111 protein-coding genes and 1 pseudogene (2 of these 112 cut by a window edge) are annotated in these 111653 nt (G+C 73.4%); 54 read left to right on the top strand and 58 right to left on the bottom strand.

What is annotated here, in order from left to right; genetic code table 11:
• Nucleotides 1-1280, bottom strand: partial view of an aldehyde dehydrogenase family protein gene (locus tag L3X23_RS27640; protein WP_237195727.1) — the 5' portion only. 244 nt of this gene lie to the left of the window's left edge; the window shows 1280 of its 1524 coding nt (coding positions 1-1280); its start codon is at nucleotides 1278-1280; its stop codon lies off the left edge, out of view.
• 165 nt (nucleotides 1281-1445) lie between these two features.
• Between L3X23_RS27640 and L3X23_RS27635 the strand changes: the two genes are divergently transcribed.
• Nucleotides 1446-2810, top strand: coding sequence for a GAF domain-containing protein (locus tag L3X23_RS27635; protein ID WP_237195726.1), 1365 nt, complete (start codon nucleotides 1446-1448; stop codon nucleotides 2808-2810).
• 12 nt (nucleotides 2811-2822) lie between these two features.
• Here the strand turns inward: L3X23_RS27635 and L3X23_RS27630 are convergent, their stop codons facing one another.
• The 3 genes from L3X23_RS27630 to L3X23_RS27620 are packed head-to-tail and all read right to left on the bottom strand — an operon-like array spanning nucleotide 2823 to nucleotide 5948.
• The gene (locus tag L3X23_RS27630) at nucleotides 2823-3812 is read right to left on the bottom strand and encodes a YihY/virulence factor BrkB family protein (protein ID WP_093083102.1); all 990 of its coding nucleotides are present in this window, start codon (nucleotides 3810-3812) and stop codon (nucleotides 2823-2825) included.
• Nucleotides 3809-4309 carry an FKBP-type peptidyl-prolyl cis-trans isomerase gene (locus L3X23_RS27625; protein WP_237195725.1) on the bottom strand — a complete coding sequence of 167 codons (501 nt, stop codon included), beginning with the start codon at nucleotides 4307-4309 and terminating at the stop codon, nucleotides 3809-3811. The genes L3X23_RS27630 and L3X23_RS27625 overlap by 4 nt, the downstream gene beginning before the upstream one ends.
• Nucleotides 4310-4358: 49 nt before the next feature.
• The gene (locus L3X23_RS27620) at nucleotides 4359-5948 is read right to left on the bottom strand and encodes an amidohydrolase family protein (protein WP_237195724.1); all 1590 of its coding nucleotides are present in this window, start codon (nucleotides 5946-5948) and stop codon (nucleotides 4359-4361) included.
• 83 nt (nucleotides 5949-6031) lie between these two features.
• Between L3X23_RS27620 and L3X23_RS27615 the strand changes: the two genes are divergently transcribed.
• Nucleotides 6032-6673 carry a TetR/AcrR family transcriptional regulator gene (locus L3X23_RS27615; protein WP_237195723.1) on the top strand — a complete coding sequence of 214 codons (642 nt, stop codon included), beginning with the start codon at nucleotides 6032-6034 and terminating at the stop codon, nucleotides 6671-6673.
• 12 nt (nucleotides 6674-6685) lie between these two features.
• Here L3X23_RS27615 and L3X23_RS27610 read toward each other — a convergent pair whose 3' ends face one another.
• The 4 genes from L3X23_RS27610 to lysS all read right to left on the bottom strand — a co-directional run bounded on the left by L3X23_RS27610 (nucleotide 6686) and on the right by lysS (nucleotide 12278).
• Nucleotides 6686-9250, bottom strand: coding sequence for an ATP-dependent Clp protease ATP-binding subunit (locus L3X23_RS27610; protein ID WP_093083122.1), 2565 nt, complete (start codon nucleotides 9248-9250; stop codon nucleotides 6686-6688).
• A gap of 222 nt (nucleotides 9251-9472) precedes the next feature.
• Complete coding sequence (locus L3X23_RS27605) at nucleotides 9473-10282, bottom strand: siderophore-interacting protein (protein WP_237195722.1); 810 nt, start codon at nucleotides 10280-10282, stop codon at nucleotides 9473-9475.
• 90 nt (nucleotides 10283-10372) lie between these two features.
• Nucleotides 10373-10738: an Lsr2 family protein gene (locus L3X23_RS27600; RefSeq protein WP_255734012.1), complete on the bottom strand. Its 366-nt coding sequence runs from the start codon at nucleotides 10736-10738 to the stop codon at nucleotides 10373-10375.
• Between the two features lie 82 nt (nucleotides 10739-10820).
• Nucleotides 10821-12278, bottom strand: coding sequence for a lysine--tRNA ligase (lysS, locus tag L3X23_RS27595; RefSeq protein ID WP_237198135.1), 1458 nt, complete (start codon nucleotides 12276-12278; stop codon nucleotides 10821-10823).
• A gap of 148 nt (nucleotides 12279-12426) precedes the next feature.
• Here lysS and L3X23_RS27590 point away from each other — a divergent pair, with 148 nt between their 5' ends.
• The gene (locus L3X23_RS27590; protein WP_237195720.1) at nucleotides 12427-13152 is read left to right on the top strand and encodes a class I SAM-dependent methyltransferase; all 726 of its coding nucleotides are present in this window, start codon (nucleotides 12427-12429) and stop codon (nucleotides 13150-13152) included.
• Here L3X23_RS27590 and L3X23_RS27585 read toward each other — a convergent pair.
• The 11 genes from L3X23_RS27585 to ftsH all read right to left on the bottom strand — a co-directional run bounded on the left by L3X23_RS27585 (nucleotide 13068) and on the right by ftsH (nucleotide 23815).
• Nucleotides 13068-13895 (bottom strand): type III pantothenate kinase, encoded by an 828-nt coding sequence (locus tag L3X23_RS27585; RefSeq protein WP_237195719.1) that lies wholly within the window; start codon nucleotides 13893-13895, stop codon nucleotides 13068-13070. The two genes, L3X23_RS27590 and L3X23_RS27585, sit on opposite strands and share 85 nt — an antisense overlap.
• A gap of 2 nt (nucleotides 13896-13897) precedes the next feature.
• Nucleotides 13898-14305: an aspartate 1-decarboxylase gene (panD, locus tag L3X23_RS27580; RefSeq protein WP_237195717.1), complete on the bottom strand. Its 408-nt coding sequence runs from the start codon at nucleotides 14303-14305 to the stop codon at nucleotides 13898-13900.
• Between the two features lie 13 nt (nucleotides 14306-14318).
• Nucleotides 14319-15191 carry a pantoate--beta-alanine ligase gene (panC, locus tag L3X23_RS27575; protein ID WP_237195715.1) on the bottom strand — a complete coding sequence of 291 codons (873 nt, stop codon included), beginning with the start codon at nucleotides 15189-15191 and terminating at the stop codon, nucleotides 14319-14321.
• Nucleotides 15188-16081, bottom strand: coding sequence for a Rossmann-like and DUF2520 domain-containing protein (locus tag L3X23_RS27570; protein ID WP_237195713.1), 894 nt, complete (start codon nucleotides 16079-16081; stop codon nucleotides 15188-15190). Before L3X23_RS27570 ends, panC begins: the two co-directional genes overlap by 4 nt.
• A gap of 948 nt (nucleotides 16082-17029) precedes the next feature.
• Entirely contained in the window at nucleotides 17030-18517 is a 1488-nt protein-coding gene (locus L3X23_RS27565; protein WP_237195712.1) for a PrsW family intramembrane metalloprotease, read from the bottom strand.
• 9 nt (nucleotides 18518-18526) lie between these two features.
• Entirely contained in the window at nucleotides 18527-18997 is a 471-nt protein-coding gene (locus L3X23_RS27560) for a DUF3180 domain-containing protein (protein WP_237195711.1), read from the bottom strand.
• Nucleotides 18994-19500 (bottom strand): 2-amino-4-hydroxy-6-hydroxymethyldihydropteridine diphosphokinase, encoded by a 507-nt coding sequence (gene folK, locus L3X23_RS27555; protein ID WP_237195710.1) that lies wholly within the window; start codon nucleotides 19498-19500, stop codon nucleotides 18994-18996. The genes L3X23_RS27560 and folK overlap by 4 nt, the downstream gene beginning before the upstream one ends.
• A gap of 97 nt (nucleotides 19501-19597) precedes the next feature.
• Nucleotides 19598-19987 (bottom strand): dihydroneopterin aldolase, encoded by a 390-nt coding sequence (gene folB / locus L3X23_RS27550; RefSeq protein ID WP_237195709.1) that lies wholly within the window; start codon nucleotides 19985-19987, stop codon nucleotides 19598-19600.
• On the bottom strand, nucleotides 19984-20844 hold the full coding sequence (gene folP / locus L3X23_RS27545) for a dihydropteroate synthase (RefSeq protein WP_237195708.1): 861 nt from the start codon (nucleotides 20842-20844) through the stop codon (nucleotides 19984-19986). Before folP ends, folB begins: the two co-directional genes overlap by 4 nt.
• Nucleotides 20844-21422 carry a GTP cyclohydrolase I FolE gene (gene folE / locus L3X23_RS27540; RefSeq protein WP_237195707.1) on the bottom strand — a complete coding sequence of 193 codons (579 nt, stop codon included), beginning with the start codon at nucleotides 21420-21422 and terminating at the stop codon, nucleotides 20844-20846. Before folE ends, folP begins: the two co-directional genes overlap by 1 nt.
• Nucleotides 21423-21448: 26 nt before the next feature.
• Nucleotides 21449-23815, bottom strand: a complete 2367-nt coding sequence (gene ftsH, locus L3X23_RS27535; protein ID WP_237195706.1) for an ATP-dependent zinc metalloprotease FtsH — start codon at nucleotides 23813-23815, stop codon at nucleotides 21449-21451.
• 326 nt (nucleotides 23816-24141) lie between these two features.
• Here ftsH and L3X23_RS27530 point away from each other — a divergent pair, with 326 nt between their 5' ends.
• On the top strand, nucleotides 24142-25077 hold the full coding sequence (locus L3X23_RS27530) for a serine protease (protein ID WP_237195704.1): 936 nt from the start codon (nucleotides 24142-24144) through the stop codon (nucleotides 25075-25077).
• 163 nt (nucleotides 25078-25240) lie between these two features.
• On the opposite strand, the gene hpt is transcribed toward L3X23_RS27530, so the two are convergent.
• From hpt to dacB, 4 genes are all read right to left on the bottom strand, one after another.
• Nucleotides 25241-25786: a hypoxanthine phosphoribosyltransferase gene (gene hpt, locus L3X23_RS27525; RefSeq protein ID WP_237195701.1), complete on the bottom strand. Its 546-nt coding sequence runs from the start codon at nucleotides 25784-25786 to the stop codon at nucleotides 25241-25243.
• A 14-nt stretch (nucleotides 25787-25800) separates the two neighbouring features.
• Nucleotides 25801-26748 (bottom strand): tRNA lysidine(34) synthetase TilS, encoded by a 948-nt coding sequence (gene tilS, locus L3X23_RS27520; protein WP_237195699.1) that lies wholly within the window; start codon nucleotides 26746-26748, stop codon nucleotides 25801-25803.
• 67 nt (nucleotides 26749-26815) lie between these two features.
• On the bottom strand, nucleotides 26816-27862 hold the full coding sequence (locus L3X23_RS27515; protein WP_237195697.1) for a zinc-dependent metalloprotease: 1047 nt from the start codon (nucleotides 27860-27862) through the stop codon (nucleotides 26816-26818).
• A 10-nt stretch (nucleotides 27863-27872) separates the two neighbouring features.
• On the bottom strand, nucleotides 27873-29306 hold the full coding sequence (dacB, locus tag L3X23_RS27510) for a D-alanyl-D-alanine carboxypeptidase/D-alanyl-D-alanine-endopeptidase (protein ID WP_237195695.1): 1434 nt from the start codon (nucleotides 29304-29306) through the stop codon (nucleotides 27873-27875).
• 133 nt (nucleotides 29307-29439) lie between these two features.
• Between dacB and L3X23_RS27505 the strand changes: the two genes are divergently transcribed.
• Complete coding sequence (locus tag L3X23_RS27505; protein WP_093083166.1) at nucleotides 29440-29970, top strand: inorganic diphosphatase; 531 nt, start codon at nucleotides 29440-29442, stop codon at nucleotides 29968-29970.
• Between the two features lie 54 nt (nucleotides 29971-30024).
• On the opposite strand, the gene L3X23_RS27500 is transcribed toward L3X23_RS27505, so the two are convergent.
• From L3X23_RS27500 to L3X23_RS27485, 4 genes are all read right to left on the bottom strand, one after another.
• Nucleotides 30025-30495, bottom strand: a complete 471-nt coding sequence (locus L3X23_RS27500; RefSeq protein WP_237195693.1) for a MarR family winged helix-turn-helix transcriptional regulator — start codon at nucleotides 30493-30495, stop codon at nucleotides 30025-30027.
• A complete protein-coding gene (locus L3X23_RS27495) occupies nucleotides 30492-31703 on the bottom strand; it encodes an acetyl-CoA C-acetyltransferase (RefSeq protein WP_237195691.1) in 1212 nt (403 codons plus the stop codon). The genes L3X23_RS27500 and L3X23_RS27495 overlap by 4 nt, the downstream gene beginning before the upstream one ends.
• Nucleotides 31704-31732: 29 nt before the next feature.
• Nucleotides 31733-32188, bottom strand: a complete 456-nt coding sequence (locus tag L3X23_RS27490; RefSeq protein WP_237195688.1) for a MaoC family dehydratase — start codon at nucleotides 32186-32188, stop codon at nucleotides 31733-31735.
• A gap of 84 nt (nucleotides 32189-32272) precedes the next feature.
• Complete coding sequence (locus L3X23_RS27485; protein ID WP_093083171.1) at nucleotides 32273-32782, bottom strand: hypothetical protein; 510 nt, start codon at nucleotides 32780-32782, stop codon at nucleotides 32273-32275.
• 338 nt (nucleotides 32783-33120) lie between these two features.
• Here L3X23_RS27485 and L3X23_RS36350 point away from each other — a divergent pair, with 338 nt between their 5' ends.
• The 11 genes from L3X23_RS36350 to L3X23_RS27430 all read left to right on the top strand — a co-directional run bounded on the left by L3X23_RS36350 (nucleotide 33121) and on the right by L3X23_RS27430 (nucleotide 42494).
• Nucleotides 33121-34110: an ATP-binding protein gene (locus L3X23_RS36350; protein WP_237195686.1), complete on the top strand. Its 990-nt coding sequence runs from the start codon at nucleotides 33121-33123 to the stop codon at nucleotides 34108-34110.
• Nucleotides 34107-34883, top strand: a complete 777-nt coding sequence (locus tag L3X23_RS27475) for a transglutaminase-like domain-containing protein (protein ID WP_237195684.1) — start codon at nucleotides 34107-34109, stop codon at nucleotides 34881-34883. Before L3X23_RS36350 ends, L3X23_RS27475 begins: the two co-directional genes overlap by 4 nt.
• A 71-nt stretch (nucleotides 34884-34954) precedes the next feature.
• Complete coding sequence (locus L3X23_RS27470; protein ID WP_237195681.1) at nucleotides 34955-35722, top strand: IclR family transcriptional regulator; 768 nt, start codon at nucleotides 34955-34957, stop codon at nucleotides 35720-35722.
• Nucleotides 35723-35863: 141 nt separating this feature from the next.
• Nucleotides 35864-36718, top strand: a complete 855-nt coding sequence (locus L3X23_RS27465; protein WP_237195679.1) for a nitrate ABC transporter substrate-binding protein — start codon at nucleotides 35864-35866, stop codon at nucleotides 36716-36718.
• A gap of 132 nt (nucleotides 36719-36850) precedes the next feature.
• A complete protein-coding gene (locus L3X23_RS27460) occupies nucleotides 36851-37882 on the top strand; it encodes an ABC transporter substrate-binding protein (RefSeq protein WP_237195677.1) in 1032 nt (343 codons plus the stop codon).
• Nucleotides 37879-38700: an ABC transporter permease gene (locus L3X23_RS27455; protein ID WP_237195676.1), complete on the top strand. Its 822-nt coding sequence runs from the start codon at nucleotides 37879-37881 to the stop codon at nucleotides 38698-38700. Before L3X23_RS27460 ends, L3X23_RS27455 begins: the two co-directional genes overlap by 4 nt.
• Nucleotides 38697-39386, top strand: a complete 690-nt coding sequence (locus L3X23_RS27450; RefSeq protein WP_237195675.1) for an ABC transporter ATP-binding protein — start codon at nucleotides 38697-38699, stop codon at nucleotides 39384-39386. Before L3X23_RS27455 ends, L3X23_RS27450 begins: the two co-directional genes overlap by 4 nt.
• Before the next feature lie 12 nt (nucleotides 39387-39398).
• Nucleotides 39399-40298, top strand: a complete 900-nt coding sequence (locus tag L3X23_RS27445; RefSeq protein WP_237195674.1) for an ABC transporter substrate-binding protein — start codon at nucleotides 39399-39401, stop codon at nucleotides 40296-40298.
• Complete coding sequence (locus L3X23_RS27440; protein WP_308116947.1) at nucleotides 40235-41410, top strand: MFS transporter; 1176 nt, start codon at nucleotides 40235-40237, stop codon at nucleotides 41408-41410. The genes L3X23_RS27445 and L3X23_RS27440 overlap by 64 nt, the downstream gene beginning before the upstream one ends.
• 10 nt (nucleotides 41411-41420) lie before the next feature.
• Nucleotides 41421-42176: a 5'/3'-nucleotidase SurE gene (surE, locus tag L3X23_RS27435; protein ID WP_237195672.1), complete on the top strand. Its 756-nt coding sequence runs from the start codon at nucleotides 41421-41423 to the stop codon at nucleotides 42174-42176.
• A 147-nt stretch (nucleotides 42177-42323) separates the two neighbouring features.
• Nucleotides 42324-42494 (top strand): hypothetical protein, encoded by a 171-nt coding sequence (locus L3X23_RS27430; RefSeq protein WP_176921299.1) that lies wholly within the window; start codon nucleotides 42324-42326, stop codon nucleotides 42492-42494.
• Nucleotides 42495-42508: 14 nt separating this feature from the next.
• On the opposite strand, the gene L3X23_RS27425 is transcribed toward L3X23_RS27430, so the two are convergent.
• Both L3X23_RS27425 and L3X23_RS27420 read right to left on the bottom strand, forming a co-directional pair.
• Entirely contained in the window at nucleotides 42509-42898 is a 390-nt protein-coding gene (locus L3X23_RS27425; protein ID WP_093083192.1) for a hypothetical protein, read from the bottom strand.
• Nucleotides 42899-42987: 89 nt separating this feature from the next.
• A complete protein-coding gene (locus L3X23_RS27420; protein ID WP_237195671.1) occupies nucleotides 42988-44124 on the bottom strand; it encodes an acyl-CoA dehydrogenase family protein in 1137 nt (378 codons plus the stop codon).
• A gap of 74 nt (nucleotides 44125-44198) precedes the next feature.
• Between L3X23_RS27420 and L3X23_RS27415 the strand changes: the two genes are divergently transcribed.
• Nucleotides 44199-44867 (top strand): response regulator transcription factor, encoded by a 669-nt coding sequence (locus tag L3X23_RS27415; RefSeq protein WP_093083197.1) that lies wholly within the window; start codon nucleotides 44199-44201, stop codon nucleotides 44865-44867.
• Nucleotides 44868-44880: 13 nt separating this feature from the next.
• Here L3X23_RS27415 and L3X23_RS27410 read toward each other — a convergent pair whose 3' ends face one another.
• Nucleotides 44881-46629, bottom strand: coding sequence for a HAMP domain-containing sensor histidine kinase (locus L3X23_RS27410; RefSeq protein WP_237195669.1), 1749 nt, complete (start codon nucleotides 46627-46629; stop codon nucleotides 44881-44883).
• 45 nt (nucleotides 46630-46674) lie between these two features.
• Here L3X23_RS27410 and L3X23_RS27405 point away from each other — a divergent pair, with 45 nt between their 5' ends.
• On the top strand, nucleotides 46675-47244 hold the full coding sequence (locus L3X23_RS27405; RefSeq protein WP_237195667.1) for a TetR/AcrR family transcriptional regulator: 570 nt from the start codon (nucleotides 46675-46677) through the stop codon (nucleotides 47242-47244).
• Here L3X23_RS27405 and L3X23_RS27400 read toward each other — a convergent pair.
• Entirely contained in the window at nucleotides 47173-49158 is a 1986-nt protein-coding gene (locus L3X23_RS27400; protein WP_237195666.1) for a heavy metal translocating P-type ATPase, read from the bottom strand. The two genes, L3X23_RS27405 and L3X23_RS27400, sit on opposite strands and share 72 nt — an antisense overlap.
• 91 nt (nucleotides 49159-49249) lie before the next feature.
• On the opposite strand from L3X23_RS27400, the gene L3X23_RS27395 reads away from it, so the two are divergent.
• Nucleotides 49250-49570, top strand: a complete 321-nt coding sequence (locus L3X23_RS27395) for a metalloregulator ArsR/SmtB family transcription factor (RefSeq protein ID WP_237195665.1) — start codon at nucleotides 49250-49252, stop codon at nucleotides 49568-49570.
• Between the two features lie 4 nt (nucleotides 49571-49574).
• On the opposite strand, the gene L3X23_RS27390 is transcribed toward L3X23_RS27395, so the two are convergent.
• Both L3X23_RS27390 and L3X23_RS27385 read right to left on the bottom strand, forming a co-directional pair.
• Nucleotides 49575-50918: a YdiU family protein gene (locus tag L3X23_RS27390; RefSeq protein ID WP_237195664.1), complete on the bottom strand. Its 1344-nt coding sequence runs from the start codon at nucleotides 50916-50918 to the stop codon at nucleotides 49575-49577.
• Nucleotides 50919-50940: 22 nt separating this feature from the next.
• Nucleotides 50941-52569 (bottom strand): phosphoenolpyruvate--protein phosphotransferase, encoded by a 1629-nt coding sequence (locus tag L3X23_RS27385; protein ID WP_237195663.1) that lies wholly within the window; start codon nucleotides 52567-52569, stop codon nucleotides 50941-50943.
• A 108-nt stretch (nucleotides 52570-52677) separates the two neighbouring features.
• Here L3X23_RS27385 and L3X23_RS27380 point away from each other — a divergent pair, with 108 nt between their 5' ends.
• The 7 genes from L3X23_RS27380 to L3X23_RS27350 all read left to right on the top strand — a co-directional run bounded on the left by L3X23_RS27380 (nucleotide 52678) and on the right by L3X23_RS27350 (nucleotide 60658).
• A complete protein-coding gene (locus tag L3X23_RS27380) occupies nucleotides 52678-53439 on the top strand; it encodes a DeoR/GlpR family DNA-binding transcription regulator (RefSeq protein ID WP_237195662.1) in 762 nt (253 codons plus the stop codon).
• Complete coding sequence (pfkB, locus tag L3X23_RS27375) at nucleotides 53436-54371, top strand: 1-phosphofructokinase (protein ID WP_237195661.1); 936 nt, start codon at nucleotides 53436-53438, stop codon at nucleotides 54369-54371. The genes L3X23_RS27380 and pfkB overlap by 4 nt, the downstream gene beginning before the upstream one ends.
• Nucleotides 54368-54820, top strand: coding sequence for a PTS sugar transporter subunit IIA (locus L3X23_RS27370; RefSeq protein WP_237195660.1), 453 nt, complete (start codon nucleotides 54368-54370; stop codon nucleotides 54818-54820). The genes pfkB and L3X23_RS27370 overlap by 4 nt, the downstream gene beginning before the upstream one ends.
• Nucleotides 54817-56271 carry a PTS fructose transporter subunit IIC gene (locus L3X23_RS27365; protein WP_237195658.1) on the top strand — a complete coding sequence of 485 codons (1455 nt, stop codon included), beginning with the start codon at nucleotides 54817-54819 and terminating at the stop codon, nucleotides 56269-56271. The genes L3X23_RS27370 and L3X23_RS27365 overlap by 4 nt, the downstream gene beginning before the upstream one ends.
• Nucleotides 56272-56285: 14 nt before the next feature.
• Nucleotides 56286-56558 carry an HPr family phosphocarrier protein gene (locus tag L3X23_RS27360; protein ID WP_093083225.1) on the top strand — a complete coding sequence of 91 codons (273 nt, stop codon included), beginning with the start codon at nucleotides 56286-56288 and terminating at the stop codon, nucleotides 56556-56558.
• Between the two features lie 187 nt (nucleotides 56559-56745).
• Nucleotides 56746-59496 carry a phosphoenolpyruvate carboxylase gene (gene ppc / locus L3X23_RS27355; RefSeq protein ID WP_237195656.1) on the top strand — a complete coding sequence of 917 codons (2751 nt, stop codon included), beginning with the start codon at nucleotides 56746-56748 and terminating at the stop codon, nucleotides 59494-59496.
• A gap of 76 nt (nucleotides 59497-59572) precedes the next feature.
• On the top strand, nucleotides 59573-60658 hold the full coding sequence (locus tag L3X23_RS27350; protein ID WP_237195655.1) for a DICT sensory domain-containing protein: 1086 nt from the start codon (nucleotides 59573-59575) through the stop codon (nucleotides 60656-60658).
• Nucleotides 60659-60673: 15 nt separating this feature from the next.
• Here the strand turns inward: L3X23_RS27350 and L3X23_RS27345 are convergent, their stop codons facing one another.
• Nucleotides 60674-62221 carry an adenylate/guanylate cyclase domain-containing protein gene (locus tag L3X23_RS27345; RefSeq protein ID WP_237195653.1) on the bottom strand — a complete coding sequence of 516 codons (1548 nt, stop codon included), beginning with the start codon at nucleotides 62219-62221 and terminating at the stop codon, nucleotides 60674-60676.
• Nucleotides 62222-62284: 63 nt separating this feature from the next.
• A complete protein-coding gene (locus L3X23_RS27340; protein ID WP_237195651.1) occupies nucleotides 62285-62890 on the bottom strand; it encodes a DUF4190 domain-containing protein in 606 nt (201 codons plus the stop codon).
• An 86-nt stretch (nucleotides 62891-62976) separates the two neighbouring features.
• On the opposite strand from L3X23_RS27340, the gene L3X23_RS27335 reads away from it, so the two are divergent.
• A complete protein-coding gene (locus L3X23_RS27335; protein ID WP_237195649.1) occupies nucleotides 62977-63201 on the top strand; it encodes an alpha/beta fold hydrolase in 225 nt (74 codons plus the stop codon).
• An 80-nt stretch (nucleotides 63202-63281) separates the two neighbouring features.
• Here L3X23_RS27335 and L3X23_RS27330 read toward each other — a convergent pair whose 3' ends face one another.
• From L3X23_RS27330 to L3X23_RS27320, 3 genes are read right to left on the bottom strand one after another with little or no spacing between them, the layout of a single operon-like run.
• The gene (locus tag L3X23_RS27330) at nucleotides 63282-64088 is read right to left on the bottom strand and encodes a MaoC/PaaZ C-terminal domain-containing protein (RefSeq protein WP_237195647.1); all 807 of its coding nucleotides are present in this window, start codon (nucleotides 64086-64088) and stop codon (nucleotides 63282-63284) included.
• On the bottom strand, nucleotides 64088-65428 hold the full coding sequence (locus tag L3X23_RS27325) for a 3-oxoacyl-ACP reductase (protein ID WP_237195646.1): 1341 nt from the start codon (nucleotides 65426-65428) through the stop codon (nucleotides 64088-64090). Before L3X23_RS27325 ends, L3X23_RS27330 begins: the two co-directional genes overlap by 1 nt.
• The gene (locus tag L3X23_RS27320; RefSeq protein WP_237195644.1) at nucleotides 65425-66699 is read right to left on the bottom strand and encodes an acetyl-CoA C-acetyltransferase; all 1275 of its coding nucleotides are present in this window, start codon (nucleotides 66697-66699) and stop codon (nucleotides 65425-65427) included. The genes L3X23_RS27325 and L3X23_RS27320 overlap by 4 nt, the downstream gene beginning before the upstream one ends.
• A 66-nt stretch (nucleotides 66700-66765) precedes the next feature.
• Here L3X23_RS27320 and L3X23_RS27315 point away from each other — a divergent pair, with 66 nt between their 5' ends.
• Entirely contained in the window at nucleotides 66766-67380 is a 615-nt protein-coding gene (locus L3X23_RS27315) for a TetR family transcriptional regulator (RefSeq protein ID WP_237195642.1), read from the top strand.
• Nucleotides 67380-69290, top strand: coding sequence for an acyl-CoA dehydrogenase (locus tag L3X23_RS27310; RefSeq protein ID WP_237195640.1), 1911 nt, complete (start codon nucleotides 67380-67382; stop codon nucleotides 69288-69290). Before L3X23_RS27315 ends, L3X23_RS27310 begins: the two co-directional genes overlap by 1 nt.
• Before the next feature lie 51 nt (nucleotides 69291-69341).
• On the opposite strand, the gene L3X23_RS27305 is transcribed toward L3X23_RS27310, so the two are convergent.
• Nucleotides 69342-69689: a tetratricopeptide repeat protein gene (locus L3X23_RS27305; RefSeq protein ID WP_237195639.1), complete on the bottom strand. Its 348-nt coding sequence runs from the start codon at nucleotides 69687-69689 to the stop codon at nucleotides 69342-69344.
• A gap of 53 nt (nucleotides 69690-69742) precedes the next feature.
• Here L3X23_RS27305 and L3X23_RS27300 point away from each other — a divergent pair, with 53 nt between their 5' ends.
• Nucleotides 69743-70390 (top strand): HAD-IA family hydrolase, encoded by a 648-nt coding sequence (locus L3X23_RS27300; protein WP_237195638.1) that lies wholly within the window; start codon nucleotides 69743-69745, stop codon nucleotides 70388-70390.
• Here the strand turns inward: L3X23_RS27300 and L3X23_RS27295 are convergent.
• Nucleotides 70350-70724, bottom strand: coding sequence for a helix-turn-helix domain-containing protein (locus tag L3X23_RS27295; RefSeq protein WP_237195637.1), 375 nt, complete (start codon nucleotides 70722-70724; stop codon nucleotides 70350-70352). The two genes, L3X23_RS27300 and L3X23_RS27295, sit on opposite strands and share 41 nt — an antisense overlap.
• A gap of 93 nt (nucleotides 70725-70817) precedes the next feature.
• Between L3X23_RS27295 and L3X23_RS27290 the strand changes: the two genes are divergently transcribed.
• The gene (locus L3X23_RS27290; RefSeq protein WP_237195636.1) at nucleotides 70818-71618 is read left to right on the top strand and encodes an NAD(P)H-binding protein; all 801 of its coding nucleotides are present in this window, start codon (nucleotides 70818-70820) and stop codon (nucleotides 71616-71618) included.
• On the opposite strand, the gene L3X23_RS27285 is transcribed toward L3X23_RS27290, so the two are convergent.
• The 3 genes from L3X23_RS27285 to map are packed head-to-tail and all read right to left on the bottom strand — an operon-like array spanning nucleotide 71587 to nucleotide 75604.
• The gene (locus L3X23_RS27285; protein ID WP_308116946.1) at nucleotides 71587-73125 is read right to left on the bottom strand and encodes an acyl-CoA synthetase; all 1539 of its coding nucleotides are present in this window, start codon (nucleotides 73123-73125) and stop codon (nucleotides 71587-71589) included. The two genes, L3X23_RS27290 and L3X23_RS27285, sit on opposite strands and share 32 nt — an antisense overlap.
• Before the next feature lie 58 nt (nucleotides 73126-73183).
• A complete protein-coding gene (locus tag L3X23_RS27280; RefSeq protein WP_237195634.1) occupies nucleotides 73184-74791 on the bottom strand; it encodes an acyl-CoA synthetase in 1608 nt (535 codons plus the stop codon).
• A 45-nt stretch (nucleotides 74792-74836) separates the two neighbouring features.
• Nucleotides 74837-75604: a type I methionyl aminopeptidase gene (gene map, locus L3X23_RS27275; RefSeq protein ID WP_237195633.1), complete on the bottom strand. Its 768-nt coding sequence runs from the start codon at nucleotides 75602-75604 to the stop codon at nucleotides 74837-74839.
• Nucleotides 75605-75637: 33 nt separating this feature from the next.
• On the opposite strand from map, the gene L3X23_RS27270 reads away from it, so the two are divergent.
• From L3X23_RS27270 to L3X23_RS27255, 4 genes are all read left to right on the top strand, one after another.
• The gene (locus L3X23_RS27270; protein ID WP_093083595.1) at nucleotides 75638-75907 is read left to right on the top strand and encodes a helix-turn-helix domain-containing protein; all 270 of its coding nucleotides are present in this window, start codon (nucleotides 75638-75640) and stop codon (nucleotides 75905-75907) included.
• Nucleotides 75904-76335, top strand: coding sequence for a hypothetical protein (locus L3X23_RS27265; RefSeq protein ID WP_237195632.1), 432 nt, complete (start codon nucleotides 75904-75906; stop codon nucleotides 76333-76335). Before L3X23_RS27270 ends, L3X23_RS27265 begins: the two co-directional genes overlap by 4 nt.
• A 55-nt stretch (nucleotides 76336-76390) precedes the next feature.
• On the top strand, nucleotides 76391-78679 hold the full coding sequence (locus L3X23_RS27260; RefSeq protein ID WP_237195629.1) for an FdhF/YdeP family oxidoreductase: 2289 nt from the start codon (nucleotides 76391-76393) through the stop codon (nucleotides 78677-78679).
• 78 nt (nucleotides 78680-78757) lie between these two features.
• Nucleotides 78758-79633, top strand: a complete 876-nt coding sequence (locus L3X23_RS27255) for a DUF368 domain-containing protein (protein ID WP_237195627.1) — start codon at nucleotides 78758-78760, stop codon at nucleotides 79631-79633.
• 31 nt (nucleotides 79634-79664) lie between these two features.
• Here the strand turns inward: L3X23_RS27255 and L3X23_RS27250 are convergent, their stop codons facing one another.
• Genes L3X23_RS27250 through L3X23_RS27240 form a run of 3 tightly spaced genes read right to left on the bottom strand, consistent with a single transcriptional unit; the run spans nucleotide 79665 to nucleotide 83464 of the window.
• A complete protein-coding gene (locus tag L3X23_RS27250) occupies nucleotides 79665-80789 on the bottom strand; it encodes a pyridoxal phosphate-dependent aminotransferase (protein WP_255735582.1) in 1125 nt (374 codons plus the stop codon).
• Nucleotides 80789-81784, bottom strand: coding sequence for an alanine racemase (locus L3X23_RS27245; RefSeq protein WP_093083277.1), 996 nt, complete (start codon nucleotides 81782-81784; stop codon nucleotides 80789-80791). Before L3X23_RS27245 ends, L3X23_RS27250 begins: the two co-directional genes overlap by 1 nt.
• 9 nt (nucleotides 81785-81793) lie before the next feature.
• Nucleotides 81794-83464, bottom strand: coding sequence for an SDR family oxidoreductase (locus L3X23_RS27240; protein WP_237195625.1), 1671 nt, complete (start codon nucleotides 83462-83464; stop codon nucleotides 81794-81796).
• A gap of 178 nt (nucleotides 83465-83642) precedes the next feature.
• On the opposite strand from L3X23_RS27240, the gene L3X23_RS27235 reads away from it, so the two are divergent.
• On the top strand, nucleotides 83643-84902 hold the full coding sequence (locus L3X23_RS27235) for a multidrug effflux MFS transporter (protein ID WP_237195623.1): 1260 nt from the start codon (nucleotides 83643-83645) through the stop codon (nucleotides 84900-84902).
• A gap of 51 nt (nucleotides 84903-84953) precedes the next feature.
• Here L3X23_RS27235 and L3X23_RS27230 read toward each other — a convergent pair whose 3' ends face one another.
• Complete coding sequence (locus tag L3X23_RS27230) at nucleotides 84954-85496, bottom strand: PadR family transcriptional regulator (RefSeq protein WP_237195621.1); 543 nt, start codon at nucleotides 85494-85496, stop codon at nucleotides 84954-84956.
• A gap of 59 nt (nucleotides 85497-85555) precedes the next feature.
• Here L3X23_RS27230 and L3X23_RS27225 point away from each other — a divergent pair, with 59 nt between their 5' ends.
• A complete protein-coding gene (locus tag L3X23_RS27225; RefSeq protein ID WP_237195619.1) occupies nucleotides 85556-86899 on the top strand; it encodes a carotenoid oxygenase family protein in 1344 nt (447 codons plus the stop codon).
• 59 nt (nucleotides 86900-86958) lie between these two features.
• Nucleotides 86959-87453, top strand: a pseudogene (locus tag L3X23_RS35895) (VC0807 family protein); the annotation flags it as partial.
• Nucleotides 87454-87478: 25 nt separating this feature from the next.
• On the opposite strand, the gene L3X23_RS27220 reads toward L3X23_RS35895, so the two are convergent.
• Complete coding sequence (locus L3X23_RS27220; RefSeq protein WP_237195617.1) at nucleotides 87479-88174, bottom strand: YitT family protein; 696 nt, start codon at nucleotides 88172-88174, stop codon at nucleotides 87479-87481.
• A 68-nt stretch (nucleotides 88175-88242) separates the two neighbouring features.
• On the opposite strand from L3X23_RS27220, the gene L3X23_RS27215 reads away from it, so the two are divergent.
• Both L3X23_RS27215 and L3X23_RS27210 read left to right on the top strand, forming a co-directional pair.
• A complete protein-coding gene (locus L3X23_RS27215) occupies nucleotides 88243-89100 on the top strand; it encodes a bifunctional 5,10-methylenetetrahydrofolate dehydrogenase/5,10-methenyltetrahydrofolate cyclohydrolase (RefSeq protein ID WP_237195615.1) in 858 nt (285 codons plus the stop codon).
• A 105-nt stretch (nucleotides 89101-89205) separates the two neighbouring features.
• Nucleotides 89206-91062: an ABC transporter ATP-binding protein gene (locus tag L3X23_RS27210; protein ID WP_237195614.1), complete on the top strand. Its 1857-nt coding sequence runs from the start codon at nucleotides 89206-89208 to the stop codon at nucleotides 91060-91062.
• A gap of 11 nt (nucleotides 91063-91073) precedes the next feature.
• On the opposite strand, the gene L3X23_RS27205 is transcribed toward L3X23_RS27210, so the two are convergent.
• Nucleotides 91074-91946 carry a TetR/AcrR family transcriptional regulator C-terminal domain-containing protein gene (locus tag L3X23_RS27205; RefSeq protein ID WP_237195613.1) on the bottom strand — a complete coding sequence of 291 codons (873 nt, stop codon included), beginning with the start codon at nucleotides 91944-91946 and terminating at the stop codon, nucleotides 91074-91076.
• A gap of 124 nt (nucleotides 91947-92070) precedes the next feature.
• On the opposite strand from L3X23_RS27205, the gene L3X23_RS27200 reads away from it, so the two are divergent.
• On the top strand, nucleotides 92071-93264 hold the full coding sequence (locus L3X23_RS27200) for an FAD-dependent monooxygenase (RefSeq protein ID WP_237195612.1): 1194 nt from the start codon (nucleotides 92071-92073) through the stop codon (nucleotides 93262-93264).
• Here L3X23_RS27200 and L3X23_RS27195 read toward each other — a convergent pair.
• On the bottom strand, nucleotides 93242-93739 hold the full coding sequence (locus L3X23_RS27195) for a bifunctional nuclease family protein (protein WP_237195611.1): 498 nt from the start codon (nucleotides 93737-93739) through the stop codon (nucleotides 93242-93244). The two genes, L3X23_RS27200 and L3X23_RS27195, sit on opposite strands and share 23 nt — an antisense overlap.
• Nucleotides 93740-93825: 86 nt before the next feature.
• Here L3X23_RS27195 and L3X23_RS27190 point away from each other — a divergent pair, with 86 nt between their 5' ends.
• Complete coding sequence (locus tag L3X23_RS27190; RefSeq protein ID WP_237195610.1) at nucleotides 93826-94932, top strand: DUF2332 domain-containing protein; 1107 nt, start codon at nucleotides 93826-93828, stop codon at nucleotides 94930-94932.
• Nucleotides 94933-94954: 22 nt separating this feature from the next.
• Nucleotides 94955-96139 (top strand): MFS transporter, encoded by a 1185-nt coding sequence (locus L3X23_RS27185; RefSeq protein WP_237195609.1) that lies wholly within the window; start codon nucleotides 94955-94957, stop codon nucleotides 96137-96139.
• Here the strand turns inward: L3X23_RS27185 and L3X23_RS27180 are convergent.
• On the bottom strand, nucleotides 96087-97136 hold the full coding sequence (locus tag L3X23_RS27180; protein WP_255734010.1) for an AraC family transcriptional regulator: 1050 nt from the start codon (nucleotides 97134-97136) through the stop codon (nucleotides 96087-96089). The two genes, L3X23_RS27185 and L3X23_RS27180, sit on opposite strands and share 53 nt — an antisense overlap.
• Here L3X23_RS27180 and L3X23_RS27175 point away from each other — a divergent pair.
• Genes L3X23_RS27175 through L3X23_RS27165 form a run of 3 tightly spaced genes read left to right on the top strand, consistent with a single transcriptional unit; the run spans nucleotide 97135 to nucleotide 98725 of the window.
• Nucleotides 97135-97935, top strand: coding sequence for an NAD(P)H-binding protein (locus L3X23_RS27175; RefSeq protein WP_237195607.1), 801 nt, complete (start codon nucleotides 97135-97137; stop codon nucleotides 97933-97935). The genes L3X23_RS27180 and L3X23_RS27175 overlap by 2 nt on opposite strands.
• Nucleotides 97932-98351, top strand: coding sequence for an anthrone oxygenase family protein (locus L3X23_RS27170; RefSeq protein ID WP_237195606.1), 420 nt, complete (start codon nucleotides 97932-97934; stop codon nucleotides 98349-98351). Before L3X23_RS27175 ends, L3X23_RS27170 begins: the two co-directional genes overlap by 4 nt.
• Nucleotides 98348-98725: a hypothetical protein gene (locus tag L3X23_RS27165; RefSeq protein WP_237195604.1), complete on the top strand. Its 378-nt coding sequence runs from the start codon at nucleotides 98348-98350 to the stop codon at nucleotides 98723-98725. Before L3X23_RS27170 ends, L3X23_RS27165 begins: the two co-directional genes overlap by 4 nt.
• 83 nt (nucleotides 98726-98808) lie before the next feature.
• On the opposite strand, the gene L3X23_RS36345 is transcribed toward L3X23_RS27165, so the two are convergent.
• The 3 genes from L3X23_RS36345 to L3X23_RS27150 form a co-directional block, all read right to left on the bottom strand.
• Nucleotides 98809-99795: a Gfo/Idh/MocA family protein gene (locus L3X23_RS36345; RefSeq protein WP_237195601.1), complete on the bottom strand. Its 987-nt coding sequence runs from the start codon at nucleotides 99793-99795 to the stop codon at nucleotides 98809-98811.
• On the bottom strand, nucleotides 99792-101255 hold the full coding sequence (locus tag L3X23_RS27155) for a peptide MFS transporter (RefSeq protein ID WP_237195600.1): 1464 nt from the start codon (nucleotides 101253-101255) through the stop codon (nucleotides 99792-99794). The genes L3X23_RS36345 and L3X23_RS27155 overlap by 4 nt, the downstream gene beginning before the upstream one ends.
• A gap of 84 nt (nucleotides 101256-101339) precedes the next feature.
• On the bottom strand, nucleotides 101340-101783 hold the full coding sequence (locus L3X23_RS27150; protein ID WP_237195599.1) for a MarR family winged helix-turn-helix transcriptional regulator: 444 nt from the start codon (nucleotides 101781-101783) through the stop codon (nucleotides 101340-101342).
• Nucleotides 101784-101858: 75 nt separating this feature from the next.
• Between L3X23_RS27150 and L3X23_RS27145 the strand changes: the two genes are divergently transcribed.
• Entirely contained in the window at nucleotides 101859-102659 is an 801-nt protein-coding gene (locus L3X23_RS27145; RefSeq protein ID WP_237195598.1) for an LLM class flavin-dependent oxidoreductase, read from the top strand.
• Here L3X23_RS27145 and thpR read toward each other — a convergent pair.
• Nucleotides 102646-103110: an RNA 2',3'-cyclic phosphodiesterase gene (gene thpR / locus L3X23_RS27140; protein ID WP_237195597.1), complete on the bottom strand. Its 465-nt coding sequence runs from the start codon at nucleotides 103108-103110 to the stop codon at nucleotides 102646-102648. The genes L3X23_RS27145 and thpR overlap by 14 nt on opposite strands.
• A gap of 22 nt (nucleotides 103111-103132) precedes the next feature.
• Here thpR and L3X23_RS27135 point away from each other — a divergent pair, with 22 nt between their 5' ends.
• Nucleotides 103133-103951: an MOSC N-terminal beta barrel domain-containing protein gene (locus tag L3X23_RS27135; protein ID WP_237195596.1), complete on the top strand. Its 819-nt coding sequence runs from the start codon at nucleotides 103133-103135 to the stop codon at nucleotides 103949-103951.
• A gap of 83 nt (nucleotides 103952-104034) precedes the next feature.
• The gene (locus tag L3X23_RS27130; protein ID WP_237195595.1) at nucleotides 104035-105786 is read left to right on the top strand and encodes a sulfatase; all 1752 of its coding nucleotides are present in this window, start codon (nucleotides 104035-104037) and stop codon (nucleotides 105784-105786) included.
• A gap of 44 nt (nucleotides 105787-105830) precedes the next feature.
• Here L3X23_RS27130 and L3X23_RS27125 read toward each other — a convergent pair whose 3' ends face one another.
• Nucleotides 105831-106595: a class I SAM-dependent methyltransferase gene (locus tag L3X23_RS27125; protein ID WP_237195594.1), complete on the bottom strand. Its 765-nt coding sequence runs from the start codon at nucleotides 106593-106595 to the stop codon at nucleotides 105831-105833.
• Nucleotides 106596-106664: 69 nt separating this feature from the next.
• On the opposite strand from L3X23_RS27125, the gene L3X23_RS27120 reads away from it, so the two are divergent.
• A complete protein-coding gene (locus L3X23_RS27120; protein WP_237195593.1) occupies nucleotides 106665-107477 on the top strand; it encodes a CDP-alcohol phosphatidyltransferase family protein in 813 nt (270 codons plus the stop codon).
• Here L3X23_RS27120 and L3X23_RS27115 read toward each other — a convergent pair.
• A complete protein-coding gene (locus tag L3X23_RS27115; protein WP_093083341.1) occupies nucleotides 107430-108437 on the bottom strand; it encodes a phosphotransferase family protein in 1008 nt (335 codons plus the stop codon). The genes L3X23_RS27120 and L3X23_RS27115 overlap by 48 nt on opposite strands.
• An 86-nt stretch (nucleotides 108438-108523) precedes the next feature.
• On the opposite strand from L3X23_RS27115, the gene L3X23_RS27110 reads away from it, so the two are divergent.
• The 4 genes from L3X23_RS27110 to L3X23_RS27095 are packed head-to-tail and all read left to right on the top strand — an operon-like array spanning nucleotide 108524 to nucleotide 111351.
• On the top strand, nucleotides 108524-109081 hold the full coding sequence (locus L3X23_RS27110; RefSeq protein ID WP_093083344.1) for a TetR/AcrR family transcriptional regulator: 558 nt from the start codon (nucleotides 108524-108526) through the stop codon (nucleotides 109079-109081).
• A gap of 32 nt (nucleotides 109082-109113) precedes the next feature.
• On the top strand, nucleotides 109114-110085 hold the full coding sequence (locus L3X23_RS27105; protein ID WP_237195592.1) for a nitronate monooxygenase family protein: 972 nt from the start codon (nucleotides 109114-109116) through the stop codon (nucleotides 110083-110085).
• A complete protein-coding gene (locus tag L3X23_RS27100; protein ID WP_237195591.1) occupies nucleotides 110082-110648 on the top strand; it encodes a TetR/AcrR family transcriptional regulator in 567 nt (188 codons plus the stop codon). The genes L3X23_RS27105 and L3X23_RS27100 overlap by 4 nt, the downstream gene beginning before the upstream one ends.
• A gap of 31 nt (nucleotides 110649-110679) precedes the next feature.
• Complete coding sequence (locus L3X23_RS27095) at nucleotides 110680-111351, top strand: type 1 glutamine amidotransferase (protein ID WP_237195590.1); 672 nt, start codon at nucleotides 110680-110682, stop codon at nucleotides 111349-111351.
• On the opposite strand, the gene L3X23_RS27090 is transcribed toward L3X23_RS27095, so the two are convergent.
• Nucleotides 111344-111653 carry the 3' portion of a cytochrome P450 gene (locus L3X23_RS27090; protein WP_237198133.1) on the bottom strand. It continues 872 nt past the right edge of the window, so only the last 310 of its 1182 coding nucleotides appear in the window; the start codon falls outside the window, past its right edge; the stop codon is at nucleotides 111344-111346. The two genes, L3X23_RS27095 and L3X23_RS27090, sit on opposite strands and share 8 nt — an antisense overlap.

The following is a 111653-nucleotide window of genomic DNA, read 5'->3' as shown; positions in this document are numbered from 1 at the left end:
GTGTCGTTGGCGATCTTCAGGGCGTCGTCGTAGTCCTCGAAGCGCGCCACGGAGACGACCGGTCCGAAGATCTCCTCCTGGAAGACCCGCATCGCGTTGTTGCCCTCGAGGACCGTCGGGTTGATGTAGTACCCGCCGGACAGCTCGCCGCCGAGGTCGGCCCGGTCCCCACCGGTGAGGACCTTCGCGCCCTCCTGGCGGCCGATGTCGATGTAGCTCAGGATCTTCTCGAACTGGTCGTTCGACGCCTGGGCACCGATCATCGTGTCGGTGTCGAGCGGGTGCCCCTGCTTGATCTGCTCGGTCCGCTTGACCGCCTGCTGCAGGAACTCGTCGTAGATGCCGCCCTGGATCAGCGCGCGGCTCGGGCAGGTGCAGACCTCGCCCTGGTTGAGCGCGAACATCGCGAAGCCCTCGAGCGCCTTGTCGTAGAAGGCGTCGTTGGCCTGGGCGACGTCGTTGAAGAAGATGTTCGGGCTCTTGCCGCCGAGCTCCAGGGTGACCGGGATCAGGTTCTCCGAGGCGTACTGGGAGATCAGGCGACCGGTCGTGGTCTCACCGGTGAAGGCGATCTTGCGGATGCGGTTGCTGGAGGCCAGCGGCTTGCCCGCCTCGACGCCGAACCCGTTGACGATGTTGAGGACGCCCGGGGGCAGCAGGTCGGCGACCGTCTCGAGCAGCACGTGGATCGACGCCGGGGTCTGCTCCGCGGGCTTGAGGACGACCGCGTTGCCCGCCGCGAGGGCGGGTGCGAGCTTCCAGATCGCCATCAGGATCGGGAAGTTCCACGGGATGATCTGACCGACCACGCCCAGCGGCTCGTGGAAGTGGTAGGCGACGGTGTCCTCGTCGATCTGCGAGATGCTGCCCTCCTGGGCGCGCACCGCGCCCGCGAAGTACCGCAGGTGGTCGATCGCGAGGGGGATGTCCGCGGCGAGGGTCTCGCGGACCGCCTTGCCGTTCTCCCAGGACTCGGCGACGGCGATCTTCTCGAGGTTGGCCTCGATGCGGTCGGCCATCTTGTTGAGGATGTTGGCGCGCTCGGTGACGGAGGTCTTGCCCCAGGCGGGCGCGGCGGCGTGGGCCGCGTCGAGCGCCTTCTCGACGTCCTCCGCGGTGCCGCGCGCGACCTCGGTGAACGTCTGACCCGTGATGGGCGTGGGGTTCTCGAAGTACTGCCCCTTCACCGGTGCCACGTACTCGCCACCGATGTAGTGGTCGTAGCGCGGCTTGAACGTGACGACGCTGTCCGGCTGTCCGGGGTTGGCGTACTTGGCCATGTCCGTCCTTCCACATCTTTGGGTCCAGCTCGTGACGATGCACAGTAGGAAGGGAGGGGTTGCAGCCGCGTTGCACGCAGATGCGGGCCCCTCCATTCGGACAGTCCGAACAGGCGGAGCAGAGTCAGGGTTGCCTGTCCTAGTAGATCGGAGGACGATCACGGGGTGACCGACGGCGTCCGGGACCTGGTCTCCGCATCGTGGCGGCGGTCGGTGGCGGCCGACGTCGATCCCGAGCGTGGGCTCCCACCGCTCGTGTACGCCCGGCGGGAGGTCGCCGAGCTGCGCGCCGGGCACCCGCTCGCCGAAGCGTTCCCGCTGCTCCAGGAGACCCTCGTCCGGATCGCCGACGAGGCCGAGCACATGATGGTCGTGACGGATGCGCAGGGGCTGGTCCTGTGGCGCGAGGGACACCGGACGGTGCTGCACCGCGCGGAGGACGCCGGGCTCGTCGAGGGCACCCGCTGGAGCGAGGAGACCATCGGCACCAACGCCGTGGGCACCGCGCTGGCCGAGGACCGGGCCCTGCAGATCCACGCCGGTGAGCACCACGTGCGGGCCTACCACTACTGGACCTGCGCGGCGGCGCCCATCCACTCCCCCGACACCGGCGAGGTGATCGGGATCGTGGACGTGACCGGCCCCGCCACCGGCTTCCACCCGACGACGTTGGCGCTGGTCAACGCCGCCGCGAAGCTCGCCGAGAAGCACCTGGAGGCGCGTGCCGCGCTCCGCGACGAACGGCTGCTCAGCCGCAACCTCCCCCACCTGCTCGGGCTGGGGGACCAGGCCGGGGCGTTGCTGAGTCCCCACGGCCGCGTCCTCGCCGCACAGCCGGACGGCTGGTTGCGCGAGCCGGTGGACCTCGGCCCGGCCCCGACGGACGGGATGCGGGTGGCGCTCGGGCCGCTCGGGGAGGGCGTCGTCGAGCAGCTGGCCGAGGGGTACCTGCTGCGGCTGCGCCGCGCCGCGCCCCGGCGCGCCACGCTCGCCCTGCGCTTCCTCGGCGGCGACCGGCCGCACGGCCGGCTCGACGGCCGCCGCATCCGGCTGTCGCTGCGCCACGCCGAGCTGCTCACCCTGCTCGTCCTGCATCCGGACGGGCTCACCGCCGACGGGCTCGCCACCCTCCTCTACGGGGACACCGGGAAGGCGGTCACGATCCGCGCCGAGATGCACCGCCTGCGCCTGCAGCTCACGCCCGGCCTGGTCCGCACCCAGCCCTACCGGCTGGACGCCACCGTGGAGGCGGACTTCCAGACGGTGCGCGAGGCGCTGCGGGCGGGTCGGGTGCGCGACGCCGCCGCCCTGCACCGCGGCGAGCTCCTGCCCGCCTCGGAGGCCCCGGCGGTGCGCGAGGAGCGGGACTCCCTCGCCGTCGCGGTGCGCTCGGCGGTCCTGCGCAGCGCGGACGTCGAGGCGCTCGGCAGCTACCGGCGCTCCGAGCCGGGTCGGCTCGACACGGAGGCCCGGGAGCGGCTGGACGCCCTGCTCCCGCCCGACGACGCGCGGCGCCCACCCCCGGGCTGACCCCTCGGCCGGTCAGCGGCCTGCCGGGCCGGGGTCCTCGTCGAGGTGGTCGGGGATGCCGTCGTCGTCGGTGTCCGGGAGGCGCGGGTCGCCCTGGCCCGCGCGGACCGCCTCCAGCTGCGCCGCGAGGGCCACGCCCGCGAGCAGCGCGATGCCCGTGACGTTCGCCCAGAGCAGCAACGCCATCACCGCGGTGAGCGGGCCGTAGGTCTCGTCGAAGTTCGCGCCGAGCACCACGTAGGCGGCCAGCAGGCCGGAGCCCGCCAACCAGGCGAGGACCGTGACCGCCGCACCCACCGCGAGCCAGCTCAGGCCCGGCTGGCGGCGGCGCGGGGCGAACCGGAGCAGGGCCGTGACCGCGACGACGAGCGCGAGCAGACCGACCGGCCACCGCAGGACGTCCCAGAACTCCTCGGCGACGTCCCCCCAGCGGTAGACCTGCTCCATCGCCTCCCCGAACGGCTCCCCCGCGACGATCAGCAGCAGCCCCACCGCCATCGCGACGCCCGCCGTGGCGGTGAGCAGCGCCGCGCGGCCGTACTTCTGCAGCGCCGGGCGGTCCCGCTCGGTGCCGTAGATGCGGTTCGCCCCGCGCTCGAGCTGGGCGAACGCGCTCGTCGCCGCGGCGAAGGCGGTCCCCAACGCCGCGATCACGACGATCAGGCCACGCCGCCGGTCCCCCTCGACCGCCCGCCCGACGAGCTCGTCGCTCGTCCCGGGCGAGACGGCCACGACGGTCCGGGCGACCACCTCGGCGAAGGACTCGACGCCGAGGGCGGTGGCCAGCCCGGCGCCCGCGATGACGAGCGGCACCGCGGCGAGCGCGAGCTGCAGGGCGAAGGCGCGGGCGTGGGAGAAGCCGTCGCCGTACCGGAACCGGACGAACCCCGTGCCCAGCAGGTGCCGCAGGCCGTAGCGGCGGACGGTGTGCCAGGCGTCGTCCGCCGAGAGGGCCTCGCCGGACATCAGCTCGGTCTCGGGGACCGCCCGGACCGAGCTCATGACACCTGGACGGCGTCCACGACGAAGACGAGGGTCTCGTTGGGCGCGATACCGCGGCCGCCCGGCCCGTACGCCTTGTCCGGCGGGATGACCAGCAGCCTGCGGCCGCCCTCGCGCATGCCGACCACACCCTCGTTCCAGCCGTCGATGACCGGGGCGTCCCCCACGTTCTCCAGGGGGAAGGTCTCGCCGCGGAACCAGGAGGCGTCGAGCTCCCGCTTGTCCGACCAGGTGACGAGGTCGTACTGGGTCTGCACGGTGGAGCCGAGGACGACCTCGGGACCGCTGCCGACCACGAGGTCCTTGCTCAGGAGCTGCGGGGGCGGGGTGCAGGTGTCCGGCACGGTGATCGTCGGCTTGGTGCCCGGATCCCCCGCCACCCCGATGTCGTCCACCGTGCAGACGGGGCGAGGTGCCGGTGCCGCGGCGGGCTGGGGCGCCGGGGAGGAACAGGCCGCCAGAACGACGAGCAGGCCGAGGACGGCGAGGGAGCGCATGGAGCCGACCTTAGAGACGCCGCCACCCCGCGTCGTGCCGGGCTCGGCCTCAGACCGTCGCGAGGAGCGCGTCCACCCGGGCCTCGAGGGCGTCGATCGGGTGCACGTGCCCGGCGCGCACCACGACGGAGACCGTGTCGAGGTTCTCGACCGACTGCAGCGGGTCGGCGGTGAGCAGGAGGAGGTCCGCGTCGGCTCCCGGGACGATGCGGCCCATCGTGTCACTGCGGCCGAGGTACTCGGCCGGCGCCGTGGTGGTGCTGCGGAGCACCTCGAGTGGGCTCAGGCCCGCCCGGCCGAGCTCCCGGAACTCCTCGTGGATCGAGCGCGCGACACCGCGGCCGCTGGTGTCGGTACCGCTCATGATTCGCGTGCCGGCCGCAGCGATCCGACCGACCGTCTGCACGCAGCGCTCGTAGTACTCGTGCAGCACGTCCCGGTCGGCCTGCGGGGCCGCCCGGAACGCCTCGACGTCCGCCTGCTGACGTTCGCGCTGGTCGGCGGGCATGCGCTGCAGCCAGGGATCGTCCTGGAACTCCGGGCCGTCGGTGCGGTACTTGCCGCGCAGGCCGACGAGGGTCGGGCAGTGCCAGACACCGTTGTCCGCGAAGGAGCGGCCCAGCGCGTCGGTGCGCTCCTCGGAGTAGGTCTCGAACGCCCGTCGGAGCAGGGCGATCTGCGCCTCGTCCGTGGTGCCCGTGGCGGGGCCGAGGAAGTTCTCCTTCAGGAACGCGTCGAAGAAGTCGACCGCGAACGGCAGGCGGGCCACCCACGCCGGGAACGGCAGGCCGGTCGGCTCCTGCGCCCACAGCGCCTGCGACTCCGACGACAGGGTCAGGAACACGCTCTGGCCCGTGCCGAGGTGCTCAATCGAGTCGAAGCCCGCCGCGGCCGCATCCTCGATGTGGACGCCCGGTGGCAGGTGACCCGCGATCCGCAGCCCGCGCCGGTGCGCCTCGTCCACCGCGGCGAAGAAGACCCCCGGCTCGGTGAGGATCATCTTGATGAAGTCCGCGCCCTGGTCCCACTGCCGGGCGATCTCCTCGCGGACGCCGTCGACCGAGGACGCGTTGAAGGGCAGCAGCAGGTCGCCGGGCATCGCGAGCAGCCGCGGGGCGTACTCGTCGAGGCCGAGCCGCTGCTGCGCGCGGTCGGCGAGCAGCTCGGGCGACCCCTCCATCTGCCGCATCCCGGTGATGCCCTGGGCCAGCATCAGGGCGAGGCCCAGCTCGGTGTCCGGGAGCTGGAGCACGTGGGTGTGCATCTCGGTGAAGCCCGGCACCGCGAACCGGCCCGCCCCGTCGATCACCCGAGCGTCCGACGACGGGGCGTCCGCCGTGGCCGTGACCGCGCGGATGCGGCCGCCGTCGACCAGGATCGACCGGCCGCCGACCCGGCTCCCGTCCGCGGGGTCGACGACGGTCACGCCGTCGATCCGGACCGCGCTGGACGGCGCGACGACCGCCCGCGGGCGAGGCCGGGACACGGTCACCGCCCGGATGATCTCCGCGCCCGCCGCGCCGAGCCCCATGAGGGCCACCCCGGCGCCCGCCCGGGCGAGGAACCGCCGTCTACTGCGCGCCCGGGAGGGGCCCTCCACCTCGGGCTCCGTGCGTGCCTCGTCGCCGTCGGTCGTCATCGGAGCCGCCCTTCTCGCCGAATCGATGAACACATCATTACTGATGATGCCATCACTTTTGGCGCCGATGCTAGGTTCGGGGCATGCCGGACATCCCGGAGGGGCCCCGGGGCGGGCGTCGGGAACGCCGCAAGGAACGCACTCGGACGGCGCTCGTCGAGGCCGCTCGACGGCTCCTCCGCGAGCGGGACGGCAGGCAGGCGAGCATCCAGGCCATCACCGAGCTCGCGGACGTGGGGTTCGGCTCGTTCTACAACCACTTCGCCTCGAAGGACGACCTGTTCGAGGCGGCGAGGGACGAGACCGTCGCGGACTACTTCGCCTGGCTGGACGACCACCTCGAGGCCGACGCCGACCCGGTGCGGCGACTCACCGAGAGCATCCGGCTCACCGGCAGGCTCATCGTCGAACAGCCCGAGCTGGCGCAGGTCCTGAGCCGCGCGGACCGGCCCGCGGTCACGGACGCCTTCTCGCAACGGATGGAGGCGGACGTGCGCGCCGCGCTGGCCGCGGCCGACGTCCAGGTGGGAGCGGCCGAGTTCGAGACACTCCTGGTGGCGGCGCTGGGGGCCATCCGCGCGGTCGTCGAGCGCGCGGCCGACTGGACTCCGACGGAGACCGCCGCGAACGCCGAGATCCTCGCCCCCGCCGTCACCCGGCTGTTGGGCCTGCCCGAGAACGCCGGACGGCCCGGACCCCGAGCGGGGTCCGGGCCGTCCGGATGAGCGGTCAGCCGATCAGGCGGACTCCTCCGAGGAGGTGCTGCCACCGGCTGCGATGTCGACCGGCGGGGCGTCCGGCACCGAGACCGACGGGCGCGGCTCACCCCGGAAGGTGAAGGTCGCCTTGTCGTCGTGCGCCGGGGAGCCCTCGGGCACCGACTCGTCGATGCCCTCGACGTCCACGATCACGATCTGCCCGGCCTCGATCTCGCCGAACAGGATCTTCTCCGACAGCTGGTCCTCGATCTCGCGCTGGATGGTCCGGCGCAGCGGCCGGGCGCCCAGCACGGGGTCGAACCCGCGGCGGGCCAGCAGACCCTTCGCGGCCTCCGTGAGCTCGATGGCCATGTCCTTGTTGGCCAGGGCCTTCTCCACCCGCGTGATCATCAGGTCGACCATGGAGATGATCTGCGGCTGGGTGAGCTGGTGGAAGACGATGATGTCGTCGATGCGGTTCAGGAACTCCGGGCGGAAGTGCTTCTTCAGCTCGTCGTTGACCTTGACCTTCATGCGCTCGTAGTTCGACTGCTCGTCGTTGCTCTGCGCGAAGCCGAGCCCGACGGCCTTCGAGATGTCCTGGGTGCCCAGGTTCGAGGTGAAGATCAGCACCGTGTTCTTGAAGTCCACCGTGCGGCCCTGGCCGTCCGTCAGGCGGCCGTCCTCCAGGACCTGCAGGAGCGTGTTGTAGATCTCCTGGTGGGCCTTCTCGATCTCGTCGAACAGCACGACCGAGAACGGCTTGCGGCGCACCTTCTCGGTGAGCTGGCCGCCCTCCTCGTAGCCCACGTACCCGGGAGGGGCACCGAAGAGCCGCGAGGCGGTGTAGCGGTCGTGGAACTCGCCCATGTCGATCTGGATGAGCGCGTCGTCCTCGCCGAACAGGAAGTTCGCGAGCGCCTTGGACAGCTCGGTCTTACCGACACCGGACGGGCCGGCGAAGATGAACGAGCCGGACGGGCGCTTCGGGTCCTTGAGGCCTGCCCGCGTGCGCCGGATCGCCTGCGCGACCGACTTGACGGCCTCCTCCTGCCCGATGATCCGCTTGTGGAGCTCGTCCTCCATCTTGAGCAGCCGAGTCGTCTCCTCCTCGGTCAGCTTGAAGACGGGGATGCCGGTCCAGTTCGCCAGCACCTCGGCGATCTGCTCGTCGTCGACCTCGGCCACGACGTCCAGGTCACCGGACTTCCACTGCTTCTCGCGCTCCGACTTCTGCCCGAGCAGCTGCTTCTCGGAGTCCCGCAGGTGCGCAGCGCGCTCGAAGTCCTGCGCGTCGATCGCGGACTCCTTGTCCCGGCGGACGTTCGCGATCTTCTCGTCGAACTCCCGCAGGTCCGGCGGCGCGGTCATGCGCTTGATGCGCATGCGGGCGCCCGCCTCGTCGATCAGGTCGATCGCCTTGTCCGGCAGGTAGCGGTCGGAGATGTAGCGGTCCGCCAGCGTGGCCGCGGCGACGAGCGCCGGGTCGGTGATGGTGACCCGGTGGTGCGCCTCGTAGCGGTCGCGCAGGCCCTTGAGGATCTCGATGGTGTGCGTGACGCTCGGCTCGCCCACCTGGATCGGCTGGAAGCGGCGCTCCAGCGCGGGGTCCTTCTCGACGTACTTACGGTACTCGTCCAGCGTGGTGGCGCCGATGGTCTGCAGCTCGCCGCGCGCGAGCATGGGCTTGAGGATCGAGGCGGCGTCGATCGCGCCCTCGGCGGCACCCGCACCCACCAGGGTGTGGATCTCGTCGATGAACAGGATGATGTCCCCGCGGGTGCGGATCTCCTTGAGCACCTTCTTGAGGCGCTCCTCGAAGTCACCGCGGTAGCGGGAGCCCGCGACCAGGGAGCCCAGGTCGAGCGTATAGAGCTGCTTGTCCTTCAGCGTCTCCGGGACCTCGCCCTTGACGATGCCCTGGGCCAGGCCCTCGACGACGGCGGTCTTGCCGACGCCGGGCTCGCCGATGAGGACGGGGTTGTTCTTCGTCCTCCGGGAGAGGACCTGCATGACCCGCTCGATCTCCTTCTCCCGGCCGATGACCGGGTCCAGCTTGCCCTCGCGGGCCTGCTGGGTGAGGTTGCGACCGAACTGGTCGAGCACGAGGGACGAGGACGGGGTGCCCTCACCGCGGCCGGAGCTGGCCTCGGCGGGCTCCTTGCCCTGGTAGCCGCTCAGCAGCTGCAGCACCTGCTGGCGGACGCGGTTGAGATCGGCGCCCAGCTTCACGAGGACCTGGGCTGCGACACCCTCGCCCTCGCGGATCAGGCCGAGCAGGATGTGCTCGGTGCCGATGTAGTTGTGGCCGAGCTGCAGCGCCTCGCGCAGCGACAGCTCCAGCACCTTCTTCGCGCGAGGCGTGAACGGGATGTGTCCCGACGGTGCCTGCTGGCCCTGGCCGATGATCTCCTCGACCTGCTGCCGCACGCCCTCCAGGGCGATCCCGAGCGACTCGAGCGCCTTGGCGGCCACACCCTCGCCCTCGTGGATCAGGCCAAGGAGGATGTGCTCGGTGCCGATGTAGTTGTGGTTGAGCATCCTGGCCTCTTCCTGGGCCAGAACGACAACACGCCTTGCTCGGTCGGTGAACCTCTCGAACATTCGCACTCCTTGCCTGCTGCGCCCACACATGCGACGCGTCCAGCATCCTTGTGACACTGCGCCGCGGGCGCCCCTTACCACTGTATCGGTCCTCGGGGTCCGGCCGCCTCCGCCGCGGTGCCACGTAACGGGCACGGTACGCACCCGCACCGACAAAACGGTGTGAGCTGCGCTTCTCTTCCCGGCCGCCTCGCGTTCAGCCCTGGGCGAACGCGGGCACCCTCACCGACCTGCGGCGATCTTCTCCTGCTCGGCCTCCTCGCGCTTGTACACGCGGAAGCCCTCCTCGTCCCGCCCGCGCCGCCAGTAGCCGCTCACCGACAGGTCGTCGCGGGGCACCCCCCGTTCGGTCAGCAGGTGTCTGCGCAGCTCCTTGACCTCCCCGGCCTCGCCGTGGACGAAGGCGTGCACCCGGCCCTCGGGGAAGGCCAGCGCCGCCACCGCGCCCAGCAGCTGCCCGGCGCTGTTCCCGTCCCGGTGCAACCACTGCAACCGCAGGTCACCGGGGGTGTCCAGCGGCTGTTCGTCGGCCTCGCCCGCCACCTGGACGATCGCGTGGACGGGCACGCCCGCCGGGATCCGCTCCAGCGCGGCGGCGATCGCCGGGATGGCGGCCTCGTCCCCCACCAGCAGGTGCCAGTCCGCGGCCGGGTCCGGGGCGTAGGCGCCGCCGGGGCCGAGCAGCCGCAGGGTGTCCCCCGGCTGGGCCGCGGCCGCCCAGGGACCCGCCAGTCCGGCGTCCCCGTGGTGGACGAAGTCGATCGTCAGCTCGGCCCGGGCGGGATCGAACGCGCGCACGGTGTACGTCCGCACCCGCGGCTGCTGCTCGCGCGGGAACCGCTCGCGGACGACGTCCAGGTCGAAGGGTTCCGGGTACTGCACGCCGGGAAGCGGAAACAGAATCTTCACGTAGCGGTCGGTGAACCCGGTCTCGGGGAACGACGCGAGCTCCGGACCGGTCGCGACCACGCGGACCATGTGCGGCGTGAGCCGCTCGGTGCGGGCGACCGTCAGTGTGGTGACGCGAGGCATGCCGTCACGGTACGCCGGTAAGGTGATCCTTGGTTGAGCGCTCACCGAAAAGGGCCGGCCCGCTCGGGGCCGGCCCTCTCCGGAACGCGCTCAGTTCTCCTGGTGGTAGGCCTCGAGGACCTCGGCCGGGATCCGGCCTCGGTCGGAGACCTTCATCCCGCGCTTGCGGGCCCAGTCCCGGATCGCCTGGTTCTGCTCGCGGTCGATGGACGGCTTGCGCGCCGCCGCACCGTTCGAGGACACCGTCGACGCCCGCCGACGGTTCGCCGCCACCTTGCGCGCCGCGCCCACGTAGGACGCCAACGCGTCCCGCAACTTGTCGGCGTTGCCCGCCGACAGGTCGATCTCGTAGCTCTTGCCGTCCAAGCCGAACTCGACGGTCTCGTCGGCCTTCTCGCCGTCCAGATCGTCGATCAGCCGGATCTCTCGGATCTGCGCCACCGCCGCAGCCTCCATAATCTCGGATAATCGTTGACATTCACCTACGGCAGAGCCGCAGTGAAAGACTAACGCGATTACCGAGAGTCTGTCGAGTTGCCTATGACTCCTGCCGCACCAACGGGAAGAGGATCGTCTCCCGGATGCCGGTGCCGGTGAGCGTCATCAACAAGCGGTCTAGGCCCATTCCCATGCCGCCGGTCGGGGGCATTCCGTACTCCATCGCCCGCAGAAAGTCCTCGTCGAGCTGCATCGCCTCGGGATCGCCCTTGGCCGCGAGCAGGGACTGCTCGTACAGGCGCTTGCGCTGCTCCACCGGGTCCACCAGCTCGGAGTAGGCCGTGGCCAGCTCGTGCCCGAACACGATGAGGTCCCAGGCCTCCGCCAGGCGGGGCTCGTCCCGGTGCTGTCGGGTCAGCGGCCGCACCTCGACCGGATAGTCCCGGACGAACGTCGGTTCCTGGAGCGTGTGCTCGACGAGCTTCTCGAACAACTCCAACACGATCTCGCCCGCGCCCCAGGAATCCTTCAGCGCCACGTCGTGGGCGGCCGCGATCTTCCGGAGGTCCTCCGCGGAGGTGTCCACCGTCACCGATTCCCCGACGGCCGCGGCCACCGATTCGTGCAACGTGACCGAGCGCCACTCCCCGCCGAGATCGTGCTCGGACCCGTCGGCGTGACGCACGATGGTGGAGCCGAACACGGCGCGTACACATTCCTGGATCAGTTCACGCGTGAGAATGGCCATGTCGTCGTAGGTCGCATAGGCCTGGTAGGCCTCGATCATGGCGAACTCGGGCGAATGGGTCGAGTCGATGCCCTCGTTGCGGAACACCCGGTTGATCTCGAAAACGCGCTCGATCCCGCCCACCACGGCGCGCTTGAGGAACAGCTCCGGGGCGATCCGCAGGTAGAGGTCGGCGTCCAGCGCGTTCGTGTGCGTGACGAAGGGCCTGGCCGTGGCGCCGCCGTGCAGCAGCTGCAGCATCGGGGTCTCGACCTCGATGTAGTCCCGCGCCTCGAACTCGCGGCGCAGCGTGCGCACGACGGTGGAGCGGGTGCGCACCATCTCCCGGGCCTGCGGGCGCAGGATGAGGTCGACGTAGCGCTGCCGGACCCGGGTCTCCTCGGACAGGTCGCTGTGCGCGTTCGGCAGCGGGCGGACGGCCTTCGACGCCATCTGCCACGAGTCGGCCATGACCGACAGCTCGCCGCGCTTGCTCGCGATCACCTCGCCGGTGACGATCACGTGGTCGCCCCGGTCGACCTGCGCCTTCCAGCGTGCCAGCTCCTCCTCGCCGACCTTCGCCAGGCTGAGCATGGCCTGCAGCTCGGTGCCGTCGCCCTCGACCAGCTTCGCGAAACAGAGCTTGCCGGTGTTGCGCAGGAACAGCACCCGCCCGACGACGGTCACGACGTCGCCCGTCTCGGCCCCTGGCTCGAGGTCCGGGTACGCCGCGCGCACCTCGGCCAGGCTGTGGGTGCGGGGCACCGAGACGGGATAGGGGTCGATCCCGGCCTCGAGCATGTCCGCGCGCTTCTTCGAGCGCACCTGCATCTGCTCGGGCAGGTCGTCGACAGGGGTACGCGGCTCGTCACTCACGCCGAACGAGCGTAGTCGGACACGTCCGGCGGTTTCCCCCCGGTACGGGCTCGTGAGTGGTAATCGTCGCCATAGCCGCTATCGCCACTCACGGGGGTCTGCTGTGACCGAACGTCGTCTCGTCTTCGGGTCCGCCGCACAGGACTACGCCGCCCACCGACCCGACTATCCCGCGGCCGCGGTGGAGTGGGCGTTGGCCGGAGCACCCGGGCGCCGCGTGCTCGACCTCGCGGCGGGGACGGGCAAGCTCACGGCGCGACTGCTCGAGCAGGACGTCGTCGCCGTGGAGCCGGACGTCGAGATGCTCGGGATGCTGCGCGCCGCGTTCCCGCAGGTGGAGGCGCGGCAGGGCACCGCGGAGGAGATCCCGCTGCCGGACACCTCCGTGGACGCCGTGCTCGTCGGGCAGGCGGTGCACTGGTTCGACCCGGAACGGGCCTGGCCGGAGATCGCCCGGGTGCTGCGGCCGGGCGGCGTGTTCGCGGGCCTCTGGAACTGCGACGACGCCGCCGTCGACTGGGTCCGCGGGCTGCACGAGGCCCTGGCGCACGGCAAGCCGGTCCCCCGGGGCGGGGACGCGGCGGAGCTCGAACCCGGAGACCCGTTCGGGGCGGTGGAGCGGCGGACGTTCCCCTTCACGCGACAGACCACCACCGAGGGCCTGATCGCGACGCTGCGCACACACTCGTGGTCGCTGATCAGCACGGACGCCGAGCGGGAGGCCGCCTTCGCCCGGCTGCGGGCCTACCTCGCGACGCGCCCCGAGACGGCGTCCGGCGGCTTCGCGTTCCCGCTGTTCACGCTGGTGCTGCGGACGTTGCGCTCGTAGGTGAGCTTGAGGCCCTCGAGCGTGATCTCCGGCACGTACTCGGTGATCGTGTCCGAGATGCCCCGCATCAGCGGAGCGAGCCCGCCGGTGCCCAGCACGGTGACCGGCCCCGCGCCGGGGCCGAGCTCGGCGATGATCCGCCGGACGAGCCCGTCGACCTGGCCCGCGAAGCCGTAGAGCACGCCGGACTGCAACGCCTCCACGGTGTTCTTGCCGATCACCGACCGGGGCGCCACCAGCTCGACCGGCCGCAGCGCCGCCGCCCGCAGGGCGAGGGCCTCCATCGAGATGTCGATGCCGGGGGCGAGCGCACCGCCGAGGAACTCGCCCTTCGCGGACACCACGTCGATGTTGGTGGAGGTGCCGAAGTCGACGACCACGCAGGCCGTCGCGTGGCGGTGGTGGGCGGCGAGGGTGTTGACGACCCGGTCCGCGCCGACCTCGCGCGGATTGTCGACGAGCAGCGGCACACCCGTCCGCACCCCGGGCCCGACGATGATCGACGGCGTGGCGCTGCGGTCCAGCATCAGCCGCAGCTCACGCAGCAGCGACGGCACGGTGGACAGTGCCGAGACCCCCGTGACCTGCGGCGCGTAGTCGCGCAGCAGGGCCCGGATCGCGACCTCCAGCTCGTCCGCGGTGATCTGCGGGTCGGTCCGCATCCGCCAGTCGCGCACGAGCACGTCCCCGTCGTAGACGCCGAGCGCGATCTGGGTGTTGCCGACGTCGATGCAGAGGAGCACGGCTACCGCGAACCGGACAACAGCCCGGAGCCCTCCGGGGCGTGTGCGGGGTCGCTGCCGAGCTCGACGACCTTGTTGTCGCCGTCGACGAACACGACCTTGGGCTCGTAGGTGAGCAGCTCGGCCTCGTCGAGCATCCCGTAGGCGATGAGGATGACGAGGTCACCGGGGTGCACGAGGTGCGCGGCGGCCCCGTTGATGCCGATCACGCCGCTGCCGCGCGGGCCGGGGATCACGTAGGTCTCGAGCCGGGCGCCGTTGGTGATGTCGACGATCGCGACCTTCTCACCCTCCAGCAGCCCCGAGGCGTCCATCAGGTCGCGGTCGACCGTCACCGACCCGACGTAGTGCAGGTCGGCCTGGGTCACCGTGGCCCGGTGGATCTTGGCGGTCATCATGGTGCGCAGCATCTTCGCTACCTCTCTACAGCTGGACGGCGACGTTGTCGATCAAGCGGGTGGTGCCGAACCGGCCGGCGACGAGCAGGCGGGCCTGCTGTCCGGGCCGAGGGGCGCCGAGGGTCTCGGCGTCTCGCAGTTCCAGGTAGTCGACGGCGAGGTCCGGGTCCTCGGCGAGGACCTTCTCGGCCCGCTCGAGCACGGCGGCGGCGCCGTGGGCGGACACCGACGCCCCCTCACGCAGGGCGCGGGACAGGATCGCGGCGCGCTCGCGGTCGGACGCCGAGAGGTAGACGTTGCGGCTGGAGCGGGCCAGCCCGTCCTCCTCCCGCACCGTCGGCACGCCGACGACGTCGAGCGGGAAGTCCAGGTCGCGGACCATCTTCGTGACCAGCGCGAGCTGCTGGAAGTCCTTCTGGCCGAAGATCGCGACGTCCGGCCCGACGATGTGGAACAGCTTCGCGACGACCGTGAGCACCCCGTCGAAGTGTCCCGGCCGGGAGCCGCCCTCCAGCTCGGCGCCGAGCGGGCCCGCCGTGATCCGGGTGTCCGAGCCGGGCGGGTACATCGTGTCGACGTCCGGGGTGAAGACGAGCTCGACCCCCTCCTCCCGGCAGGCGTCCAGGTCCGCCTCGAGCGGCCGCGGGTAGCGGGAGAGGTCCTCGTTCGCGCCGAACTGCAGCGGGTTCACGAAGATGCTCACCACCGGCACGACGGCACCGGGGACCTGGCGGGCGTGCCGGATCAGCTCGCGGTGGCCCGCGTGCAGGGCGCCCATCGTGGGCACCAGCACGATCTTGCGGCCCGCGCCGCGCAGCGCCCGGGTGACGGCGCGCAGCCGCTCGGGATCACTGTGGACGGTCAGGGTGCCCGTCGCGTAGCCGTTCTTGGTCGTCACCGGGAGTCCTCCAGTGTGGCGCGGACCTCGGCGGCCGCGTGGTCGGGCAGCAGGCCGCCCGCGACGGCGCGGTGCGCGGTGCGGCGGGCGAGCGTGCGGTAGGTGTCGGCGAGCTCCGGGTCCACCCGGTCCAGCTCGGCAAGGTGGGTGCGGACCGTCGCCACGTCCCCGCGGGCGACCGGGCCGGTCAGCGCGCGGTCGCCGTGGCGCAGGGCGTTGTCCAGCGCCGCGGAGAGCAGCGGGGCGATCATCCGGTTCGCCGGCCGGATCCCCGCCCTGTCGAGCAGCTCGGCGCAGTCGTTGACCAGTGTGACCAGGTGGTTCGCGCCGTGAGCCAGCGCGGCGTGGTAGAGCGGGCGGGCCTGCTCGGGCACCCGGACGGGCTCGGCCCCCAACTCCAGGACCAGCGCCTCGCCGACGCTCCAGGCGGCCTCGTCGTCGGGATGGGCGGTGACGGAGATCGTCGCCCCGGTCAGCCGCTGGACGTCCTCGGGCCGGCCGGTGAACGTCAGGACCGGGTGCAGGGCCAGCGCCAGCACCCCGTGCTCCACGGCCGGGTCGAGCACCGAGACGCCGTGGGCGCCCGCGGTGTGCACCAGGATCTGGCCGGGCCGGAAGGCGCCGGCGGCGGCCAGGCCGCGGACCATCCCGGGGAGCACGTCGTCCGGGACGGCGAGCACGACCAGGTCGGCGCGCTGCACGACCTCGTCCGGGGTCAGCAGGGGGACGCCCGGCAGCAGCGACTCGGCCCGGTGGACCGACGCCCGGGAGACCCCCGAGGTGGCGACGACGCGATGCCCGATCCCGGACAACGCCGCGCCCAGAACGGCACCCACACGGCCGGCGGAGACCACTCCGACGGCCAACCGGGCAGGCCGGCCAGCACTCATCACGCACTCCCGCTCTCGTTCCAGTCCACCAGGGGTACCGGACGATCGTCATCGGCGACGGGCACGAGGGTAGGCCGCGCGACGGCGGGCCGGGAGTCCGCGTGACCCGCTTCACCGAGACGCGGCGATCACACCGCGGTCATCTGGGTGTCACGCGAGGTTGGGCGAGAGTCACGGGAGCGCTCCCGTCACGCTCGGAACGATCACTCCAGCGGGTGTCACACGAGCGCTGCGGCGTCAACGCTCCCGTCACACCCGGAACGATCACGAGTGCACCCACCCCACACCCGACGAGCGTCACCGGAGCGCTGCCGCGGGTGCGCTCCCGTCACCTCGGAACAATCACCCCGTGCGAGCGTCACAGGAGCGCTGCCGCGACAACGCTCCCGTCACACCCGGAACGATCATGCGCGCACCCACCCCACACCCGGCGAGCGTCACCGGAGCGCTGCCTCGGGTGCGCTCCCGTCACCCTCGGAACAATCACCCCGTGCGAGCGTCACAGGAGCGCTGCCGCGACCACACTCCCGTCACCCTTAAAACGATCACCCCACGAGAGTCACGGGAGCGCTGCGACGACAACGCCCCTGTCACGCTCGGAACGATCACTCTGCGAGCGTCACACCAGCGCTGCCGCGAGAACACTCCGGTCGCACTCGGAGAGATCACGAGTGCACCCACCCCGCACCCGGCGAGCGTCACCGGAGCGCTGCCGCGGGAGCGCCCCTGTCACGCTCGGTCGGATCACCCTGCGAGCGTCACAGGAGCGCTGCCGCGACAACACTCCCGTCACACCCGGAACGATCACGAGTGCACCCACCCCACACCCGGCGAGCGTCACCGGAGCGCTGCCTCGGGAGCGCTCCCGTCACCCTCGGAACAATCACCCCGTGCGAGCGTCACAGGAGCGCTGTGGCGACAACGCTCCCGTCACGCTCGGAAGGATCTTCAGGACGCCGGGCCCTGGCGGCGGTCGGGGAGGCCGGGGGCGCCGAAGGTCGGGCCCTGCGGTCCCGGGTACGGCTGCGGCGGGTACGGCTGCCCCGGGTACTGCTGGCCCGGGTACTGCTGGCCGGGGTAGGGCTGGCCGGGGTAGGGCTGGCCCGGGTGTTGTGGGTATGGCTGGCCCGGGTGTTGCGGGTAGGGCTGCGGGGCGTAGGCCGGGGGTGCGTAGCCGGGCGGTGGGGCCTGCGGCATCGGCGCCGAGATGGTGTGCGGCGCGGGCGGGGCCCAGCCCGGCGGGTGGTCGCCGCCCCAGGCGGCGGTGAGGGCGTCGGGCATGCCGAGGGCGCGGGCGCGCGCCTTCGCCAGCTCGCGCAGCCGCCCGGACAGCAGCTCCTCGGCGCTGTCGCGGACCGCGCCGCGGGCGATCCGCGCGCGCAGGAACGCCAGCTCGGTCACGGCGGCCTGGTAGTCGGCGACCGCGCGGGCCGCGTGCGGGCCGGACCGGCGCCTGACCTCGCGGCGCCAGCCCTTGCGCCGGGCCAGGTTCCCCAGCAGCGGCACCTCGCTCCACGCGATCCAGCCCGCCTGCGCGAACGAGGGCAGCTGGTCGGCCACCGTCTTGGCCTCGCGGCGGCGCTGCCAGATCACGATGCCCGCCATGGCGAGGAACAGCGGCAGCATCACGAGGATGTAGACCTGGAAGAAGCCGCCCTCGAGGACCGTGGCGGCGCCGTTCCAGACGGCGTGCAGCAACACGGCCAGCAGGTAGCCGGCGAGCACGGCGAGGATTCGCACCACGACACTGCGCTTGCTCGCCGCGATCCCGGCACCGATGCCGATCATGGAGGTGAAGAGCGGGTGCGCGAAGGGCGAGAGCACCCCGCGCAGGATGAACGTGGCCGCCACCGCGCCCGCGGGGCCCGCCGCGTCGGACTCGGCGAAGGCCCGGCCGAAGTAGAGGATGTTCTCGGTGAAGGCGAACCCGGCGGCGACGATCCCGGCGTAGACGACGCCGTCGACGATCCCGTCGAACTCGCGGCGGCGCCAGACCAGCAGCCCGACCAGGAACAGGCCCTTGACCGCCTCCTCGACGAACGGGGCGATCAGCACCGAGCCCAGGACGTCTCCGGAGCCGCGACCGAGCAGCGCATCCGCCGCCAGCGCGGCACTGGAGTTGATGAGCAGCGCGGACAGCGCCGCGAAGCAGGCTCCCCAGAGGAAGGCGAACAGCAGCATCCGCGGCGGCTCCGGTTCCCACCGGTCCAGCCACAGGAACGTCGCGACGACGACGCTGACCGGCAGCAGGGCGCACAGCGCCCCGACCAGCACGCCCCCGACCCCGACCGAGCTGCCCACCAGCCCGATCACCACCAGTCCGCAGATGCCGAGCGCCACCAGCCCGACGACGGGCAGCAGCACCCCGCGTCTGCGGGCGGCGTGGGTGTGCCGGGTCTGCTGCGGCGGCGCTCCGGTGGGAACGGGGTAGGCCATGGACGAAGCCTAAGCCGTCCCCCGACCGCGGTGGGTGTCGTCGTGGTCCGACGGCGCCCGGCAGCAGTGCTCCAGCCAGAGCGCGCCGCCGACCAGCAGCAGCGCGGACACCAGCCCGACCGCCCCGGCGAGGGTGTCCGCGGCCGCCGCGGTGACCTCGCTCGCCCGGGGCACCGTGTACAGGAGCAGGCCGGTCCACAGCCCGCCGACCAGCGCGGCGCCCAGTGCGGACGCCTTGGCCACGAGCACCGCCCGCGCCGCGACCAGCGGCTCGACCGGCTTGCTCCCGGGTCGCCGGTCCACCCGCCCCTTGAGCACCCACCCCGCGACCGCCTCGGCGATCCCCAGCACGGCGAGAGTGGCGCCCGCGGGGGCGGGGAAGCCGGGCAGCGACCCGTAGGACAGCCGGACGAGCAGGTTGCCGACCACCACCGCGGCGACGAACGCCACGACGAGATCACGCGGACGGGTGGCGGTCACGGGTGCAGCACCAGATCGGTCCGGCGCAGGCCCTCGATCTCCGACGGCGGCAGCGCGGCCAGCAGGTCGGCGACCCGGCCGTGCCCGGGCAGCACGGCCTCGGGGTCGAGATCCAGCCAGGGCACCAGGACGCTCGCCCGCTCGGGGGTGCCCGGGTGGGGCAGCAGCAGCTCCGGGTCGTCGCTGGTCACGGGGGTTCCGTCCGCGGAGACGGTGACCACGTCGACGTCGAGCGTCCGGGGACCCCAGCGCACCTCGCGGACCCGTTCGGCGGCCTTCTCCAGCTCCTGCCCGCGGCGCAGCCAGCCCCACTGGTCGACGGCGGGGTCGTCGACGAGGAGGAGCGCGTTGAGGAAGTCCGGCTGCTCGACACCGCCCCAGGCGGGGGTCTCGTAGACCGGGGACGCGGCGACGACCGCCGCCCCGAAGCCGTCGACGGCGAGCCGGAGGTACCCGAACCGGTCCCCGAGGTTCGAGCCGAGCGAGAGCACCGCGCGGGTCACCCCGCCCCTCCACCCCGGCGAACGGCGCGCTCGCTCACGAGGTCTGAGCGTTCGCTCATCAGGCCTGGGCCCGCGCGCCGGTCGTCGGTGGGGGTGGTCATGCGGGGAGGATCCTGCCCCGCTCGCCGCGGCGGGAGCGGCGGGCCACCACCGCGACGTCCGCGAAGTCCAGCGGGATCGGGGCGTGCGGCTTGTGCAGCGTGACCTCGACGGCCTGCACCCGCTCGTCCTTCATCACGGTGTCCGCGATCTCGGCGGACACCGTCTCGATCAGGTCCCGCGGCGGCCCCGCGACGATCCCGGCCGCCATCTCGGCGAGCTCCCCGTAGTGCACGGTCTTGGTCAGGTCGTCCGTGGCCGCGGCCTCGGCCAGGTCGATCCACAGCCGGATGTCGACGACGAAGTCCTGGCCGTCCCGCTTCTCGTGCGCGAACACGCCGTGGTGGCCGCGCACCCGCAGCCCGGTCAGCTCGATCCGGTCCGTCATTGCTCTCCCGTCCGCGCGCGCGAGGAGCCCAGCCGGTACGCGGCGGCGACCGCGATGGCGTCCATCGTGGTCTCGACGTCGTGCACCCGGACGCCCCAGGCGCCGTGCTCGGCGGCGATCGCGCTGATCGCCGCGGTGGCGCCGTCTCGACCCGAGGGTGGGCGCAGCGTGCCGTCCGATGCGGCGAGCAGCTGCCCGAGGAACCGCTTGCGCGAGGCCCCGACCAGCACGGGGAAACCCAGCGCCAGCAACACGTCCAGCCTGCGCAGCAGCGCCCAGTTGTGCGCCGCGGTCTTGGCGAAGCCGATGCCCGGGTCGAGGATGATCCGGCCCGGATCGACGCCCGCCATCACCGCGGCGTCCACCCGCTCGACGAGCTCGTGGCGGACCTCCCCGATGACGTCCTCATAGGACGCCAGCTCCTGCATGCGGTCGCTGTGCCCGCGCCAGTGCATGAGGATCCACGGCACGCGCAGCGCCGCGACCGCGGCCGCCATGCGCGGGTCGGCGAGCCCGCCGGACACGTCGTTGACCACGGTCGCGCCGGCCTCCACGGCGGCTTCGGCGACCGAGGCGCGGGTGGTGTCGACGCTGACCCGGACGCCCTCGGCGACGAGGTCCCGGATCACCGGGAGGATGCGCTCCTGCTCGGTGGCCGCGTCGATCCGGGCCGCGCCGGGCCGTGTCGACTCGCCCCCGACGTCCACCAGGTCGGCCCCGGCGTCCCGCATGGCGACCCCGTGCGCGACGGCGTGCTCGCGGTCGACGTACCGGCCGCCGTCGGAGAACGAGTCGGGCGTGACGTTGAGGATGCCCAGCACCACGCACCGGCCCGGCTGCGGGACCGGGGCCGCCATCACGACCCCCGGATCAGCGCGAGCGCCTCCGCGCGGGACGAAGGGGAGGTCTGGAACATGCCCCGCACGGCGGAGGTGGTGGTGCGCGAGCCCGGCTTGCGGATGCCCCGCATGGCCATGCACAGGTGCTCGGCGTCGATCACCACGATCACCCCGCGCGGGTTCAGCTTCGCCACCAGCGCGTCCGCCACCTGCCCGGTGAGCCGCTCCTGGACCTGCGGGCGCTTGGCGTAGAGGTCGACGACGCGGGCCAGCTTGGACAGCCCGGTGACCTTCCCGTCCAACGACGGGATGTACCCGATGTGCGCCACCCCGTGGAACGGCACGAGGTGGTGCTCGCAGGTGGAGTAGATCGGGATGTCCTTGACCATGACGAGCTCGCCGTGGCCCTCGTCGAACGTCTTCTCCAGGACCGCGGCCGGGTCCGTGTAGAGCCCGGCGAACAGCTCCTCGTAGGCCCGGGCGACCCGGCCCGGGGTGTCCCGGAGCCCCTCGCGGTCGGGGTCCTCCCCGATCGCGAGCAACAGCTCGCGGACGGCCGCCTCGGCGCGTGCGTGATCGACGCCCGTGGCGGTCACTCGACCGTTCACCGGTGTGCTGGTGGTCAGCGCGTGCTCCCCGAGTCGGGCCCCTGCTCCGGGTTCTCCGGCGTGGGTCGTGGTGCGGGCGTGTCGTAGGGCCGGGGGGCCTGCTCCGACGGGTCGGTGCCCTGCTGCGGCGGGGCCCAGTTCGGCGGCGGCCAGGTCTGCCCGGCGGGCGTGGTCGCGGGCCGCCAGTCCGGCGGGGCGCCGTAGTTCGGGGCGACCGCGTTCGGGGGCAGCCGGTTGCCGTTGCCGTTCCCGTTCGCCGGGGCGGTGTGCGCTCCGTTGCCGTTCCCGTTCGCCGGGGCGTGCTGCTCGGCGGGGAACCCACCGGGGTAGCCGCCGTTCGGGCCGGGCGACGGCAGGGGGCCGGGGCCGCCGTTCGGGCCCGGGGCCGGGACGTCTCCGCCCCCGCCGCCCGGGTAGGAGCTGACCGGGACCGGCTCGCGCTCGGTCTCCGGCGGCCACGCCTCGCCGCGCTCGCGGGCGAGCTCGCCCTTGGTCTTGATCGGCGGCTTGTCGCTCGGGGTGCGCTCACCGAAGTCGTTGAACGCGGTGATCCGGGGCCGCTTCTCCACCGAGCCGAAGATCCGCTCCAGGTCCTTGCGGGTGAGCGTCTCCTTGTCCAGCAGCTCCACCACCAGGTCGTCCAGCACGTCCCGGTAGGTGTTGAGGATCTCCCACGCCTCGGTGTGGGCCGCCTCGATGAGCTTGCGGACCTCCTCGTCGATCTCGTGGGCGACCTCGAGCGAGTAGTCCGCCTGGTTGCCCATCGAGCGGCCGAGGAAGGGGTCGCCCTGCTCGCGGCCGTAGCGGACGGCGCCGAGCTTGGCGCTCATGCCGTACTCGGTGACCATCGCGCGGGCGATCTTGGTGGCCTGGTCGATGTCCGAGGACGCGCCCGTGGTGGGCTCGTGGAACACCAGCTCCTCGGCGCTGCGCCCGCCCATGGCGAACACCAGCCTGCCGATCATCTCCGAGCGCGTCATCAGGCCCTTGTCGTCCTCCGGGACGACGAGTGCGTGTCCGCCGGTGCGACCGCGCGGCAGGATCGTGAGCTTGTAGACCGGCTCGAGGTCCGGCATCGCCCACGCGGCCAGCGCGTGTCCGCCCTCGTGGTAGGCGGTGATCTTCTTCTCCTGCTCGGAGATGATCTTGCCCTTGCGGCGGGGGCCACCGACCACGCGATCGACGGACTCCTCGAGCGCGGCGCCGTTGATCTGCGAGCCGTTCTCCCGCGCGGTGAGCAGCGCGGCCTCGTTGATCACGTTCGCCAGGTCCGCACCCGACATGCCGACGGTGCGCTTGGCGAGGGCGTCGAAGTCGACGTCGTTCGCGAAGGGCTTGCCCTTGCTGTGCACCTGCAGGATCTGGCGGCGGCCCGCGAGGTCCGGGGCGCCGACGGGGATCTGCCGGTCGAAGCGGCCGGGACGCAGCAGCGCCGGGTCCAGGATGTCCGGACGGTTGGTGGCCGCGATCAGGATGATCCCGCCGCGCGCGTCGAACCCGTCCATCTCGACGAGCAGCTGGTTGAGCGTCTGCTCCCGCTCGTCGTGCCCGCCGCCGAGGCCCGCACCGCGCTGGCGGCCGACCGCGTCGATCTCGTCCACGAAGATGATGCAGGGGGAGTTCTGCTTGGCCTGCTCGAACAGGTCCCGCACGCGCGAGGCGCCGACACCGACGAACATCTCGACGAAGTCCGAGCCGGAGATGGTGTAGAACGGCACGCCCGCCTCGCCCGCGACCGCGCGCGCGAGCAGCGTCTTCCCGGTGCCGGGCGGGCCGTAGAGCAGCACGCCCTTGGGGATCTTGGCCCCGAGCGCCTGGTAGCGGCCCGGGTTCTGCAGGAAGTCCTTGATCTCGTACAGCTCTTCGACGGCCTCGTCCGCGCCCGCCACGTCGGCGAACGTGGTCTTCGGCATGTCCTTGTTGAGCTGCTTGGCCTTCGACTTGCCGAAGGACATGACCCGGTTCCCGCCGCCCTGGGCGTTGTTCATCATCCAGAACAGGACGAGGAGCACCAGGCCGAGCGGGATCAGGTAGATCAACATCGTGGTCAGGAACGAGTCCTGGCGCACCACGGTGTTGTAGGTGGGGACGCCCGCCTCCTGCAGATCCGTGAGGATCGCGTTCGAGGACGACGCGGGGTACTGGGTCAGGATCTTGGTGCTGCCGTCGACCGGGTTGGTCAGATCGAGCCGCAGGCGCTGCTCGCGGTCCTCGATCGTGGCGCTCGCCACGTTCCGGGCGTCGATCTGGGCGATGGCCGTCGACGTGGGGACCTGGGCGTAGCCGCGGGTGTCGTCGAAGAGCACGGAGAACCCGAAATAGACCAGGACCACGACGAGGATCCAGATCAAGGGGTTACGGAGCAGGCGCTTGCGGTCCATGCAGCTTCGGCCTGGTGGCCTTCACCTTCCCGAGATGTGCTTCGCCGGTACCCGCGCGGGCGGCGACGCGCCGACCGGCCTGATCCGCCAGGATAGCCGCCGCGGGCCGGTGCTGCGCCACCGTGCCCTGCGGAGGGGTACGCCCGGCTCAACGTGCGCCTCGCGCGCCCGGTTCCCGGGCCGCCTCACGATCCGGTCTCGGGCCCGCACCGAACCGGTGACCCGGCTCGAACCCCGGGGGGCGGGGATGGTGAGGTAACCCCGGGCAGGGGCGCGTCGTTGGTCACGCGGCGACTTGCCGGCGATTTCTCGGGGGTGGGGTCCGGATGCGTATCCGGTCGAGGCGCGGCGTGCTCGCCGCGGCGGCGACGGTGGCGGCCCTGGCCGCGGTGGTGGTCGTCGTGCCCTCGACCGCGAGCGCCCGACCGGCGCCCGCCGCGGTTCCGGCCGCCGCGCCGGCACCCGTCTGGGCACCCCGCGAGACGGCGGCGGTGACGCCCGGGGTGCAGACGATCACCCAGGGCGGCGGCTCCTGCACCGGGAACTTCGTGTTCCGCGGCGACGGGGGGACCCTCTACCTCGGGCAGGCCGCGCACTGCGCGGGCACCGGCGCGGAGACCGAGACGGACGGCTGCAACTCCTCGACGATGCCGCTCGGCACGCCGGTCACCGTCCGCGGGGCGCACGGCTACACGACGACCGGGCGGATGGTCTACAGCTCCTGGGTCACCATGCAGCAGCGCGCCGAGACCGACCCGGTGGTCTGCGGCTACAACGACTTCGCCCTCGTCGAGCTGCCCGCGGACGCCGCCGCCACCACGAACCCCACGGTCCCGTTCTTCGGCGGGCCGACCGGGGTGAACACCACCGGGCTGCCGCTGGGCGCGCAGGCCTTCAGCTATGGCAACTCGCCCACCCGGGCCGGGATCGCCGCGCTGACCCCGAAGGCGGGCGTGAGCGCCGGGGACGTCGCCGACGGGTGGCAGCACCAGGTCTACACGGTCAACCCGGGCATCCCGGGGGACTCGGGCAGCGCGTTCCTCGACGCCTCGGGGCGGGCGCTGGGCCTGCTGTCCACGCTGAACCTGGCGCCGCTGCCGGTCAGCAACGGGGTGACGGACCTGGCCCGGTCGCTGGCCTACGCCAACGCGCACAGCGGCCTGGGGCCGGTCGGGCTGGTCGACGGCACCGCGCCGTTCACCCCCACCCCGCCGGGCGTGGACCCGCAGGAGATCGCGCCGCCCGCGGGCCCACCCGTCTGACGCTCGGGCTCGGACGCTCGGGCTCTGACGCTCGGGCTCGGACGCTCAGACCGTGACACTTGGGCGTCCCAAGCGTCGCTCCGTGGTGCTTGGGCGTCCCAAGCGTCGCTCAGCGGTGCTTGGGCCGCCCAAGCGTCACGGCGTCTCCAGCGTCAGCGGACCCTCAGGCGTAGACCTTCGGGTCCAGCGTGCCGATGTAGGGCAGGTCGCGGTAGCGCTCGGCGTAGTCCAGCCCGTAGCCGACCACGAACTCGTTCGGGATGTCGAAGCCCACGTACTTCACCGGGACGTCGACCTTCACCGCGTCGGGCTTGCGGAGCAGCGTCACGACCTCCAGCGACGCCGGGCCGCGCGACTCCAGGTTCTTGAGCAGCCAGGACAGCGTCAGGCCGGAGTCGATGATGTCCTCGACGATCAGGACGTGCCGCCCGGCGATGTCCCGGTCGAGGTCCTTGAGGATCCGCACGACGCCGCTCGAGGACGTCGCCGACCCGTACGAGCTGACCGCCATGAACTCCAGCTGGACCGGGACGGGCATGGCGCGCGCGAAGTCGGTCATGAACATGACCGCGCCCTTGAGCACCCCGACCAGCAGGACGTCACCGTCGACGGCGGCGTAGTCCTTCGCGATCTGCTCGGCGAGCTCGGTGGTCTTGTCGTCGATCTGTTGTTCGGTGATCAAGACGGACGCGATGTCCCCGTCGTACACGGATGACCCTCTCGCTAGCCGAACCGTTGCACCGAGAGCCTGCCATCTCGCCGCACGAGGTCCAACCCGCCGGGCAGCCGCGGCCCGCCCTGCCCGCGCCACTCGCCGACCAGCGCGTCGGCCGACCGCAGGTGGGCGTCGGTCAGGGCCGTGATGCCGACGTCACAGAGCCAGTCGCGCAGCACCCGTCGCCGGACCGCGGCGGGAGCGCCGCGCAGCACGGCGACGTCGAGGCCCGCCGGGGACTCCGCCTCGTCCCGCAGGCGCGCGGCCCAGGCCGAGAGCGCCTCGTCGTCCTCCCGCAGCTGGGCCGCGGTGCGGGCCAGCGCCTCCGTCGCCCCCGGGAGAACGTCCTCCACCAGCGGCAGGACCTCGGCCCGCAACCGGGCGCGGGTGAACCGGGGATCGATGTTGTGCGGGTCGGACCAGGGTTCGAGATCGCCACAGGCCGCGTGCACCACGGCTCGGCGCAGGCCGAGCAGCGGCCGCAGCCACGGCTCGTCCCACTCGCGCATGCCCGCGATCGACCGGGCCCCCGAGCCGCGACCGAGCCCGAGGAGCACGGTCTCGGCCTGGTCGTCGAGGGTGTGGCCGAGCAGCACGGGTGAACCGGGCCGGACCGCCCGCAGCGCCGCGTACCGCGCCCGCCGCGCCGCGGCCTCCAGGCCCCCGCTCCCGGTGACGACGACGGGGTGCACCTCGGCGGCGATGCCCCGCTCCCGCAGCCGGGTGGCGAGCGCCTGCGAGCGCTCCGCCGAGCCGGGTTGCAGCCCGTGGTCGACGATCGCCGCCACCGTGTCCGCCCGCACGGCGTGCGCGGCGAGCAGCAGCGCCAGCGAGTCCGGCCCGCCGGAACACCCGACGACGGGCGCGCCCTGCAGCGGGATCCGCGCGAGCGCGTCCGCCACCACCCGCCGCACTGTGGCTCCACAGTGCGCGGAACCGGCCCGCCCAGCGGTCATCGTGGCTCCACAATGCGCGAGAACAGCCTGCTCAGCGGCCAGTGTGGCTCCATAGTGCGGGCGTCGGTCAGGGGACTCGGGCCAGCCAGGTCTCGGGGGCCGCCAGCTCCGCGCGCGTGGGGAGGGTGTCGGGGCTCTGCCAGACGGCGTTGAAGCCCGCCATGCCCACCTCGTCGACGACCCGCTTCGTGAACGCCGAGCCGACCGCGTACTGCTTGACCTTCGCCTCCACCCCGAGCAGCGCGCGCAACACCCGGTCGATCAACCCGCCGCCACGGCGACGCGCGGTGAACCGCGTGCGGATCGTCGCGACGCTGGGCACCACCTCGGGGCCCGCCGCGTCCATGACGTGGTCCGCGTGGCCCTCCAGCAGCGTGGTCAGCGCGAGCAGCCGGTCCAGCGCGGCCTTCTGCTCCGGGCCCTGCAGCAGCTCCACCAGCGCCAGCGAGTCGCCGCGGGACTCCTTGAGCGCCTTCACCGCCTCCGGGAGCCGCTCGAGCATCGCCCCGCCGTCCCGGGTGCTGATCGACAGGAAGTGCGAGACCTCGGCCGCGAAGTGCTCGCGCAGCCAGGGCACGGCGGTGAACTGCAGCCGGTGGGTGGCCTCGTGCAGGCAGACCCAGAGGCCGAAGTCCCCGCTGGGGACGTCGAGCGCCTGCTGGGCGGCGTAGATGTTCGGGGCGACGAGCAGCAGCCTGCCCTCGCGGTCCGGGCCGCCGAAGGGGTCGTACTGGCCCAGCACCCGGGCCCCCACGAAGGCGAGGACCCCGCCGATCTGCAGACCGGCGGTGGTCGAGGTGACCGCCCGCGCGGCCTTCGCCGTGCTCGGCAGCTGCGCGCCCGCCGTCAGCTCCGCCATGCCGTCGATCGCGGCCGCCGCCCAGGCGGGGCGGTCCACGACGTCCGCGGGCAGCAGCGGCAGCCCCTCGCCCAGGCCGGTGACGGCGCGGACGTGCCCTTCGGCGACGGCGGCATCCGCACGCAGGCGCTCCACCAGCTCCGTCGCCACCGCGGCGGCGACCGGCGGCCCCGCAGGCACGAGCCGGGCCGCCGTGCGGCGGGCCAGCCCCCAGTTGACCGGGAGTCCGGACGAGGTGTCGGTCGCGAGTGTCACCTCCGCCACGCTACCGACATCCGCACCGACTCAGCGTGGCCGCGATCGTGTCCAGCCGCGGGCGGACGTCCGCCGGGGACTCTCCGTTGGACATCAGCGCGAAGACCAGCAGCCTGCCGTCGACGTCCGTGACGACGCCCGCGAGGCTGCTCACCCCGGTGAGCGTCCCCGTCTTGGCCCGGACCACGCCGCGACCGACGGAGGCGTTGCCGGTGCCGAACCGGTCGTCGAGCGTGCCGTCGCCGCCCGCGACCGGCAGCCCGGTGATGATCGGGCGGAGGAACTCCGGGCCGTCGTCCGGGCCGGTGGGGGCCGCGGCGGCCTGCAGCAGCGCCGCCAGCAGCGGGGCGGGCACCCGGTCCTCGGTGGACAGCCCGCTGCCGTCGACCATGTGGGCCCCGGTGACGTCGAAGCCGGACTGGGTCAGCGCGCCGAGCACCGCGTCCGCCGACCCGGTGAAGGACGGGTCCGCCTGCCGCGACAGGGCGACGGTGCGGGCGAGGCTCTCGGCCAGGACGTTGTCCGAGGTGGTCATCAGGTGCTCGACCAGCGAGGAGATCGGCGCGGAGACGACCCGACCCAGCTCCTTGGCGTTCGGCGGCGCGGTGCCCTCGGTGACCCGGGTGACGCCGAGCTTCTGGGCGAAGGCGCGCCCGGCCTCGGTCGCGGGGTCGGCCACGCGCGGGGTGTCCTGCTCGGTGACGACGCGCCTGCCGCCGTCGAGCATCAGCGGGACCATCGGGGCGACGAACCCGCCCGCGACATCCGCGGGGTCCCAGCCCTCGGCCAGCTCCGGGCCGGTCCACAGGCTGGTGTCGATCACGACGGAGGTGATCGGCTGGCTGCCGACCGCCTTCTTGACCAGGGCCACCAGGTCGTCGAGCCGGGCGGGGTCGGGATAGGTGCCGGTGCGGCCCGCGGGCAGCGCGGTGAGGGTGGGATCGCCGCCGCCGATCAGCACGACCTGGCCCGGCTCGGCGCCCGCGACCACCCGGGTGGCCAGCCGGTCGGTCGGGTCCAGGGTGAGCAGGGCGGCACTGGCCGTGAGGAGCTTGCCCGTACTGCCCGGAACGAGAGTCTTCTCCGGTGATTGCTGCCACAGTGGCGGCGCGCCGCGCGGCGCGGCCGGGTCGACCACGATCCCGGAGAAGTCGCCCAGGGCGGTCGAACCGGCCAGCGGGCCGAGCACCGAACCGAGGCCCGAGCTGCTCGGCGTGGGCGCCGCGGCGGACAGTGCCGCCAGCTCCGGCACGGGCACGTCGAGCTGCTTCTCCGGCACCGCCTGGTCGCGAATGCCCAGGTCAACGAGCAGGTTCGGCGCGTGCAGGGCCGCCGTGCCGCCCGCCGCCGCGGCCAGCGCCAACACCACGAGCACGATGAGGACGGTCCGCCCCTTGCGCGTGGGCAGCCTGAGCGTGTCGCCGATCCGGCGGCCGAATCCCACCCTCCACCGATCCTTCCCGCGTCCCCCGAGACGGACCGGCCGGTCACGACCGTCCGGACGCGGTCCCCCACACTAGAGGTAGATGCCGCACCCATCGGAGCGGCCTGCAGACGGACCGACTGAAGGAGCACCCGTGGACTTCGACGTTCTCATCGAGATCCCGAAGGGCGGCCGCAACAAGTACGAGGTGGACCACAAGACGGGCAGGCTCCGCCTCGACCGCACGCTGTTCACCGCCACGCAGTACCCCGCGGACTACGGCTTCATCGAGGACACCCTCGGTGAGGACGGCGACCCGCTGGACGCGCTCGTGCTCGTCCAGGAGCCGACGTTCCCGGGCTGCCTGATCCGCTCGCGCGCCATCGGCATGTTCCGGATGAAGGACGAGAAGGGCGGGGACGACAAGGTCCTCTGCGTCCCGGCGGACGACCCGCGCCAGGAGCACCTGCGCGACATCCACCACCTGCCCGAGTTCGACCGGGCGGAGATCCAGCACTTCTTCGAGATCTACAAGACCCTCGAGCCGGGCAAGAGCGTCGAGGGTGCCTCGTGGGTCGGCCGGGCCGACGCCGAGCGCGAGATCCTCGCCTCCCGCAAGCGCGAGGAGGACGCGAAGGCCGCCGAGGCCGCCGCGCTCGAGGCGGGCGAGACCCCCCAGCACTGAGCGGTCGTGCGTGGCGAGTGGTGCTCTGGCACCACTCGCCACGCACGGGCGGCGTCAGTCGCCCTTGCTCCAGGTCTCCTCCAGCGCCGTGCTGAAGCGGCCGAGCAGCCGGGTCAGCATGGCCTGGTCCTCGGGGGTCCAGTCCGCGAGCAGGGCCGCGATGCGGGTGTTGCGCTGTTGGCGGTTCTCCTCGAAGACCCGCCTGCCCTCCTCGGTCGCCGCGATGAGCGAGGCCCGCCCGTCCTCGGGGTCCGGGGTGCGGGCCACGTAGCCGAGCCTGCCGAGCTGGGCGATCTGCCTGCTGACGGTCGACGGGTCCGACCGGACCGCCTCCGCCAGCGCGCCGGGCCGCTGCGGTCCGTCCTTCACCAGGTGCACGAGCAGCAGGTAGGCCGACCGCTCGACGGCGTTCGGGTTCTCCGCCTGGTACTGCGCCTGCATCCGGTCGAACAGGCGGATCAGGCGGGCGAGCTGGGTGCCCAGCTCGTCCGCCCGCTCCACGGACTGCGCGGCCTCCTCGTTCACACGCGCTCGAACAGCGCGGCGAGGCCCTGCCCGCCACCGATGCACATCGTCTCGACGCCGTAGCGGGCGTCCCGGCGCACCATCTCCCTGGCCAGGGTGGCCAGGATCCGGCCGCCGGTCGCGCCGACCGGGTGGCCCAGCGAGATCCCCGAGCCGTGGACGTTCATCCGCTCGAAGTCGCTCGGGGTGAACCCCCACTCGCGGGTGCAGGCCAGCACCTGCGCGGCGAAGGCCTCGTTCAGCTCGATCAGGTCGACGTCCTTGAGCGCCACCTCGGCCTGGTCGAGCGCCTTGGCCACGGCCGGGACCGGGCCGATGCCCATCGTCTGGGGCGCCACGCCGCCCACCCCCCAGGACACGAGCCGGACCAGCGGGCGCAGCCCCAGCTGCTCGGCCTTCTCCGGGGTGGTGACGATGCAGATCGCCGCCCCGTCGTTCTGCCCGGAGGCGTTCCCCGCGGTGACCGTGGCCTCGGCGTCCTGCTTGCCCATGATCGGGCGCAGCCTCGCGAGGGTCTCCACCGACGAGTCCGGCCGGATGTGCTCGTCGCGCTCCACCACGGTGTCGCCCTTGCGGCCCTTCACCGTGACCGGGACGATCTCCTCGGCGAAGATCCCCGACGCCTGCGCCGCGGCCGCCTTCTGGTGCGACCGCACGGCGAACTCGTCCTGCTCCTCGCGCGGGATCGAGTACTCCTTGCGGAGGTTCTCCGCCGTCTCGATCATGCCGCCGGGCACGGGGTAGTGGTCCCCGCCCGCCGTGACCCGCCCACGGGCGAGCGAGTCGTGCAGCATCACCCCGGGGCCGCCCTTGGCGCCCCAGCGCATGCTCGTCGAGTAGAAGGCGGCGTTGGACATCGACTCCGCGCCACCGGCGAGGACGACCTCCGACGCGCCGGTCTGGACCTGCATCGCGGCGTAGAGCACGGCCTGCAGGCCCGAGCCGCACCGACGGTCGATCTGCAGCCCGCCCGCGGTGATCGGGATGCCGGCGTCGAGCGCGGCCACCCGCCCGAGCGCCGGGGCGTCCATCGTGGGGTAGCAGTTGCCCAGCAGCACGTCGTCGACCGCGGAGGTGTCCAGCCCGGTCCGCTCGACGAGCGCGGCGATCACCGTGGACGCCAGCGTCTTCACCGGCACGTCGCGCAGCGAGCCGCCGAACCCGCCGACCGGGGTCCGCAGCGGCTCGCAGATCACCGCATCACGCATGTCTGCCCCATCTTTCGGATGTCACGAGTTCAGCTGTACTGGCGGACGAGCCACTCGGCGACGAGCGCGGGCCGCTCCGAGCCCTCCAGCTCGACGGTCACGGTGAGGGCGAGCTGAGCGGCGCCGTCCTTGGTCTGCTCCACCCCCGCGAGCACGATGTTCCCGCGCACCTTGCTGCCCACCGGCACCGGCGAGGTGAACCGCACCTTGTTGAGCCCGTAGTTGATGCCCATGCGCACACCGTCGACGCGGTAGGTCTTCGCCACGAGCACCGGGAGCAGCGACAGGGTCAGGAAGCCGTGCGCGATCGTCGTGCCGAAGGGGCCCTCGGCGGCGCGCTCCGCGTCCACGTGGATCCACTGGTGATCACCGGTCGCCTCGGCGAACTGGTCGATGTGGGCCTGTTCCACGGTCACCCATTCCGAGGTGCCGAGGTGCTCGCCCACCAGGCCGCTGATCTCGTCCACACCATTGAAGACGCGCATGTCCACCCTTTCCGCGCAGGAGCCGGTCACCGTCACCCTGCCACACGGGAGGGGTCCCGTCGGGCGGCTCGTGGGACAGCTAACTCAGCGGGCGAACGCGCCGCGGAACTCCAGCTGGACGGGTGTGCCCGCGGGCTCGCCCGCCTCCCCCGCACCGGGCGCCACCACGGTCACCTGCAGCGAGATCTCGATCCGGCGCCCGGGCAGCGGCCGCACCCGGAAGACCCCCTGCACGCGGTGGGCGGCGCCCTCGATGGGCTCCGGTTCCGGGGCCTCGGCGAGCGCCAGGGCGGGCCCGGCGCGCAGCAGCCCCCGGACGGCGACGACGTCGTGGCGGACCCGGCGCAGGTCCGCGCAGGCGAGCCACCGCGGACCGGTGGGTGCCCGGTCCGCACCCGCCGACTCGGTGAACTCGACGGACAGCTCGGGGTCGGCGCCGAAGACCGGCAGCACCAGGACCCCCCAGCCGACGGGGGCGGCGAGGTCCGGCGAGCCCGGCCTGCGGACGACGGCGCGCGCACCCGGCGCGTCGAGCAGGTGCACCGCCGCGGCGCCGGGATCGGGCGAACGCGGGTCGGTCAGCTCCGCCGTCATCCGCCACCTCCCCTGCTCGCCGGTCGTCGGGCCCTGGAGCGGTCAACGACCGCCCGGTGGCCTGGTTCTTCGACGGGTCACCGGAAAGGCCCAGCTCGGGGACGCAGCGTGAGCGGAATCGGACACCGGCCATCCGTTCGAGGGCCGCGCGCTCCGGTCGGCGGCCCGGCCGTCACGCGGGGGTCCGTCTGCTGGGTCACACTCGTCACCCCACCGTGCCATGATCCACCCGCTTCGGGTTGAACCTCGCCCGTTCGGTCCACCGCCCGCACCCGGTTGCTCCGTTCGGCGAGCCGGCGCTCCGGGCACTATCGTGCCGCTGCGCGGTGGGAGCGGGGGTGGAGCAGGGAATGGACCAGGAGGCGGCCCAGGCGGCGGCCCCGCACCCACCCTGCGGCACGGTCCACGAGGGTGTGCCGTTCGCGACCCCGGAGCAGCTCGCGGCCGAGCTGGCCGAGCCGCTCGGAGCGGCGCTCGAGGCGGGCGGGCCCGTCGTCGTGGCGGTGGAACCGGACAACCGGGCGGCGCTCACCGCGGTGTTGGGCACCGCGGCGTCGGCGGTGGACTGGCGAGAGCTCGACGAGGTGCACCGGGTGCCTCCGTTCACCGTGGCGACGCGGTGGGCGCGGCTGAGCCGTCGCACCCCCAGACCGGAGCAGCGGACGACGGTGGTCGCCCAGCACAGCGCGCGCCTGGGGCTGGACCTCGGCCACTGGGCCCGGCTCGACGCCGCGCTCACCGTCGCCCTCGCCGGGCTCCCCGTCACCATGCTGTGCGCCTGCCCCGAGGACGGCGACCTCGACCTGCTGCGCGCCACCCATCCCGCGCTGCGCGTCGGCGGGGCGAGCGTGCCCACCGACGCCGTGCGCGATCCCCTCGGGGTGCTGGCCGAGTTCCCGCCGCCCCCGCCGCCCGACCTCGGGCCGCCCGTCGCCGAGCTGGCCTTCACCCAGGCCACGCTGTCCGCCGTCCGCAGGCTGGTCACGCAGGTCTCGCCCACGGCGGGCCTGGACCCCGAGCGCGTCGCCGATCTGGTGCTGGCGGTCAACGAGATCGCGACGAACAGCGCCGAGCACGGTCCCGGCGCGGGCAGGCTGCGGCTGTGGGGCGGCGCGGGCCGGGTCGTCGCCGAGGTCTACGACGTCGGGCGGATGGACGTGGCCTTCCCGGGCCTGGTGGCGCCGCCGCCGTCCGGTGAGCGGGGCCGCGGGCTCTGGCTCGCCTCCGAGCTCAGCGACGTCCTGCAGGTGTGGAGCGACGCCGCCGGGACCACGGTCCGGCTGGTGGTGGAGACGGAGGCGGCGGACGGGTCGGCAGGCGCCCCGTGAGCGAGGCGGTCGCCCGGTTCGTCGACCTGGTCCGCGGTCCGGAGCCCCCGCTGGACGAGGCGGCGCTCGCGCTCGCCGCGGGTGCCGATCCCGATCTGGAGCCCGAGCGCTGGCTCGGCGAGCTCGACCGGCTGGCCGCGGGCGTGGACTCGCTGCCCGCCCTCGTCCGGCGGCTGTTCGTCGAGGAGGGCTTCGCGGGCGACACGGGCGACTACGGCGACCCGCGCAACTCGCTGCTCCCGGAGGTCCTGACCCGCAGGCTCGGCATCCCGATCACCCTCGCGGTGGTGTGCATCGAGGTGGGCAGGCGGGCCGGGATCGCGCTGGAGGGCGTCGGCATGCCGGGGCACTTCCTGGTGCGGGTGCCGCACAGCGGCCACCTGCTGGACGTCTTCGACCGCGGCCGCCGCCTCGACCGCACGGACTGCGCGGAGCTGTACCGCCGCGCGACGGGCTCGACGGCCCCCTTCGGCCCGCACCTGCTGCCGCGCGTCTCGACCCGGGAGATCCTGCTGCGCATGCTGGAGAACCTGCGCGCCGCCCAGCGGCGCCGGGGTGGGCCCGCCGACCGCGAGTGGGTGCTGCGGATGCGCCTGGCCCTGCGCTCCGACGCCGACGCCCTGGTGGAGCTGGGCGAGGTCCTGGCCGCGCAGGCCCGCTGGGACGAGGGCGCCCGGCTCATCGCCGCCTACCTCGCGAGCGGTGACCAGCCCCCGGAGGTCGCCGAACGCCTCCGTCGCACCGCCGCCGGACTCCTGGCACACCTCAACTGATCCCGTGAGTGGCGATAGTCGCCATGGCGACTATCGCCACTCACGATCCCGTGGCGGCTACCTTCTGCTGCATGGCGACCCCAGGGGCCTCGCGCGGGCCGGAGATCCAGTCCGTGGCGCGCGCGTCGACGGTGCTGGGGTTGGTGGTGGACAGCGAGGCCGGGCTGACCACGACGGAGATCGCCCGGGCCACCGGGCTGACGGTGAGCACCGTGCACCGCCTCGCCCACACCCTGGTGGCGGGCAACCTGCTGTGCCGGGACGCCGAGCGCTTCCTCCCCGGTCCGCTGCTGCTCCGGTTGGCGCGCAAGGCGCTGGGCAGCTCCGGGGTGCCCGAGGCCGCGGACGTGCTCAAGGAGCTCGCCGACCGCACCGGCGAGACCGCGAGCATCGGCATGCGGCGCGGCGACGAGGTGCTGATCGTGCTGTCCGTCCCGTCCACCCGCCCGCTGCGCTACATCGGACGACCCGGCGCGCGGGTGCCGCTGCTGGAGTCCGCGATCGGCTGCGCCATCGTCGCGTTCGGCCGGGATCCCGTGCACGAGGCCGCGGAGGTGCTCACCCGCACCGGCGGTCCCGAATCGTGGACGACCGAGGTGGACCTGCTGGCCACGCAGTTCCGGGGCTACGCCGTGCTCGACGACCCCCACGACCCCTCCCTGCGCGCCCTCGCCGCGCCGGTGGTCGGAGCCGGCGAGCACGTCCGGATGGGTGTGGAGATCCAGGGCCCCGCCAGCAGGCTCACCGACGACACGCTCGACGGGCTCGGGTCGGTCGTGCGGTCCGCCGCCGACGCCCTGGAGGGGCTTCCGGTGTCCATGGCCTTCGGCGACTTCTGACCGGACATTTACACGCTCCCGCAGCTCGTGACCGGACATTCCACGATGCGCAACTGTGTCCCGCATCCCGCAAACGACCGTTGACCGACCCCCACCGGCCTGCCTAACCTCGGGTCAGCCGATCGAGGGAAAGGAGGCGTCGTGGGTACGGACGAGATCGTCGTGTCGCCGAACCACGTCGTCTTCGACCTGCCCGAGATCGTGGCGGTCGAGGAGGGCCTGTTCTCCGCCGTCGGGCTGTCGGTGCGGTTCGCCGACGGGTCCGACCGCTCGGCGGACGCGCGCCGCGATCCGGCGGTGCGCCACAAGGAGTCCCTGTTCAGCACCGCCCGCGCGGACGTCTACAACGTCTGCGAGTGGGGCGGGATCGACCGGCTGGAGCGAGACACCCGCGGCGGCCGGATCGGCCACCTGCGGGCGGCCGTCGTCGCCCAGGCCCTGGTCAGCATGGACGACGACCTCAACGAGCCGCACGACCTGGCGGACGTCCCGGTCTCGGTCAACGACTACACCGGCTCGCACTACACGGCGCTGCACCTGCTGGAGGGCACCGTCCCCCGCGAGCGGATCGTGCTCGAGCACGTCGGCCCGCCCGCGCGCCGGCTCGAGCGGCTGCTCGCCGGCGAGTCCCGCGCCACGATGCTGATGGAACCGTTCCTGTCCAAGGCACTCGCCCACGGCGCGCACGTGCTCGGCACCTACACCTACCGCGGTTCGCAGGTCATCGCCCCGCACCTCACGGCGGAGCAGCAGGAGGCCTACCGGACCGCCGTCGACAAGGCCGTGGACCTGATCAACGCCGACCGGGCCCGGTGGGCGCCGACGATCGCGGCCGAGGCGGACCTCGACCCGGCCCTGCTGCGCCCGGACTACCACCGCTACACCCACATCGTGCCGTTCACCGAGCGCCGGTTCACCGAGACCTACGCCTGGATGCGCTCCTGGCGTCTCACCGACGGCCGCTCGGGCTACGAGACCCTGCGGGGGCTGCGGTGAACCTCACCCGGCGTCGGCACGTGGACCACTGCGCCATCAACGGCGGGACGTGTCCGGGGCGCTGAGCGCCCCCGTCTCCCCCACCCGTCTCCCCCACGTCCCGGCCCGCGCCGGTCTTTCTGGAGCACCCTCATGCGTCCCCCGCTGCTCGATCGCGGCCTCGATCGCCGCACCCTCCTCCGCGCCGCCCTGTTCGGCGGCGCCGGGCTCGCCGCCGCACCGCTGCTCGCCGCCTGCGGCGGCGCGGCCCCCACGGGCACCACCCTCGCCGCACGCGTCGAGGACACCCAGGCGGGGACCGCGGGGGCGGTGATCCGCCCGATCAGCGAGCAGCGGGGTCTGGTCGGGAACCTCGACCTGACCTACGTCGCGGGTTCGGGTCCCGGAGACGTCCAGAACAAGCTGCTCTCGGGCGCTCTCGACGTGGCCAGCATGGGGCCGCTCGGCGCGGTCGTCGCCGCCGAGGCGGGCGCGGACGTCGTGCTGTTCTCGACCAGCCTGAACAACCACGTCCGCGTCCTGGTCCCGGAGAACAGCCCCTACCGGACGGTCGCCGACCTGCGCGGCAAGAAGATCGCGACCCCGCCGAACAACAGCGACGCCTTCCGCTCCACGCAGCTCGCCCTCGCCGTCAACGGCACCGACTTCACCGCGGAGCACCAGCTGTTCCCCGGCGCGGTCCTGGCGGGCCTCGCCTTGTTCGACCGGGGTGACGTCGACGCGATCGTCACGATCGAGCCCAACGCCACCCGGCTCGTCGGCAAGGGTGCCCGGCAGCTCGCGACGATCGGTGAGCTGTGGTCACAGGGCACCGGGGAGGACCCGAACGCGTTGTTCCTCAACGGTCAGGGCGCGACCCGCGCCTGGGTCGACGGCAACCGTGAGACCGCGACCGCGCTGGCCACCCTGCGGCTGAAGGCCCACGAGGCGATCCAGGAGAACCCCCAGCTGCTCGCCGACCTGGCGGGCTCCTACGGCATCCCCGCCGAGGAGCGGGCGGCGATCGCCCTGCTCCCGGAGCGGATGAAGTCCGTCTACCCGGTGGTCTGGGGCGACTCGGTGTTCGGCAACCTGCGCCGCCAGACCGAGGTCGCGCAGCAGGTCGGCCTGATCAAGGCCGCACCCGCCCAGGCGCCCTGGCTGGATCTCGGAGGATCCGCATGACCGCGACCGAGGTCCGCCCCGGCCCGGTCGCGGCCGCCGTGGCCAAGGCCCCGCGCCCCCGCAGGCGGCTGCGGTTCCTGCCCGCAGTGCTGTTCCTGGTGCTGCTGGCCGCCGCCTGGCAGCTCATGGCGACGCTGCTGGACTCCGTCCTCGTCCCCGGCGTGCCCGCGATCGTGACCGAGCTGGTGGACATCGTCTCGGACGGATCGTTCCTCGACCAGCTCGGCATCACCGTGCTGCGCGTGGGGCTCGGGTTCGCCCTGGCGTTCGTGGTGGCCGTGGTCGTCGGGATCGCGATGGGGCGCAACGAGTTCGCGCGCCGGTTCTTCGAGCCCGCGGTGCTGCTCGGGCTCACCATCCCCGGTCTGGTCTGGGCCCTGCTGTGCGTCATCTGGTTCGGGATCGACCTGGTCAACCCGGTCGCCGCGGTCGCGCTGTCCTCGGCGCCCGCGCTGATGCTGCAGATCTACCAGGGCACCCGGTCGGTGGACCCGGACCTGCTGGAGATGGCACACGTCTACCGCTTCTCGCGGCGGGTCACCCTCCGCAAGCTCTGGCTGCCCGCGCTCGCCCCGTCGCTGTTCGCGGGCGCCCGGCTCGGGCTCTCGCTGGGCTGGAAGGTGATCGTGCTGGTCGAGGTGTTCGGCATGTCCTCCGGGGTCGGCTACCAGCTCAACAACGCCTTCGCCGCGCAGAACGTCGCCGCCGTGCTCGCCTGGACCCTGCTCTTCGCGATCGTCATGGCGATCCTCGAGTACGGGATCCTGCAGGGCCTCGAGAAGCGGGTCTCCCGCTGGCGCAAGGCGGTGAGCGTGTGAGGCTCGAGGGGATCGGCAAGACCTTCGTCGACGCCCGCAGCGGCACCCCGCAGCAGGTCCTCGCGGACTTCTCACTGACGGTCGAGCCTGGCGAGCTGGTCGCGGTGGTCGGGGCGTCCGGCACCGGCAAGACCACGTTGCTGCACGTCGTGGCCGGGCTGGTGCAGCCGGACACCGGCACGGTGGAGACCGGCGACCCGCGGCTCGGGATCGTGTTCCAACAGCCCCGGCTGCTGGACTGGCTCTCGGTGCGGGAGAACATCACCCTCGCCTGCCACGACGGCGCCAAGGCCGACGAGGTGCTCGCCGCCGTCGGGCTGACCGAGTACGCGGGCTCCTACCCGACGGTGCTCTCCGGCGGGCAGCGCCAACGCGTCGCCGTGGCCCGCGCGTTCGCCGTGGAACCGGACCTGCTGCTGCTCGACGAGCCGTTCTCCGCGCTCGACGAGCTCACCGCCCGCAAGCTCCGCCTGCTCCTGCAGGACCTCTGGATGCAGCGGCCGCGCACCGGCCTGCTGGTCACCCACAACCCGCTCGAGGCCGCGTTGCTGGCCGACCGCGTGATCGTGCTCGCGGGCAGACCCGCCCGGATCGCCGCGGAGTACCGCGTGGACCGGGAGCGGCCGCGGTCGGCCGAGGACCCGCACCTGTTCGAACTCCACTCCCAGATCGTCGCCGCACTCTAGGAAGGAACCACCATGACCCGCCCCAAGGTGACCATGGAGCTGCTCTCCCTGGTCTTCTCGCTGCCCCAGCTCGTCGCGAAGGACGAGGGCTACTTCGACGACGAGGGCGTCGACGTCGAGTTCGTGACCAAGGACTACGCCCGGGCAGGCATCTCCCCGGTCGAGGACCACCAGCTGCTGAGCTCGTTCGGCTCGACCAAGTCCCACTTCGAGTCCGGCGAGGCGTCCCTCTACCGCGCCTGCGAGTGGGGCCAGGTCCGCCGCACCCAGGACACCACCGTCGGCGGCCGGATCGTCTCCAAGCGCGCCGCGGTCAACGGCCAGGCGATCATGGTCCGCGGCGACCACCCGGCCACGCACCCGCAGGACCTCGCGGGCAAGACCGTCGCGGTGAACTTCCACCACGGCTCGCACTACGTCGCGCTGCAGACCCTCGAGGGCTTCCTGCCCCGCGAGGAGATCAAGATCGCGCACTACGGCGGCCCGCAGGTCCGGTTCGAGGCGCTGCGCGACGGCACCGTCGAGGCCGCCGCACTGATGGAGCCGTGGATCACCCTGGCCGAGAAGCAGGGCTACAAGGTGCTGGCCGAGGCGTTCTACGTCGGCGCCGAGATCGCCAGCCCCGAGGTCGACGCGGACACCCACGAGCGCATCAACCGCGCCGTCGTCCGGGCCGTGGCGAAGATCAACGAGGACCCGCGCCCGTACCTGCACCACCTCACCGCGGAGATCCCCGCCGAGCTCGGCACCGTGGAGCCGCACGAGATCCCGCTCGGTCGGCTGCGCTACGTCGACCCGGCCCCGTACCCGCAGGACCAGTTCCAGCGCACCTACGACTGGATGGTCTCGTGGGGTCTGATCGAGGACACGAACAGCTACGACGGGCTCGTGAAGAACCTCGTCGAGGTCTGACCCGCGTCTGGCCGCTCTACGTCGGCGGGTTCCTCGGGCCCTACGCCAGCACCATGGTCACGCCGATGGTGCACGAGGTCGCGGCCGGTCTGGACTCCACCCCGGAGCTCGCGGCGGGCGCGGTCACGGCCTACATGCTGCCGTTCGCGGCGTTGATGCTGGTCAGCGGCACCCTCGCCGAGCGGTGGGGGCGCGCGCGGACCATGCGGGTCTCGCTGCTGCTGTTCGTGGTGGCGTGCGCGGCGTGTGTGCTGGCACCGACGATGGAGTGGTTCCTCGCCGCCCGGGCGGCGCAGGGCGCGACGAACGCCTTCACCACCCCGCTGTTGGTCGCGGCGATCACCGACCTGGTCCCGCGGGACCGGCTCGGGCGGGCGCTGGCGCTCTTCGCGGGGCTGCAGGCGGCCGGGCAGGCGGCGAGCCCGCTGGTCTCGGGACCGTCCGCCGCGGTGGACTGGCGGCTGGCGTTCGGCTTCCCCGCCGTGGTGGCCCTGGTCCTGGCCGTCTGCTCGCCGACGATGACGACGGGGACGCCCCGCGGGCGGCCGTCCGTGCGGGCGTTGGCCAACCGGAACCTGGCGCTGGCCTGTGCGTTGTCGTTCCTGTGCTACCTCGGCGCGGTCGGGTTGACGGTGCTGTCGATCCTGCGGGCGGAGGAGGAGTTCGGGCTGGGGCCGTGGCAGCGGGGGCTGCTCGCCGCCGCGTTCGGCGTGGCGGGTCTGCTCGCGGCCCCGCTGCTGGGTCGGCGGCTCGACGCGTTCGGCCCGAGACGGACGGGCGTCGCGATGAACGTGCTGCTCGCCGCGGGTCTGCTGGTCGCGGCGCTCGGCCCGACGGTTCTCGTGCTGGGGGTCGGGATCGCGGCCGTCGGCGTCGCGGTGACCGGCCTGCGCACCACGGTCAACTCGGTGGCCGCCACCAGCGCGCCGGACAACCGGGCGGGCGCGGCCTCGCTGGCCCTGTCCTTCCAGTTCTTCGGCGGCGCACTGGCCCCGCTGCTGTGGGTGCCCCTGCACAGCGCCTACGGGGCCTGGGGGTTCGCCGCCACCGCGCTGGCCCCGCTCATCGCCCTGCTGCTCCTCGTCCGGGTCCCCGCTCGCCGGGGTGGGTAGCGTGATCGGCGTGCGTGCACTGATCACCAACGACGACGGCATCGACTCCCCCGGGCTCGTGGCACTCGCGCGCGGAGCGCTCGCGGCCGGGTTGGAGGTGATCGTCGCGGCGCCGCACGTGGACTCCACCGGCGTGGGCGCGTCGGTGTTCGCCGTGGTCGAGGACCGGCGGGTGCGGGTGCACGAGGCCGCGCTGCCGGGGGTCGACGCACCCGCCTGGTCCGTCGAGGGGCATCCGGCGTTCATCGTGCACTCGGCGTTCGAGGGCTGGCTGGAGCAGGCCCCGGACATCGTGTTGTCCGGCATCAACATCGGCGCGAACGTCGGCCTGTCGGTGATCCACTCCGGCACCGTCGGCGCCGCACTGACCGCGTCGATGCACGGCTGCTCCGCGCTCGCCACCTCGCTGGACTGCGGGCTCGACGGCGCCGCCGACGCACACTGGGAGGCGGTCGTCGATCTCCTCCCGCGCGCGCTGGAGCTGCTGACGGCCCGACCCGCGGGCACCGTGCTGTCGCTCAACGCCCCGGACCTCCCGAGCGCCGAGCTCGGCCCGCTGCGGGAGGCCACGCTCGCGTCGGTCGGCGCGGTGCAGGTCCGGATCGCCCACACCGCGGGTGTCGACGGCGCCCCCGCCACCTGGCAGGCGACCGTCACGAGCCCGGACGAGCCGCACGAGCCGGGCACCGACGTCGCCCTCCTGGCGGCCGGGCACCCGACGATCAGCGAGCTCCGCACGGTGTCGACCGTCCCCGGCCTGCTGTGACGCTGAGTCACCGAGAGGGCGGCTCTCGGTGACCTTCAGTACACGGGATGTTCACCTGAGCGGCCGCTGCGGCGCCCCCGAGGAGACGGTGCGCCACGACGCACTCCCGGATCGGGCGTGACCAGTGGCATAGCCCACACTGTGACGATGGGTGACGGGCAGGCACGACACGAGTGGTCCACCCGCTTCGCGCGTTCGGTGGCCGAAGAGATCCGCGGTGGCGTGGCCACCGGCGTCCTGAGCTGGGCGGAGGCCGATCTCCTGCTCGCCCGGCTGCGGATCGTGGTGGAACAGGCCCTGGAGCCGAGCCCGGTCTGACGACCGCGCGCGGCCTAGTGCTCGTCGCCGCCGGTGAGCAGCTCCTCCAGCTCGTCCGCGACGTGCACGACGTGCTGGAAGGGGCCGTCGAAGGCCGCCAGCTCCCCCTCGTGCAGCGGGATGGCGTGCCGGAAGACGACCACGCCGTCCTGCGCCACGACCCCGCCGACGGCCTGCTCGCCCGCCGCGGCGAGCAGGTGCGGCAGGTCGAGGTCGGTCAGCTTGCCCACCGGCGAGGCGATCTGCGCGCCCGGCTCACCGTCCGCACCGGTGATGCTCCGGACGACGACGAGCTGCGTGCGCTCCCCCGTCGTCGGCAGGTTGAACCACAGCTCGGTGTCGGTCGAGCGCATGATCTCGTACCGCACCCGGACGTAGGACACCAGATCGTCCCAGCTCGCCACGTCTGACCTCCCCGTCGGGCCGGACAGTCCGGCCCTGGCTGAAAACCCGAGGGCGACCCTACCGGTGAGCGACCGACCCGCGTCGAGACCTACCGCAGACCGAGCTCGCGCGCGATCAACATCTTCTGCACCTCGCTGGTGCCCTCGCCGATCTCGAGGATCTTGGCGTCCCGGTAGAACCGCCCGACCGGGTACTCGTTCATGAAGCCGTAGCCGCCGAAGACCTGGGTGGCGTCCCGGGCGTTGTCCATCGCGGCGTTCGAGGAGACCAGCTTGGCGATCGCGGCCTCCTTCTTGAACGGCTCGCCGCGCAGCATCTTCGCCGCCGCGGCGTAGTACGCCAGCCGCGCGGTGTGCGCCCGCGCCTCCATCTCGGCGATCTTGAACTGGATGGCCTGGTACTTGCCGATCGGGTGGCCGAAGGCCTCGCGCTCGTGGGCGTAGCGCACCGACTCGTCGACACAGCCCTGGGCCAGACCCACCGAGAGGGCCGCGATGGCGACCCGTCCCTCGTCGAGGATGGACAGGAACTGGGCGTAGCCGCGGCCCTGCTCGCCGAGCAGGTTCTCCCGCGGCACCCGGACGTCGTCGAAGAACAGCTCGCGGGTGTCGCTGGCCGACCAGCCGACCTTGGAGTACTTCTCGCTCACCGTGAAACCCGGGGTCCCGGCGGGCACGATGATCGCGGAGATCTCGGTCGGCGCGGTCCGGGCGGTGACCGTGACCAGCGACGTGATGTCGGTGCCGGAGTTCGTGATGAAGCATTTGGACCCGTTGATCACCCACTCGTCGCCGTCGAGCCGGGCGGTGGTGCGGGTGGCGCCCGCATCGGACCCGCCGCCGGCCTCGGTGAGCCCGAACGCGCCCAGCCGCTCGCCCGCCGCGAGCGCGGGCAGCCAGCGGGCCTTCTGCTCGTCGGTGCCGAAGCGGTGGATCGGCATCGCCCCCAGCCCGACGCCCGCCTCCACCGTGATCGCGACCGACGAGTCGACCCGGGCGAGCTCCTCGAGGGCCAGGCAGAGCGCGAAGTAGTCCCCGCCCATGCCGCCGTGCTCCTCGGGGAACGGCAGCCCGAACAGGCCCATCGCGCCCATCTTGGCCACGATCTCGTAGGGGAACTCGCCGCGCTCGTAGAACTCCCCGATGACCGGGGCGACCTCCTTCTGCGCGAAGTCCTCCACGGTCGCCCGCAGTGCCGCGTGTTCCTCGCTCAGCTCCAGGTCCATGGGTGCGATGTTAATGAACGTTAACGTCGATCGCCACTCAGGTGCGTCACAGGGGGCTGCCCTACGGTGTCCGGGTGCGCCTGCTGCTGGTCGAGGACGAACGCCCGCTGGCCGAGATGGTCCGGCGCGGCCTCGTGCGCGAGGGCCACAGCGTGGACGTCCGACACGACGGGCCGTCGGGGTTCGACACCGCCCTCCGGGGCGGCTACGACGTGCTGATCCTCGACATCATGCTGCCGGGGCTGTCCGGGTACCGGATCCTCGAGCGGCTGCGCGCGGCCGGCGTCTGGACCCCGGTCCTCATGCTCACCGCGAAGGACGGCGAGTACGACGAGGCGGACGCCTTCGACCTCGGCGCCGACGACTACCTCACCAAGCCCTTCTCCTTCGTCGTCCTGCTGGCCCGGTTGCGGGCCCTGCAGCGCCGCGCAGGAGACGCGCGGCCCGCGGTGCTCACCGTCGGCGACCTGTCCCTGGACCCGGCGCGCCACCGTGTGCACCGCGGGGACACCGAGATCACGCTGACCCCGCGGGAGTTCGGGGTGCTCGAGCACCTGATGCGCCGCGCAGGCGAGGTGGTGACCAAGACCGACATCCTGCGCGCGGTCTGGGACGCCCACTACGACGGCGAGGTCAACGTCGTCGAGGTCTACGTGGGCTACCTGCGCAAGAAGATCGACGCCCCCTTCGACACCCACACCATCGAGACCCTCAGGGGCGTCGGCTACCGCATGGCCGAGTGAGTCCCGGGGTCCGTCACCGCTGCAGGGGCGGGACGACCGGGAGCGGGCCCGTCGGGTTGACGTCCGCCGGGCTGGTCGCGTCGCCGAGGCGGATCGGGGTGGGGCGGGTGGGCCCCGCGTCCGCCGGGTGCGGTCTCGGGCGGCGGGTGGGGCGCGGCACCGGGCGGGTGGGCTGGTCGGGTCCGCCGCCGGTGGGTGTCGGCCGGGTGGGCTGCTCCTCCCCGGTCCACGCGCCGTAGCCGGGTTCCGGCGCCGGGCGCGGGACGGGCGGGCGGTCGTCGTAGAGCACGGGCGCCGGTTCCGGGTCCGGGTCGGGCACGCCGGCGTCGACCAGCGGGAGCCGGATCCGGAACAGGGCGCCGCCGAGGGGCGAGTCGAGGACCTCGACGGTGCCGTCGTGCGCCGTGACGATCTCCTTGACGATCGCCAGGCCGAGCCCGGCGCCGCCGTCGGCGCGGGCCCGGGCGTCGTCGAGGCGGACGAACCGCTCGAACACCCGCCCGCGGTCCGCGGGGGGCACGCCCGCACCGTCGTCCGCCACGTCCACCACCGCGGACGCGCCGTCCGCGACGAGCGTGACGACCACCCGGGACCGGGCGTGCCTGCGCGCGTTGTCCACCAGGTTCCGCACGGCCCGCACCAGCTGCGCACGGTCACCGGAGACCCGCACGGGATCGGCGCGGACCTCCGGATCCACCCCGCCGACGTCCGACGGGCGCCCGCGCTCGGCCTCGACGATCTCGTCGAGGTCGACGTCCTCGCGGTGGGGCTGCAGGCCACGCTCGTCCGAACGGGCGAGCAGCAGCAGCCCGTCGACCAGGCGGTCCAGGCGGGCGGCCTCGCCGCGCAGGGTGTGGACCGTGGAGCGGTCCGCCTCGTCGACCGTGCCGTCGAGCAGCTCGAGCCCCGACGCGATGGTCGTCAGCGGGCTGCGCAGCTCGTGGCTGGCGTCCGCGACGAAGCGGCGCTGGATGACCTGGCTGCCCTCCAGCCTGCCGAGCATCTGGTTCATCGTCTCGGCGAGCATGCCCACCTCGTCCCGCGCGGCGGGCACCGGGACGCGTTGGCCCAGGTCGCGGTCGGTCAGTCCGGCCACCCGGGCGCGGATCGCCTCGACCGGACGCAGCGCGCGGCCCGCGAACAGGTAGGTGAACCCGCCGACCAGCACCACCAGCACCGGGATGCCGACCAGCACCATCGCCATCACCGTGTCGACCGCCCGGTGCAGGAAGTCCACGGGCTGCGCGGCGAGCACCGTGAAGTGCTGACCCGTCGGCGGGAACTCGAAGCCCTTCGCGAGCACCAGGACCTCGACGTCCTTGCCCTCGTTCAGCGTGACCCAGGTGTCGACCGTGTCCGTCTCGCCCGGCTGCAGGAGCAGGTCGGACATCAGCGGGTACTCGGGCAGCGGGTCCGAGGAGCCGATGTTCTGGACGTCCGGCTCGTGGTTCGGGTCGGCGTTGTAGTCGGTGACGACCTCGACGTAGTCCGAGCGCTTGCCGGTGGCCAGGATGGCGTTGCGCTTGATGTCGTCCGAGCCCGCGAAGTTCGCCGCCACCCGCTCGCCGAGCTGGGTGGCCTGCTGGTCCGCCGCCGCCATGATCTGCATCCGGAGGAGCGCGTTCAGCCCGAGGACGAGCGCGGCACCGGCCACCACCAGCACCACGGCGACGGTGACGGCCGCGGCGAGCGCGGTCGTCGTCCGCACACCCAGACGCGCGCGCAGCCGGTCCCGCACGCCTGATCCCGGTGCGCGAGCCATGCCGACCAGGGTAAACGCCGACCGCTGTGTATAGGCTGAACGGCCATGGCCGCGCCTCGCAGTGATCATCCCGCGGTCTCCCGCCGGGACCAGATCCTCCGCACGGCCGCGGTCCTGTTCGCCCGCCACGGCTACCACGGGGTCAGCATCGCGGAGCTCGGCGCGGCCGTCGGGATCAGCGGCCCGGGGCTCTACCGGCACTTCCCGGGCAAGGAGGCGCTGCTCGCGGAGCTGCTCGTGGACATCAGCGAGCGGCTGCTCGCCGGGGCCCGGGCGCTCACCGACGGCACACCGCGCGAGGTGGTGGCCGCCCTCGTCGACTTCCAGCTGGCCTTCGCGCTGCGCGAGCCCGAGCTGATCGTGGTGCAGGACCGCGACCTGGACAACCTGTCCGAGGACGACCGGCGCCGGGTCCGCCGGGTCCAGCGCACCTACGTGGAGATCTGGGTCGACGCGCTGCGCGGGCTGCATCCCTCGTGGGGCGCCGAGGAGGCCCGGGTCGCCGCGCACGGGGCGTTCGGGCTGCTCAACTCCACCCCGCACTCACGCCCGGCTCCCCACGACGTCGCGGACGTCCTGCGCCGCATGGCGCTCGCCGCGCTCCTGCCCCGCTGACCATCCCGGCCGGACGAGGATCCGGAGGCCGTTGAGACACACCAGCACGGTCGAGAGCTCGTGCCCCGCGACGCCGAGCGCCAGCGGCAGGGTCCCCACCAGGTCCCAGGTGACCAGCGCGACGATCACCGCCGCGGCGAACGCCAGGTTCGCCCGGGCGATCCGGCGGGCCCGCCGGGCCAGCACGACGAGCGGCGCGAGCGCGCCGAGCGGGTCCCGGACCAGCACCCCGTCCGCCGCCTCGACGCTGAGTGTGGCCGCCCCGTCGCCCACGGCCAGCCCGACGTGGGCGCCCGCCAGCAACGGCGCGTCGTTCAGCCCGTCCCCGACGGCGAGGGCGCGCGGGGGCAGGTGCGCGCTCTTCTCCGCGGGGGTCAGCCCGGCACGCACCGCGATGATCCCGGTCCGCGCCGCGACCGCCCGCGCCGGCCCCTCGGCGTCTCCCGTGAGCAGGGTGGGGGCGCCGACGGTGGTGCGCAGCGCCGCGATCGCCGCCCCCGCCCCGGCCCGGGGCTCGTCGGCGAGCACGAGCACCCCGACCGGCTCCTGGTCCGCCCACACCACGACCGCGGTGTGGCCGTCCCGCTCGGCCCGCTCGACCGCACGTTTCGTGCTCTCACTGCTGCACGATCGCGAGTCCTGTGCGCTCAGCGCGGTGCCCGCAACAGCGGGAGCACGATACGTGCCGTCCTGGTCGCCGATCCTCGGACGGCCGACCGTGACCTGCACCCGCGACCCCCCGTACAAGACGAGCGCGGTCACCCCCTCGCCGGGCAGGGCCTCCGTGTCGCGCGCGGTCGGGAGGCGCAGCGCCCGGCGTTCGGCCTCCCCCACCACCGCGCGGGCGAGCACGTGTTCCGACCCCTGTTCCGCCGCGGCGGCGAGGGCGAGGACCTCCGACTCGGACCAGCCCTCTGCCGGGACGACCGAGCGCACCTGCGGGCGGCCCGAGGTGACCGTGCCGGTCTTGTCGAGCACCACCGCGTCGACCTCGGCGAGCGCCTCGACGACCCCCGCCTCCTTGAGCAGCACGCCGCGCCGACCCGCGACGGCGATCGCGGCGAGCAGCGGCGGCATGGTCGCCAGCACGATCGCGCACGGCGACGCCACGATCATGAAGGTCATCGCCCGGAGCAGCGCCGCGCGCAGGTCCTCGCCGAGCAGCAGCGGCACCACGAACACGGCGATCGCGGCCGCGACCACGACGACCGAGTACCGCTGCTCGACCCGCTCGACCCACAGCTGGCGATCCGATTTGGTCTCGGCCGCCCGCTCGACCTGCGCGGCGATGCCGGCCACGACCGTCTCGCCCGGGTCGGTGCGCACCCGCACGGTCAGTGCCCCGGTGCCGTTGACCGTGCCCGCGAACACCGGGTCGCCCAGCTCGCGGCGGACCGGCAGCGGCTCGCCCGTGAGGCTCGACGCGTCCACCTCGCTCGTCCCGGACAGCACGACGCCGTCCGCGGGGATCTTCTCCCCCGGCCGCACCAGGACCTCGTCCCCGATCCGGAGGTCGGCGGCCCGCACCCGGGTCTCGACGGTGCCGTCGATCCGGTGGGCGGTCTCGGGGGCGAGGTCGAGCAGACCGGTGATGCTCGCCCGGGTGCGCGCGGTCATGACCGCCTCCAGCGCACCGGAGCTCGCGAAGATCACGATGAGCAGCGCGCCGTCCAGCCACTGGCCGATCGCCGCGGCCCCGAGCGCGGCGACGATCATGAGGATGTCGACGTCCAGGGTCCGCTCCCGCAGCGCCTGCAGCCCCGACCACGCCGGCTCCCAGCCGCCCGCGACGTAGCAGGCGACGTAGAGCAGGGCGACCAGCGGCCACGGCGCGCCCAGCAGGTCGGCGGGGACGGCCGCGGCGAACGCGACGAGCGCGAACACCGCGTGCCGCACCTCGGGGATCGAGAACATGCGTGCCAACATACCTTCGCATGCACGCATACAGGAACCTGCGTGCAGAGACACCTGTGAGACCGCTCAGATGTTCGGTAGACTCCGCACCGTGCACGAGGGCATCCCGGACTTCGCGATGCCGCCCGAGCAGGACGTACGCCGGGCGGCCGACTCCATGCGTCTGCTCGCCGACCCCACCCGGATCAAGATCCTGTGGGCGCTGCTGCAGGGTGAGACGTCCGTGGCCTGCCTCGCCGACCTCGTCGGCGCGGCGCCCACCGCGGTGAGCCAGCACCTGGCCAAGCTCCGGCTCGCCGGGCTGGTCGAGGGGCGCCGCGAGGGCACCTACGTCTACTACACCGCGGAGAGCGCGCACGTGCGCGCGCTGCTGAGCGAGGCGCTGGGCCAGGCGGCGAACCTCACCCGCTGAGCGGTCAGGTGCCGCAGAAGGTCACGAAGGGCGTGCCGTCCCCCGGGACGGCGTAACGCTCGAAGCCGGGGCGGACCTCGAAGGGCCGAGTCAGGACCTCGAGCAGCCACTGGAGGGGTTCGAGGTCGCCCGCCACCGCGGCGGTCAGCGCCTCGTCCACGAGGTGGTTGCGGGGGACGTAGACCGGGTTGGCCCGGTCCATCGCCGCCGGGTCGGGGTGCTCGGCCCGCCACCGCGCGAGCCACGGGCCCTCGACGGGGGCGGGGCCGCCGCGCAGGTGCTCCGCCAGCCCGCGCATCGTCGCGGTCAGGTCGAGGCGCTGCTCCGCGAGCACGGCGAACAGGTCGTCGAGCAGGGCACCGGGGGCCTCGGCCAGGCCGAGCTTGGCCTGCCAGCCCGCCCGCAGCGCGGTGTCGTAGGCGGCGGTGAAGCCGCGCACGACCTCCGTGGCCCGCTCGACGGCCGCGTCCTGGCTCTCGTCGATCAGCGGGAGCAGCGCCTCGCCCAGCCGGGCCAGGTTCCACTGCAGCACGGCGGGCTGGTTGCCGAAGGCGTAGCGGCCGCCGCGGTCGATGGAGCTGAACACGGTCGCCGGGTCGTAGACGTCCAGGAAGGCGCAGGGGCCGTAGTCGATCGTCTCGCCCGAGATCGTGGTGTTGTCGGTGTTCATCACGCCGTGGACGAACCCGACCTGCATCCAGCGCGCGACGAGCGCGGCCTGCGCCTCGACCACGCGCCGGTAGAAGTCCAGATAGTCGGTCGACCCGGGGTGGTGGCGGGCGATCGCGTGGTCGGCGAGCCTGCGCAGCAGCGCGACGTCCCCGGTCGCCGCCGCGTACTGGAACGTGCCGACCCGCAGATGGCTCGCGGCGACCCGGGCGAGCACCGCGCCCGGCTCGGGGCCGCGCTCGCGCAGCACCGGCTCCCCCGTCGCGAGGACGGCGAGCGACCGGGTCGTCGGGATGCCGAGGGCGTGCATGGCCTCGCTGACCACGTACTCGCGCAGCATCGGCCCCAGCGGCGCCTTGCCGTCCCCGCCGCGGGCGAACGGGGTCCGCCCGGATCCCTTGAGGTGCAGGTCACGACCGTCCGGCAGCTCGCCGAGCAGCAGGGCGCGGCCGTCACCGAGGCGCGGGCTGTAGTTGCCGAACTGGTGCCCGGCGTAGGCCATCGCCACGCCCTCGCCCAACAGGTTCTCCGGCGTGACGACGGCGGGGTCGATCCCGAGACCGGTGTTGACCAGCACCAGCTGCGCGTCCGGCGCGGGATCGGCCGTCCACGGCACCCCCAGCTCGGGCAGCGCGCGGGCGTAGCCGTTCTCCAGGGCGATGCCGACCGCGGTGCTCATGACCCCGAGGGTACGTGTCGGATCAGCCCCGGGCAGCGGCTCGGGCGGCGGCGGGATCGGGGGCGGCGCAGGCGGCCGCGGCGCGGTCCCGGCACTGCTCGAGGGTGACCTCGGCCAGGGCCGCGCCGACCGCCGCGAGCGACCCCGAGCCCATCGACAGGCTCGCCACACCCAGGCCGACCAGCACCGTGGCCAGCAGCGGGTCTGCCGCGGCCTCACCGCACACGCCCACCGGGACCCCGGTCTCCGCCGACGCCTCACCCAGCAGCCGCACCAGCCGCAGCAGGGCGGGCTGCCACGGGTCGTTGAGCGCGGCGACCGGCCCGGACTGGCGGTCGGCCGCGAACAGGTACTGGGCCAGGTCGTTCGTGCCGACGGACACGAAGTCCACCTCGGCCATGATCTCCCGGGCGGTGAGCACCGCGGCCGGGATCTCGATCATCACGCCCGCGGAGGTGATCCCGTGCGCGCGGCAGCGCTGCACGAAGAACCGGGCCTCCTCGGCCGTCGCGACCATGGGCGCCATGACCTTCAGCTCCGCGCCGGTCTCCTTGGCGGCCGCGGCGAGCCCGGCGAGCTGGCGCTCCAGGACGTCCGCGCCGTTGCCCGGGACGCGGGCGATCCGCAGGCCACGGACGCCGAGCGCGGGGTTCGGCTCGCCCTCGAGGGTGAGGAACGGCAGGGGCTTGTCCGCCCCCGCGTCGAGGGTCCGGGCGGTCACCGGCCTGCCGGCGAACGCGCTCAGCACGCCGTCGTAGACCTCGCGCTGGCGCTGCTCGGAGGGTTCCTCGGCGGCGGAGAGGAAGGCCAGCTCGGTGCGGAACAGCCCGACGCCCTCGGCCGCCCGGTCCGCCGCCTGCGCGGCCCCGGCCGCATCCCCGACGTTGGCCAGCAGGGGGACCCGGTGCCCGTCGGCGGTGCGACCCGTCCCGTCCCACGTCGCCTGCTGGGCGGCGGCGCCCTCGACCCGGGCCTCGGCGGCCGAGGCCACCTCCTCGACGGTCCCGGCCGACCCGTCGACGATCACGTAGTCGCCCAGCGACCGTGCCCCCGCGCAGCCCACCACCGCGGGGATCCCCAGCGAACGCGCCAGGATCGCGGTGTGGCTGGTCGGCCCGCCCTGCTCGGTCACCAGGGCGAGGGCGATGCCCGGCTGGAGCCCGGCCGTGTCCGCGGGCGCGAGGTCGGCGGCCACCAGCACGCACGGCTCGGACAGGTCCGCGACGCCCGGCGCGGGCAGGCCCAGCAGCTCGGCGACGATGCGGTCCCGCACGTCCCGCACGTCCGTCGCACGCTCGCCCATGTACCCGCCCATCCCGGCGAGCATGTCCGCGAACTGCGACCCGGCCTCCCACACCGCGCGTGGGGCGGGGCGCCCCCGGGCGACCAGGCCGCGGGCGTTGTCCAGCAGGGCCGGGTCGCCGACCATCGTGATGGTCGCCTCCAGGACCTCCCGCGCGTCCCCGGACGCCACGTCGGCCCGGGCCTGCAGTCGCGCGGCGACGAGCGACATGGCGGGTCCGATCCGGTCCGCTTCGGTGTCCGGATCGGTGGGAACGGGCCCGAGCGGCGGCTCACCCGGGGCGTCGGCCACCCGAACGACGCGGCCCCCGGCCCGGCCGGGGCTGGCGGGAATGCCCTGTAGCTGCATGAGATCTCCTCGGATGACTTCGCCGTGACCCGTTGACGAACACCAGTAGAACCCACATACTCGGACTCAAGCAAGCGCAATCGGGCAACAATCCGGGAGCATACGAAGATGTACGCAGCGGAGCGGCAGCAATGGCTCCTGACCCGTACCCGTGAGGACGGGCGGGTCGACGTGGCGTCGGTCGCCCAGGAGCTGGACGTCACACCGGAGACGATCCGGCGCGATCTCGGCACCCTGGAGCGACAGGGCCTCGTCCGCCGGGTGCACGGTGGCGCGATCCCCGCCGACCGGCTGGACTTCGAGCCCGCCCTCGGCCAGCGGGACACCCTGGCCAGCCAGGAGAAGGAGCGCATCGCGAAGGCGGCGCTCGCCGAGCTGGAGGGCTGCCTCACCGTGCTGCTCGACGCGGGCACCACCACCGCCCGGCTCGCCCAGACGCTGCCGACGGACCGCGAGATCACCGTGGTCACCAACTCCCTGTCCATCGCGTCGATCCTCGCGACCCGGCCGAACGTCATCGTCCGGCTGCTCGGCGGGCGCGTGCGCGGCACCACGATGGCGACCGTCGACGACTGGATGACCGACACCCTGGCCACCCTCACCGTGGACGTCGCGTTCGTGGGGACCAACGGGTTCTCGCCGGAGCGCGGGCTGACCACGCCGGACCCGGCCGAGGCCGCCGCCAAGCGGGCGATGATCGCCGCCGCCCGCCGGACCGTGGTGCTGGCCGACGCCGCGAAGTACGGCACCGACCAGTTCACCCGGTTCGCCCGCCTCGACCAGGTGGACGCGCTGGTCACCGACACCGACCTGGACGACGACGCCGCCGCGGCCATCGAGGCCGCCGGACCGAGAGTGGTACGCGCATGATCGTCACCGTCACACCGAACCCGAGCCTGGACCGCACGGTCGAGGTCCTCCAGCTCCGCCGGGGCGAGGTGCACCGCGCGCAGTCCGGGCGGCTCGACCCGGGCGGCAAGGGCGTCAACGTCTCCCGCGCACTCACCCGCGCGGGCGTGCCCACCCTCGCCGTGCTGCCCTCGGGCCGGGCGCCGGGCGGGCGCCTGCAGGGCCTGCTCGACGTGCTCGGCGTCCCCGCCGTCACCGTCCCCATCCACGGGGCGACCCGCTCCAACATCACCATCGTCGAGCCGGACGGGACCACGACCAAGCTCAACGAAGCCGGTCCGGTCCTCACCGAGGACGAGATCGCCGAGATCGCCGAACAGGCCGTCGCCCGGTCGCGGGAGGCGTCCTGGCTGGTCAGCTGCGGTTCGTTGCCCGAGGGCATGCCGGTGGACTTCCACGCGACGCTCGTCGCGCGGTCCGCCACCCGGACCGCGGTCGACACCAGCGGCGAGCCGCTCGCCGCCGCCGTCAAGGCGGGCCCCGCGCTGATCAAACCCAACCACGAGGAGCTGGCCGAGCTCGTCGGCCGTTCCCTCGACAGCCTCGGCGACGTGCTCGCCGCGGCCCGTGAGCTCCGCGCCGGAGGCGTCGGCGCGGTCCTCGTCAGCCTGGGTGCCGGTGGCGCCCTGCTGGTCGAGGAGACCGGGGAGTGGCACGCCGCCACCCCGCCCGTCGCCGTCCGAAGCACGGTCGGCGCAGGCGACGCGACCCTGGCGGGCTTCCTCGCCGCCGGGGGCACCGGACCGGACGCCCTGGCCCGCGCCGTCGCCTACGGCGCCGCCGCCTGCCGCCTGCCGGGCAGTGAGATGCCCGCACCGCACGAGATCCCCCTCGCCGACGTCCGCGTCGGCACCCCCCAGACCGAGCTCGCACTCACCGGAGACGCCGCATGACCGACCAGCTGATCACCGCCGATCTCGTCGATCTCGACCTGCCGTCGACCAGCCGTCAGGCCGCGGTCGCCGCGCTGGCCGAGCGCCTGGCGAAGGCGGGCCGGGTCACCGACCTCGCGCAGTTCCTCGACGACATCGAGGCCCGCGAGCAGCAGATGGCCACCGGGCTCGAGGGCGGGATCGGGATCCCGCACTGCCGCTCCGCCGCCGTCACCGTGCCGAGCCTGGCGTTCGGCCGCAGCACCACCGGCGTCGACTTCGGCGCCGAGGACGGGCCGGCCACGCTCGTCTTCATGATCGCCGCCCCCGAGGGCGGGAACACCGACCACATGACGGTCCTGGCCGCCCTGGCCCGCCGCCTGGTCCGCAAGGCCTTCAAGCAGGAACTGCTCGACGCGACCGACGCCGCAGCCGTCGCCGACTACATCCAGAAGGAGGTCGGAGCATGAAGCTCCTGGCCGTCACCGCGTGCCCGACGGGGATCGCGCACACCTACATGGCCGCCGAGGCCCTCGAGGTCGCCGCCGAGGAGGCAGGCCACGAGATCGTCGTCGAGACCCAGGGGTCCGCGGGCTCCACGCCGTTCACCCCGGAGCAGCTCGCCGAGGCGGACGCCATCATCCTGGCGGCAGACGTCGAGGTCCGCGACAAGGACCGCTTCGCCCACCTCCCGACCGTCACGAGCGGGGTCAAGAAGGCGATCTCCGGGGCCGACCAGCTGGTCGAGCAGGCCGTCGCCGCCGCGACGGCCGCGCCCGCCGACCGGTCCGCCGAGCCGGTGCTCGCGGTCAAGCAGTCCGGCCCCGGCGCGGCGTCGAAGGTCCGCGGCTGGCTGATGACGGGCGTCTCGTACGTCATCCCGTTCGTCGCCGCGGGCGGCCTGCTGATCGCCCTCGGGTTCGCCCTCGGCGGCTACCAGATCACCGAGGCCCCGAAGGTCACCGAGGGCTTCGACTGGACCTCGCACCTGTCCTGGGCGGCGCTGCTGTTCCAGCTCGGCGCACTGGCGTTCGGCCTGCTGGTCCCGGTGCTCTCCGGGTTCATCGCCTACGCGATCGCCGACCGGCCCGCCCTCGTCCCCGGCTTCGTCGGCGGACTGGTCGCGGTCCAGACGAGCGCCGGGTTCCTCGGCGGTCTGGTCTCGGGCCTGCTGGCCGGTGGGCTGATCTTCTGGATGAAGAAGTGGAAGGCGCCCCGGGCGATCGCCGGGATCATGCCGGTGCTGGTGCTGCCGCTGATCGGCACCGCGATCGTCGGCGGGATCATGTTCGTGGTCGTCGGGCAGCCGCTGGCCGCCGCCACCGCGGGCCTGACCAACTGGCTCAACGGCCTCTCCGGCTCGAACGCGATCCTGCTCGGCGCCCTGCTGGGCCTGATGATGGCCTTCGACATGGGCGGCCCGGTCAACAAGGCCGCGTACGCCTTCGCCGTCGCCGGGCTGTCCACGCAGTCGCAGACCGCGCTCCTCATCATGGCCGCGGTCATGGCGGCCGGCATGACGCCGCCGCTGGCCCTGGCGCTGGCCACCACGGTCCGCAAGAAGCTGTTCAGCGAGGTCGAGCGGGAGAACGGCCGCGCCGCCTGGCTGCTGGGCGCCTCGTTCATCACCGAGGGCGCGATCCCGTTCGCCGCGGGCGACCCGCTGCGCGTCATCCCGTCGATCATGGCCGGGTCCGCGGTCACCGGCGCGCTGTCCATGGCCTTCGGCTCCACCCTGCGGGCGCCGCACGGCGGTATCTTCGTGATCCCGCTGATCGGGAACCCGTTCGGCTACCTGGTCGCCATCATCGCCGGGACGCTCGTCTCCGCCGCGCTGGTGATCGCCCTGAAGTCCGTCGGCCAGAAGCAGAAGGCCGTCGCCGAGACCGTCCCCGCGCCGCGCAGTGCGGCCACCGTCTGAGAGGCAGAGACGCCATGGCCGAGCGCCACGTGAAGGTCGGATCGTCCGTCGGGCTGCACGCCCGCCCCGCCAACCTGTTCTGCAAGGCCGCCGGGCAGCAGCCCGCCAAGGTCACCATCGCCGCGGGCGACCGCGGCCCGGTCGACGCCCGCAGCATCCTCTCGGTGCTGGGGTTGGGCGTGGCCTCCGGTGAGGAGGTCGTGCTCGAGGCCGAGGACGGCCCCGGCGCCGAGGAGTCGCTCGACGCCCTGGCCGACCTGCTCGCCCAGGATCTGGACGCCTCCTGAGCGACCCGATCGACCTGCCCGGAGGGCACCCCGCGTGGGGTGCCCTCCGGGCCTCCTTGTTTCGTGCCCGTAACGGGGCGGACCCAGCAATGGCCCCGCCCGTGCGGACGGGGGAGGATCCGCTCCGGAAGTGCCGAAGCCGTTCCCAGCGACGCGAGCGGACCCGACCGACGGACGGAGCCCCACGGTGACCGCGAGCGCCCACCGCCCCGAACTCCTCGCCCCGGACTCGCTGGCCGCCCACTCCGGCGTCGTCTCCGAATCCGAGCACAGCGCCCTGCGGGCGGACATCCGGCGGCTGTCCACCATGCTCGGCCAGTCGCTCGCGCACCAGGCGGGAGACGAGCTGCTGCAGCTGGTCGAGGAGGTGCGCAAGCTCGCCCGCGAGAACCCCGACGCGGTCACCGAGCGGCTCGCCGGGCTGGACACCGGCACCGCGGTGACCCTGGCCCGGGCCTTCTCGCAGTACTTCCAGCTCGCGAACGTCGCCGAGCAGCTGCACCGCTCCCGCGAGCTGCGGGAGCTGCGCCCGGCCGACCGCCGCCCGCTGCACACCGTCATGGAGCGCCTGGCGGGAGACGCCGACCACGAGGCCGTGCAGGAGGTCCTCGCCCGCGCCCAGCTGCGCCCGGTGTTCACCGCGCACCCGACCGAGGCCTCCCGGCAGTCGGTGCTGGCGATCCTGCGGCGCGTGGCCGACGGGCTGGACCAGCAGGCGTCGGACGCCGAGCTGGGCGCGCTCGTCGACCTGCTCTGGCAGACCGACGAGATCCGCCCCGGCCGCCCGACCGTGCTCGACGAGGCCCGCAACGTGGCCTGGTTCATGGAGCGCCTCGGCACGATGACGGTCCCGGACCTGGTGGGTGAGTTCGAGGCGGAGGCGATCGCGCACGGCTTCGAGGTGCCCGCGGACTCCCGGCCGCTGACCCTCGGCGTCTGGGTGGGCGGGGACCGGGACGGGAACCCGAACGTCACCCCGGACGTCACGCGCGAGGTGCTGGAGCTCTACTCCGACCGGGCGCTGCGGATCCACGGCGGGCTGGTCGACCAGCTCATCGGCGAGCTGTCGATCTCCACCAAGGTCATGGGGGTCTCCGAGGAGCTGCGCGGCGCGCTCGCGCGGGACCGCCGGGCGCTGCCCGCGGTGCACGACCGGTTCATCCGGCTCAACCAGTTCGAGCCCTACCGGCTCAAGCTCTCCTACATCGCGGCCAAGCTGGAGAACACCCGCACCCGGATCGCCGAGAAGGGCAGGCACGTCCCCGGCGTCGACTACCTGGGCGTGGCGGACTACCTGGCCGACCTGGGCGTCGTGGACCGCTCGCTGCGGGGGCACCTCGGCGCGCGCATCGCGGGCGGCACGCTGGCCCGCGCGCTGCGGTCGGCGCGGGCGCTGGGCCTGCACCTCGCCGAGCTGGACATCCGCGAGCACGGCCAGAAACACCACGACGCCCTCGGCGCGATCTACGACTCGCTCGGCGAGCTCGACCGGCCGTACGCCGAGCTGAGCCGGGATGAGCGCCGCGAGCTGCTGTCCAAGGAGCTGCAGGGCAACCGCCCGCTGATCCGGCGGCACTACGGGCTCCCCGAGGCCGCCCGGACCGTGATCGCCACCTTCGACATGCTCCACGAGGTCCAGCACGAGTTCGGCCCCGAGGTGGCCCGGACCTACATCGTGTCGATGTGCCAGGACGTCGACGACATCCTCGCCGTGGCCGTGCTGGCTCGCGAGTCCTACATGGTCGAGCTGAAGTCCGACCCCCGGTCCTCGGTCGACCTGGTGCCGCTGTTCGAGACCGTGGAGGAGCTCTCGCAGGCGGGCCACCTGCTCGAGGGGCTGCTCAGCGACCCCGGCTACCGGCAGCACGTCCGCAACCGCGGCGACCTGCAGGAGATCATGCTGGGCTACTCGGACTCCAACAAGGGCGCGGGGATCACCAGCTCGCAGTGGGAGATCCACCGCGCCCAACGCCAGCTGCGGGACACCGCGGCCCGGTTCGGCGTGCGGCTGCGGCTGTTCCACGGCCGCGGCGGGTCGGTCGGGCGCGGCGGCGGGCCCGCGGGCGAGGCCATCGCCTCGGCGCCGTTCGGGTCCGTGGACGCCACGATGAAGCTCACCGAGCAGGGCGAGGTCATCTCCGACAAGTACTCGCTGCCCACCCTGGCGCACGACAACCTGGAGATCCTGCTCGCCGCCATGCTCGACGCGAGCGTGCTGCACACCGAGTCCCGCTGGCCCGACGACACCCTCGCCCGCTGGGACGAGGCCATGACGTGTGTGTCCGAGGCGGGCAAGAAGGCCTACCGGGAGCTCGTCGGGGACCCGCGGCTGCCCGAGTTCTTCACCGCGGCCACCCCGGTCGACGAGCTGGGCAGGCTGAACGTCGGGTCGCGGCCGTCGAAGCGGCCCGGGGCGGACCCGTCGCTGGACGACCTGCGCGCCATCCCCTGGGTCTTCGGCTGGACGCAGACCCGGATGGTCGTCCCGGGGTGGTTCGGCCTGGGCAGCGGCCTGCGCGCCGCCCGCGAGGCGGGCTACGGGGACGTGCTCGACGAGATGCGCGCGTGGGCCTTCTTCGCCAACCTGCTCGGCAACGTCGAGATGACCCTGGCCAAGACGGACCTGCGGATCGCCCAGTACTACGTGTCCACCCTCGTCGAGCCCGGGCAGCAGGAGCTCTTCGAGCGGATCCGCACCGAGCACGCCCGGACCCTGCGGGAGGTCCTGTCCCTCACCGGGGACTCGGTCCTCTTGGAACGCCACCCGGTGCTGCGCAACACCCTGTCGGTCCGCAACGGCTACCTCGAGCCGCTGCACCACCTCCAGGTCGAGCTCCTGGCCCAGCGCCGCAAGTCGGGCGCGGGGGACGAGGACCTCGAACGCGCCCTGCTCCTGACGATCAACGGCATCGCGGCCGGCATGAAGAACACCGGCTGACGCCCTGTGAGTGGTAAGTGGTGCCAGAGCACCACTTACCACTCACGACCGCGGGGCGGCTACGCTCCGTCAAGTGATGCCTACCAGCGGTGACGACGGGATCTACGGCAAGCGCCTGCTCGTCGACGTCTCGCACGCCATGGAGCGCTTCGCCCTCGCCGCGCCGCCGCCGTCGGTCGTGATCGCGATGTTCCAGAAGTACTCGTACTTCGAGCGCGAGGTCGAGATGTACCGCGCGATCGCGGCGACCGGCGCGGTCGTCGTGGTCGGGCTCGCCGAGGACCTCCCGCCCCGGCTCCCGCCCGGGGTCCGGCACGCCCTCGTCGGCGCCGACGACCCGCTCGCCCGCGAGTGGAGCATCACCGTGCTGGGCCCCCACGGCGGCGCGACGCTGGTGGCCACCGACCTCGAGCAGGTCGCGGCCGGGTCGGTGTCGTTGGAGTCCGGCCGCCAGTTCCGCGGTCGCTGGTCCTACCGCCGCGACGACGCCTACCGCGAGATCCTGCGGCTGCGCTCGACGCTGCCGATGAGCGCCGACACGGTCGCGGCGATCGACGACGTGCTCGCGGAGGTCGTCGCCGTCCCGGAACCCGAGGCGCAGGGCCGCTGGGACGCGCCGCTGCGGTTCCTCACCGACCGCGCCGACCGTGCCGACCGCCGCCGCATCGCGGCCGAGGCGCAGCTCACCGCGCTCCGGGAGAGCGACCGCGACCCGCGGACGGGCCTGCACACCGTCCGGTTCCTCGAGCGCTGGACCCGCGGGCTGGGCGAGGGCACGCTGCCGATCGGCCTGGTGCTGCTGCGCGTCCTCGGCGTGTCCCAGGTCCGCGCCCAGCACGGGCTGCGCGCCGAGCTGGCCGCGCTGCAGGGGGTGGCGAGCTCGGTCGGGAGCATGCTCGGCGAGGTCGACACCGTGGTGCGGATGGGCCGGGACGACTTCCTCGCCGTCCTGCCCTCCTGGACCCGGGACGACGTCGCGCGCTTCGGCGAGGAGGCCTGCGCCCGGATGGGCGAGCTCGCCCACCACTACCCGTTCGTCGAACTGCCCGGCGTCGCGGCGGCGACCGTCACCCGCCGCCGTCCCCTCCCGATCCCGCAGCTCGCCCACCAGGTCGCCGGCGCCTCCCGCACCCGCCAACCCGTCCGCGTCCTGGCGGGCTGACGGCCGAGATCAACCTCAGGGCTGTTCGATCATGCCCGGGACGTGCCTGAGGTTCAGCTCGGCGCGGGGGGTGGCGATCTCGGTCGGTGCGTTGCGGCCGCGGAGCACGACCGGCTCGCCGCGGACCCAGCACTGCGCCTCGGCCTCCGCGGCGAGATCCAGGGCCGCGCCGGAGGCGACCACGCCGCCGCGCGACTTGGCCAGGTCGGTGAGCCGCGCCGCCTCGTTCACCGGGTCGCCGATCACCGTGTACTCGTAGCGCCGCGGGTCGCCGACGTTGCCCGCGACGGCGTCCCCCGCGGACACGCCGATCCCCGCGGCCGTCTCCGGCATCCGGGCCGCGAGCTGGTCGGCCAGCTCACGGGCCGCGGCCAGGGCGCACCCCGCGGGGTCCCGGACGGGCGTGGGCGCGCCGAAGACCGCCAAGGCGGCATCCCCCTCGAACTTGTTGATCCAGCCGCCGTGCCGCTCCACGGACTCGACGACGATCGCGAAGAACCGGTTGAGGACGTCCACCACCTCGGCGGGCGGGCGCTCGGCGGCCATCGCCGTGGACCCGACGAGGTCGACGAAGAGCACCGCGACCCGGCGCACCTCGCCACCCAGCTCGCTCCCGTCCGCGGCCGCGGCCGCCCGCGCGACATCCTCCCCGACGTGGCGGCCGAACAGGTCGCGGATCCGCTCCCGCTCGCGCAGCCCCTCGACCATCGTGTTGAACCCGGCCTGCAACCGCCCCAACTCCGTGTGGTCGTAGACCGGGACCGAGACCTCCAGGTCCCCCTGCTCCACGCGCTGCATCGCCCGCCGCACCGCGATCACGGGGTCGGCGGCGGCGCGGGCGGCGCCGATCGTCGTCAGGATGCCGGCGAAGAGCGCGGCGGTGCCGATCGCGAGGATCATCACCGCCAGCCGGTCGACGGTGACGTCCTGGAACACGAGGGCGGACACGCCGCCGAGCAGCAGCCCGATCACGGGGACCGCGGTGCCGAGCGCCCAGAACAGCACCGGCCGCAGCAGCACGCCGGGCAGCGCGCGGCTGCGCGGTGGCTGCCCGGCGAGGATCACCGACGCGGGGCCGCGCAGGATCCGCTCACTGAGCAGGTAGGACAGCGCGACCGTGGCGATCCCACCGACGGTGATCGTCTCCGCGACCGAGAGCGCGAGCCGCCAGGAGAACCGCAGGTTGACCAGTCCGAACAGGACGACCGCTCCGCCCCACAGGACGGCGAGCATCACGACGAGCCGCAGCGGGCCGTAGAGGACGATGCGCCGGGCCCGCCGGCCGGGGTCCCGGCGCGCGGCCCGCCCCCGGAGCCGGAAGATCCGGCGCCCCAGCAGGATCCCGACCGGGGTGGCGAGCAGCAGGTACCCGATGACCAGCGCGGTGTTCAGCAGTCGGACGGCGGTGACGTCCGCGACCTGCCCCTGCGGGACGACCCACGCCGACAGCGCGAACACGATCGCCGCCCCGCCGAAGTTCGCCACGACCACGGACACGGCGAGCAGGAGCCGCACCGACAGCCCCAGCACGTACCCGCCGGGCCGCAACGCTGGGTCCGTCATGGGCGGAGTGTAGGCCGAACGGGCGATAGGCCCGCGCCGACGGTCGGCGCGGGCCCGGGTGGATCAGGAGGAGGGCGTGCAGGCGTTCATCTTGTCCAGGTCGGAGCCCGCGCGCTGGAGGCACTCGCTGTAGGAGGTCAGCTGGTCCGAGGTCTGCTGGAGGTGGTCCGAGAGCTCGCTCACCGCCGTGAAGAACACGATCGCGCCCCAGACCGCCAGCGCCAGCGCCAGGACGCCCGCCGCCAGCCCGGACCAGGTCAGCCCCTTGGACGCCGCACCCCGCTTCGCCCGGCCCAGCGAGGCCAGCGCGAGCGGGATGGCCACCACGGCGAGCACCCCCGCGACCCAGAACGTGAGCGGGATGAACCCGAACAGGATCCCGACGATCCCGCAGATCAGGGCCGCGAGCGCGAGTCCGTTGCGCACGACGGGCGCCGGAGCCTGCGGCGCGTACTGCGGCTGGGCGAACTGCGGCGGCGCGTACTGCGGCGGGATCTGCTGGTATCCCTGCGGCGCCTGGTTCCACCCGGGCTGCGGCGGCGGAGCCCACTGCGGCTGCTGCGGGGTCTGCTGCGGGGTCTGCTGACCCTGCGGCCCACCCTGGAAGCCGAACGGCGCCGAGGACTGCGGGGAGCCGTGCTGCGGCCGCGGGCCGTTCTGCATCGTCATGCTGCGTACGTCGAGCCGATCTCGAACGCCATTACGCTCGTCACCCGATCGTGGACGCCACGTCGTCACCGGTGAGGAGAGCCTCGATGCGCGTACTCCAGGGCGGGTCCCGCGGCCCCACCGTCCTGCCGCTGCACGGGCTCGGCGCGACGGCGGACGTCTGGGCCGGGCTCGTCGGCCACGGCGAGTCGGAGCCCTTGCCGCACTACACCTTCGCGACGGTCGCGGAGGCCGTCGCGCCGCTGGTCGACCCCGCGGGCACGGTGGTGCTCGGGCACTCCTTCGGCGGCGTGGCGGCCCTGCTCGGCTGACCGGTCAGCGCCCATGACCCGTGAGTGGCGATAGTCGCTATGGCGACTATCGCCACTCACGGGTTCGGTGGGGTGGCCGGTCAGCGCACCGAACCCGCCAGGTGCACGCCGGCACGGCTGCGGACGGCGAGGTCCCAGCCCTCGTCCACGCGCTCGGTCACCAGCTCCGGGCGCGAGGGCAGGAGCAGCGGCTTGCGGAACAGGACCGTGTAGGTGAGGCCCTCGGGCAGCCTGCCCTGCAGCGCGGCCAGGGCGTGGGCGGCGGTCCACATGCCGTGGGCGATGGTGCGCGGGAAGCCGAAGGCCTTGGCGGTCAACGGGTTCAGGTGGATGGGATTGACGTCCCCGCTGACCGCCGCGTACCGCCTGCCGAGGTCCGCGCCGAGCGCCCAGGACGCCGCGGCGGGGCCCTCCGGGGTCGCCACCTCCGGCAGCTCGCCTGCCACACCGGTCGGCGCGTGGGCGCCGCGGGCGAGGTAGGTCGAGCGGCCCTCCCACACGACGGTGCCGCCGGCGGAGACCGCCGAGACGAGATCGACCTGCGCGCCCCGGGCGTGGGCGGCGAACCGCTCGGCGTGCACCCGCACGTCGAGCTCCTCGCCGAGACCGATCGCGCGGTGCACGGTGATCGCGTTCGCGACGTGCACCAGGCCGGGCAGGGCGAGCGGGAAGGACCGCGCCGCCATCAGCTCCATCTGCAACCCGAACGCCAGGACGTGCGGGAACGTGGCGGGCAGGACGTCGGACAGCGGGAACCCGCAGACCGCCGCGTAGTCCGCGACCCGCCCCACCGTGGGCCGCACCGTCCGCGTGCGCACGGTGTCCGGCAGCGACGAGGGCCGGGGCAGGACCGCCCCGGCGGCCGCCTTGGCGTACAACCCGATCATCAGGCCCCGATCATCGACTGGCCGCACACGCGGACGACCTGACCGTTCACCCCGCCGGACGCGGCCTGGCCGAGCCAGCCGATCGTCTCCGCGACGTCGACCGGCAGGCCGCCCTGGCGCAGCGAGTTGATCCGGCGGCCGCCCTCGCGCGTGGCGACGGGCATCGTCGCGGTCATCGCGGTCTCGATGAACCCGGGCGCCACGGCGTTCACCGTGATCCCCCGCGGGGCCACGACCGGCGCCAACGCGCGCACCATGCCGATGATCCCGGCCTTGGACGCGACGTAGTTGGCCTGGCCGCGGTTGCCCGCGATCCCGCTCTGCGAGGACACGCTCACGATGCGCGCGCCGTCGCCGAGCACATCGGAGTCCAGCAGCGCCTCGGTGATCCGCAGCTGGGCGCGCAGGTTCACGTTCAGCACGGAGTCCCAGCGCTCGGCGTCCATGTTGGCCAGCAGCTTGTCGCGGGTGATGCCGGCGTTGTGCACCAGCAGGTCCAGCCTGCCGAACCGTTCGGTGAGGAAGGCGACCAGCCGGGCGGGCGCGTCCTCGGCGGTAATGTCCAGCTGCAGCGCCGTGCCCCCGGTGCGGTTCGCGACCGCGACCAGGCTCTCCCCGGCCGCCGGGATGTCGACGGCGACCACGCGCGCCCCGTCGCGGGCGAGGGTGTCCGCGATGGCCGCGCCGATGCCCCGCGCGGCGCCGGTGACCACGGCGACGCGGCCGTCGAGCCGCTTCTCGGTGGGTGAGTCCAGCGCGGGCGGGTCCTGCGGCGATCCGACCGGGACTCCGACGTGGACGACCTGGCCGTCCACATAGGCCGACCGCGCGGAGAGAAAGAACCGCACGGAGCTGTCGACGGCGGCGGGGGTGGCCTCGGCGTCGACGACCAGCAGGTTCGCGGTCGCGCCGGCCCGGGCCTCCTTGGCGATCGTGCGGACCAGCCCGTCGAGGGCCTGCGCGACCGCCGCCGCCTCGACGCCCGACGCCTCGGACGGCGAGGGGCCGAGCAGCAGCACCCGCCCCGACGGGGCGAGCGCGCGGACCGCGGGCTGCAGGACCGCACGGGCGGCGGCGAGGTCGTCCAGGGTGGTCGCGTCGGTCAGGTCGACGACGACGGCGGCGACCCGACCCTCCCCCACCTCGTCGACGACCGTGCCCCCCTCCTCGGTGACGAGCGCGGCGACGGACTTCGCGAACCGTCCCGAGCCCGCGACGAGCGCGGGCCCGTCGAGCAGCGGCTGCCCCGGCGCGTACCGGCGCAGCACCGGGATCCGCGGCACCCCGAGGCGCTTGGCGATCCCACCGTTGGAGAAGTCCCGGAACCTGTCGTTGCTCATGCGGCCGCCTCCAGGATCGCCACGACGCCCTGCCCGCCCGCGGCACAGATCGAGATCAGGCCGCGCCCGGAACCCTTCTCGTGCAACAGCTTCGCCAGCGTGGACACGATCCGACCGCCGGTGGCGGCGAACGGGTGGCCCGCCGCCAGCGAGGACCCCGCGACGTTGAGCCGGGCGCGGTCGATCGAGCCCAGCGGCGCGTCGAGGCCCAGCCGCTCCTTGGCGAAGCCCGGGTCCTCCCACGCCGCGAGGGTGGCGAGCACCGTGGAGGCGAAGGCCTCGTGGATCTCGTAGAAGTCGAAGTCCTGCAGCGTGAGCCCGTTGCGCTCCAACAACCGCGGCACGGCGTAGACCGGCGCGGTGAGCAGCCCGTCCCGGCCGTGCACGTAGTCGACGGCGGCGGTCTCGGCATCGACGAACCGCGCGAGCACCGGCAGGTTGTGCGCGGCCGCCCACTCGTCGGAGCCCAGCAGCGTCAGGGCCGCGCCGTCCGTCAGCGGCGTCGAGTTGCCCGCCGTCATCGTCGCGCCGTCGCCCTTGCCGAACACCGGCTTCAACCGCGCCAGCTTCTCGACGGTGGAGTCGGGCCGCAGGTTGTCGTCCCGGGTGAGGCCCAGGTACGGGGTGACGAGATCGTCGAAGAACCCGCGGTCGTAGGCGGCGGCGAGGTGCTGGTGGGACAGGGCGGCGAGCTCGTCCTGCGCCTCGCGGGACACCCCCCACTCGCGGGCCGTGATCGCCGCGTGCTCGCCCATGGACAGGCCGGTGCGGGGCTCGGAGTTCCGCGGGATCTCCGGCACGATCTGGCCGGGGCGCAGCCTGCCCAGCAGCTTCAGCCGCTGCTGCGGGGTGCGCGCGCCGTTGAGCGCCACGAGGACCTTCCGCAGGTCCTCGTTGACGGCGATCGGCGCGTCGGACGCCGTGTCCACGCCGCCTGCGACGCCGCTCTCCATCTGCCCGAGTGCGATCTTGTTGGCCACCGCGATGGTCGCCTCGAGGCCGGTGCCGCACGCCTGCTGGATGTCGTAGGCGGGCGTCGACGGGGCGAGCCGCGACCCCAGCACCGCCTCGCGGGTGAGGTTGAAGTCCCGGGAGTGCTTGAGCACCGCCCCGGCGACCACCTCGCCGAGCCGCTCGTCGGCCAGCCCGAAGCGGGCCACCAGACCGTCCAGCGTGGTCGTCAGCATGTCCAGGTTGGACGCCCGCGCGTACTTGCCGTTCGCGCGTGCGAAGGGGATCCGGTTGCCCCCGATCACCGCAGCCTTGCGCATGGAGTCCTCCTCGATGGGGTTACCTGCAGGTAGCCAGTACCCACGGTACACGGTACCGTCGGTGCCGTGAGTGTGACGCGGGATCGTCGTGACTCGCGGTGGGACGCCCATCGCGAGCAACGCCGCACGGAGCTGGTGGCCACCACCGTGGAGGCCATCCGCAGGCACGGCGCGGGCGTCGGCATGGAGGAGGTCGCGGTCGCAGCGGGCACCAGCAAGACCGCGGTCTACCGGCACTTCCGCGACCGGACCGGCCTCTACGTCGCCGTCTGCGAGTCCGTCGCGCGGGTACTGACCGACCAGATCCGCCGCGCGACGGACCGGGCCCTGACCGACGGCGCCGGACCGCGCGCCGCCGTCATCGCAGGTATAGACGCTTATCTGCGGCTGATCGAGTCGGACGTCGAGGTGTACCGGTTCGTGGTACACCGCCCGCTGCTCGACGGCGCGGACCCCGTCGCGGACCTCGTCACCGTGATCGGCGACCACGTCGCGTCCGTGATCACCGCCTACCTGCCCGCCGCGGCGGCCCCGCGGATCTGGGGGCACGCCGTCGTCGGGATGGTCCGCGGCGCCGCGGACGACTGGCTGGCCCGCCCCGACGGCACCACCCGGGCGGAGCTCGCCGCCCGCCTGACCGACCTCGCGTGGACCGGACTCTCCGGACTAGGGAGCGCCTGATGAATGTCGACCTGTTGCAGAAGAGCCTCGACGGCCGCTGGGCGGACGTCCGGACGAACGTCCGGGAGCAGATGTCCCGGTTCAGCCCGGCGGACCCGGACCTGAGCCGCGAGGACTACCGCGCCCGCGTCCTCGAGCTGACCCACGAGCTCGCGCGGACCGGGCAGCCGCACACCGGCTTCTCGCCGGACCACGGCGGCAAGGGAGACGTCGGCGGGGTCGTCACCGCCTTCCAGGTGCTCGGCTACGGCGACCTGTCCCTGCTGGTCAAGGCGGGTGTGCAGTGGGGTCTGTTCGGCGGGGCGGTGCAGGTCCTCGGCACTTCTCGTCACCATGACAAATATCTGCGCAAGATCATGGACGGAGAGCTGCTCGGCTGCTTCGCGATGACCGAGACGGGCCACGGGTCAGACGTCCAGCACCTGCGGACCACCGCCACCTACGACCCGGCCACGCAGGAGTTCGTGATCGACACCCCCGAGCCCGGGGCACGGAAGGACTACATCGGCAACGCCGCGCGGGACGGGGAGATGGCCGTCGTCTTCGCCCAGCTCGTGACGGGCGGACAGACGCACGGCGTGCACGCCTTCCTCGTCCCGATCCGGGTGGACGGAGAGCCCGCCCCCGGCGTCGAGATCTCCGACTGCGGGCACAAGGCCGGGCTCAACGGCGTCGACAACGGCAGGCTGGTCTTCTCCGGCGTGCGCGTCCCGCGGGAGGCCCTGCTGAACCGGTTCGCGGACGTGGCCGAGGACGGCACCTACTCCAGCTCGATCGAGAACGAGGGCCGCCGCTTCTTCACCATGCTCGGCACCCTGGTGCGGGGCCGCATCTCGGTGGCGGGCGGCGCGGGGAGCGCGGCGCAGAAGGCACTGACCCTCGCCGTCCGCTACGGCGAGCGCCGCCGCCAGTTCGCCGACCCGGGCACCGGCCGGGAGACGGCGATCCTCGACTACCGCGCCCACCAGCGGAAGCTCCTCCCGCTGCTGGCGACCTCGTACGCGCTGGCCTACGCCCAGGACGACCTCGTCGCCGAGATGCACCGGCTGCAGAAGCCCGGCGCCGACCACGACGAGAAGGCGCAGCGCGACCTGGAGAGCCGCGCCGCCGGGCTCAAGGCCATCGGGACCTGGCACGCCACGCACACCATCCAGACCTGCCGCGAGGCCTGCGGCGGCGCCGGGTACCTGTCGGAGAACCACCTGCCGACGCTGAAGGCGGACACGGACGTCTTCACCACGTTCGAGGGCGACAACACCGTCCTGCTGCAGCTGCTGGCCAAGAACCTGTTGGGCGACTACGGCAAGTCCGTCGCCGGGCTGTCCACGGTGGGCCTCGCGCGGTTCGTCGGGGAGCAGGCGCTGGGAGACGTCACCGAGCGCACGGGTCTCAACCGTCTCCGGGTCCGCAGGCTCGATCCCCGCTCCCGCGCGGCGCAGCGCGCGCTCATCGCCGAGCGTTCCGAGCACCTGCTGGGGGGCCTCGCGCGGCGGCTGCGGCCCGCGTTGAAGAAGGGCGCCGACCAGTTCGGGATCTTCAACGCCGCGCAGGACCACCTGCTCGAGGCCGCCCGAGCCCACGTCGACACCCTGGTGTTCGACGCCTTCGCGGCCGGGATCAAGCGCTCCGCGCCCGAGGTCCGGCCGCTGCTCGAGAAGGTCCTCGACCTGCACGCGTTGTCCGTCATCGAGCGCAGCCGGGCCTGGTACCTCGAGCACGGCAGGCTGAACGCGGGCGAGAGCCGGGCGGTCACCGCGGCGGTCAACGACCTCTGCGCCGAGCTGCGCCCCCACGCCCGCCTGCTGGTCGACGCCTTCGGCATCCCGGAGCCCTGGCTCGCCTGCCCGCTGCTCGAGGACCCGGCCGCGGAGACCACGGTCGAGAACCCCGCCCCCGCCATGGTCGGCTGACGTCCGACTCGCGTGTCCGAGGTGGGGGACTCGCGAGTCGGACGGGGAGGGTCAGGCGATGCGGGCCGCGCAGGTGTCCCGGTCGCCCGCGTACTCCGGGTTCTGGGCCGCGGCCAGCTTCAGGTGCGGCAGCGCCTCGACGTGCCTGCTCTGCCGCTGCAGCGTGCGGCCCAGCAGGTAGCGGGCGTAGGAGTCCGTCGGCCCGAGCTCGACGGCCCGGCGCAGCACCTCCTCCGCCTTCCCGAGCTGGGCGGTCTTGAAGTAGGCCCGGCCCAGCAGCATCGCGCCCGCCGCGGTCTCCAGCAGCTCGGTGCGGCGGTGCTCCAGCATCGACAGGGCCTCCAGGGGACGCCCGCCGTCGAGCCAACCCTCGGCCATGCGGTAGGTCATGTCGTCCATGCCCCGCCCAACCTGATACCCCCCGCCCGTATTCCGCGCCCTACGGTGGCCCCATGGACCTGGACGACCTCCGCGCCGTGCTGTTCGACATGGACGGCACGCTCGTCGACTCGGACGCCGCGGTCGAGCGGGCGTGGCACATCTGGGCGCAGGAGTACGGCGTGGACGCCGCCGCGGTGCTCGCGACCGCCCACGGGCGCCCGTCGGACCCCACGGTGCGTGAGGCCCGTCCCGATCTCGACGAGCGCCAGGTCGCCGTCGCGGCCGCCCGCCAGCTCGAGCTCCAGTACACCGACCTCGACGACGTCCGCGAGGTCCCCGGCGCCCGCGACCTGCTCCGCCTCCTCGACGTCCTGGGTCTGCCCTGGGCGATCGTGACCAGCGCCGACCGCCGCCTGACGACGGTCCGCCTGGCGGCGGCCGGACTCCCCACCCCCGACACCCTGGTGACCAGCGAGGACATCGCGGAGGGCAAGCCGAGCCCGGAGGGCTACCTCAAGGCCGCCGCGGCGCTGGGCGTCGACCCGGCCACCTGCCTGGTGGTGGAGGACAGCGCGCCCGGGCTCGCGGCGGGCTACGGGGCGGGCATGCAGACCGCGGCGCTCAAGGGCCTGCGCGGCGACCTGACCCTCTCCGGCCTGCGCGATCTCGCCGACCTGCTCAGCGAGTGGACCCCACCACCTCCGGCACCCGGGCGTTGATCCAGCCGATCAGCCCGGACAGGTGCACGGTGAGGTCGAGCCCCAGCTCGGTGAGGGAGTAGGAGACCTGCGGGGGCGTGGTCGGCAGCACGGTGCGGACCACGAACCCGTCCGCCTCCAGGGTCCGCAGCGTCTGGGCCAGCATCTTCTCGCTGACCCCGCCCACCCGGCGCCGCAACGCGCTGAACCGGGTCTCCCCGTCCTCGCGGAGCGCGACCAGGACGAGTACCGCCCACTTCGAGGTGATGTGGTCTAGAACGACCCGGGCGGGGCAGTCACTGTCGAACGCGTCACCCGGACCGGGCCACGACAACTCCGAGACCTGCGTGCTCACACGTCGCTCCTGTCCTTACCCCGGGGTACGTACTTACGGAGAGAAAGTACATCACCGTAGGTTGGCAGCACCACCGAACGAAGGAGCACGACCATGATCGCAGTGACCGGAGTGACCGGGAAGTTGGGCCGCGTGGTCCTCGACGACCTGCTCGCCCGCGGTGCGGACGTCGTCGGGGTCGCCCGCACGCCCGAGAAGCTGAGCGGGGTCGACGTCGACGTCCGCCAGGGCGACTACGAGGACCCGGCGAGCCTGGAGAAGGCGTTCGCGGGCGCGGACACGGTGCTGATCGTGTCGAGCCCGGACGTGACGCCCGGCGTGCGGCCGCGCCAGCACGGCAACGCGATCTCCGCCGCGAAGGCCGCGGGCGTCGGCCGCATCGTCTACACCAGCGCGATCTCCGCGGACACCGGGCCCGGCTTCCTCGCCGACCACGCCACCACCGAGGGGCTGCTGCGCGAGTCCGGTGTGCCGTTCACCGTGCTGCGCAACAGCTTCTACACCGACATCTTCGTCAACCCCGCGGTGATCGAGGCCGCCACCTCCACCGGCCGGATCGCCGCGGCGACCGGCGGCAAGCCGCTCAACACCGCGACGATCGCGGACTTCGGCGCCGCCGCGGCGCAGGCCCTGGTCGGCGACGGCCACGCGAACCGGGTCTACGAGCTGCGCGGTCCGCTGTGGACCTACGACGAGCTGGCCGCCGCGATCACCGAGGCGACCGGCACCACCGTCGTCCACGAGGAGATCCCGCTCACCAACGAGGACTTCATCGGCGCCCTCGTCAGCAGCGGCTTCTTCGCCGAGCCCGGCGACGACCTGGCGACCCTGCTCGGCCGCCCCGCCACCGGAATCCGCGAGGTCATCGATACCGCTCGAGGATCCGCCTCTTGACCAGCTTCCCGGTGGGCGTGCGCGGCAGCTCGGCGACGAAGTCGACCGTGCGCGGGCACTTGTAGTGCGCGATCCGGCCCCGGACGAACTCGAGGATCTCCTGCTCGAGCTCCGGGCCGGGCGTCGCCCCCTCGGCGGTCTCGACGACGGCCTTGACCTGCTCCCCCATCTCCTCGTCCGGGACACCGATCACCCCGACGTCCTGCACGGCGGGGTGCAGGGCCAACGCGTCCTCGATCTCCTGCGGGTAGATGTTCACCCCGCCTGAGATGATCATGAACGCCTGGCGGTCGGTGAGGTGGAGCCAGCCGTCCTCGTCGACGTAGCCGAGGTCGCCCGTGGTGGCCCAGTCCGGATGGCGCGGATGGCGCGAGTCGGCCGTCTTGGCCGCGTCGTTGTGGTAGACGAACAACGGGTTCGGGCTCTCGAAGTACACCGTGCCGACCTCGTTCGGGCCGAGCTCCGTGCCGTCCTCGCCGCAGATGTGCAGGATCCCGACGGTCGCCCGCCCCACCGAACCGGGGTGGGCGAGCCACTCCTCGGAGGTGATCCGGGTCTGCCCCGGGGACTCGGTGGAGCTGTAGTACTCCTGCAGCACCGGACCCCACCAGTCGATCATCCGACGCTTGACCTCGACGGGGCACGGCGCGGCGGCGTGCACGGCGACCTTCAGCGAGGAGAGGTCGTACCGCGACCGCACCTCCGGATCCAGCTTCAGCAGCCGGACGAACATCGTCGGCACCCACTGGCTGTGCGTGACCCGGTGGCGCTCGATGTCCGCGAGCGCCTGCTCCGGCCGGAACCGCTCCGCGACGACCAGCGTGCCGCCCGTGGCGTGGGTCATCGCCCCGAACCGCAGCGGAGCCGAGTGGTACTGCGGGGCGGGCGAGTAGTAGACCGTGTCGGAGTCCCAGCCGTAGACGGGCGCGAAGACCTCCAGCATCGCGTCGCCGGGCTCGTGGACCTTCCGCTGGGGCAGGTCGCGGGTGATCCCCTTCGGACGCCCGGTGGTGCCGGACGAGTAGAGCATGTCCATGCCGGCGGGCTCGTCCGGCAGCGGATCGGCCGACACCGCGGCGAGCGCCGCCTCGTAGTCCTCGTGTCCGGGGATCTCCCCGCCCACGGCGAGCCTGCGCCGCACCCCGGAGGTGTCCGCGACGATGCCCTCGCCGATCCCGGGCAGGTTCGCCGAGACCACGAGCACCCGGGCCGCGCAGTCGTCGACGATGTAGGCGACCTCGGCCGGGGTGAGGTGGCTGTTCACCGCCGTGACGACCAGTCCCGACCGCACCGCCGCCCAGTAGGCCTCGAAGACCTCCGGACGGTTCTCCAGCACGACGGCGACGTGGTCGCCCGGCCCCAACCCGGTCTCCGCGAAGACCCGGGCGAGCCGGATGGACCGCTCGTCCAGCTCGCCGTAGGTCTGGACCCGGCCGTCCAACGGACCGCCGCTCATGATCGTCGCCGGATGGTCCGGCCGTGTCCTCGCCCAGGTTCCCGGATACACGTCAGATTCCCGCCGCGCTGCGCATGCCTCCGTTTCTAGCGTGCTGAACGATCGTTCGCTAGACCTCGTGCGCCAGGTCGGCGTGTTGCACTCGCAGGTCCTTCTTCAGGATCTTGCCGCTGGGGTTCTTCGGCAGGGAGTCGGCCAGCACCACGTACTTGGGCCGCTTGTAGCCGGCGAGCCGCTCCCGCGCGTGGGCGTCGATCTGCTCGCGGGTCAGCTCCACGCCCTGCTTGGGCACGACGACCGCGGTCACGGCCTCGATCCAGTGCGGGTGGCTGATCCCGAACACGGCGACCTCGGCCACCCCGTCGAGCAGGTAGAGGGCCTCCTCGACCTCCCGGGAAGCGACGTTCTCCCCGCCGGTCTTGATCATGTCCTTCTTGCGGTCGACGACGGCGAGGTAGCCGTTCTCGTCGATGACCCCCAGGTCCCCGGAGTGGAACCAGCCGTTCCGGAACGAGGCGGCGGTCTTCTCCTCGTCGTTGTAGTAGCCCAGCGCGGCGTGCGGGGAGCGGTGCACGATCTCCCCCACCTCGCCCGTCGGGACCGGGTTGTCCTCGTCGTCGACCACGCGGGTCTCGACGTTCAGCGAGGCGCGGCCCGCGCTGCCCGCCATGGGCAGCTGCTCGTCGGGGCGCAGGATCGTGGCCAGCGGGGACATCTCGGTCTGGCCGTAGAAGTTCCACAGCCGCACGTCCGGCAACCGACGCTGGATCTCGCGGAGCACCTCGACCGGCATCGCCGCGGCGCCGTAGTAGCCCTTGCGCAGACTGGAGAGGTCCCGGCTGTCGAAGTCCGGGTGCCGCAGCAGCGAGATCCACACCGTGGGCGGGCAGAACAGCTTCGTGGCCCGCTCCCGCTCGATCGTGGCGAGGATGGTGCCCGCGTCCGCGCCCGGGAGGATCACACTCGTCGCGCCGAGGTAGACGTCGACGGAGAAGAAGCAGTCCAGCTGCGCGCAGTGGTACATCGGCAGCGAGTGGACCTCGACGTCGTCGCTCGTCATGCCGCCGTCGACGATGCAGGACACGTACTGGCTGATCAGCGACTTCGACGAGAGCATCACGCCCTTGGGGCGGGACTCGGTGCCGGAGGTGTACATCAGGCGCAGCGGGTCGTCGTCTGCGACCGGGACGTCGACGGGTTCGGGTGCGCCCTCGGCGATCCAGGAGCCCACGTCCTCCCAGTCCCCGGTGGGCGCCGCGCCGGAGAGCGCGATCCACCCGCGCACCCCGCCGGTCAGCCCGGCCGCGGCGATCGCCTTCTCCGCGGTCGGGGCGAGGGCGTCCTCGGCGACCAGGCCCGAGGCGCCGGAGTGGGACAGGATGTAGGCGATCTCGTCCGCGTTGAGCATGAAGTTCACCGGCACGAGCACCACGCCGAGCCGTGCCGTGGCGAAGGCCAGCACCGCGAACTCCCACGAGTTGTGGCTCAGCAGGGCGAGCCGGTCCCCCTTGGCGAGACCCCGGGCGGCCAGGGAGTTCGCACAGCGGTTCACTGCGTCGTCGAACTCGGCGAAGGTGGCCCGGCGCTCGCCCGCCACCACGGCGAGCTTGGTCGGGTACCGCTTCGCCGTGCGGTGCAGCAGGTCACCGAGCGCGTGCCGGCGGGCCCGCGCGATGGCGGCGGTGGTCTCGGGCGTGAAGGCTGCGACGTCGGACACACCTGAATCCTGCCCGAGCGGCCGGGCGTTCGACAGTCCCCGGCCTCAGGGAACGGTGAGGATCCGCGGGCCCTGCTCGGTGATCGCGATGGTGTGCTCGGCGTGGGCGGCGCGGCTGCCGTCCGCGGTGCGCAGCGTCCAGCCGTCCTTGTCGTGGCGGTAGTCGTCCGCGCCGCCCGCGATCAGCATCGGCTCGATGGCGATGACCAGGCCGGGCCGCAGGCGCAGGCCGCGGCGGGGCTTGGCCTCGTTCGGGACGTGCGGCTCCTCGTGCATCGAGCGCCCGACGCCGTGGCCCCCGTGGTCGGCCAGCATGCCGTAGCCCGCGGCGCGGGCGACCTGCGCGATCGCGTGCCCGACGTCCCCCATCTGCGCGCCCGGCTGCGCGGCGGCGATGCCCGCGGCCAGGGACGCCTCCGTGGTGGCGATCAGCTCCTTGTCCGCGACGCTGCCCTCGCCGACCACGGTGCTGAACGCCGCGTCGGCGCACCAGCCGTCCAGGTGCACGGCGAAGTCCACCGAGAGGAGGTCCCCGGGGCGGAGCTTCGCGCGGGCCGGGATTCCGTGGACGACGGCGTCGTTCACGCTGACGCAGAGCACGCCCGGGTACGGGCCCGGCGCCCAGCGCGGGTGGTAGCCCTTGAAGCTCGAGACGGCGCCCGCCTCGGCGATCAGCTCGGCGGCCAGCGCGTCCAGCTCGGTCGGCCGGACACCGGGGGCGGCCCGTTCGCGCACGGCGGCGAGGATGCGGGCCACCACGGACCCGGCGGCGGCGATCGCGTCGACCTCGCCGGGCGTCTTCAACTCGATCACGGGGATAAGAATACCGGTATTAGTATGACGACCATGGTGCGCGTCCCCTTGACCCCCGAGGACCGCGAGCGCGGCGAGCGGCTGGGTGCGCTGCTGCGTGCGGCCCGCGGCGACCGGAGCATCGGGGCCGTCGCGGCGGCCGCCCAGATCTCCCCCGAGACGCTGCGGAAGATCGAGACCGGCCGGATCCCGACCCCCGCGTTCTTCACCGTGGCGGCGCTGGCGGCGGAGCTGGGCATCGAGCTGGAGGCCCTGGCCGGGTGCGGGCGCACGGCCGGGACGGAACCCGCGGGCGCGGCGTGAGCGCCGCCGATCCCGCCGCCTTCGCCGCCTCGGTGCGCAGGGCGGCGAAGGCGGGCCCGTACGTCGTCGAACGGACCGAGGGCGGGTTCACGATGACCGCCGAGGTCACCGGCCCGCCACAGGCCCGCGGGCGGCGGGACCGCGAGCGCCTCACCCACGTCGTCGTGCTCGATCCGGCCGCCGGGACCTACGCGGTCACCGACCGCCGCGAGCGGCTCGGCGAGGCCGAGTCCGCGGGCTCGCTCCTGCGCCTGGACAGGAAGGTCCCGGTCGACCCCGGCGTCGAGGCGCACCGGATGCTGGCGAGCGCCGCCGCCGAGCTGGGCTGGACGCCCGCCCGGACGCCGATCAGTCCCGCCCTGGTGGCCGGGATCACCGCCGCGGTCCTCGCCGCCGTCCTCGTCGTGGCGCTGCTGCTCATCCTCTGACACCCGCACTGTGGAGCCACAATGCGGGCCGGCCGGCGGCGCCTAGACTTGATCCGTGACCACCACGCCCGACCGCACCCCGCCGCCCGTGGACACCGAGGAGGCCCGGCTCGCCGTCGGCAGGCCCGCGACGCACGCCGCCGGGCTGAAGGCGGTGCAGGTGTCGTTGACCCGGGCGGTCAAGCAGATGGGCGTGGTCAAGTCGGCCCGGAACCTGCTCACGCTCAACCAGGTCGACGGGTTCGACTGCATGTCCTGCGCCTGGCCGGACCCGCAGGACCACCGGCACACCGCCGAGTTCTGCGAGAACGGCGCCAAGGCCGTCTCGTGGGAGGGGCAGCGCGAGACCGTCGGGGCGGAGTTCTTCGCCACGCACCCGATCTCCGTCCTGGAGCGGCAGACCGAGTACTGGCTGGAGCGCCAGGGCAGGCTGACCGAGCCGATGGTGCGCCGGGGCGGCTCCGACCGCTACGAGCCGATCTCGTGGGAGGACGCGTTCGCGCTGGTCGCCTCCCACCTGCAGCGGTTGGACGGCCCGGACGAGGCGCTGTTCTACACCTCCGGCCGCGCCTCGAACGAGGCCGCGTTCGTCTACCAGCTCTTCGCCCGCGCCTTCGGGACCAACAACCTGCCGGACTGCTCGAACATGTGCCACGAGTCGACGTCCGTCGGGCTGGCCCGCACGATCGGGATCGGCAAGGGCTCGGTGTCGCTGCAGGACCTGCACGAGGCCGACCTGATCGTCATCTCCGGGCAGAACCCGGGCACCAACCACCCGCGCATGCTCTCCGCGCTGGAGATCGCGAAGCAGAACGGCGCGCGGATCATCGCGATCAACCCGCTGCGCGAGGCCGGGCTGCTCGCCTTCGACAACCCGCAGAAGCCCAAGGGGCTGGCCGGCCTGGGCACCAGCCTGGCGGACCGCTACCTGCAGATCCGCTCGAACGGCGACCTCGCGCTGTGGCAGGCGATCGGGCACCTGCTGCTGGCGCGCGGCGTCGCGGACACGTCCTTCATCGAGCGGCACACCGTCGGGTTCGAGGACTGGGCCGCGCACGTCAAGGACCTGGACTGGGACGCGGTGCTCGCCGCGACCGGCCTGGCGCGCGCGGAGATCGAGGCGGTCGCGGACATGTTCGCGAGCTCGCAGCGGATCGTGCACTGCTGGGCCATGGGGATCACCCAGCACCGCAACGCCGTCGCGACCATCTCGGAGTTCGTGAACGTCGCACTGCTGCAGGGCATGATCGGCAAGCCCGGCGCGGGCCTCTGCCCGGTCCGCGGCCACTCCAACGTCCAGGGCGACCGCACCATGGGCATCTGGGAGAAGTCCCCGGACTCCTTCCTCGACGCCCTCGGCGCCGAGTTCGGCTTCGAGCCCCCGCGCGAGCACGGCCACGACGCCGCCGCCGCGGTCCGGGCCCTGCGCGACGGACGGGCGAAGGTCTTCGTCGGCCTCGGCGGCAACTTCGCCTCCGCGATGAGCGACACCCACGTCACCGAGGCCGCCCTGCGCTCGGCCGCGCTGACCGTGCAGATCTCCACCAAGCTCAACCGCAGCCACCTCGCCGCGGGCCGGGACGCGCTGATCCTGCCCACGCTGGGCCGCACCGAGAAGGACCTCACCGGCGGGCTCGTCCAGCGGGTCACCGTCGAGGACTCGATGTCCGCCGTGCACGCCTCCCGGGGGCGCTCCGAGCCCGCAGGCCCGCTGCTGCGCTCCGAAGTGGACATCCTCTGCGGGATCGCGCACGCCACCCTCGGCGACCGCCACGAGATCCCGTGGACCGACTTCGCCGCCGACTACTCCCGGATCCGGGAGTCCATCGGGCGGGTCGTGCCCGGCTGCGAGGCCTACGACGAGAAGATCAGCCGCCGCGGCGGCTTCACCCTGCCGCACCCGCCCCGCGACACCCGCACCTTCCCCACCGCGGCGGGCAAGGCGGTCTTCACCGTGAGCCCGCTCGAGGTCCTGACCGTGCCCGAGGGCAGGCTCGTGCTGCAGACCCTGCGCAGCCACGACCAGTTCAACACCACGATCTACGGGCTCGACGACCGCTACCGCGGCATCCACTCCGGCCGCCGGGTCGTGTTCGTCTCCGCGGCCGACCTCGCCGAGCTCGGCCTCGCCGACGGCGACCGCGTCGACCTGGTCTCCGAGTGGGAGGACGGGGTCGAGCGTCGCGCGGACGACTTCCGCCTCGTCTCCTACGACACCCCCAAGGGCTGCATCGCGGCCTACTACCCGGAGACCAACCCTCTGATCCCACTGGACTCCCAAGCCCTGGAGTCGGGCACGCCGACGTCGAAATGGGTCGTGGTGCGGCTCGTGCCGCGCGGGTGACCGAGCGGCGTAGGCGTCGGTCGGGCAACCCCGCCTCCCCCGCGTAACCCGGTGCGGGACGCCACCTAGGGTGGCGATATGTCCGTTTCGAACGTTGCGCGCGGCATGGCCATCGGCGCGGTCGAGGTCGTCCCCGGCGTCAGCGGGGGGACGATCGCGCTGGTCGTCGGGGTGTACGAGAAGCTGATCGCGGCGGCCGGGCACCTGGTCTCGGCCCTGCGCGGCCTGCCAGAGGGACTGCGGGGGCAGGGATTCGCCCGCACCCGCGCCGCCCTGGCGGAGGTGGACTGGAGGCTGGTCCTCGCCGTCGGCGTCGGGATGGTGGCGGCGGTCCTCGTGGCCGCCCAGCTGCTCCCGCCGATCATCGACGGGCACCCGGTCGGCACCCGCGCCCTGTTCTTCGGCATGGTCGCGGCCACCCTGACCGTGCCGTTCCTCGCCCTCGGCGGGCGGCTCCGCCCGGTCGAGTGGGTGCTGTTCGGGGGCATCACCGTGCTGACCGCGGTGCTCACCGGGCTCCCGCCCGCCGACCTGTCCGACCCGCCGCTGTGGATCGTCGTGCCGGCGGCGGCCGCGGCGGTGTGCGCGCTCGTGCTGCCGGGGCTGTCCGGCTCGTTCCTGCTGCTCGCCCTGGGTCTCTACGAGCCGACCCTGCGGGCGGTGGCGGACCGGGACGTCGCGTACCTCGGGGCGTTCCTGCTGGGGGCGCTGCTGGGGCTGGGTGCCTTCGTGAAGCTGCTCCAGCACCTGCTGGAGCACCACCGCAGGCTGGTCATGGCCGCGATGGCGGGGTTCCTGCTCGGCGCGCTGCGTGCGCTCTGGCCGTGGCAGACCGAGGACCGCGGGCTGCTGGTCCCCGACGCGGCGTGGGGAGCCATGGTCCCGGTCGCCCTGGCGGGCGCGGTCGTGGTGGCGGCCCTCTCCGTCTACCAACACCGCCGAGAGCACACCTGACCAGGCGGCATTGTGGCTCCACACTGCATCGTCAGAGGCGGGAGAGTGCCTGCTCCAGGACCTCGGTGCGTTTGCAGAAGGCGAAGCGGAGCAGGGTCGGGGCGAGATCCGGGTCGTCGCAGAAGACGCTGACCGGGACGGCCGCGACGCCGACCTTCTCCGGCATGGCCCGGGCGTACTCGGCCGCGTCGGTGACCCCCAGCGGCGCCAGGTCGGCGACGACGAAGTAGGTGCCGCGCGGCTCGAAGACCCGCATCCCCGCCGCGCGCAGGCCACTGACCATCAGGTCGCGCTTGGGGCGCAGGCCTGCGGAGATCGCGGCGTAGTCGGCAGTGGCCAGCGCCGCGGCGACGGCGGGCTGGAACGGGGCGCCGCTGGCGAACGTCAGGAACTGCTTGACCGCCCGGACCGCCGCGACCAGCTCGGCCGGGCCGTGCACCCAGCCGATCTTCCAGCCGGTGACCGAGAAGGTCTTGCCCGCGCTGGAGATCGTCAGCGTGCGCTCGGCCATGCCGGGCAGCGTGGCCATGGGGACGTGCTCGGCGTCGAAGGTCATGTGTTCGTAGACCTCGTCGGTGAGGACGACGGCGTCGTGGGCGATCGCGAGGTCGGCGACGGCCCGCAGGGTGTCCGGGCCGAAGACCGCGCCGGTCGGGTTGTGCGGGGTGTTGACCAGGACGGCCTTCGTGCGCGGCCCGAACGCGGCCCGCAGCTCGGCCGGATCGGGTTGGAAGTCCGGCGCGCGCAGCGGCACCGTCCGCCGGGTCGCGCCCGCCATCGCGATCACGGCCGGGTAGGAGTCGTAGTACGGCTCGAAGACGACGACCTCGTCCCCCGGCTCGCACAGCGCGAGCACCGCGGCGGCGATCGCCTCGGTGGCCCCGGTCGTGACGAGCACGTCCTGCGCGTCCAGGTCGTAGAAGCGTCGCTGGTGCGCGGCCACGGCCTCGCGCAGGGCGGGCAGCCCGGGCGCGGGCGGGTACTGGTTCCGGCCCCCGTGGATCGCGGCGGAGGCGTCGTCGAGCAGGGACGCGGGGCCGTCCTCGTCCGGGAAGCCCTGGCCGAGGTTGATCGCGCCGGTGCGGACCGCGAGCTGGGTGATCTCGGCGAAGATCGTGGAGGTGAAGGGCCGCAGCCGCGGGACCAGCGGGGTCATCACCACCCCCGCATGTCGACGGCCCACCGCTCGGCCACCTGCTCGCCGTCGACCAGCCACATCGCCTCGTGGTAGGCGACGGTCGGGTCGACGTGTGCGGGCACGACCCGGATCCGGTCCCCCACCCGCAGCTTGAGCGCGCCGGGGGCGAAGGTCGTGTGCTCGTCGGAGCAGAACCAGACCTGGGCACCGGGGATCGTCGGGTTGCCGTGGTCCATGCCCAGCGCCTTCAGCCCGACGTCGACGACGGCGTGGTCCGCCGAGACCGAGATGACGGTGCCGAGCACGAACAGGGCCTGCTCGAAGGGGTGCCCGAGCTCGGCGTAGGCGGAGTCCATCAGCGCGTACGAACCCGCCTGGATCTCCGTGGCCCACTCGTTGAGCCGATAGGTGCCGGTGCCGCCCGCGGAGACGAGCTCGCCGCCGACCTCCCGCGCCGCGGCGACCAGCTTCTCCATCGACTCCCGGACCATCCGGCGCTGGTCCTCCTCGGGCCGCACCATCATGAGGTGGCCCTCGTAGCCCATCACGCCGCGGACCTCGAGCCCGTTGCGGCGCGCGAGCTCGGCCAGCTCGCCCGCCTTCTCCGGTGGGCAGCCGCACCGCGGGAGCCCGACGTTGACGTCGATCACCACCTCGAGGACGTTGCCGCGCAGGGCCGCCGCGATCGTCTCCCGGGAGTCGACGGCGAGGGTGATCCGCGCGCCGTTGCGGACCAGCGCGCCCAGCCTGCTCGCGTCGACGACCTCGTTGGCCAGCAGCAGGTCGCCGCCGAGGCCGTGCTCGACCATGACCTCGCACTCGCGGATCGTGGCGCAGGTGAAGCCGGGATGGCCGTTGTCGCGCTGCCAGCGGGCGAGCGAGGTGCACTTGTGCGCCTTGACGTGGGGGCGCAGCCGGGTGCCCGGCAGTGCGGCGCTCATGGTGTCCAGGTTGCGGCGCAGCGCCCCGCGCTCGACGAGCAGCGCGGGCGTCACCAGGTCGTCGACGTGCACGTCCGGACGCTACAGGTTCGGCACGGGCAGCCGGGCCACGCGGCGGAGCACCGCGGGCGGCAGCACGCGGGCGATGCGGGACTCCACGGTCAGCAGCTGCACCGGCCGGTTCCTCTCGACGGCGGTGATCACCGCGTCGGCGACCTTCTCCAGCCGGTAGGGCCTGCGCTTGAGCAGCCGGTCGACGCGGCGCTGCTCGGCGGCCGCGTCGTCCACACCGACGAACCGGGCGGACGCGCCGATGTTCGTGGGGAGGAAACCGGGGCACAGCGCGGTGACCCCGATGTCGTGTGCCGCCAGCTCGGCGCGCAGGCACTCCGACAGCATCAGCACCGCGGACTTGGTGGTGCAGTAGGCCGGGAGGAAGGACGTCGGGGTGAACGCGGCCGCCGAGGCGACGTTCACGAGGTGCCCACCCTCGCCCCGTTCGACCATGCGCGCGGCGAACAGCCGGCAGCCGTGCACCACGCCCATCAGGTTGACGTCCACGATGTCCTGCCAGTCCTGCGCCGAGTGCGCGAGGAACGGGCCGGAGACGGCGATGCCCGCGTTGTTGACGACCACGTCCGGCACGCCGACCCGGGCGCAGACGTCGTCGGCGAGCTTCTCCATGGCCGCGGCGTCGGACACGTCGACCTGGAAGTCGCACCCGGGGGCCCGGTCCACCCCGACCACCGTGGCCCCGCGCGCCGTGAAGCCCTCCGCCACCGCCTTGCCGATCCCGCTCGCCGCGCCGGTGACCAGGACGATCTTCCCGGACCACCGCGACGTCCGACTCGCGTGTCCGGAACGAGGGACTCGCGTGTCCGAGGTGGGGGACTCGCGTGTCGGGAGTGGGGGACTCGTGGGGGTGGGGTCCGCGATCCCCGCGAGTCCCTGGTTCCGGACACGCGAGTCCCCCACCTCGGCGATCAGTTCGCGGACGCAGCGCGCCACCACGTCGGGGCGCTCGCGCGGCAGCCAGTGGCCGCCCGCGATCTCCCGCAACCGCACGCCCGGGGCGCTGGCCAGCAGTTCCGTCGTGAGGTAGCGGTCCCGCGTCGGGGCCAGGACCTGCGTCGGGACCGTGGTGCGGCCCTCGCCGTGGCTGCCCCCGATGTTGGCGCGGTAGAGCTCCAGCCCGTTGATGCCGTCCCGAGTCGCAGGCACGGGGACGCCCTCCCGGCGGGCGATCGCGCCGCCCGCGACCCCGGACCGCCAGGCCAGCTCCGGGAGCCGCGGGAGCTGGAAGAAGCCGATGTACCAGGACTTCGCGAGCTGCCGCAGCCTGCCCTTGCCGCGGAACCGGGCGAGGTGGGCCAGGTGCGGGCCGGAGATCGAGGTGAACGACGCGAACCGGTCGGGGTGCTCGGAGACGGCCTGCCAGGCCTGCACCGACCCCCAGTCGTGGGCGAGCAGGTGCACCGGGCCGCCGCCCGAGTCCGCGGTCACCGCGTCCGCGACCGCGAGGAGGTCCGCCACCAGCCGGTCGGTCCGGTAGCCCCCGGGGTCGGTGGGCTCGCCCGAGCGGCCTGCGCCGCGGACGTCGTAGGTGACGACCCGGTAGTCGTCCGCGAGCAGCGGGACGACCTGCGACCACACCGTGTGATCGTCCGGGTAGCCGTGCACCGCGAGGACGACGGGGGCGTCCTGCGGTCCGTCGGTGTACAGGGCCAGGTCCACGCCGTCGGGGCTGCGCATGTCGCCGATCGTAGCTACCGACGAGTAAGTGATGCAGAACACATCCGTTCGGGAACCGGAACACCCTCCGGTCCGTCTCGACTTGAACCGTCCGGAACACACCGACGGGGACGAACCGCGACTGGGCGACGATGCCGGGCGATCCGGACCCGAACGCTGCAAGGGGAAGGTCCCGTCGTTGAGCACCACCGCAGTCCCCAGCCGCACGCGGCTCGCCCTCCTGCTGGGCGGCCTGATCGCGCTGGGCCCGCTCACCATCGACATGTATCTGCCCGCGCTCCCGGGGATCGCGGGTGAGTTCGCCGCCTCGGCCTCCACGATCCAGCTGACGCTGACCGGCACGCTGGTCGGCCTGGCCGCGGGCCAGCTGTTCATCGGCCCGCTGGCGGACGCCGTCGGCCGTCGCACGCCCCTGCTGATCGGCACGGCCCTGCACATCGTGTCGTCGTTGCTGATCATGGTCGCGCCGAACATCGCCGTCTTCGGCGCCCTGCGCGTGCTGCAGGGTGTGGGCGGCGCCGCGGGCGCCGTGGTCGCGATGGCCGTGGTCCGCGACCTGTTCACCGGCCGTCCCGCCGCCACCCTGCTCTCCCGCCTGATGCTGGTCATGGGGGCCGCGCCGGTGCTCGCGCCCACGCTGGGCGGCGAGCTGCTGCGCTTCGCCGACTGGCGGGGCGTCTTCGCCTTCCTCGCCCTCTACGGCGCGGCGATCCTCGCCCTGCTCGCCTTCGCCCTGCCGGAGACGCTCCCGGTCGAGCGGCGCCGCCCGGCCCGGATCGGCGCCACGCTGGTCAGCTACGGGACCCTGTTCAAGGACCGCACGTTCGTCGGGCTGATCCTGATGGCGGGCTTCGCCATGGCAGGCATGTTCGGCTACGTCTCCGGCTCCAGCTTCGTCTTCCAGGAGCAGTTCGGCCTGGACGCCCAGCAGTTCGGCCTGCTGTTCGGGGCGGGCGCGATCTTCCTGATCGGCGCCACCCAGGGCAACGCGGCGCTGCTGCGCTACTTCGAGCCCAAGCAGATCCTGCTGGTCGCGAGCATCGCGGGCACCGTGTCGGGCGCCGTTCTGGCCGCGCTCGCCGCGACCGGCGTCGGCGGGCTGGTCGGGGTGATCGTGCCGCTCTGGGCGGTGCTCGCCGCCGTCGGGTTCATGCTGCCGAACGCCCCCGCGCTCGCCCTATCGCGCCACGGCGAGCGGGCAGGCACCGCGGCCGCGCTGCTGGGTGCGGTGCAGTTCGGCGTCGGCGCGCTGACCTCGCCGGTCGTCGGTCTGCTGGGCAACGACGCGCTGGCCATGGGCCTGACGATCGCCGGGGCGCAGGTGCTCGCCCTCGCCGTCCTGCTCGTCGTCGTGCGGCCGTGGACGCTGGCCGACCTCGAGGAGCCCACGCCCGTTCCCGGGAAGGCCGCCGCGGAGACGGTCGTCGAGGCCGCCTGACACACCCGCACCGAACGGCGCCGTGGGACTCCCGCGGCGCCGTTCGCGCGTTCAGCTCGGGTGTGCGGAGGTCTCGCGCTCGAGCCGCTCGATGGCCCAGCGCGCCCAGTCCCGCACCGCCTCGTACTGGCGGAGCCCGTACTCCGCGGCGAGCTGCCCGAAGCCCTCGGCACCGGTCATCGGCCCCTCCGGGTCGACCTCCCTGACCTTGCGCAGCTCGGTCGCGGAGGCGTCGGTGTTCTCGGCGATCGTCCGCAGCACGACGAGCGCGTCGGCGGGTTCGAGCGCGGAGAGCAGGAACATCCGCAGGACCGGCTCGTTGCGCACCCTGGTCTGCCGCGGCGGGGAGAGCAGCCAGTTCCGCAGCTCGGTCCGGCCCGCCTCGGTGACCGCGTAGGTCCGGGAGCCGCGGGCACCCTCGTGCGAGACCTCCACCAGGCCGGACTCGGCGAGCCGGTTCAGCTCGGGGTAGATGCTGGTGTGGCCCGCCTGCCAGGCGTAGCGGCCGAGGTCCTGCTCGAAGACCTTGGTCAGCTCGTACCCGCTGCGCGGTTGGACGGCGAGCAGCCCGAGCAGGGCGTGGGGCAACGACATGTGCCCACCTTACATGTAACCGTTGACATGTCAGTATTGACAGGTGCACGCTCTCCCGCATGACGACGACGGAGAAGCCGCTCTACCTGCAGGGCCACCTGGCGCCAGTGCCGGACGAGATCGAGGCGTTCGACCTGCCCGTCGAAGGCCTGCTGCCGCCCGAGCTGACCGGTCGCTACCTGCGCAACGGCCCGAACCCGCTGCCCGGCCAGGACCCGGGGCACTGGTTCGCCGGGCACGGGATGCTGCACGGCGTGCGCCTCCGCGAGGGCCGCGCCGAGTGGTACCGCAACCGGTGGGTGCGTACCGCGGCGTTGGAGGGCAAGCCCTTCCTGACCCCGGACGGCCGGTTCGACCGCACGGCCGTCCACGCCAACACCCACATCGTCGAGCACGCCGGGCGGCTGCTCGCACTCGTCGAGAACGGGTTCCCGTACGAGGTCGACCGCGAGCTCGGCACGCTCGGGCCGCGGGACTTCGACGGGCGGCTCACCACCGCGATGACCGCGCACCCCAAGACCGACCCGGTCACCGGCGACCTGCACTTCTTCGGCTACGGCGCACTGCCGCCGTTCCTGACCTACCACCGGGTCTCGGCCGCGGGCGAGCTCGTGACCAGCGCCGAGATCGTCGTCCCGGGCCCCACGATGATGCACGACTTCGCCGTCACCGACCGGCACGCGGTCTTCCTCGACCTGCCGATGACCTTCTCCCCGCGGCCCGGGCTGCCCTACGGCTGGGACGACTCCTACGGGGCCCGGCTCGGGATCATGCCGCTGGACCGGCCGGGCGAGGTGCGCTGGGTCGAGGTGGACCCCTGCTACGTCTTCCACGTCGGGAACGCCTGGTCGGCGGACGGCGACACGGTCACCCTGGACGTCGCCCGCTACTCCCCGGCGGACATCCGGAGCATCTGGGACTCGATCGGCCCGCACCCCGCCGTCGAGGCCTCCGCCGCCGGGGTCGCCCGCCTGCACCGCTGGACCGTCACCGGCGCCGGCACCGTCGTCGAGACCCCGCTGTGCGACTTCGACCTGGAGTTCCCCACCCTCGACGACCGGCTGGTCGGCCGCCCGAACCGGGTGCTCTACGCCGTGTCCGACGACCGCGGGATCCTCAAGTACACCGACGAGAGCGAGCGGGTCCACGACCTCGGCCCGGACGTCGTCGCGGGCGAGGCCGTGTTCGTCCCGGCCGCGGACGCCACCGGGGAGGACGAGGGCTGGCTGCTCTCGATCACCACCACCCGGGACGGGCGGGCCTCCGAGCTGCTGGTGCTCGACGCCACCGACCTGAGCACCACCGCCCGGGTCACCCTGCCGCGGGGTGTGCCCGCCGGGTTCCACGGCTCCTGGAACGCCGACGCGGTCGGCGACGAGTCCACCGGGGAAGGCCGACCGTGACCGCCAGGGAGCACACCGTGTCCGAGAGCACCGCCGCGAGCGTGCCCAGTCCGTCCCTGATGCTGCGCGGCCTGGTCCTGGACGTCGGGCTGCCGGTGCTCGCCTACTACGGGCTGCACCTGCTCGGCGCCTCCGACTTCACCGCCCTGCTGGTCGCCTCCGCCGTGGCGGCGCTGCGGGTCGCCTGGACCGCCGTGCGGCGGCGCACGCTGAACGCCTTCGCCACCGTGATGCTGCTGGTCTACGGCGTCGGGCTGGTGCTGGCCCTGGTCACCGAGGACGCGCGGACCCTGCTGCTGCGGGACTCCTTCGTCACCGCGTCGGTCGGGCTCGTCTTCCTGGTCACCGCCTGGATCGGTCGCCGCCCGCTGACCCTGGCCGCGTCGGAGAGCTTCGCACCCGGCAAGGCGGCGGAGATCGCGCAGGAGTACGCCACGAACCCGCACGTGCGACGGGGGCACCGACTCTCCTCGACCGTCTGGGGCGCGGGCCTGGTCGCCGAGGCGCTGATCCGGGTGCCGGTGGTCTACCTGCTGCCGGTCTCGGTGGCGGTCGGCCTGTCCCAGGCGCTGCTGGTGGTCACGCTCGTCGGCCTGGCGGTGTGGAACGGGTGGTACGTGCGGCGGGCCCAGGCACGCGGCCGGGGGACGGCAGGAGACGGAGCCGACGGGGCGGGTAGGCGACGACAGGCAGGAACAGCTGAGTGAGCGGGCCGATCGCCACGGCGTAGAGCACCGTGCCGATCCCGACGGTCCCGCCCAGCAGCCAGCCCGTCCCCAGCACGACGACCTCGATGGCGGTCCGCACCAGCCGGATCGACCACCCGGTGCGCGCCGCGAGGCCCGTCATCAGCCCGTCGCGCGGCCCCGGCCCGAGGCGGGCGCCGACGTAGAGGGCGGTGGCCAGCCCGTTGAGCACGACGCCGCCGAGCAGCAGGGCCACCCGCGCGGGCAGGCCGGACGCGGCGGGGATCAGCGCCAACGCGACGTCGACCGACACGGCGATCACGACGACGTTCGCCACCGTGCCGATCCCCGGGCGCTGGCGCAGGGGGATCCACAGCAGCAGCACCACGGCCCCGGTGACCGCGGTGATCAGCCCGAAGCTCAGGGGCAGCCGGGTCGCCAGGCCCTGGTGTAGGACGTCCCACGGGTTGAGGCCGAGGCCGCCGCGGATCTGCATCGCCATCGACGTGCCGTACAGCCACAGACCCCCGACGAGCTGGGGGAACCGGCGGAGGGGGGCGTGTCGGACGGGCAACGGGCTCAGATCCACCTCTGCACTGTGCGCCGAGGTGGCCCGCTGCGAAAGGGCCACTTTGGCGAGAGTGGCAGACTGACCGGGTGACCGCACGAATGCTGCCCGGCAAGCCCGTCGCCGAGCGAGTCCTGGCCGACGTCACCGCACGGGCGGACGCGCTGCGCGCCCGGGGGATCACCCCGAGCCTGGCCACCGTCCTGGTCGGGGACGACGACGCCTCGGCGGGCTACATCCGGATCAAGCAGAAACAGGCCGCGGAGCTGGGGATCGAGTCCCCGCACTCGCACCTGCCCGCCACGACCACGCAGGAGCAGCTGGTCGAGGTGATCCGCGGGTACAACGCGGACCCGGCGGTGCACGGCCTGCTGATCCAGTACCCCATCCCCGGGCACCTGGACTACGACGCCGCGCTGGCCGAGCTGGACCCGGACATGGACGTCGACGGCATGCACCCGATGAACATGGGCCGCCTCGCCGTCGGGCTGCCGGGGCCGCTGCCATGCACCCCCGCGGGCATCGAGGAGCTGCTGGCCTTCTACGAGATCCCCGTCTCGGGGCGCGAGGTCGTGATCCTCGGCCGCGGCGCCACGCTCGGCCGCCCGCTGGCGATGCTGCTGGCCCAGAAGCGGCCCACCGCCAACGCCGCCGTCACCGTGGTGCACACCGGGGTGCCGGACTGGGACCGCTACACCCGGCGCGCGGAGATCCTGATCGCCGCCGCGGGCGTGCCCGGGATCATCCAGCCCGAGCACGTCAAGCCCGGCGCCACGGTGATCGGCGGCGGCGTCCGCTACGAGGGTCGGCGCCTGCTCCCGGACGTCGACGAGTCCTGCGAGGAGGTCGCGGGCGCGATCACCCCGCGGGTCGGCGGCGTCGGCCCCACCACCGTCGCCATGCTCTTCCGCAACGTGATCACGGCGGCCGAGAAGGCCAGCGGCTGACGCCGCCCGTGCGTGGTAAGTGGTGCCAGAGCACCACTTACCACGCACGAGCGCCGGAGGCGCGGGCTTGACCTCGAGTCGGGTTCAGCTCTTAGCGTCGCCGCCATGGACGTGAGCACCTGGTCGGCCCTGCAGACGGCGTCACGCGAGCGGTCGGCCGCGCACGCACCGGTGCGGGAGACGCTGCGGCGCATCATCGGGTTCGCCCGGCCCCACCGCCGGCGGATCGCGGTGTTCGTGCTGCTCAGCACCGTGGGTTCGGTGCTGACCGTGCTCACCCCGCTGCTCGCAGGCCGGGTGGTGGACGCGATCGACGCCCGCGCGGGTCTGTCGGTCGTCGGCTGGCTCGCCGGGGCGATCGCCGTCGTCGCGGTGGCGGAGGCCGCGCTCGGCCTGCCGACCCGGTGGTTCTCGGCCACGATCGGCGAGGGCCTGATCCTGCGGCTGCGGACGGCCGTGTTCGACCACGTGCAGCGGATGCCGGTCGCGTTCTTCACCCGGACCCGGACGGGCGCGCTGGTCAGCCGCCTGAACAACGACGTCCTGGGCGCCCAACGGGCCTTCTCCGACACCCTCTCCGGGGTGGTCGGGAACCTGGTCACGCTGGCGCTCACCCTCGTCGTGATGCTGACGATCTCCTGGCGGGTCACGCTGCTCGCGCTGGTCCTGCTGCCGCTGTTCGTGGTCCCGGCGCGCCGGATGGGGAGCAGGCTGGCCCGGCTGCAACGCGAGGGCGCCGCGCACAACGCCGCGATGAGCAGCCAGATGACCGAGCGGTTCTCCGCACCCGGCGCCACGCTGGTCAAGCTGTTCGGGCGCCCCGCCGAGGAGTCCGCGGAGTTCGCGGCGCGGGCCGCGCGCGTGCGGGACATCGGGGTGCGGTCGGCGATGGTCCAGTGGGTCTTCGTGACGGCGTTGACGCTGGTCTCGGCCCTGGCGCTCGCCCTGGTGTACGGCGTGGGCGGTGCCCTCGCGCTGGGCGGGGCGCTCGCGCCGGGCGCCGTCGTGTCGCTGGCCATGCTGCTGACCAGGCTCTACGCGCCCCTGACCGCCTTGGCCGGGGCGCGGGTCGAGGCGATGACGGCGGTCGTCAGCTTCGAGCGGGTGTTCGAGGTGCTCGACCTGGAGCCGATGATCGACGAGCCGACCGCGCCGCGCACCCTGCCCGCGGGCCCGCTGGACGTCCGGTTCGAGGCGGTCGACTTCGGCTACCCCGCCGCCTCCGCGGTGTCCCTCGCCTCGCTGGAGGAGGTCGCCACCCTGGACACCCGCGGCGGCGACACCGTGCTCCACGGCGTGGGCTTCACGGTGCCCGCCGGGACGATGACCGCGCTCGTCGGGAGCTCCGGCGCGGGCAAGTCGACGATCGCCCAGCTGCTCGCCCGGCTCTACGACGTGTCCTCCGGGTCGGTGCGCCTCGGCGGCGTCGACGTCCGTGATCTGCGGGCGGCGGACCTCCACGGTGACGTCGGCTTCGTGACGCAGGACGGGCACCTGTTCCACGACACGGTCCGCGCGAACCTCCGGCTGGCCGCGCCCGCGGCCACGGACGCCGAGCTCTGGGACGCGCTGCGCCGGGCCCGGCTGGCGGACCTCGTCGAGAGCCTGGCGGACGGGCTGGACACGGTCGTCGGCGAGCGCGGGTACCGGCTCAGCGGCGGCGAGCGCCAGCGCCTGACCATCGCGCGGCTGCTGCTGGCCAAGCCCCGGGTCGTCGTCCTGGACGAGGCGACGGCGAGTCTCGACTCGACGTCGGAGGCCGCGGTCCAGGCCGCGCTGGCGGAGGCCCTGGCGGGTCGCACCGCCCTGGTCATCGCCCACCGCCTGTCCACGATCCGGGACGCCGACCAGATCCTGGTGCTGGAGCAGGGCCGGATCGTCGAGCGGGGCACCCACGGCGCCCTCCTCGGCCGCGGCGGGCGGTACGCCGACCTCCACCGCACCCAGTTCGCCGCCGCCTGATCCCGCGGGACTCAGCCGGAGGTGATCCGGGCCTGGACCCCGTCGAGCACGGCCGCCAGGCCGGTCTCGAAGATCTCGTCGAGGTCGAAGGCCACGTCCGCGTGCAGGAACACCCGGACGCTGTGCGGGAAGCGGCCGGACTCGAGGACCGAGCGGGTCTGGGACTCCCGCGCCTCCACCCACTGCCAGAAGGTGACGCCGGTGTCCGCCTCGGCGCGCGACTCGCTCTCCAGGCTCGCGGCCGATCCGTGCACGTAGCCGAACAACGCCAGGTGCAGGCGGAGGACCGTCGGCTCGTCGAGGCCGAGCCCGGTCAGCGCGCGGAGGTTCCACTCCGAGTACTCCAGCTGGTTCGGCCCGGCGTACGGCCTGGTCAACGATGTCGTGCGGGCCAGCCAGGGATGGCGGCGGTACAGCGCCCAGAGGGTCCGCATGGACACCTCCAGCTGCCGCCGCCAGCCCGCGGGCGGCACGGCGGGCAGCGGGAACTCACCGAACACCGCGTCCCGCATCAGCAGCAGGAGATCGTCCTTGCCGGGGACGTGGCGGTACAGCGACATCGCCGCGGTGCCGAGCTCGGAGGCGACCCGGCGCATCGTCACCGCGTCGACGCCCTCCGCGTCGGCGACGCGGATCGCCGCGCGCAGGATCCGGCCGCGGCCGAGCTCGGGCTCCGGTTCCCGTCCGACGACGATCGTCCCCACCCCGGGCTGCACCCGCACGAGCCCCTCGCGCCGCAGCTCGGCGATCACCTTCGACGCCGTGGCCATCGCGACGCCGAACTCCGCGACGATCCGGCGGGTCGAGGGGATCCGGTCCCCCGGCGCGAGCTCGCCCGCCGCGATCCGTCCGCGGAGCACCGCGACGACGTCCGTGTACCCCATGCCACCTCCCGTCCTAGTGCACCGGCGGCGCACCTCCGAGCCGCACTAGAGCGCGTTGCACCGTGAGACTGAATGAACTGGCGAACACCTGCGTACACCGTACTCGACGTGCCATCCTCCGGGCATGAAGCGCACCGCACTCGTCTCCGGGGCCGGCATCGCGGGCCCCGCGCTCGCCTACTGGCTGCACCGACAGGGGTTCGCCGTCACGGTCGTCGAGGCCGCGCCCGGGCCCCGGCCGGGCGGACAGACCGTCGACCTGCGCGGCGCCGGACGGACCGTGATCGAGCGGATGGGCCTGCTGCCGGCGGTCCGCGCGGCGTGCCTGGACCAGGAGGGCATCGCCTACGTCGACGCCGCAGGCAGGCATCGCGCCGAGATGCGCGTCGAGGACCTCGGCGGGGACGGGATCGTCTCGGAGTTCGAGATCCTGCGCGGCGACCTCGCGCGGATCCTGCTCGAGGCGACGCCGGAGGCCGAGTACCTCTACGGCCGCACCGTCACCGCGCTCGACGACCGCCTGGTCACCCTCTCCGACGGGCAGCGACGGGAGGTCGACGTGATCGTCGGCGCGGACGGCCCGCACTCCGGCATCCGGCGTCTGGCGTTCGGGCCGGAGGAGCGGTTCGTCCATCCCCTCGGCGGGTACACGGCCTGGTTCACCGCCCCCGACCCCGTGGGTCTCGCGGGCTGGTACGCGATGTACAACGAGCCCGGGCGCGTCGCGTCGATCCGCCCGGACTCGACGCCCGGGCAGGCGAAGGCGGGCCTGTCGTTCCTCTCCGACCCGTTGCCGCGCCTGACCCAGGAGGCCGCGCGCGAGCTCGTCGCGCAGAAGATGGCGGGCATGGGCTGGGTCGTGCCCCGGCTGGTGGAGTCGATGCGGACCGCGCCGGACTTCCTGCTCGACCTCGTGGGGCAGGTCCGGATGGACGGCTGGACGTCCGGGCGGGTCGCCCTGGTCGGGGACGCCGGCTACGGCCCCAGCCCGCTGACCGGCCTGGGGACGAGCCTCGCGCTGGTCGGGGCGTACGTGCTGGCGGGCGAGCTGGGCGCGCACGGCGACGTGGCGGACGCCTTCGCCGCCTACGAGCGCCGGATGCGGCCGTACGTCACGCTCGGACAGACGCTGCCGCCCGGCGGGATCACCGGCTACCTGCCGCGCACGGACGCCGCGATCCGCAACCGCATGTGGACGATGCGGCTGATGGTCTCGCGTCCCCTGCGCGGTCTCTCCCGGCGGCTGTTCTTCAGCCGCGCCGAGACGATCGACCTGCCGGAGTACCCGGAGCTGGTCAGCGGAAATCGTCCGGGCTGACCTCGTCGAGGAACTCGCGGAAGTCCTTGAGCTGCTCGGCGGGGGGCGCATCGGCGCCGTCGGGGAACAGGTCGCTGACGGGTTGCCCGACCTCGTCGAGGATCGCGTCCGCGACGCTGATGCCCACGCCCTCGCGCACCGCGAGGGCCAACGCGTCGCTCGGGCGGACACCCACCCGGACCTCGGAGTCCTCGACGTCGCGCAGGACCAGCTCGGCCTCGTAGACGCCGTCGACCAGCGCGGTCAGCTCGGCCGCCACGATCCGCGCCCCGAGCGCCCCGACCACCGGGACCAGGACGTCCTGGACCTGGCCCTGGTCGTCGGCCGCCGCACGGGGCCCGACCGCGATCACCTCGGCCTGCTGGGGGCGGAGGAAGACGGGCAGGCAGCGGTCGCCGTCGACCTCGCCGAGGACCAGCACCGGCTGTCTGCTGCGGGCGTGGACGATGAGCCGGAGCATTCGCATCGCAGCCATCGGCACAGTGTGCTGGCTCACATGCACGGCCGGTGTCTCAGATCGAGACCGCTAACGGCCCCCGGCCCGGCCCCGAGTCCGTCGGCATGAGCACCGTGGCGGACGAGGCCCGCGCGATCGCGGACGCCTGGTCGGCACCGGGGTCCCCACCGAGCTGGTGGCTCACGGCGGCGCTGCTCTCCGCGGTCGCCGAGGACGAGGTGCTGCAGGACCTCGGCGCCGCGATCCCGCCCGACCGCAGGCCCGCGCTGCTGCTGTCCGCCGCGCTCACCGCCGTGTCGACGGCGGGGGCGGACCCGGTCCGCCGCTACTTCCCCGTCCCCGGCGGCACCCAGCCGCCCGACGACGGCGGGTTCCGGCCCGCCCTGGCGGCCCTGGTCCGCGACCGGCGGGAGCGGATCGCGGAGCTCTGCGCCCGGCACCGCTACCAGATGAACGAGGTCACCCGCAGCATCGACGTGCTGCCCGTGCTCGGCGCGGTCGCCGCGGAGACCGGCCGCCCGCTCGCGCTCGTCGACCTCGGGACCGGAGCCGGTTTCGGCCTGCGGCCCGACCGCTACGGCTACGAGTACACGCTGCCGGACGGCACCGTCCGCGCCGTGGGCTCGGGCCGGCTGACGGTCCGCTGCACCGTCCGCGGCACCGCCGTCCCTCCCCTTCCGGACGGGCTGTCGGTCACCGCCCGGGTCGGCGTGGACGTCGAGCCCTCCGACCTGACCGATCCGGCCACCGCGGCCTGGCTCGCGGCCTGCGTGCCGCCCGAGGTGGGAGCAGTCACCCGGTTCGCCGCGGCGGTGGACCTGGCGCGCGCCGAGCCCGCCGAGATCGTGCGCGGGGACCTGCTGGAGGTCCTGCCCGCCGTCGTCTCGCGGCTCCCCGCGGACACCGCGATCTGCCTGGTCGACACGTATGTGCACGTCTTCCTGGGCCCCGAACGGCTGGCCCGGTTCCGTGAGCTGGTCACCGGGCTGGGCCGCGACCTGGACTGGATCTCCGTCGACCCGCTCGTCCCGCTCGGCCCGGAGGCCACCACCACGGTCCAGGGCCTCGACGTGCCCCCGCACTGGCTCGCCGAGAACCGCGACGGCGGGGTCTTCGGGGTGATCGGCCGGGTCTCGGTCCGGGGCGGCGTGGCCTCGGCGCAGCTGCTCGGGCGCGCGCATCCGGGCGGTTCCTGGCTCGAATGGGGATAGTGCCCCGTCTACTCTCGCAGGCGTGCGACACGGTGGTCGGGCGCTCTGGTTCGTGATCTTCGCGGTCGCGTTCGGCACCAACGTGCCCACACCGTTGCTGTTGCTCTACCGCGCCGAGCTGGGCCTGTCCCCCACCGCGCTGACCGGTGCCTTCGGTGTCTACGCCGCCGGGCTCGTCCCCGCGCTGCTGCTCGCGGGCCCGCTCTCGGACCGGATGGGCCGGGCGAGGGTGGTGGCACCGTTCGTGGTCCTCGCGGCGGTGACCTCGCTGCTGTTCCTCGCCGTGCCGTCCGCGGTGTGGGTGCTCTTCGCGGCCCGCTTCCTGCAGGGCGCGGTGTCCGGCGTGGTCTTCAGCGTCGGCACGGCGTGGCTCGCCGAGTCCCGCCCGGACGCCGCGCAGGCCACCGCCGTCGCGCTCGGGGGCGGGTGGGCGCTCGGCCCGCTGGTCGCCGGGCTGCTCGGGCAGTGGGGACCGGCGCCCGCGATCCTGCCCTACCTCGTGCACGTCGCCCTGCTCGCGCCCGCGGTGGTGCTGGTCTGGCGCATCCCCGAGACCCTGCAGCACCCGCGCCACGGCCCCCTGGTCGACCTCGGGGTGCCGCCCGGCGCGGGGCGGGCGTTCGTGCTGGTCGTGGTACCGATCGCGATCGGGGTGTTCGCCTACGCCGCGACGGCCGTGAACGTCCTGCCGCTGGAGCTGGAGCCGGTCATGCCGGGCGTCGGGGTGGCCGTGACCGGGGTGGTCGCGGGGATCACGATGGGCGCGGGCGTGGCCGTCCAGCCCCTCGTCCGACGGCTGGGGGTCGGGTACGCGGGCGCGGGCGCCCTCGGCCTGGGCGCGGCGGGCACGGCGATCGGCCTGCTCGCGGACACCAGCGGCCGCTGGCAGCTCGTCCTGCCGGTGTCCGCGCTGCTCGGCCTGGCCTACGGGATCTGCCTCGCCACCGGGCTCACCCTCGTCGCCAGGCTGGCCGACCCGACCGCCCGCGGCGCCCTGACCGGGACCTTCTACGCCTGCTCCTACCTGGGCTTCTTCGTCCCGCTGCTGCTCGCGACGGTCGGCGGCGGCGAGTTCGCACCCGGGCTCGCCGGGCTCGCCGTGGTCTCGGCGGTGGCCGCGCTCTGGTTGGCGTCGCCCGCCGCCCGGGCGCTCGTCAGGCCGCCCGCCGCCGTGCCGCCGACGGTGGCTCCCCCACCACCCGGGTGAACGCCCGACTGAAGGCCGCCTCCGACCGGTAGCCGAGCTCGGCGGCGATCCGGGCGACCGTCGCGCCCTCGCCGAGCCGGTCCAGGGCGAGGTTCATCCGCCAGCGCGTCACGTACGCCATCGCGGACTCGCCGACGATCTCGGTGAAGCGGGCCGCGAAGGCCGAGCGGGACATCGCCGCCTCCGCGGCCAGGGAGGCGACCGTCCAGTCCTTCGTCGGATCCCGGTGCAGCTGGGCGAGGGCCCGCCCGATCTGCGGATCGGCGAGCGCGCCGATCCACCCCGTGCGCGGCGCCGTCTCCAGCCAGGCGCGGATGGCCTGGATGACCAGCACGTCCGCCAGCCGGGTGAGCACCGCCTCGCCGCCGGGCCGCATCTCCTCCGCCTCCGCCGCGATCAGCCGCACGGTGTCCTGCAGCCGACCGGACAGCGGGGAGACCGGGATGTGGATCAGCTCCGGCAGCAGCCCGACGAGCGTGCGGGCGGCCGGGTGCGCGAACTTGACGGCGCCGCAGACCAGCACCGTCTGCGCACCGCCGCCGCCGTACCGGAGCAGCGCGTAGTTGTCGCCGGACAGCTCGTGCGCGATCGCGAGCACCGACGGGGCCGAGACGTCCGGCTCGCTGCGCATCACGTGCCCGCCGCCCGGCGGGATGAGCACGATGTCCCCCAGGCCCAGCTCCAGCAGATCGTCGCCCACCTCGAGCAGGCAGCGCCCCTCGGTGACGACGTGGAACCAGAGGCAGCCCGGCATCGCGGGCATGGTGGCGCCCCACGGCGCGGTGAGCTCGGAGCGGCAGTAGAACGCCCCACTCATCCGCAGGACGTGCAGGGCCTCACCGACCGCGTCCGACGGCGTCCGACGGCTGCGACGGAGGAGGCATGCCCGAGACGCTAGCGCTCTGGACGATCGAGCATCAAGAGCGGACTGATGGTCATTCTCCGTCCAGCGTCGAGCCGAGATGCTGGACGCACACCGACGAAAGGGGAACGACATGATCACCGTTCTGGGAGCCACGGGGAACACCGGCGGACGGGTCGCGCAGCGGCTCGCCGAGGCGGGTGTCGAGGTCCGCGGGGTCTCGCGGCGGGGGCCCGTGCAGGCCGACGCCACCGACCGCGAGGCCATGGCCCGCGCGTTCGACGGCGCCGAGGCCGCGTACGTCCTGCTGCCGCTCAGCTTGTTCGAGGTCGGCTACCACGCCCACCAGGACCGGATGGGCGAGGCGATCACCGAGAGCCTGCGCGCCGCGGGCGTGCCGTACGTCGTCGCGCTGAGCTCGCTGGGCGCCGAGCTGCCCTCCGGCACCGGGTTCCTGACGAGCCTGCACCGCCAGGAGCAGCGGCTCGCCACGCTCGACGCGGACGTGCTGTTCCTGCGGCCCGGCCTGTTCTTCGAGTCCTTCCTGCCCGGTCTCGAGGGCATCCGGGCGACCGGCGTCCACCACGACACCATCGATCCCGAGGTCCGGCTGCCGATGGTCGCCACCCGGGACATCGGGGACGTCGCGGCGGCCGCGCTGCGGGGCCGACGGGACACCGGCGTCCGCGAGGTGATCGGCCAGGAGATCACGATCCCGCAGGCGGTGGCGGCCCTCGGCGCCACCTACCAGCGGATTCCCGACGCGGCCCTGCAGGCCGCGTTCCTGCAGGCCGGACTGCCCGCAGACATCACCGAGCTGCATCTGGAGATGAACGCGTTCTTCAACTCGGACCGGATCGCGTGGCGCGGGACGGACCCCCGGACCCCGACGACCGTGGAGCAGTGGGCGCAGGCGCTCGATGCGCCGGTGTGAACGCGCTGGTCATCGGGACCGCGATCGGCGCGGGCCTGCTCGCGGGGATCTACCTCGCCTTCTCCGTGGCGGTCATGCCGGGCCTGCACCGCAGGCCCGACGGCGAGGCGGCCGACGCCATGCGGGCGATCAACCGGGCGATCGTGAACCCCCTGTTCGGCGTGCTGTTCACGGGCACCGGCCTCGCCGGCGCGGTCCTCGCCGTCTGGGCGGCCCTGGACGGGTCCTGGCAGCTCGCGGCCGGTGCGGCACTCGTCCTGACCGGCGGACACCTGATCACGATCGGCGTGAACATCCCGCTCAACACGGCGCTGGACCGGGGTGGGAGCTGGGACGGCTTCGCGCGGCCGTGGAACCGGGCACACACCCTGCGCACGCTGCTCCTCGTGGTCGGGTTCGCACTCCTCGTGGTGTGACCGGACAGGGGCTTGGGTCGGGGCGGGCGGACGGGCATCGTGGTGGGCTGGTCCGCTTCCCCCGGATCCCGTCGTCCACGACCCTCGGGGGAGAAGTGCACCCGTACGAACGCCGCCGCCAGACCGCCCTGCGCGCGGACCAGCAGCTGATCACCCGCGCGGCGGCCTGGCTGCGCCACGACGCCGTCCAGGCCCACTACACCGGCGCGCTGCCCAACCCGGAGTACGCGTTCGGCCTCGCGTCCATCCTCGATCTCCTGGCCCGCCGCGCCGAGGAGGACGACGCCCTGCGAGACCACGCCGTCCGCGTCTGCCGCACGATGCTCGGCGACCGCATGGACATGCCCGCCACCCGCCGCACCCGCCGCCGATGAGCCGTGAGCGGCGATGGTCGCCAGAGCGACCATCGCCGCTCACGAGGGGTTGTCCACAGGGTCATCCACAGCTGTGGATCGAACTAGTGTTCGAGATCGGCCGGGCCCTCCTGGACCTGCAGGCCCAGCTGGTCGGCCACCGCGGCCATGATGTCCTGCACGGCCACCGTGTCGGCCAGCGGCATGACCCGGGACTCCACCCGCCCGGCCAGGACGCACGAGGTGACCTCGGCGAGCTCGTGCGAGTAGCCCGCGCCGACCGGCGGCAGCGACAGCTCCTCGGTGCCGGCACCGTGGCGCGTCACGACCAGGCGGGACGGGTGGTGGAAGCGCGGCGGCACCTCGATCCAGCCGTCGGTGCCCACCACCCGGGCCATGCCCGGGGACTGGCAGCGCAGGCTCGTGAACAGCGTCGCCGACCGGCCGCCGGGGTAGCCGAGCAGCACCGACTCCTCCACGTCGACGCCCTCGACCAGCCCGTGGGCGTGCACCGACGCCGGCGTGCCGAGGATCATCTGCGCGAACGAGATCGGGTACACGGTGAGGTCGAACAGCGCGCCGCCGCCGAGCGCCGGGTTGAAGAACCGGTCCTCGGGGGCGGCGTTCTGCTTGGCGCCGAGATCGGCCTGCACCGCGCTGACCTCGCCGATGGCGCCGTCGGCCACGAGCTCACGCAGCCGGACGATCGCGGGCTGGAAGCGCGTCCACATCGCCTCCATCACGAACACGCCGTGCTCGGCGGCCGCGGCGGCGATCTCGCGCGTGGCCTCGGGTGTGACCGTGAAGGCCTTCTCGACCAGCAGGTGCTTGCCCGCGCGGATCGCGGCCAGCGCCATGGCCCGGTGCTGGGGGTGCGGCGTCGCCAGGTAGAGGACGTCGACGTCCGGGTCCTCCAGGATCGTGCGGTAGTCGTGCACGGAGGTGATCCCGAACTCGGCGGCGAAGGCCTGCGCCCGCTCCTTCGAGCGGGAGGCCACCGCCGTCAACGCCGCGTCCGGGACGTGCACGAAGTCCGCGGCCACGTTCCGGGCGATCCGCCCCGGCCCCACGACACCCCAACGGACCGTCACTTGACCCCCTCCATCAGCCGCCGCAGCAGCGGCGTCGACACCATGACCAGCAGCCCGACCACGATGGCGACCGCTCCGAGGACCCCGAAGTACGCGCTCTCGGAGTCCTCGCTGTAGAAGCCTGCCAGGGTCCCGGACAGCACGCTGCCGAGGGCCACGGACAGGAAGAACAGCCCGACCATCTGGGCCCGGTAGGCCTGCGGTGCGAGCTTCGTGGACACCGACAGCCCCACCGGGGAGATCATCAGCTCGGCCACGGTGAACACCAGCAGGATCCCGACGAAGGGCAGCAGCGCCACGCTGTTCGGCCCGCCACCGGACAGCGGCAGGAACAGCAGGAACGCCACGCCCATGATCGCCGCGCCGAGCCCGAACTTCACCGGCGTGGCGGGCTGGCGGTCGCCGAGCCTCGTCCACAGCGCCGCGAACACCCCGGACAGCACGACGATGAACACCGGGTTGATCGACTGCACCCAGCCGACGGGGAACTCCCAGCCGAACAGGTTCCGGTCCAACCGCTGGTCCGAGTAGATGGTGATCACGGTGAACTGCTGTTGGTAGAGCGACCAGAAGGCCGCGCTGGCGATCCACAGCGGGATGAACGCGAGCACCCGGCGCCGCTCGACGCGGCTGACCTTGGGGCTGGTCAGCAGGAGGGCGAAATAGCCGATGGTCGCCGCGACCGTCACGACGATGACGGCGAGGTCGAGCGTCCCCGCGCTCAGCACGCCGGTCAGCGCCAGCACCACGATCACCACCACGGCCGCGGCGGCCAGCACGATCATGCGGGTGCGCTCGCTCACGGTGAGCGGCGACGGGACCTCGTGCGACGCGTCCGGCAGGCCCTTCCGGAAGATCGAGTACTGGATCAGCCCGAGGCCCATCCCGACCGCCGCGACCCCGAAGCCGACATGGAACCCACCGACGTCCGCCAGCCAGGCCGTGAGCAGCGGACCGACCAGGCCGCCGAGGTTGATGCCCAGGTAGAACAGGGAGAACCCGGCGTCCCGCCGCTCGTCTCCGGGGGCGTAGAGGGTGCCGACGAGCGCCGTCGCGTTGCCCTTGACCCCGCCGGAGCCGAGCGCGATCAGCACCAGCCCCACGCCGACACCGAGCAGACCCGGCAGCACGGACAGCGCGATGTGGCCGAGCATCACCACGAACGCGGCGTAGAAGAGGGTGCGCTCGGCGCCGAGCACGCGGTCCGCCAGCCAGGTGCCGACGATCGTCGAGAGGTAGACGAGCCCGCCGTAGGCCCCGACGATCCCGGTCGCGGTGGCCTCGGAGATCCCGAGCCCGCCCTGCGCCGTGGAGTAGTAGAGGTAGATCAGCAGGATGCCCTGCATCCCGTAGAAGGAGAACCGCTCCCACAGCTCCACCCCGAACAGGGTCGAGAGCAGGAGCGGCTGTCCGAAGAACCTGCGGTCCCGGCGGGCCCCGGACTGCTCGGCGGTAGTCATGCGGGACAGCCTGGCAGCCCGACCGACAGAACGGACCCCGTGAGCGGCGATGGTCGCCATGGCGACCATCGCCGCTCACGACCCTCAGAGGCGCCGGTAGCCGGGATGCACCCCCGGCGTGAGCCCCTGCTGCTCCGCGATCCGTTCCAGCAGGTCGCGCAGGACCTTCCGTTCGCCCGGGTCGAGCGCCGCGGTGATCGCCTCGTCGTGCTCCCTCCCGACGGCGGCGATCCGGGCGAGCAGCTCCCCTCCCGCCTCCGTGAGGTGCAGGGCGTGCAGCCTGCGGTCCTCCGGATTGCGCCTGCGCTCGACGATCCCGCGCTCGTCCAGCCCGTCGACCAGCGCGACGAGCCTGCTCGCCGGCATCCCCAGCCGCGCCGCGATCGCCTGCTGCGACAACCCGGGCTCGGCGGCGACCAGCCTGATCAGCCCCGTCTGCGGCGGCGTCAGGTCCAGCGCGGCGATCCGCTCGCCGAACGCGGCGGCCGCGTGGACACCCAACTGGGACAGGAGGAACGCTGCCGTCACCGCGGAACCGTATCCCTTGACAAATCGTATCCGCAAGAGAATCGTTCTGATTTGTAACGACTTCAAGGGGGAACGATGAGCGCACCCTTCCGCTTCGGTGTGGTCGCGGCGCCGCAGGGACCCGGCCCGGCCTGGCTCGACCGGGCCCGGCGGATCACCGACCTCGGCTACTCGACCCTGTTGACCCCGGACAACCTGCACCTGCACGAGCCGATGCTCAGCCTCGCGGCGGCCGCGGTCGCCGCGCCGACGCTGCGGATCTGCCCGTTCGTGCTGGCCGGGCCCCTGCGTCCGGTCGGGGTCACCGCCCGCGAGGCGCACACCCTCTCGGCGCTGACCGGCGGCCGGTTCGAGCTGGGCATCGGCACCGGCCGTCCGGACGCGCGCGGGGAGGCGGAGGCACTCGGTCTGCCGTGGGGCACCGCGGCCGAGCGGCTGGACGGGGTCCGCGCGGCGATCCACGCGCTCCGCGAGCTCGACGGCGAGGAGCGGACCCCCGTCCTCATGGCGGCGGCGGGCCCGAAGGCGCTGGCGTTGGCCGCCGAGGAGGCCGACATCGTGATGCTCGCGGCCCAGCCGGCCACACCCCGCGAGGAGGTGGCCCGGATGGCCCGCGGCATCGAGCACCTCGAGCTGGGGATGAACGTGTTCGTGGTCGGCGACGAGATCCCGGAGTGGGCGGTCCGCTGGGCGGGTCCGGGTGCCGCGGAGGCCATGCGGTCGGCGGACACCCTGGCCGTCCTGCGCGGCTCGACGGACGAGATGGTCGCCGAGCTGGAGCGCCGCCGCGAGACCCTGGGCGTGAGCTACTTCGCCGTGAGCGAGGGCTTCGCCGAGGCCCTGGCCCCGGTGGTGGAGCGCCTCACGGGCCGCTGAACGCCCAGGAGCCGAGCGGGGAGTACACCCCGCGCTCGCTTCGGAACAGGACGATCTCGCGGACCGTCCACGGCGGGGTGCGCAGCTCCCGCAGGGCCGTGACCAGCGGTGCCAGGCCGGATCCGAAGCCCAGCGTGAGGTGCGGCCGGTAGTCGGTCGCGCCCAGGGCCGCGGCGAGCGCGTGCAGGCGGTCGGTCTCCCCTGCGAGCGCCGCCCACAGGACCCGGTCGTCGAACCGGCCCGCCCCGCGCACCGCCAGGGCGAAGGGCGCGGTCGCGTGGGCGATCGCGGCGAGGTCGGGCGGGTCGGCCTCTCCGAGGAAGCGCAGGGTCACGTGCCACTGCGCGGGCGCGGTCCACCGCACCTGCGGGGCCGACGGCAGGACGGCTCGGATCGCCGCACGGACCTCCGGCGGGGGGACCAGGGCGACGAACCGGCTCACGAGGGGCATCCTGCTCTCCTACGATGGCGCGGTGTCCCTCGTCGTGAGCTCACTGGCCCGCTACCCGGTGAAGTCCTGCCGGGGGGAGCAGCTGCGCGAGGCCGTCGTCGAGCCGTGGGGGCTGGCGGGCGACCGCCGCTGGATGATCACCGACCCGGAGGGCGTGTTCGCGACCGCGCGCACGCTGCCCCGGCTGGTGCTGATCCACCCCGTGCTCCACGAGGGCGGGGTCACGCTGCACGCCCCGGGCGCCGAGCCGCTCCGGGTGCCGTTCCCCGAGGGGGAGGGACTCGAGGACGTCGTGGTCTGGCGGAGCAGCCTCAAGGCCACGTCCGCCGGGGAGGCCGCCGCGGCCTGGCTCACCGAGGTCATGGGCACCGAGCTGCGGCTGGTGCACCTGGACGACCCCACCCGGCGCCCGGTCGATCCCGAGTTCGGCGCGCCCGGCGACCGCGTCTCGTTCGCGGACGGGTACCCGCTGCTGCTCACCACCGATGCCAGCCTGGACGCCCTCAACGACTGGATCGACGAGGGCGTCGACGCCGCCGAGGGCCCGGTCCCGATGACCCGCTTCCGGCCGAACGTCGTGGTCTCGGGCTCCGCCGCCTGGGCGGAGGACGACTGGTCGGTCCTGCGGATCGGCGGCGCCCGGTTCCGCGCGGTGAAGCCCTGCGGGCGCTGCGTGCTCACGACCGTCGACCCGGACACCGGGGAGAAGGGCAGGGAGCCGCTCGCCACGCTCGCCCGGCACCGGCGGGTGGGCAAGGCCATCGTGTTCGGCACGAACCTGGTCCCGGACGAACCGGGCGCCGTGCTCCGGGTCGGGGACGCGGTCGAGCCGCTCGCCTGACGGCGGCGGCCGTTCGCCGCGCCGGGTGAACCCCGCGCGGCCCCCCGCCGTGTCCCCCGACGACGGCGACACGAGGAGGCCGGGTGCAGGACACCGGAGGCGGCGCGGACGACCCGACGCCCGCAGCGGACGTGCAGACGACGGCACGGCTCGCGGACCCGACTCGCGTGGCCGATGCGGGGGACTCGGGTGGCCGGGGTGCAGGACTCGCGGAGAACGCCCCGCGAGTCCCCCGGTTCGGCCACGCGAGTCGGACCGTCTGGTCGGGGCTGCTCACCGGCCTCGCGGCGCTGCTGGTGCTCGGGGCGCTCGTCGCACCCGGAGAGGTCTCCCAGCTGACGCCCGAGGCGTTCGTCCGGATCCCGGTCGAGGCCCTCGCGGGCGCGGCGGTGCTGCTGGTCCTGCGCGGCCGGGCCCGCACCGCCGCCGCGCTCGCGGGCGGAGCGCTGATCGGGATCCTGCTCGTCCTGCGGATCGCCGACCTGGGTTTCCGCTCCGCGCTCGCCCGGCCGTTCGACCCGGTGCTCGACCTGCCGCTGCTGGGCAACGCCGCGGACTACGTCGCCGAGTCCGCGGGCCGGGTCGCCGCCGTGGGCGCGATGGTCGGGGCGGGGCTGCTCACCCTCGCGATCCCGGTCCTCACGGCGCTCGCGGTCCGGCGCCTGGCGGGCAGGCTGCCCGGGGCCCGGGTGCTCGGCGGGGTGGCCGTGGTCTGGCTGGTCTGCGCGGTCACCGGCGCCACCCTGGCGCCGCCCGTGCCCCTGGCGAGCCGGAGCGCCGCCTCACTGGCGTGGAGCGTGGGCAGCCAGATCCCGGTCAGCCTGCACGACGAGCAGGAGTTCGCGAAGGTCGCCGCGAACGACGCCTTCCACGACACCCCGCCCGACCGGCTCCTCACCGCGCTGCGCGGCAAGGACGTGGTGATCGCGTACGTGGAGAGCTACGGGCGCAGCGCCGTCGAGGACCCGCAGTACGCCACCCGGGTCGACGCCACGCTCGACGCCGGGACCAGCACGTTGGCCGCCGACGGGTTCGGCGCCCGCAGCGGGTGGCTGACCTCGCCGATCGCGGGCGGCGGCAGCTGGCTCGCGCACGCGACGCTGTCGTCCGGGCTGTGGATCGACAACCAGCAGCGCTACCGCAGCCTCACCACCAGCGACCGGCTGACCCTCAGCAAGGCGCTGCAGCGGACCGGCCGCCAGACCGTCGGGATCATGCCCGGCACCACCGAGCCGTGGCCGGAGAGCCGCTTCTACGGCGTCGACAGCTACTACGACGCCCACGGCCTCGGCTACCGGGGACCCGGTTTCGGCTGGTCACCGATGCCGGACCAGTACGCGCTCGCCCAGTACGACGCGAAGACGAAGGACCTCCCCGGCCCGCTGGGGGCGGAGATCACCCTGACCTCCAGCCACACCCCGTGGATCGCGGTGCCGACTCTGCGGCCGTGGGACGAGATCGGGGACGGCTCGACCTACGCGACGGACGTCGCGGGGCTCGACCCGCCGGACGTCATCTGGCAGGACGAGGACCGGGTCCGCACCAACTACCGCGAGTCCATCGAGTACTCACTGAACTCGCTGGTCAGCTGGGTGCAGCACAGCGGGGACGACGACCTGGTGCTGATCGTGCTGGGCGACCACCAGCCGGTGCCGATGATCACCCACGACAGCCCGAGCCGGGACGTCCCGATCTCGGTGGTCACGAGGGACCAGCAGGTCCTCGACACCGTCTCGCAGGCGTGGCAGTGGCAGCCGGGCCTGCGCCCCGGCCCCGACGCCCCGGTGTGGCGCATGGACGCCTTCCGCGACCGCTTCCTGTCCACCTTCCGGTGAGCGGCTCCGCCGCCCGTGCGTGGTAAGTGGTGCCAGAGCACCACTTACCACGCACGAGCGCCGGGGGCGCAGAGGTCCAGGTGCGGGACGGTGGCGCGCAGGTCGGGGTCGGCGAGGCGCCGGCGCAGGTAGGGACCGGCCTCGGCGGCCAGGGACGGGTCCTGCGCGACGGCCGCGGAGATCCACCCCCGCAACCACTCCTCCAGCAGCGGGCCCCGGGTGAGCCGCCACGGGGACTCGCGGGTCTGCACCCGGGCGCCCCGGGCGCGGAGGGCGGCGGCCGCGTACTCGCCCGCGTCCGGGCCGAGGAGGCCCGACCGGCGCTGGTGGGCGTCGAAAGCGGCGGCGAACCGCGCGTCGAGCGGCTCGGCGGGGTACAGGGTCGCGCCGCCGGTCACCGAGAGGGTGAACAGGACCGCGGCACCCGCCTCGACGCACAGGTCCACCAGCCGGTCCACCTCGGGCGCGGTCAGCAGGTCCAGCAGCGCGGAGCAGGTGACGAGATCGGCGTCGAGCGCGGTCGCGGACGTCAGATCGCCGACGACGGGGATGCCGCCGTCTCGCGCCGCGATCTCCAGCAGCACCGGGTCCCGGTCGTGGAGGTACCAGGTGCCGGTGCGCAGCAGCGGCCGCAGCCAGCGGCCCATCGAGCCCGACCCGCACCCGAGGTCGCGCACCACCGCGGGCTCGGGGAGCAGCCCCACCAGCTCGGTCGAGCGGGCGGCGGCGTCCGCGGGCTCCCGGAGCGCGAGCCAGTCCGGCACGCACACCGGGTCGCCGGGGGTGCTGAGGCGAGCGTCGATCTCCATGTCGTCGACCGTAGGCCTGCGCCCGCGAAGCGGACTGAACCGGGAGCCGTCGGGATCCGTGTGGGGAGTGTGTACCTCTCGTCCCCGGCCCCGACCCGAATCGGCACGCTCGCCGACCGCCAGCAGGCGGGCGCCGCGCTGCTGCAGCTCACCGTGCTGGTCGCGATCCACCCCGGCCCCGCGGGCTGGCTCGCCGGTCTGGTCTACGCGTTCGGGCTGCAGGTCCTGCTGGCGGGCGCCGTCCGCCGGGCCGACGCGACGACGTTGGGGCCCGCGGACCTGGTCACCCTCGGCCGGGCGCTGCTCGTCGGCGGGGTGACCGCGATGGTCGCCGACGGGTGGTGGTCGGGTGATCCGCGCGTCGGGGTGCTCGTGCCGCTGGCCGCGGTGGCCCTGGCGCTGGACTTCGTCGACGGCAAGGTCGCGCGGCACACCGGCACGGTCAGCGAGCTGGGCGCCCGCTTCGACATGGAGACGGACGCGTTCCTGATCCTGGTGCTGAGCGTCGCCGCGGCGGCGGTGGTCGGGCCGTGGGTGCTGGTGATCGGCGGCCTGCGCTACGCCTTCGTGGCGGCGGGCTGGGTGCTGCCGTGGCTGACCGGGACGCTCCCGCCGTCGTTCTCGGCGAAGGCGATCGCCGCCGCGCAGGGCGTCGTGCTGGTGACCGCCGTCAGCGGCCTGCTCTCCCTGCTGCTCACCATGCTCCTGGTCGCGGTGGCCCTGACCGCTCTGGTCTGGTCGTTCGCCCGCAGCGTCCTCACCCTGTACCGCACTGTGGAGCCACCACTGCCGTCGACAGGCCTCGGAACGACGGTCGTGGCTCCACAATGCGGGTCAGGTGACGGTGCGCACGCCTGCGGCGGCCAGGGCGGGGACCGCTGAGCCCACGGTCTCGAAGCCCTCGCCGACCGTCTGGCCCGCGACGAACCGCGCGTGGATGCCCTCCGCGATCACCGCGATCTTGAAGTAGGCCAGCGCGAGGTAGAACTCCCAGTTCACGATCTCGCGGCCCGCGGCCTTCGTGTACCGGGCCACGAGGTCGTCCGCCCCCGGCAGCCGCGGCGAGGTGGCGGCTGCGCCGCCCGCCAGCACCGGGTCGAACGCCGGGTCCGAGTAGACAACGTGCAGCGCCAGGTCGGACAGCGGGTCACCCAGGGTGGACATCTCCCAGTCCACCAGCGCCCGGACGTCCGAGGCGTCCGTCTCGCCGACGATCGCGTTGTCGATCCGGAAGTCCCCGTGCACGATCGACGCCCCGGACTCCTCCGGCGTGTGCTCGGCGAGCCACCCGTGCAGCGCCTCGACGTCCGGCAGCGGGCGGGTCGAGACCCGGGTCCACTGGTCGTACCAGCGGCGGACCTGGCGGCCCAGGTACCCGGCGGGCTTGCCGAACGCCCCCAGCCCGACGGCCGCGGGGTCGACGCCGTGCAGCGCGGCCAGCGCGTCGACCAGGGCGTACGCGCAGTCGTGCACCTCGGTGTCCGACAGGGCCGCGAGCTGGTCGCGGGTGGCGATGGTGCGCCCGGGCACGAACTCGACGACCGCGAACGGCGCCCCGATGATCTCGGGGTCCTCGCTCTGCAGAACGGGCTTCGCGACCGGTACCCCGTGCCCGTGCAGCGCCGCGACCACGGTGTACTCGCGCTTCATGTCGTGGGCCGACGGCGTGAGCCCGCCCAGCGGCGGGCGCCGCAGCACCCACGTCGAGGTGCCGTCGGTGAGCCGGTAGGTGAGGTTGGAGCGACCGCCGTGCAGCAGCTCCGCGGTGAGCGTGCCGGTGCCCGGCACGTGCTCGTCGACGTACGCCTGGAGCTTGGGCAGGTCGAGTCCCTGGACGGCCACGGCGCCTCCTCGTTCGGCTAATGCTCGCTAGCCATCCGACCACATCACCGGCGCCCGTGGTGGCTAATTGTTGTTAGCCTCACCCCATGGCAACGCGCGAGGCGATCGGGGAGGCCGCGCTGCGCCTGTTCGCCGAGCACGGGTACCAGGGCACGACGATGGCGGACATCGGGACCGCGGTCGGCATCCGGGGGCCCAGCCTCTACAAGCACGTCTCCTCCAAGCAGGAGCTGCTCGTGGCGCTGCTGACATCCACGATGGACGCTCTGATCGAGGCGCACACGGCGGCGTTGGCCGGCACGAGCGACCCCGTCGAACGGCTGCGGCGCGCGGTCGACGCCCACGTCCGCTTCCACGCCCGACACCGCCTGGAGGCGTTCGTCGGCGCGAGCGAGATGCGGAGCCTCGAGGAGCCGCACCGCGGCACCGTGCTGGCGAAGCGCGCGGAGTACGAGCGCGGCTTCCGCACCCTGATCGAGCAGGGCCCCTTCGACGTCGCCTCGGTCCGGCTCGCCTCCTACGCGGTCCTCGACCTGGGCATGGGCCTCGCCACCTGGTACCGCGAGGAGGGCGCCCTCTCCGAGGACGAGGTGGTCGCCCAGCAGGTCGAGTTCGCGCTGCGCCTCGTCGGCGCCGTGCTATAACGCTTGTTATAGGCCCGACGAAGGGAAGCCCGTTGAGCGACACCCTCCCGCCCGTGTTCGACCGGCTCCGGCTGCCGGTGATCGGTGCGCCCCTGTTCATCATCAGCAACCCGCGCCTGGTCATCGAGCAGTGCAAGGCCGGCGTCGTCGGGTCGTTCCCGGCGCTGAACGCGCGGCCTGCGAGCCTGCTGCGGGACTGGCTCGCGGAGATCACCGAGGAGCTCGCGGCGTACGACGCGAAGCACCCCGAGCGCCCGTCCGCGCCCTTCGCGGTCAACCAGATCGTCCACCGGTCCAACACCCGGCTGGAGGAGGACCTCGCCACCTGCGTCGAGTTCCGGGTGCCGATCATGATCACCTCGCTCGGCGCCCGGGAGGACGTCAACGAGGCCGCCCACAGCGTGGGTACCGTCGTCCTGCACGACGTGATCGACGACCGGTTCGCGCGCAAGGCCGTCTCCAAGGGCGCCGACGGGCTGATCGCCGTGGCCGCGGGCGCGGGCGGGCACGCCGGCGTGCGCAGCCCCTTCGCGCTGGTCCAGGAGATCCGCCAGTGGTTCGACGGACCGCTCGCACTGTCCGGATCCATCGCGACCGGCGCCGGAGTGCTCGCGGCCCGGGCCATGGGCGCGGACTTCGCCTACCTCGGCTCGGCGTTCATCGCCACCGACGAGGCCGCCGCCAAGGACGAGTACAAGCAGGCCATCGTGGACGGCTCCTCGGCCGACATCGTCTACAGCGACCTGTTCACCGGCGTGCACGGCAACTACCTCGCCCCCTCCATCCGCGCGGCGGGCCTCGACCCGGCGAACCTCCCGGCCGGGGACGTCACCACGATGGACTTCGGGTCCGGCGGCACGAGCGACGCCAAGGCCTGGAAGGACATCTGGGGCAGCGGTCAGGGCATCGGCGCGGTCGACGCCGTCGTCCCCGTGCGGGACCTCGTCGCGCGGCTGTCGGACGAGTACGCCGCCGCCCGCGACCGCCTGGCGCTCTCGGCGTGAGCGCCCCGGCGGACGTCCGGACCGCCACCCTGGACGCCGCCGCCCACCTCCTCGCCACCGAGGGACCCCGCGGATTCACCGTCCGCGGGGTCGCCGCGGCGGCGGGCGGCTCCACGATCGCCGTCTACCACTACTTCACCGACAAACAGGGCCTGATCGACGCCGTGTACGTCGAGGGCCACCGGCGCCTGCGGTCCGCCCAGGAGGCCCAGCGGTTCTCCGACGACCCGGAGCGCGACGTCCGCGCCGCCTGCCTCGCCTACCGCGAGATCGCCCTGGCCTACCCGGACTACTTCCTGGTGATGTTCGGCCACGGCCTGGATCGCTTCACCACCGACGTGCGGGCCACCGGCCGGGACAACTACGGCGGGTTCATCGAGGTGATGCGCCGGTGGAACGCCCGCGCCCCCCTGCGGGTCGACCCCGAGTCCGCGGCCTACACGCTCTGGGCCGCGGGCCACGGCATGGTGATGCTGGAGCTCACCGACAACGGCCCGCACGAGGACCGCTCCGCCCAGTACGACACGTTGATCGACACCCTGATGCGCGGCCTGACCGCGTGAACGGAGATCGCGGGCCCGCGCATACTGGGTCATGGCCCGCGCGCAGATCATCGTCCACGAGACCGACCCCGTCCGGCAGCGGCGGGTGCCCGGCACGCTCCTGCCCGCGCTGGAGGAGCTCGGGTTCTCCGTGCGGATCGGGACCTTCCTCGACGGGGGCGACGTGGCTCCCGGGGCCGACGTCGTCGTCGTGATGGGGTCGCGGCACGCCGCCTACGACGACACCCTGCCGTGGCTCGCGCCGGAGCTGGAGTTCCTGCGCCACACCGACTCCCCGGTCTTGGGGGTGTGCTTCGGCGGGCAGGCGCTGTCCCGGGCGCTCGGCGGGACCGTGACCCTGGCGCCGCAGCCGGAGCGGGGGTTCGTCGACCTCGACGGCGACCTCCCGGCGCGTCGGTGGATGGAGTTCCACTACGACGCGTTCACCCTGCCGCCCGGCGCGGACCTGTTGTCCCGCAACGAGACCGGCGTGCAGGCCTTCCGCAGCGGCCGCAGCCTGGGCCTGCAGTTCCACCCGGAGATCACGCCGGACGTCTTCGAGACCTGGGCCGAGTCCTGGTCCCCGGAGTTCCTGGCATCGGTGGAGGCGGAGGTGGACCTCGAGGCCGTCCGCAAGGAGCTCGCCACGCGCCAGGACGAGCTCGCGGCCCAGTGCCGGGCCCTGCTCAGCCGCTTCCTGGACGCGGCGAAGCCTGTTACCTGACGTGCACCGGGAGCCGCTCGACGCCGTAGACGATGCTGGCGTCCCGGTACTCCAGCTCGTCCGCCGGGACCGCGAGGTGCATCCGCGGGAAGTGGTTGAGCAGGGCGGGGTAGGCCGCGCGCAGCTCCATGCGGGCCAGCTCGGCGCCGATGCACCGGTGGATGCCGTGGCCGAAGGCGTAGTGCGGGCCGGGGACGCGGTGCGGGTCGAACGTCTCCCCGCCTTCGCGGTCCGCGGCGAGCAGCGAGCAGATCACGCCGTCGCCCGTCTTGATCAGGGTGTCGCCGACCTGCACGTCCCGC

Source organism: Pseudonocardia sp. WMMC193 (assembly GCF_021728735.1).
In the GTDB taxonomy this organism is placed as follows: Bacteria; Actinomycetota; Actinomycetes; order Mycobacteriales; family Pseudonocardiaceae; genus Pseudonocardia; species Pseudonocardia oroxyli.
The sequence above is the reverse complement of the archived record's forward strand: the minus strand, read 5'-3'. Positions and strand labels throughout refer to the sequence as shown.

Bases quoted from the DNA above. Each gene is read 5' to 3' on its own strand.
- L3X23_RS27630 (WP_093083102.1), bottom strand. From the start codon at position 3,812: ATGAGCTCGGTCCGGGCGGTCCCCGAGACCGAGCTGATGTCCGGCGAG.
- L3X23_RS27625 (WP_237195725.1), bottom strand. From the start codon at position 4,309: ATGCGCTCCCTCGCCGTCCTCGGCCTGCTCGTCGTTCTGGCGGCCTGT.
- L3X23_RS27620 (WP_237195724.1), bottom strand. From the start codon at position 5,948: ATGACGACCGACGGCGACGAGGCACGCACGGAGCCCGAGGTGGAGGGC.
- L3X23_RS27615 (WP_237195723.1), top strand. From the start codon at position 6,032: ATGCCGGACATCCCGGAGGGGCCCCGGGGCGGGCGTCGGGAACGCCGC.
- L3X23_RS27610 (WP_093083122.1), bottom strand. From the start codon at position 9,250: ATGTTCGAGAGGTTCACCGACCGAGCAAGGCGTGTTGTCGTTCTGGCC.
- L3X23_RS27605 (WP_237195722.1), bottom strand. From the start codon at position 10,282: ATGCCTCGCGTCACCACACTGACGGTCGCCCGCACCGAGCGGCTCACG.
- L3X23_RS27600 (WP_255734012.1), bottom strand. From the start codon at position 10,738: ATGGAGGCTGCGGCGGTGGCGCAGATCCGAGAGATCCGGCTGATCGAC.
- lysS (WP_237198135.1), bottom strand. From the start codon at position 12,278: ATGCAGGTGCGCTCGAAGAAGCGCGCGGACATGCTCGAGGCCGGGATC.
- panD (WP_237195717.1), bottom strand. From the start codon at position 14,305: ATGCTGCGCACCATGATGACCGCCAAGATCCACCGGGCCACGGTGACC.
- L3X23_RS27570 (WP_237195713.1), bottom strand. From the start codon at position 16,081: ATGAGTGCTGGCCGGCCTGCCCGGTTGGCCGTCGGAGTGGTCTCCGCC.
- L3X23_RS27565 (WP_237195712.1), bottom strand. From the start codon at position 18,517: ATGGCCTACCCCGTTCCCACCGGAGCGCCGCCGCAGCAGACCCGGCAC.
- folB (WP_237195709.1), bottom strand. From the start codon at position 19,987: ATGACGGACCGGATCGAGCTGACCGGGCTGCGGGTGCGCGGCCACCAC.
- folP (WP_237195708.1), bottom strand. From the start codon at position 20,844: ATGGCGGCCCCGGTCCCGCAGCCGGGCCGGTGCGTGGTGCTGGGCATC.
- ftsH (WP_237195706.1), bottom strand. From the start codon at position 23,815: ATGGACCGCAAGCGCCTGCTCCGTAACCCCTTGATCTGGATCCTCGTC.
- L3X23_RS27530 (WP_237195704.1), top strand. From the start codon at position 24,142: ATGCGTATCCGGTCGAGGCGCGGCGTGCTCGCCGCGGCGGCGACGGTG.
- tilS (WP_237195699.1), bottom strand. From the start codon at position 26,748: ATGACCGCTGGGCGGGCCGGTTCCGCGCACTGTGGAGCCACAGTGCGG.
- L3X23_RS27495 (WP_237195691.1), bottom strand. From the start codon at position 31,703: ATGCGTGATGCGGTGATCTGCGAGCCGCTGCGGACCCCGGTCGGCGGG.
- L3X23_RS27490 (WP_237195688.1), bottom strand. From the start codon at position 32,188: ATGCGCGTCTTCAATGGTGTGGACGAGATCAGCGGCCTGGTGGGCGAG.
- L3X23_RS27485 (WP_093083171.1), bottom strand. From the start codon at position 32,782: ATGACGGCGGAGCTGACCGACCCGCGTTCGCCCGATCCCGGCGCCGCG.
- L3X23_RS27470 (WP_237195681.1), top strand. From the start codon at position 34,955: ATGGCGACCCCAGGGGCCTCGCGCGGGCCGGAGATCCAGTCCGTGGCG.
- L3X23_RS27460 (WP_237195677.1), top strand. From the start codon at position 36,851: ATGCGTCCCCCGCTGCTCGATCGCGGCCTCGATCGCCGCACCCTCCTC.
- L3X23_RS27455 (WP_237195676.1), top strand. From the start codon at position 37,879: ATGACCGCGACCGAGGTCCGCCCCGGCCCGGTCGCGGCCGCCGTGGCC.
- L3X23_RS27445 (WP_237195674.1), top strand. From the start codon at position 39,399: ATGACCCGCCCCAAGGTGACCATGGAGCTGCTCTCCCTGGTCTTCTCG.
- L3X23_RS27430 (WP_176921299.1), top strand. From the start codon at position 42,324: ATGGGTGACGGGCAGGCACGACACGAGTGGTCCACCCGCTTCGCGCGT.
- L3X23_RS27420 (WP_237195671.1), bottom strand. From the start codon at position 44,124: ATGGACCTGGAGCTGAGCGAGGAACACGCGGCACTGCGGGCGACCGTG.
- L3X23_RS27410 (WP_237195669.1), bottom strand. From the start codon at position 46,629: ATGGCTCGCGCACCGGGATCAGGCGTGCGGGACCGGCTGCGCGCGCGT.
- L3X23_RS27405 (WP_237195667.1), top strand. From the start codon at position 46,675: ATGGCCGCGCCTCGCAGTGATCATCCCGCGGTCTCCCGCCGGGACCAG.
- L3X23_RS27400 (WP_237195666.1), bottom strand. From the start codon at position 49,158: ATGTTCTCGATCCCCGAGGTGCGGCACGCGGTGTTCGCGCTCGTCGCG.
- L3X23_RS27390 (WP_237195664.1), bottom strand. From the start codon at position 50,918: ATGAGCACCGCGGTCGGCATCGCCCTGGAGAACGGCTACGCCCGCGCG.
- L3X23_RS27385 (WP_237195663.1), bottom strand. From the start codon at position 52,569: ATGCAGCTACAGGGCATTCCCGCCAGCCCCGGCCGGGCCGGGGGCCGC.
- L3X23_RS27380 (WP_237195662.1), top strand. From the start codon at position 52,678: ATGTACGCAGCGGAGCGGCAGCAATGGCTCCTGACCCGTACCCGTGAG.
- pfkB (WP_237195661.1), top strand. From the start codon at position 53,436: ATGATCGTCACCGTCACACCGAACCCGAGCCTGGACCGCACGGTCGAG.
- L3X23_RS27370 (WP_237195660.1), top strand. From the start codon at position 54,368: ATGACCGACCAGCTGATCACCGCCGATCTCGTCGATCTCGACCTGCCG.
- L3X23_RS27365 (WP_237195658.1), top strand. From the start codon at position 54,817: ATGAAGCTCCTGGCCGTCACCGCGTGCCCGACGGGGATCGCGCACACC.
- L3X23_RS27360 (WP_093083225.1), top strand. From the start codon at position 56,286: ATGGCCGAGCGCCACGTGAAGGTCGGATCGTCCGTCGGGCTGCACGCC.
- L3X23_RS27350 (WP_237195655.1), top strand. From the start codon at position 59,573: ATGCCTACCAGCGGTGACGACGGGATCTACGGCAAGCGCCTGCTCGTC.
- L3X23_RS27345 (WP_237195653.1), bottom strand. From the start codon at position 62,221: ATGACGGACCCAGCGTTGCGGCCCGGCGGGTACGTGCTGGGGCTGTCG.
- L3X23_RS27340 (WP_237195651.1), bottom strand. From the start codon at position 62,890: ATGACGATGCAGAACGGCCCGCGGCCGCAGCACGGCTCCCCGCAGTCC.
- L3X23_RS27335 (WP_237195649.1), top strand. From the start codon at position 62,977: ATGCGCGTACTCCAGGGCGGGTCCCGCGGCCCCACCGTCCTGCCGCTG.
- L3X23_RS27330 (WP_237195647.1), bottom strand. From the start codon at position 64,088: ATGATCGGGTTGTACGCCAAGGCGGCCGCCGGGGCGGTCCTGCCCCGG.
- L3X23_RS27325 (WP_237195646.1), bottom strand. From the start codon at position 65,428: ATGAGCAACGACAGGTTCCGGGACTTCTCCAACGGTGGGATCGCCAAG.
- L3X23_RS27320 (WP_237195644.1), bottom strand. From the start codon at position 66,699: ATGCGCAAGGCTGCGGTGATCGGGGGCAACCGGATCCCCTTCGCACGC.
- L3X23_RS27310 (WP_237195640.1), top strand. From the start codon at position 67,380: ATGAATGTCGACCTGTTGCAGAAGAGCCTCGACGGCCGCTGGGCGGAC.
- L3X23_RS27305 (WP_237195639.1), bottom strand. From the start codon at position 69,689: ATGGACGACATGACCTACCGCATGGCCGAGGGTTGGCTCGACGGCGGG.
- L3X23_RS27300 (WP_237195638.1), top strand. From the start codon at position 69,743: ATGGACCTGGACGACCTCCGCGCCGTGCTGTTCGACATGGACGGCACG.
- L3X23_RS27290 (WP_237195636.1), top strand. From the start codon at position 70,818: ATGATCGCAGTGACCGGAGTGACCGGGAAGTTGGGCCGCGTGGTCCTC.
- L3X23_RS27270 (WP_093083595.1), top strand. From the start codon at position 75,638: ATGGTGCGCGTCCCCTTGACCCCCGAGGACCGCGAGCGCGGCGAGCGG.
- L3X23_RS27255 (WP_237195627.1), top strand. From the start codon at position 78,758: ATGTCCGTTTCGAACGTTGCGCGCGGCATGGCCATCGGCGCGGTCGAG.
- L3X23_RS27250 (WP_255735582.1), bottom strand. From the start codon at position 80,789: ATGACCCCGCTGGTCCCGCGGCTGCGGCCCTTCACCTCCACGATCTTC.
- L3X23_RS27240 (WP_237195625.1), bottom strand. From the start codon at position 83,464: ATGCGCAGCCCCGACGGCGTGGACCTGGCCCTGTACACCGACGGACCG.
- L3X23_RS27230 (WP_237195621.1), bottom strand. From the start codon at position 85,496: ATGTCGTTGCCCCACGCCCTGCTCGGGCTGCTCGCCGTCCAACCGCGC.
- L3X23_RS27225 (WP_237195619.1), top strand. From the start codon at position 85,556: ATGACGACGACGGAGAAGCCGCTCTACCTGCAGGGCCACCTGGCGCCA.
- L3X23_RS27210 (WP_237195614.1), top strand. From the start codon at position 89,206: ATGGACGTGAGCACCTGGTCGGCCCTGCAGACGGCGTCACGCGAGCGG.
- L3X23_RS27205 (WP_237195613.1), bottom strand. From the start codon at position 91,946: ATGGGGTACACGGACGTCGTCGCGGTGCTCCGCGGACGGATCGCGGCG.
- L3X23_RS27200 (WP_237195612.1), top strand. From the start codon at position 92,071: ATGAAGCGCACCGCACTCGTCTCCGGGGCCGGCATCGCGGGCCCCGCG.
- L3X23_RS27195 (WP_237195611.1), bottom strand. From the start codon at position 93,739: ATGGCTGCGATGCGAATGCTCCGGCTCATCGTCCACGCCCGCAGCAGA.
- L3X23_RS27190 (WP_237195610.1), top strand. From the start codon at position 93,826: ATGAGCACCGTGGCGGACGAGGCCCGCGCGATCGCGGACGCCTGGTCG.
- L3X23_RS27175 (WP_237195607.1), top strand. From the start codon at position 97,135: ATGATCACCGTTCTGGGAGCCACGGGGAACACCGGCGGACGGGTCGCG.
- L3X23_RS27180 (WP_255734010.1), bottom strand. From the start codon at position 97,136: ATGTCGTTCCCCTTTCGTCGGTGTGCGTCCAGCATCTCGGCTCGACGC.
- L3X23_RS27155 (WP_237195600.1), bottom strand. From the start codon at position 101,255: ATGACTACCGCCGAGCAGTCCGGGGCCCGCCGGGACCGCAGGTTCTTC.
- L3X23_RS27145 (WP_237195598.1), top strand. From the start codon at position 101,859: ATGAGCGCACCCTTCCGCTTCGGTGTGGTCGCGGCGCCGCAGGGACCC.
- thpR (WP_237195597.1), bottom strand. From the start codon at position 103,110: ATGCCCCTCGTGAGCCGGTTCGTCGCCCTGGTCCCCCCGCCGGAGGTC.
- L3X23_RS27125 (WP_237195594.1), bottom strand. From the start codon at position 106,595: ATGGAGATCGACGCTCGCCTCAGCACCCCCGGCGACCCGGTGTGCGTG.
- L3X23_RS27110 (WP_093083344.1), top strand. From the start codon at position 108,524: ATGGCAACGCGCGAGGCGATCGGGGAGGCCGCGCTGCGCCTGTTCGCC.
- L3X23_RS27095 (WP_237195590.1), top strand. From the start codon at position 110,680: ATGGCCCGCGCGCAGATCATCGTCCACGAGACCGACCCCGTCCGGCAG.